At 35.9% G+C, this 115,343-nt stretch carries 116 protein-coding genes, 1 other RNA gene, 1 pseudogene and 4 other annotated features (2 of these 122 cut by a window edge); of the genes and pseudogenes, 11 read left to right on the top strand and 107 right to left on the bottom strand.

The features are described from left to right. Positions 1–632: the 5' portion of a helix-turn-helix transcriptional regulator gene (locus AN959_RS14415; protein ID WP_053588851.1), read on the bottom strand. It extends 7 nt beyond the left edge of the window; only the first 632 of its 639 coding nucleotides appear in the window; its start codon is at positions 630–632; its stop codon lies off the left edge, out of view. A 324-nt stretch (positions 633–956) separates the two neighbouring features. On the opposite strand from AN959_RS14415, the gene AN959_RS14410 reads away from it, so the two are divergent. Further along, positions 957–2,339, top strand: coding sequence for a glycine--tRNA ligase (locus AN959_RS14410; protein ID WP_056831658.1), 1,383 nt, complete (start codon positions 957–959; stop codon positions 2,337–2,339). A gap of 154 nt (positions 2,340–2,493) precedes the next feature. Here AN959_RS14410 and recO read toward each other — a convergent pair whose 3' ends face one another. The 27 genes and pseudogenes from recO to gpr all read right to left on the bottom strand — a co-directional run bounded on the left by recO (position 2,494) and on the right by gpr (position 28,516). Continuing rightward, positions 2,494–3,276: a DNA repair protein RecO gene (recO, locus tag AN959_RS14405; RefSeq protein ID WP_056831655.1), complete on the bottom strand. Its 783-nt coding sequence runs from the start codon at positions 3,274–3,276 to the stop codon at positions 2,494–2,496. Between the two features lie 44 nt (positions 3,277–3,320). After that, entirely contained in the window at positions 3,321–4,241 is a 921-nt protein-coding gene (era, locus tag AN959_RS14400) for a GTPase Era (protein ID WP_056831653.1), read from the bottom strand. Continuing rightward, positions 4,225–4,635, bottom strand: a complete 411-nt coding sequence (locus AN959_RS14395) for a cytidine deaminase (RefSeq protein WP_053588847.1) — start codon at positions 4,633–4,635, stop codon at positions 4,225–4,227. Before AN959_RS14395 ends, era begins: the two co-directional genes overlap by 17 nt. Positions 4,636–4,645: 10 nt before the next feature. Next, positions 4,646–5,011, bottom strand: a complete 366-nt coding sequence (locus AN959_RS14390) for a diacylglycerol kinase family protein (RefSeq protein ID WP_056831651.1) — start codon at positions 5,009–5,011, stop codon at positions 4,646–4,648. Then, positions 4,998–5,483 (bottom strand): rRNA maturation RNase YbeY, encoded by a 486-nt coding sequence (gene ybeY, locus AN959_RS14385; RefSeq protein ID WP_056831649.1) that lies wholly within the window; start codon positions 5,481–5,483, stop codon positions 4,998–5,000. Before ybeY ends, AN959_RS14390 begins: the two co-directional genes overlap by 14 nt. Positions 5,484–5,502: 19 nt before the next feature. After that, the gene (locus AN959_RS14380; protein ID WP_056831647.1) at positions 5,503–7,614 is read right to left on the bottom strand and encodes an HD family phosphohydrolase; all 2,112 of its coding nucleotides are present in this window, start codon (positions 7,612–7,614) and stop codon (positions 5,503–5,505) included. 111 nt (positions 7,615–7,725) lie between these two features. Continuing rightward, a complete protein-coding gene (locus AN959_RS21895; protein WP_256363928.1) occupies positions 7,726–7,851 on the bottom strand; it encodes a hypothetical protein in 126 nt (41 codons plus the stop codon). Positions 7,852–8,404: 553 nt separating this feature from the next. Continuing rightward, positions 8,405–9,364, bottom strand: a complete 960-nt coding sequence (locus AN959_RS14375) for a PhoH family protein (RefSeq protein ID WP_053588843.1) — start codon at positions 9,362–9,364, stop codon at positions 8,405–8,407. Beyond that, a complete protein-coding gene (locus tag AN959_RS14370) occupies positions 9,361–10,467 on the bottom strand; it encodes a sporulation protein YqfD (protein WP_056831645.1) in 1,107 nt (368 codons plus the stop codon). Before AN959_RS14370 ends, AN959_RS14375 begins: the two co-directional genes overlap by 4 nt. After that, positions 10,467–10,706 carry a hypothetical protein gene (locus AN959_RS14365; protein WP_053588841.1) on the bottom strand — a complete coding sequence of 80 codons (240 nt, stop codon included), beginning with the start codon at positions 10,704–10,706 and terminating at the stop codon, positions 10,467–10,469. Before AN959_RS14365 ends, AN959_RS14370 begins: the two co-directional genes overlap by 1 nt. 49 nt (positions 10,707–10,755) lie before the next feature. After that, positions 10,756–11,172 (bottom strand): hypothetical protein, encoded by a 417-nt coding sequence (locus AN959_RS14360; RefSeq protein ID WP_056831643.1) that lies wholly within the window; start codon positions 11,170–11,172, stop codon positions 10,756–10,758. Positions 11,173–11,198: 26 nt separating this feature from the next. Next, positions 11,199–12,185, bottom strand: a complete 987-nt coding sequence (gene floA, locus AN959_RS14355) for a flotillin-like protein FloA (protein ID WP_156316844.1) — start codon at positions 12,183–12,185, stop codon at positions 11,199–11,201. A gap of 11 nt (positions 12,186–12,196) precedes the next feature. Further along, on the bottom strand, positions 12,197–13,525 hold the full coding sequence (locus AN959_RS14350; RefSeq protein WP_053588838.1) for a nodulation protein NfeD: 1,329 nt from the start codon (positions 13,523–13,525) through the stop codon (positions 12,197–12,199). Between the two features lie 162 nt (positions 13,526–13,687). Continuing rightward, entirely contained in the window at positions 13,688–13,861 is a 174-nt protein-coding gene (rpsU, locus tag AN959_RS14345; protein ID WP_004227078.1) for a 30S ribosomal protein S21, read from the bottom strand. 103 nt (positions 13,862–13,964) lie between these two features. Further along, positions 13,965–14,636: a deoxyribose-phosphate aldolase gene (deoC, locus tag AN959_RS14340; protein ID WP_056831641.1), complete on the bottom strand. Its 672-nt coding sequence runs from the start codon at positions 14,634–14,636 to the stop codon at positions 13,965–13,967. Between the two features lie 93 nt (positions 14,637–14,729). Next, the gene (gene mtaB, locus AN959_RS14335) at positions 14,730–16,070 is read right to left on the bottom strand and encodes a tRNA (N(6)-L-threonylcarbamoyladenosine(37)-C(2))-methylthiotransferase MtaB (RefSeq protein ID WP_053588836.1); all 1,341 of its coding nucleotides are present in this window, start codon (positions 16,068–16,070) and stop codon (positions 14,730–14,732) included. A gap of 15 nt (positions 16,071–16,085) precedes the next feature. Beyond that, positions 16,086–16,826: a 16S rRNA (uracil(1498)-N(3))-methyltransferase gene (locus tag AN959_RS14330; protein ID WP_056831639.1), complete on the bottom strand. Its 741-nt coding sequence runs from the start codon at positions 16,824–16,826 to the stop codon at positions 16,086–16,088. 10 nt (positions 16,827–16,836) lie between these two features. After that, a complete protein-coding gene (gene prmA, locus AN959_RS14325) occupies positions 16,837–17,781 on the bottom strand; it encodes a 50S ribosomal protein L11 methyltransferase (RefSeq protein WP_053588834.1) in 945 nt (314 codons plus the stop codon). A 16-nt stretch (positions 17,782–17,797) separates the two neighbouring features. Then, positions 17,798–18,919 (bottom strand): molecular chaperone DnaJ, encoded by a 1,122-nt coding sequence (gene dnaJ / locus AN959_RS14320; RefSeq protein WP_056831637.1) that lies wholly within the window; start codon positions 18,917–18,919, stop codon positions 17,798–17,800. A gap of 168 nt (positions 18,920–19,087) precedes the next feature. Next, on the bottom strand, positions 19,088–20,917 hold the full coding sequence (dnaK, locus tag AN959_RS14315; protein ID WP_053588832.1) for a molecular chaperone DnaK: 1,830 nt from the start codon (positions 20,915–20,917) through the stop codon (positions 19,088–19,090). Between the two features lie 46 nt (positions 20,918–20,963). Beyond that, positions 20,964–21,518 (bottom strand): nucleotide exchange factor GrpE, encoded by a 555-nt coding sequence (grpE, locus tag AN959_RS14310; RefSeq protein ID WP_056831635.1) that lies wholly within the window; start codon positions 21,516–21,518, stop codon positions 20,964–20,966. 14 nt (positions 21,519–21,532) lie between these two features. Next, positions 21,533–22,570 (bottom strand): heat-inducible transcriptional repressor HrcA, encoded by a 1,038-nt coding sequence (hrcA, locus tag AN959_RS14305; protein WP_056831633.1) that lies wholly within the window; start codon positions 22,568–22,570, stop codon positions 21,533–21,535. A gap of 96 nt (positions 22,571–22,666) precedes the next feature. Next, the gene (gene hemW, locus AN959_RS14300; RefSeq protein WP_056832094.1) at positions 22,667–23,800 is read right to left on the bottom strand and encodes a radical SAM family heme chaperone HemW; all 1,134 of its coding nucleotides are present in this window, start codon (positions 23,798–23,800) and stop codon (positions 22,667–22,669) included. A 180-nt stretch (positions 23,801–23,980) separates the two neighbouring features. After that, positions 23,981–24,058: pseudogene (locus AN959_RS21385) on the bottom strand (transposase); the annotation flags it as partial. Positions 24,059–24,532: 474 nt separating this feature from the next. Beyond that, positions 24,533–26,362, bottom strand: coding sequence for a translation elongation factor 4 (lepA, locus tag AN959_RS14295; RefSeq protein ID WP_056831631.1), 1,830 nt, complete (start codon positions 26,360–26,362; stop codon positions 24,533–24,535). Positions 26,363–26,602: 240 nt separating this feature from the next. Then, positions 26,603–27,397 (bottom strand): stage II sporulation protein P, encoded by a 795-nt coding sequence (gene spoIIP / locus AN959_RS14290; protein WP_053588828.1) that lies wholly within the window; start codon positions 27,395–27,397, stop codon positions 26,603–26,605. A gap of 102 nt (positions 27,398–27,499) precedes the next feature. Continuing rightward, positions 27,500–28,516 (bottom strand): GPR endopeptidase, encoded by a 1,017-nt coding sequence (gpr, locus tag AN959_RS14285; protein WP_053588827.1) that lies wholly within the window; start codon positions 28,514–28,516, stop codon positions 27,500–27,502. A gap of 161 nt (positions 28,517–28,677) precedes the next feature. On the opposite strand from gpr, the gene rpsT reads away from it, so the two are divergent. Further along, the gene (gene rpsT, locus AN959_RS14280; protein WP_053588826.1) at positions 28,678–28,926 is read left to right on the top strand and encodes a 30S ribosomal protein S20; all 249 of its coding nucleotides are present in this window, start codon (positions 28,678–28,680) and stop codon (positions 28,924–28,926) included. 41 nt (positions 28,927–28,967) lie between these two features. Here the strand turns inward: rpsT and holA are convergent, their stop codons facing one another. Next, positions 28,968–29,972, bottom strand: coding sequence for a DNA polymerase III subunit delta (gene holA / locus AN959_RS14275; protein ID WP_056831629.1), 1,005 nt, complete (start codon positions 29,970–29,972; stop codon positions 28,968–28,970). A 155-nt stretch (positions 29,973–30,127) separates the two neighbouring features. On the opposite strand from holA, the gene AN959_RS20765 reads away from it, so the two are divergent. Next, positions 30,128–30,262, top strand: a complete 135-nt coding sequence (locus AN959_RS20765; RefSeq protein ID WP_082355158.1) for a YqzM family protein — start codon at positions 30,128–30,130, stop codon at positions 30,260–30,262. 695 nt (positions 30,263–30,957) lie between these two features. Here the strand turns inward: AN959_RS20765 and AN959_RS14270 are convergent. The 12 genes from AN959_RS14270 to AN959_RS14215 form a co-directional block, all read right to left on the bottom strand. Continuing rightward, the gene (locus AN959_RS14270) at positions 30,958–33,099 is read right to left on the bottom strand and encodes a DNA internalization-related competence protein ComEC/Rec2 (RefSeq protein WP_056832093.1); all 2,142 of its coding nucleotides are present in this window, start codon (positions 33,097–33,099) and stop codon (positions 30,958–30,960) included. Positions 33,100–33,239: 140 nt separating this feature from the next. Next, the gene (locus AN959_RS14265; protein ID WP_053588824.1) at positions 33,240–33,803 is read right to left on the bottom strand and encodes a ComE operon protein 2; all 564 of its coding nucleotides are present in this window, start codon (positions 33,801–33,803) and stop codon (positions 33,240–33,242) included. Positions 33,804–33,877: 74 nt separating this feature from the next. Beyond that, on the bottom strand, positions 33,878–34,498 hold the full coding sequence (locus AN959_RS14260) for a helix-hairpin-helix domain-containing protein (RefSeq protein ID WP_056831628.1): 621 nt from the start codon (positions 34,496–34,498) through the stop codon (positions 33,878–33,880). Positions 34,499–34,569: 71 nt separating this feature from the next. Beyond that, complete coding sequence (locus tag AN959_RS14255; RefSeq protein WP_056831626.1) at positions 34,570–35,307, bottom strand: class I SAM-dependent methyltransferase; 738 nt, start codon at positions 35,305–35,307, stop codon at positions 34,570–34,572. Further along, positions 35,307–35,657 carry a ribosome silencing factor gene (gene rsfS, locus AN959_RS14250; protein WP_053588821.1) on the bottom strand — a complete coding sequence of 117 codons (351 nt, stop codon included), beginning with the start codon at positions 35,655–35,657 and terminating at the stop codon, positions 35,307–35,309. The genes AN959_RS14255 and rsfS overlap by 1 nt, the downstream gene beginning before the upstream one ends. A 4-nt stretch (positions 35,658–35,661) precedes the next feature. After that, complete coding sequence (yqeK, locus tag AN959_RS14245; RefSeq protein WP_056831624.1) at positions 35,662–36,228, bottom strand: bis(5'-nucleosyl)-tetraphosphatase (symmetrical) YqeK; 567 nt, start codon at positions 36,226–36,228, stop codon at positions 35,662–35,664. Then, positions 36,215–36,790 (bottom strand): nicotinate-nucleotide adenylyltransferase, encoded by a 576-nt coding sequence (locus tag AN959_RS14240; protein WP_056831622.1) that lies wholly within the window; start codon positions 36,788–36,790, stop codon positions 36,215–36,217. The genes yqeK and AN959_RS14240 overlap by 14 nt, the downstream gene beginning before the upstream one ends. Further along, positions 36,787–37,092, bottom strand: a complete 306-nt coding sequence (gene yhbY, locus AN959_RS14235; RefSeq protein ID WP_053588818.1) for a ribosome assembly RNA-binding protein YhbY — start codon at positions 37,090–37,092, stop codon at positions 36,787–36,789. The genes AN959_RS14240 and yhbY overlap by 4 nt, the downstream gene beginning before the upstream one ends. After that, positions 37,079–37,909 carry a shikimate dehydrogenase gene (gene aroE, locus AN959_RS14230; RefSeq protein ID WP_056831620.1) on the bottom strand — a complete coding sequence of 277 codons (831 nt, stop codon included), beginning with the start codon at positions 37,907–37,909 and terminating at the stop codon, positions 37,079–37,081. Before aroE ends, yhbY begins: the two co-directional genes overlap by 14 nt. 13 nt (positions 37,910–37,922) lie before the next feature. Next, complete coding sequence (gene yqeH, locus AN959_RS14225; RefSeq protein WP_056831618.1) at positions 37,923–39,026, bottom strand: ribosome biogenesis GTPase YqeH; 1,104 nt, start codon at positions 39,024–39,026, stop codon at positions 37,923–37,925. Further along, positions 39,023–39,544 (bottom strand): YqeG family HAD IIIA-type phosphatase, encoded by a 522-nt coding sequence (locus tag AN959_RS14220; RefSeq protein ID WP_056831616.1) that lies wholly within the window; start codon positions 39,542–39,544, stop codon positions 39,023–39,025. The genes yqeH and AN959_RS14220 overlap by 4 nt, the downstream gene beginning before the upstream one ends. Positions 39,545–39,581: 37 nt before the next feature. After that, entirely contained in the window at positions 39,582–40,364 is a 783-nt protein-coding gene (locus AN959_RS14215; RefSeq protein WP_056831614.1) for a phosphatidylserine decarboxylase, read from the bottom strand. 87 nt (positions 40,365–40,451) lie between these two features. Between AN959_RS14215 and pssA the strand changes: the two genes are divergently transcribed. Together pssA and sigK are read left to right on the top strand one after the other, a co-directional pair. Continuing rightward, complete coding sequence (pssA, locus tag AN959_RS14210) at positions 40,452–40,991, top strand: CDP-diacylglycerol--serine O-phosphatidyltransferase (RefSeq protein ID WP_053588813.1); 540 nt, start codon at positions 40,452–40,454, stop codon at positions 40,989–40,991. Between the two features lie 148 nt (positions 40,992–41,139). Beyond that, positions 41,140–41,868 (top strand): RNA polymerase sporulation sigma factor SigK, encoded by a 729-nt coding sequence (gene sigK / locus AN959_RS14205; RefSeq protein WP_053592077.1) that lies wholly within the window; start codon positions 41,140–41,142, stop codon positions 41,866–41,868. A 196-nt stretch (positions 41,869–42,064) separates the two neighbouring features. Here sigK and mtnN read toward each other — a convergent pair whose 3' ends face one another. From mtnN to cymR, 17 genes are all read right to left on the bottom strand, one after another. Further along, positions 42,065–42,757 (bottom strand): 5'-methylthioadenosine/S-adenosylhomocysteine nucleosidase, encoded by a 693-nt coding sequence (mtnN, locus tag AN959_RS14200; protein WP_056831612.1) that lies wholly within the window; start codon positions 42,755–42,757, stop codon positions 42,065–42,067. 389 nt (positions 42,758–43,146) lie between these two features. Further along, positions 43,147–43,821, bottom strand: coding sequence for a YrrS family protein (locus tag AN959_RS14195; protein WP_056831610.1), 675 nt, complete (start codon positions 43,819–43,821; stop codon positions 43,147–43,149). Positions 43,822–43,983: 162 nt separating this feature from the next. Continuing rightward, a complete protein-coding gene (gene greA, locus AN959_RS14190; RefSeq protein WP_053588810.1) occupies positions 43,984–44,457 on the bottom strand; it encodes a transcription elongation factor GreA in 474 nt (157 codons plus the stop codon). 112 nt (positions 44,458–44,569) lie between these two features. Beyond that, positions 44,570–45,208: a uridine kinase gene (gene udk, locus AN959_RS14185; protein ID WP_053588809.1), complete on the bottom strand. Its 639-nt coding sequence runs from the start codon at positions 45,206–45,208 to the stop codon at positions 44,570–44,572. Beyond that, entirely contained in the window at positions 45,208–46,482 is a 1,275-nt protein-coding gene (locus tag AN959_RS14180; protein WP_056831608.1) for a U32 family peptidase, read from the bottom strand. The genes udk and AN959_RS14180 overlap by 1 nt, the downstream gene beginning before the upstream one ends. A 17-nt stretch (positions 46,483–46,499) precedes the next feature. Next, positions 46,500–47,429, bottom strand: coding sequence for a peptidase U32 family protein (locus AN959_RS14175; protein WP_056831606.1), 930 nt, complete (start codon positions 47,427–47,429; stop codon positions 46,500–46,502). Positions 47,430–47,433: 4 nt separating this feature from the next. Further along, positions 47,434–48,069: an O-methyltransferase gene (locus tag AN959_RS14170; protein ID WP_053588806.1), complete on the bottom strand. Its 636-nt coding sequence runs from the start codon at positions 48,067–48,069 to the stop codon at positions 47,434–47,436. Between the two features lie 115 nt (positions 48,070–48,184). Further along, the gene (mltG, locus tag AN959_RS14165; RefSeq protein WP_056831604.1) at positions 48,185–49,303 is read right to left on the bottom strand and encodes an endolytic transglycosylase MltG; all 1,119 of its coding nucleotides are present in this window, start codon (positions 49,301–49,303) and stop codon (positions 48,185–48,187) included. A gap of 235 nt (positions 49,304–49,538) precedes the next feature. Further along, positions 49,539–49,838 carry a DUF1292 domain-containing protein gene (locus AN959_RS14160; protein WP_056831602.1) on the bottom strand — a complete coding sequence of 100 codons (300 nt, stop codon included), beginning with the start codon at positions 49,836–49,838 and terminating at the stop codon, positions 49,539–49,541. Between the two features lie 11 nt (positions 49,839–49,849). After that, the gene (gene ruvX / locus AN959_RS14155; protein WP_053588803.1) at positions 49,850–50,269 is read right to left on the bottom strand and encodes a Holliday junction resolvase RuvX; all 420 of its coding nucleotides are present in this window, start codon (positions 50,267–50,269) and stop codon (positions 49,850–49,852) included. 2 nt (positions 50,270–50,271) lie between these two features. Next, positions 50,272–50,538 (bottom strand): IreB family regulatory phosphoprotein, encoded by a 267-nt coding sequence (locus AN959_RS14150; protein ID WP_053588802.1) that lies wholly within the window; start codon positions 50,536–50,538, stop codon positions 50,272–50,274. 172 nt (positions 50,539–50,710) lie between these two features. Continuing rightward, entirely contained in the window at positions 50,711–53,344 is a 2,634-nt protein-coding gene (gene alaS / locus AN959_RS14145; protein WP_056831599.1) for an alanine--tRNA ligase, read from the bottom strand. Between the two features lie 197 nt (positions 53,345–53,541). Next, positions 53,542–53,751: a binding site (T-box leader), on the bottom strand. A 35-nt stretch (positions 53,752–53,786) separates the two neighbouring features. After that, complete coding sequence (locus AN959_RS14140; protein ID WP_056831597.1) at positions 53,787–56,204, bottom strand: ATP-dependent RecD-like DNA helicase; 2,418 nt, start codon at positions 56,202–56,204, stop codon at positions 53,787–53,789. A 20-nt stretch (positions 56,205–56,224) separates the two neighbouring features. Further along, positions 56,225–56,881 (bottom strand): lipopolysaccharide assembly protein LapB, encoded by a 657-nt coding sequence (locus AN959_RS14135; RefSeq protein WP_056831595.1) that lies wholly within the window; start codon positions 56,879–56,881, stop codon positions 56,225–56,227. A gap of 16 nt (positions 56,882–56,897) precedes the next feature. Then, positions 56,898–57,974, bottom strand: coding sequence for a tRNA 2-thiouridine(34) synthase MnmA (gene mnmA / locus AN959_RS14130; RefSeq protein WP_056832091.1), 1,077 nt, complete (start codon positions 57,972–57,974; stop codon positions 56,898–56,900). A 63-nt stretch (positions 57,975–58,037) separates the two neighbouring features. After that, positions 58,038–59,174, bottom strand: a complete 1,137-nt coding sequence (locus AN959_RS14125) for a cysteine desulfurase family protein (protein WP_056831593.1) — start codon at positions 59,172–59,174, stop codon at positions 58,038–58,040. Positions 59,175–59,187: 13 nt separating this feature from the next. After that, positions 59,188–59,613: a cysteine metabolism transcriptional regulator CymR gene (gene cymR / locus AN959_RS14120; protein ID WP_053588797.1), complete on the bottom strand. Its 426-nt coding sequence runs from the start codon at positions 59,611–59,613 to the stop codon at positions 59,188–59,190. A 171-nt stretch (positions 59,614–59,784) separates the two neighbouring features. On the opposite strand from cymR, the gene AN959_RS14115 reads away from it, so the two are divergent. Then, positions 59,785–61,071, top strand: a complete 1,287-nt coding sequence (locus AN959_RS14115) for a replication-associated recombination protein A (protein WP_056831592.1) — start codon at positions 59,785–59,787, stop codon at positions 61,069–61,071. 108 nt (positions 61,072–61,179) lie between these two features. Here the strand turns inward: AN959_RS14115 and AN959_RS14110 are convergent, their stop codons facing one another. From AN959_RS14110 to hisS, 5 genes are all read right to left on the bottom strand, one after another. Next, complete coding sequence (locus AN959_RS14110) at positions 61,180–61,374, bottom strand: hypothetical protein (RefSeq protein WP_056831590.1); 195 nt, start codon at positions 61,372–61,374, stop codon at positions 61,180–61,182. 78 nt (positions 61,375–61,452) lie between these two features. Continuing rightward, complete coding sequence (locus AN959_RS14105) at positions 61,453–62,214, bottom strand: ThiF family adenylyltransferase (RefSeq protein ID WP_056831588.1); 762 nt, start codon at positions 62,212–62,214, stop codon at positions 61,453–61,455. A 198-nt stretch (positions 62,215–62,412) separates the two neighbouring features. After that, positions 62,413–62,597, bottom strand: a non-coding RNA gene (ssrS, locus tag AN959_RS20760) — 6S RNA. A gap of 44 nt (positions 62,598–62,641) precedes the next feature. Then, complete coding sequence (gene aspS, locus AN959_RS14100) at positions 62,642–64,426, bottom strand: aspartate--tRNA ligase (protein WP_056831586.1); 1,785 nt, start codon at positions 64,424–64,426, stop codon at positions 62,642–62,644. Positions 64,427–64,440: 14 nt separating this feature from the next. Beyond that, positions 64,441–65,715, bottom strand: a complete 1,275-nt coding sequence (hisS, locus tag AN959_RS14095; protein ID WP_056831584.1) for a histidine--tRNA ligase — start codon at positions 65,713–65,715, stop codon at positions 64,441–64,443. A gap of 54 nt (positions 65,716–65,769) precedes the next feature. Further along, positions 65,770–66,004 (bottom strand) — a binding site (T-box leader). A 114-nt stretch (positions 66,005–66,118) separates the two neighbouring features. Between hisS and AN959_RS14090 the strand changes: the two genes are divergently transcribed. Continuing rightward, positions 66,119–67,651, top strand: coding sequence for an SH3 domain-containing protein (locus AN959_RS14090; protein ID WP_056831582.1), 1,533 nt, complete (start codon positions 66,119–66,121; stop codon positions 67,649–67,651). A 216-nt stretch (positions 67,652–67,867) separates the two neighbouring features. On the opposite strand, the gene dtd is transcribed toward AN959_RS14090, so the two are convergent. The 7 genes from dtd to AN959_RS14055 all read right to left on the bottom strand — a co-directional run bounded on the left by dtd (position 67,868) and on the right by AN959_RS14055 (position 77,106). Then, the gene (gene dtd / locus AN959_RS14085; protein ID WP_056831580.1) at positions 67,868–68,305 is read right to left on the bottom strand and encodes a D-aminoacyl-tRNA deacylase; all 438 of its coding nucleotides are present in this window, start codon (positions 68,303–68,305) and stop codon (positions 67,868–67,870) included. 15 nt (positions 68,306–68,320) lie between these two features. Next, positions 68,321–70,513, bottom strand: a complete 2,193-nt coding sequence (locus AN959_RS14080) for a bifunctional (p)ppGpp synthetase/guanosine-3',5'-bis(diphosphate) 3'-pyrophosphohydrolase (protein ID WP_053588790.1) — start codon at positions 70,511–70,513, stop codon at positions 68,321–68,323. Positions 70,514–70,677: 164 nt separating this feature from the next. Then, positions 70,678–71,190, bottom strand: a complete 513-nt coding sequence (locus AN959_RS14075) for an adenine phosphoribosyltransferase (protein ID WP_056831577.1) — start codon at positions 71,188–71,190, stop codon at positions 70,678–70,680. Further along, entirely contained in the window at positions 71,181–73,535 is a 2,355-nt protein-coding gene (recJ, locus tag AN959_RS14070; RefSeq protein ID WP_056831575.1) for a single-stranded-DNA-specific exonuclease RecJ, read from the bottom strand. Before recJ ends, AN959_RS14075 begins: the two co-directional genes overlap by 10 nt. A gap of 437 nt (positions 73,536–73,972) precedes the next feature. Then, on the bottom strand, positions 73,973–74,290 hold the full coding sequence (locus AN959_RS14065; protein WP_056831573.1) for a lipopolysaccharide assembly LapA domain-containing protein: 318 nt from the start codon (positions 74,288–74,290) through the stop codon (positions 73,973–73,975). A gap of 73 nt (positions 74,291–74,363) precedes the next feature. Then, on the bottom strand, positions 74,364–76,634 hold the full coding sequence (gene secDF, locus AN959_RS14060) for a protein translocase subunit SecDF (RefSeq protein WP_056831572.1): 2,271 nt from the start codon (positions 76,632–76,634) through the stop codon (positions 74,364–74,366). Positions 76,635–76,791: 157 nt separating this feature from the next. Beyond that, on the bottom strand, positions 76,792–77,106 hold the full coding sequence (locus AN959_RS14055; RefSeq protein ID WP_053588785.1) for a post-transcriptional regulator: 315 nt from the start codon (positions 77,104–77,106) through the stop codon (positions 76,792–76,794). A gap of 92 nt (positions 77,107–77,198) precedes the next feature. On the opposite strand from AN959_RS14055, the gene AN959_RS14050 reads away from it, so the two are divergent. Beyond that, positions 77,199–78,725 (top strand): oligosaccharide flippase family protein, encoded by a 1,527-nt coding sequence (locus tag AN959_RS14050; protein ID WP_056831569.1) that lies wholly within the window; start codon positions 77,199–77,201, stop codon positions 78,723–78,725. Here AN959_RS14050 and AN959_RS14045 read toward each other — a convergent pair. From AN959_RS14045 to safA, 8 genes are all read right to left on the bottom strand, one after another. Continuing rightward, entirely contained in the window at positions 78,709–79,347 is a 639-nt protein-coding gene (locus tag AN959_RS14045; protein ID WP_056831567.1) for a DUF421 domain-containing protein, read from the bottom strand. The genes AN959_RS14050 and AN959_RS14045 overlap by 17 nt on opposite strands. Positions 79,348–79,415: 68 nt before the next feature. Continuing rightward, positions 79,416–79,679 (bottom strand): preprotein translocase subunit YajC, encoded by a 264-nt coding sequence (gene yajC / locus AN959_RS14040; protein ID WP_056831564.1) that lies wholly within the window; start codon positions 79,677–79,679, stop codon positions 79,416–79,418. Between the two features lie 44 nt (positions 79,680–79,723). Further along, positions 79,724–80,863 (bottom strand): tRNA guanosine(34) transglycosylase Tgt, encoded by a 1,140-nt coding sequence (gene tgt / locus AN959_RS14035; RefSeq protein WP_056831563.1) that lies wholly within the window; start codon positions 80,861–80,863, stop codon positions 79,724–79,726. After that, the gene (gene queA / locus AN959_RS14030; RefSeq protein WP_056831561.1) at positions 80,864–81,904 is read right to left on the bottom strand and encodes a tRNA preQ1(34) S-adenosylmethionine ribosyltransferase-isomerase QueA; all 1,041 of its coding nucleotides are present in this window, start codon (positions 81,902–81,904) and stop codon (positions 80,864–80,866) included. A 17-nt stretch (positions 81,905–81,921) separates the two neighbouring features. Then, positions 81,922–82,932, bottom strand: coding sequence for a Holliday junction branch migration DNA helicase RuvB (gene ruvB, locus AN959_RS14025; RefSeq protein WP_053588779.1), 1,011 nt, complete (start codon positions 82,930–82,932; stop codon positions 81,922–81,924). An 18-nt stretch (positions 82,933–82,950) separates the two neighbouring features. Continuing rightward, positions 82,951–83,571: a Holliday junction branch migration protein RuvA gene (gene ruvA / locus AN959_RS14020; protein WP_056831559.1), complete on the bottom strand. Its 621-nt coding sequence runs from the start codon at positions 83,569–83,571 to the stop codon at positions 82,951–82,953. Between the two features lie 130 nt (positions 83,572–83,701). Then, positions 83,702–84,550, bottom strand: coding sequence for an aminoglycoside phosphotransferase family protein (locus AN959_RS14015; RefSeq protein ID WP_056831557.1), 849 nt, complete (start codon positions 84,548–84,550; stop codon positions 83,702–83,704). Positions 84,551–84,553: 3 nt separating this feature from the next. Further along, positions 84,554–85,480, bottom strand: a complete 927-nt coding sequence (safA, locus tag AN959_RS21965) for a SafA/ExsA family spore coat assembly protein (protein ID WP_056831555.1) — start codon at positions 85,478–85,480, stop codon at positions 84,554–84,556. Between the two features lie 137 nt (positions 85,481–85,617). On the opposite strand from safA, the gene AN959_RS14005 reads away from it, so the two are divergent. Then, the gene (locus AN959_RS14005) at positions 85,618–86,148 is read left to right on the top strand and encodes a transcription repressor NadR (protein ID WP_056831553.1); all 531 of its coding nucleotides are present in this window, start codon (positions 85,618–85,620) and stop codon (positions 86,146–86,148) included. A 27-nt stretch (positions 86,149–86,175) separates the two neighbouring features. On the opposite strand, the gene pheA is transcribed toward AN959_RS14005, so the two are convergent. The 21 genes from pheA to AN959_RS22040 all read right to left on the bottom strand — a co-directional run bounded on the left by pheA (position 86,176) and on the right by AN959_RS22040 (position 102,225). After that, complete coding sequence (gene pheA / locus AN959_RS14000; RefSeq protein ID WP_056831552.1) at positions 86,176–87,054, bottom strand: prephenate dehydratase; 879 nt, start codon at positions 87,052–87,054, stop codon at positions 86,176–86,178. 12 nt (positions 87,055–87,066) lie between these two features. Further along, on the bottom strand, positions 87,067–87,522 hold the full coding sequence (locus AN959_RS13995) for an ACT domain-containing protein (RefSeq protein ID WP_053588773.1): 456 nt from the start codon (positions 87,520–87,522) through the stop codon (positions 87,067–87,069). 17 nt (positions 87,523–87,539) lie between these two features. After that, positions 87,540–88,829, bottom strand: coding sequence for a GTPase ObgE (obgE, locus tag AN959_RS13990; RefSeq protein WP_056831550.1), 1,290 nt, complete (start codon positions 88,827–88,829; stop codon positions 87,540–87,542). Positions 88,830–88,834: 5 nt separating this feature from the next. After that, the gene (locus AN959_RS13985) at positions 88,835–89,368 is read right to left on the bottom strand and encodes a Spo0B domain-containing protein (RefSeq protein WP_056831548.1); all 534 of its coding nucleotides are present in this window, start codon (positions 89,366–89,368) and stop codon (positions 88,835–88,837) included. 111 nt (positions 89,369–89,479) lie between these two features. Beyond that, positions 89,480–89,770, bottom strand: coding sequence for a 50S ribosomal protein L27 (rpmA, locus tag AN959_RS13980; RefSeq protein ID WP_053588770.1), 291 nt, complete (start codon positions 89,768–89,770; stop codon positions 89,480–89,482). Positions 89,771–89,782: 12 nt separating this feature from the next. After that, positions 89,783–90,118: a ribosomal-processing cysteine protease Prp gene (locus AN959_RS13975; RefSeq protein ID WP_053588769.1), complete on the bottom strand. Its 336-nt coding sequence runs from the start codon at positions 90,116–90,118 to the stop codon at positions 89,783–89,785. Position 90,119: 1 nt separating this feature from the next. Further along, positions 90,120–90,428, bottom strand: coding sequence for a 50S ribosomal protein L21 (gene rplU, locus AN959_RS13970; protein WP_053588768.1), 309 nt, complete (start codon positions 90,426–90,428; stop codon positions 90,120–90,122). Between the two features lie 12 nt (positions 90,429–90,440). Next, positions 90,441–90,520: a sequence feature (ribosomal protein L21 leader region), on the bottom strand. Positions 90,521–90,571: 51 nt separating this feature from the next. After that, entirely contained in the window at positions 90,572–91,090 is a 519-nt protein-coding gene (locus AN959_RS13965) for a site-2 protease family protein (protein ID WP_156350802.1), read from the bottom strand. Positions 91,091–91,160: 70 nt separating this feature from the next. Next, complete coding sequence (locus AN959_RS13960; protein WP_056831544.1) at positions 91,161–91,706, bottom strand: hypothetical protein; 546 nt, start codon at positions 91,704–91,706, stop codon at positions 91,161–91,163. Between the two features lie 92 nt (positions 91,707–91,798). Then, positions 91,799–92,599: a septum site-determining protein MinD gene (gene minD / locus AN959_RS13955; protein WP_053588765.1), complete on the bottom strand. Its 801-nt coding sequence runs from the start codon at positions 92,597–92,599 to the stop codon at positions 91,799–91,801. A gap of 1 nt (position 92,600) precedes the next feature. After that, on the bottom strand, positions 92,601–93,272 hold the full coding sequence (gene minC, locus AN959_RS13950) for a septum site-determining protein MinC (protein WP_053588764.1): 672 nt from the start codon (positions 93,270–93,272) through the stop codon (positions 92,601–92,603). A gap of 36 nt (positions 93,273–93,308) precedes the next feature. Further along, on the bottom strand, positions 93,309–93,836 hold the full coding sequence (mreD, locus tag AN959_RS13945; RefSeq protein ID WP_056831542.1) for a rod shape-determining protein MreD: 528 nt from the start codon (positions 93,834–93,836) through the stop codon (positions 93,309–93,311). After that, a complete protein-coding gene (mreC, locus tag AN959_RS13940) occupies positions 93,833–94,735 on the bottom strand; it encodes a rod shape-determining protein MreC (protein ID WP_056831540.1) in 903 nt (300 codons plus the stop codon). The genes mreD and mreC overlap by 4 nt, the downstream gene beginning before the upstream one ends. A 16-nt stretch (positions 94,736–94,751) precedes the next feature. Beyond that, entirely contained in the window at positions 94,752–95,768 is a 1,017-nt protein-coding gene (locus tag AN959_RS13935) for a rod shape-determining protein (RefSeq protein WP_053588761.1), read from the bottom strand. A 95-nt stretch (positions 95,769–95,863) separates the two neighbouring features. Further along, positions 95,864–96,562, bottom strand: coding sequence for a DNA repair protein RadC (gene radC, locus AN959_RS13930; protein ID WP_056831538.1), 699 nt, complete (start codon positions 96,560–96,562; stop codon positions 95,864–95,866). Next, positions 96,559–97,161 carry a nucleoside triphosphate pyrophosphatase gene (locus AN959_RS13925; RefSeq protein WP_056831536.1) on the bottom strand — a complete coding sequence of 201 codons (603 nt, stop codon included), beginning with the start codon at positions 97,159–97,161 and terminating at the stop codon, positions 96,559–96,561. Before AN959_RS13925 ends, radC begins: the two co-directional genes overlap by 4 nt. Before the next feature lie 94 nt (positions 97,162–97,255). After that, positions 97,256–97,897: a hypothetical protein gene (locus AN959_RS13920; protein ID WP_056831534.1), complete on the bottom strand. Its 642-nt coding sequence runs from the start codon at positions 97,895–97,897 to the stop codon at positions 97,256–97,258. 87 nt (positions 97,898–97,984) lie between these two features. After that, positions 97,985–98,740: an A24 family peptidase gene (locus AN959_RS13915; protein WP_056831532.1), complete on the bottom strand. Its 756-nt coding sequence runs from the start codon at positions 98,738–98,740 to the stop codon at positions 97,985–97,987. Between the two features lie 15 nt (positions 98,741–98,755). Then, on the bottom strand, positions 98,756–98,908 hold the full coding sequence (locus AN959_RS21080; protein WP_156350801.1) for a hypothetical protein: 153 nt from the start codon (positions 98,906–98,908) through the stop codon (positions 98,756–98,758). A 372-nt stretch (positions 98,909–99,280) separates the two neighbouring features. Next, positions 99,281–100,984, bottom strand: a complete 1,704-nt coding sequence (locus tag AN959_RS13910) for a sensor domain-containing diguanylate cyclase (RefSeq protein WP_056831530.1) — start codon at positions 100,982–100,984, stop codon at positions 99,281–99,283. A 98-nt stretch (positions 100,985–101,082) separates the two neighbouring features. Next, positions 101,083–102,225: a folylpolyglutamate synthase/dihydrofolate synthase family protein gene (locus AN959_RS22040; RefSeq protein ID WP_371256568.1), complete on the bottom strand. Its 1,143-nt coding sequence runs from the start codon at positions 102,223–102,225 to the stop codon at positions 101,083–101,085. 164 nt (positions 102,226–102,389) lie between these two features. On the opposite strand from AN959_RS22040, the gene AN959_RS13900 reads away from it, so the two are divergent. Beyond that, the gene (locus AN959_RS13900) at positions 102,390–103,271 is read left to right on the top strand and encodes a RimK family alpha-L-glutamate ligase (protein WP_056831526.1); all 882 of its coding nucleotides are present in this window, start codon (positions 102,390–102,392) and stop codon (positions 103,269–103,271) included. Beyond that, positions 103,268–104,071: a RimK family alpha-L-glutamate ligase gene (locus tag AN959_RS13895; protein ID WP_056831524.1), complete on the top strand. Its 804-nt coding sequence runs from the start codon at positions 103,268–103,270 to the stop codon at positions 104,069–104,071. Before AN959_RS13900 ends, AN959_RS13895 begins: the two co-directional genes overlap by 4 nt. A gap of 156 nt (positions 104,072–104,227) precedes the next feature. Here AN959_RS13895 and AN959_RS13890 read toward each other — a convergent pair whose 3' ends face one another. From AN959_RS13890 to hemA, 8 genes are all read right to left on the bottom strand, one after another. Next, positions 104,228–106,870, bottom strand: a complete 2,643-nt coding sequence (locus tag AN959_RS13890) for a valine--tRNA ligase (protein ID WP_056832089.1) — start codon at positions 106,868–106,870, stop codon at positions 104,228–104,230. 44 nt (positions 106,871–106,914) lie between these two features. Next, positions 106,915–107,141 (bottom strand) — a binding site (T-box leader). A 311-nt stretch (positions 107,142–107,452) separates the two neighbouring features. Then, on the bottom strand, positions 107,453–108,031 hold the full coding sequence (locus AN959_RS13885; protein WP_056831522.1) for a hypothetical protein: 579 nt from the start codon (positions 108,029–108,031) through the stop codon (positions 107,453–107,455). 1,145 nt (positions 108,032–109,176) lie between these two features. Further along, positions 109,177–110,472 (bottom strand): glutamate-1-semialdehyde 2,1-aminomutase, encoded by a 1,296-nt coding sequence (gene hemL / locus AN959_RS13880; RefSeq protein WP_056831520.1) that lies wholly within the window; start codon positions 110,470–110,472, stop codon positions 109,177–109,179. Continuing rightward, positions 110,472–111,449 (bottom strand): porphobilinogen synthase, encoded by a 978-nt coding sequence (gene hemB / locus AN959_RS13875; RefSeq protein ID WP_053588740.1) that lies wholly within the window; start codon positions 111,447–111,449, stop codon positions 110,472–110,474. Before hemB ends, hemL begins: the two co-directional genes overlap by 1 nt. Then, a complete protein-coding gene (locus AN959_RS13870) occupies positions 111,446–112,210 on the bottom strand; it encodes a uroporphyrinogen-III synthase (RefSeq protein ID WP_056831518.1) in 765 nt (254 codons plus the stop codon). Before AN959_RS13870 ends, hemB begins: the two co-directional genes overlap by 4 nt. Further along, positions 112,203–113,132 (bottom strand): hydroxymethylbilane synthase, encoded by a 930-nt coding sequence (hemC, locus tag AN959_RS13865; RefSeq protein WP_056831517.1) that lies wholly within the window; start codon positions 113,130–113,132, stop codon positions 112,203–112,205. Before hemC ends, AN959_RS13870 begins: the two co-directional genes overlap by 8 nt. 17 nt (positions 113,133–113,149) lie before the next feature. Continuing rightward, positions 113,150–113,980 (bottom strand): cytochrome c biogenesis protein CcsA, encoded by an 831-nt coding sequence (ccsA, locus tag AN959_RS13860; RefSeq protein WP_056831515.1) that lies wholly within the window; start codon positions 113,978–113,980, stop codon positions 113,150–113,152. A gap of 129 nt (positions 113,981–114,109) precedes the next feature. Continuing rightward, positions 114,110–115,343: the 3' portion of a glutamyl-tRNA reductase gene (gene hemA / locus AN959_RS13855; RefSeq protein WP_056831512.1), read on the bottom strand. Its footprint extends 131 nt past the window's final position; the window shows 1,234 of its 1,365 coding nt (coding positions 132–1,365); its start codon lies off the right edge, out of view; it ends in the stop codon at positions 114,110–114,112.

The raw sequence follows: 115,343 nt of genomic DNA, 5'->3' as shown, positions 1-115,343 counted from the left end.
TCATGGTCATCGGCTAATGATAGGAAAGCACGCGTGATATTCGTCTTCGTAATTCTTCCAACTACCTCTAAACCATCTTTTCTTTCTCTTATTACAGGTAAAGAATCAATTTGTCTGCTCATCAATTTTTTTGCTACATCTATAATCGTATCTTCTTTTAAGCAGTACGTAATATTTGGCATTCTTGTCATAATCATATGTACCGGAATTTTATTTAAATCCTGATTTCCTATACTCGTCCGTAGAAAATCTTTTCTAGAGAGTACCCCAGATAAAAGTGAATTTTTATCTACTACGAATAGGGAACCTACATCTTCTAAAAACATATGACATATCGCATCATATACCGTCATGCTCTCTTCTACTACGACTGGTATGGATTGAAAATCCTTTACAAGCATTTGTGCAATATTATCGGATATAGCTTGACTTGTTTTCTTACCTGAGTAAAAATAACCAACTCGCGGACGAGCATCTAGAAAGCCTGCCATCGTTAAAATTGCAAGGTCCGGTCTTAATGTAGACCGAGTTAAATGAAGTCTTTCTGCAATTTGTTCACCTGTAATGGGGCCGTTTCCTTTTACAATGTCCAAAATCTCGTTTTGCCGTTTGTTGAGTTCGATTGGACTCACCGCCTCAAAGTGTTATACTTAATACTTATTAATTATATACGATAATGTCTTTTATTGCGAAGAAAACTGGCTCATGTTACAATATCAACAAATAATAAAGCGTTGAAGAGCATTATAAGTACTGTAATGATAGCGAGTGGTGATGGTGAAAGTCCACAATACAGGAAAAGGCAGCTTGGAGCTTATGCTTTTAAAGTGGATTGTAATTACAATCAATCGGGGTGGAACCGCGGGTATAAAACTCGTCCCCGGGCTATAATGGCCCGGAGACGAGTTTTTTTGCATTTACACCAAAAAAGCATTTAGAAAAATGGAGGTAATGAAATGGCATTTTCAATGGAAGAAGTAGTAAGCTTAGCTAAGCAAAGAGGGTTTGTATTTCCCGGATCAGAAATTTACGGTGGCCTTGCAAACACTTGGGATTACGGTCCACTCGGTGTCGAACTTAAAAACAACATCAAAAAAGCTTGGTGGAAGAAATTTGTCCAAGAATCACCTTACAATGTAGGATTAGATGCAGCTATATTAATGAATCCAAAAACTTGGGTAGCTTCAGGTCATATTGGAAACTTTAATGACCCGATGATTGACTGTAAAAAATGTAAATCACGTCATCGCGTAGATAAAATTATTGAAGATACACTTGATAAAAAAGGAATCGAAATGGTTGTAGACGGCCTATCTTTTGAAAAAATGGGAGAAATTATGAAGGAACACGAGATTGTTTGTCCAACATGTGGCGCTTACGATTATACTGAAATCCGTCAATTCAACTTAATGTTCAAAACATTCCAAGGTGTAACGGAATCATCTACAAATGAAATCTATTTACGTCCAGAAACAGCACAAGGTATTTTTGTAAATTACAAAAACGTGCAGCGTTCTATGCGTAAAAAAATGCCTTTCGGTATAGCACAAGTAGGTAAAAGTTTCCGTAACGAAATTACACCTGGTAACTTCACTTTCCGTACGAGAGAATTTGAACAAATGGAATTAGAATTCTTCTGTAAACCTGGTGAAGATATGGAATGGTTTGAGTTTTGGCGTAACTACTGCCGAGATTGGTTATTAAATTTAGGTGTGGCTGAAGACAGCATTCGTTTAAGAGACCACTCTGAAGACGAACTTTCTCACTACTCTAATGCTACTACTGATATCGAATATAAATTCCCATTTGGTTGGGGTGAGCTATGGGGAATCGCTGATAGAACAGACTTCGATTTAAAACAGCATATGGAGCATTCTGGAGAAGATTTTAACTATATTGATCCAATCACGAATGAACGATATGTTCCATATTGTATCGAACCATCTTTAGGAGCAGACCGTGTAACACTTGCGTTCTTATGCGAAGCATTTGATGAGGAGCAATTAGAAGGTGATGATACTCGTACTGTTTTACGATTCCATCCTGCATTAGCTCCAATTAAAGCAGCGGTTTTACCATTATCTAAAAAATTGTCTGAGGGAGCTACTTCCTTATTCTCAGAATTAAGTAAACACTTCATGGTAGATTATGATGAATCTCAATCAATCGGTAAACGTTACCGCCGCCAAGATGAAATCGGAACACCATTCTGTATCACATATGATTTCGATTCTGAAACAGATGGCCAAGTTACTGTTCGTCACCGCGACTCAATGGAACAAACAAGAATGCCTATTGCAGAAGTTCAATCATATATAGAAAAACAACTACAATTCTAAGTATAGAGGACATTTTTGAAAAATATAAAATTTTCACATGCAAAGAATATAGATACTAAAAGCCCTACTCTTTAGTAGGGCTTTTGACAAGTTGATTTTTGAAATTCATTCATCATAAAAATACGGATCAATAAAAAATCCAAGTGAAGAAGATTTATTCTTCCTCACTTGGATCTTTTTTTGGTGTATAAAATTCAGGTGTCTTTTCCATTTGGTCCAAGAAGGCCTGTGACTTTAATCGGATGCCTACCTGCTCACTATATATAGTGCGTACAATTTTTTTTATAAATCCCTTGGTCTCTTTTTTAAGCGAAAGCTTCCCGACTTGATCAATTGGTACTGTATAAAAAGTACGGATTAGTTTCACTTGTGAGGGCGTCAGTCTGATAATATAAGGATCGATGGAAAAACAACGATGACATAAAAAACCTATTTGTTGAAATGAAAAGGAAAATTCCCCATCCGTTGCGCCACAATTTGCACATTGATGTAAAACGGGATATATACCAGCTATCGGCAACATCTTCCATTCCACAAATAAACTAATTGCTTCTGGATCATACTCGTCAGAAATGGCTTGTAGTGCCTGCTGTAACATGTCAAAAAGTCTTGGCTTTGGTGACTCATCATCGATTAATTTATCCACTAATTCCATTATAAAGCTAGCATAAGCAGTAGTAAAAATGTCTTCTCTTATGGCTCTCATCGAATCGATAATTTCTCCCTGTTGAAGAGTTCCCATTCCCCTACCCTGCTGTACTAGAAAATAAGCATATGTAAAGGGCTGAGAAATGGACGCTAAACGACTAGTAGGCTTTTTAGCTCCACGAGCAAGTGCTGCTCTTTTTCCAAGCTCTCGAGAAAAAATTGTGACGATTTTGTCAGACTCTCCATAAGAAGAAGATCTTAAGACAATCCCTTCAACTTTTTGGAGCAATTGTCTTCCCTTCCTTCTGTGCTTATAAGATTAATTTGATTAGATCAATACTCATCTTCTCTAAAGCCATAATCTCTTAAATGAGTAGATTTATTACGCCAATCTTTTTGTACCTTTACCCATAGTTCTAAGAATACTTTTGTACCTAGTAGCATTTCAATATCGTGACGTGCTCTAGTTCCAACTTCCTTGAGTAAGGCACCTTTTTTCCCAATGACAATCCCTTTTTGCGAATCTCTTTCCACGATTATCGTTGCCATTACACGAATCATGTCTTTCTCGGTATCTTCTTCTTTTTTTATTTTATCGATAACTACTGCAATAGAATGTGGAATCTCTTCCCTAGTTAAATGCAGGACCTTTTCTCGAATTAATTCTGAAATAATAAACCGTTCTGGATGATCTGTCACTTGGTCCGCCGGATAATATTGAGGACCTTCAGGTAAATATTTTTGAACAGTTTCAAGTAGTCTTTCTACATTATTTCCTTGTAAGGCAGAGATTGGAATAATCTCAGCAAAGTTGTATTTATCTTTATACGATTCAATAATTGAAATTAAATCGTCTGGATGAACTTGGTCAATCTTATTGATAACTAGAAAAACCGGCGTTTCATTATTTTCAAGCATTTCAATAATAAATTCATCGCCTTTTCCAATTGGTTCCGTTGCATTTACCATAAACATGATCACATCTACTTCACGTAGTGTATTTTTGGCGACTTTCAACATAAAATCTCCAAGTTTGTGTTTTGGCTTATGAATTCCTGGCGTATCAATAAAAATCATCTGACTTTCATCTAACGTCAATACACCCTGTACCTTGTTTCGAGTAGTTTGAGGCTTATCACTCATAATAGCGATCTTTTGGCCGATTACTCTATTTAAAAATGTTGATTTACCTACATTTGGTCTTCCAATAATTGAGATAAACCCTGATTTGTAGCCTTTATTGTTTTGCTCCATATTCCATGTCCTCCGTTGTAAATGCACCCGGCAATAGTTCTGCAACCGTTGTTTCAAGCACATGTCCATTTAAATTTGTTAAATATACAGGCATATCTCTTTCACAGAATTCCACCAGTACTTGTCTGCATGCACCACATGGTGATACAGGGCCTTCGGTATCCGCTACCACTGCAATAGCGGCAAATTTTTTCTTTCCTTCAGAAACAGCTTTGAATACAGCTGTTCTTTCTGCGCAGTTTGTTAGACCGAACGATGCATTTTCAATATTACAGCCATGAATTACTTCCCCATCTACTGTTAAAAGCGCTGCTCCAACCGGAAACTTCGAATATGGTACATACGCTTTTTCTCTTGCAGCTTTAGAAGCTTCCATTAACATTTCTTTATTCATTCTTTCACCTCTAGAATAGTATTCCCCACCACTTAGGGATAAATATCATCAACCCGACAACTGCACTACAAATAGCGTAAACTAGGCATGCACCTGCAGCTAAGTCTTTCGCTTGTTTTGCAAGTTCATGATAGGCTGGTGATGCTAAATCGACAACTCGTTCGATTGAAGCGTTTAATAATTCTACCATGAACATGCCACAAATTAACATAATTATGATTATCCATTCATTTTTAGATAATCCAGTTGTTATACTTACTATAAATACTACGATTGCAGCAAATAAATGAAATCGAAAATTTTGTTCACTTTTTAAAACATGTAAAATTCCATTGGAAGCATATATAAATGATTTTAAAAATTTACGACTGTCCATGGCCTTCACGTTTCAATCCAAAAGCCTGTAGTATCGTTTCCTGTAAGCCAAACATTTCTTGTTCTTCCTCTCTTGTACCATGATCGTATCCAAGTACATGTAAAAAACCATGGACCGCTAGAAAACATAGTTCTCTCTCAAATGTATGTCCGTAGGAAGCAGCCTGTTCACTTGCACGTTCTACTGAAATAATTATATCACCTAAAAGAGTAGGAATATCGGCATTTTTTATCTCTATCTCTCCTTCACCCATTTCCTCCATCGCAAATGATATAACGTCAGTAGGAACATCTTTATCTCTGTACGTACGATTAATTTCTTGAATAGCATCGTTCGTTACAAACGTTACACTTACTTCGCTTCCATTCTTTACAGCCTGCTGATCAGCCGCAAATTGCAATACCTTTTCAACCAATTCGATTGTTTGTTCTGATAATGTATTTGTCTCATCCATTAAATCGAGTTCTAGCATAGTCGTTCCACCTTAGTTTTTATTTTGGATATTCTATTCGTGAATGGAATATCCCATTCAAAGTTGTACAAAAACTTTCTTCCATTTTCTTAATCTCACGCAAAGATAAATCACATTCATTAAATTGTCCATCTTGTAACTTATCTTTAACAATAGATTGTATTAATGCCTGTATTTTATCTGAGTTGGGCTCTTTCATAGACCTGACTGCCGCTTCTACACTATCTGCAACGGAAATAATAGCATTTTCCTTTGTTTGTGGTTTTGGGCCTGAATACCTGAAATCTTCTTCGCTTACCTTATCATTTTGTTCTTTTGCTTTATAATAAAAGAATTTTAGAAGACTTGTCCCATGGTGTTGCTCTGCAACATCAATAATTTCTTTCGGCATCTTATGCTTTCGTAAAATATTTGCCCCATCTATAGCGTGTGCAATAATAATATCACGACTTGCCTCAGGGGGTAAATTATCATGCGGATTATAGCCGTTGATTTGATTTTCTATAAAAAAACCTGGTCTTTTTGTCTTGCCAATATCATGATAATAACAACTTACTCTTGCTAGTAAACCATTTGCCCCTATAGCTTCACATGCCGCATCTGCTAAATTGGCAACCATTACACTATGATGATAGGTTCCTGGTGTTTCGGTTAAAATTTTCTTTAGTAGTGGATGGTTCGGATTAGATAGTTCAATTAATTTCATAGTTGATAGAATACCAAATAAGGATTCAAAAAAAGGTAATATTCCTATTGTTAATGCCCCAGATAGTATTCCTGATAATATTGCAGCTCCGAAATAAAAGAGTAAATCTCCTATCCCATACGTCGTTTTAGTCATGAGCAAGTAAAAGAGAATAAAAACTAAGTTAACCGAGGCAACGATTAGACTTGAACGTAAGATTTGTGAATTGTTGCTCATTTTTTGTAACGCAAAAATGCCTGCTATTCCACCAAATAAAATATACAAGGATACTTCCATTTGAAATACATTTGTATACCCCTCTTGAAATATGAATCCAGCATATGCAGCAATTATGATAGTAGATATAAAAGCCATTCGTTCATTTACAAGTAGGTAAACTAACATAGATACAATTGCTGTCGGAAAAATAAATGCAATGACAACATCAAAATTATAGGCAACAAACTGCAATACTTTCATCATTAATATGGAAATAAGTAAACTAAACAAAACAACTAATAACGATTTTGAATTTTCTTTCGTTTTTTCTTTTTTATTTACAGTTTGAACATACAAAACCCACATAGTCAAAATGACAAATAATGCCACACCAATAATTGGTTTGTATGAGGATTTGTTTGTTAACATTCCTAGTAATTTTATTTGCCTATAAACTTCTCTATCTATTATTTCTCCTTTTTGTACAAGAATTTGACCTTGTAAAATTCTAATCGGTTCGACACTAGCTTTTGCCTGCTCTATGCGAATTTCTGTTTGTTCTTCATTTTTAATTTCAGTTTCTACAATACTTGACCGAGCCATCGATGACAAAACATTCATATAGTTATTTGAATATTTTAATGAGGCCCTTACTTGATCTTCTATTTCTTTTTTCTTATCAGAAACGTTTTCTAATCGAACTGGTTGATCCAACATATCCTTCACAAGGGTGCTAATGGTTTCACTTGATTTTTCAAGAACTGCTGGACTTTGCCCCAATAAAGTTGTTAATGCCTCATCATTTAACTGCACCATACTTGCATTATCAACAATTTTATCTATTTCCTTTTTCAATTTTTCTAGCTGGCTTGTTCTATTTTCTACTTCTCCCTCAGGAATCACTTCTTTTTTAATTTCAATGACACTATCAAATATGGAACTGATGATGGCAGCTTGGTTGTCTGCAGTTTCTTCTTGAAATTGATAATATGGTTGAATCTCTGCTGCTACCCTATCACGTTCCTCTTCTGTTTTAACAGTATCTTCTATCGTTTTAACTGCACGAATAGTTTCTGGAGATAACTGAAACTCTTTAATATCATATGTATTTTCCTTCACATTGCCGATCAATAAAAAAAACATAATTATAGCCGTAATAAAAATAATAACTAATGGGAGATGCTTATAATTACTCCATTCCTTCATTTTTAATAAAATTGAATTCATAACATATTCATCACCCTTCTAAATGGTACATTCATTATACCTTATTTATTGTATGTTTTAAAAATAATTCCAAATTTAAGCATTTAGGAAAGTGAAATGTCCTTTTTGTTTTTATAAAAAAATCGGATTCAACAACTTATAGAGTACAGACGGATGTGCGCTTGCCTCACGCTTCGCATGAGCCTCCGAAGGATGAGTCGCTCCTTCGTCGCTCGTCCATCCTTTACGGGGTCTCATTCTTCACGCTCCTGCGGCGTGTAAGGCGCACATCCTAGAAATAAGCCGATGAAATAGATACAATTCAATGAAAAAGAAAGTTTACATCCTTTTTTAAGAATTGTTGTTCAGTAATCTAATATTAGAATAAAGAGACTACACTGGCATTCGCGCCTTGCAAGCCTCATGACGTGGAGGGCACTGAAAAAAAGCATATTATCTCTATGGCACAACGATATTGTAAATCCCCTTGTATGGACTACTTAAATTGAAGGTTTCTTGGGTTGAAATCATGTGGAACACCTGCCTATATTTCCTTTAATTTATTTGTAAGCATACAATAGTTGATCGAAGTGGAAGGCGGCGACTCCAGCCGGAATAGCATGAGCTGAAGACCCTGGACTGAGCGTAGCGAGGGAAGCGGCTGAAGCCATGCCGGCGGAAAGCGTCCGCCTAGAACGGAAATCAACGGGGCCTATATAAAAAACTAGAATCCGTAAAGTATATATATAACCCAATAAAAAGGGGATACCTTCGTACCTTGCCATCCGCATTAATAAAAAAAAGCAGCCCATTATGGCTGCTGTTCTTCGTATGCTTGTATTATTTTTGCAACTAATGGATGACGGACGACATCCCCTTGTTCCAAATACTGAAAATGAATACCAGAAACATTACTCAAGATTTTCTCTGCAATGATCAATCCTGATTCTGCCCCTCTAGGTAAATCAATTTGGGTTTTGTCTCCAGTGATAACCATTTTAGAACCAAATCCAAGGCGAGTTAAAAACATTTTCATTTGTGCTTTAGTTGTATTTTGAGCTTCATCTAGAATCACAAATGCATCATCAAGGGTTCTTCCTCTCATATATGCAAGAGGCGCTATTTCAATCGTTCCACGCTCGATTAAACGCTCAGTTTGTTCCATTCCAAGCACATCATGTAACGCATCGTATAACGGTCTTAAATAAGGGTCTACCTTCTCTTTTAAATCTCCGGGTAGAAATCCTAAACTTTCGCCGGCTTCCACTGCAGGACGTGTTAAAATGATTTTTTTGACGTGTGCATTTTTTAAAGCTTGTGTAGCCATTACAACAGCTAAATAAGTTTTACCAGTACCTGCTGGTCCAATTCCAAATGCCAAATCAAATTTTCGAATACCTTGTATATATTCTCGCTGACCAATAGTTTTTGCCCGAATTGCTTTTCCTTTTGTATTTCTAGCGATTTCTTCATCATACAAGCCAGAAAAATATTCAATAGTTCCATTCATACTCATTTCAATCGCAGAAGAAACGTCACGCAAGTTAATATTAATACCTTTATGAATGACCGATAAAAGTTGCTCCATTAACTTTTTTGCTTCATCTACATTTTTTTCTTCACCAACAATACGAATTGTTTCCCCTCGAGTAATCAATTGTACTTTCAGTTCTTCTTCAATAAGCTTTACATTTTTATCTGATATACCTAGAAGCATTACAGCTTCAGTTGGGTCTTTTAAAATAAGATCTAATTGTGTAATTTCGCTCATGCTTCGTCTCCTTGGGGTATTACTTGTGGAATCGCAATATTTTCATTTATCAAAAATAATACTTTCCCTTTTACTTTATCATTTTGAATGGTCACCTGTAAAATTTTATCCTCCAGTATTTGAGTATCGGCAGGTAGCTCGTTAATTATCTTTTGATAAAGTAATGGGCGTATTAATTTTTCCATCGATTGTTCATTCAATAAAAACTTATTTTCTTCCGAAAGTTGCACATAACCTACTTCCAAATATTTTTGTAAAGGTTTAGGTAGAACAACCTCTTTCCAAAACGTCGTTTTTTTCTCACTCTTTTTTTGTATTACTAGCTTTCGCTCACTGGGTTTAACGATACTTACTTGTTTTGGTAATTCAAATTCAAGCTCAATCCAATAACTTGCAAATACCTTACCTTCTGCACTAGTAATAATTCTTTTATCTCCCTGCGTTACAAAACCATTAACTAAAATGTCTCCTTTTTTTACACTAACATTTTTTTCTATTGCCCTTACCCCTTTTATTAGCTCAAAATCAGTTACGACACCACTTCTTTTTGCTATTAAATGGATAGAGGGAGCATCTTTAATAACACGCTCTGTCTGAGTTGGTGCTAACATCGGCGTTACAGTTAATTTTGATCCTGATTTTGTAAAATGCACCCAAGAGTATTCTTTATGTTTTAGTAATAGTTTTTGCCTAATCTCTTGCTCCGATGGTATTTTAGAAGCAAGCATTCTTTCTTTAATGCTTATTTCCTTTAATTCTTCATAAATCAGTACATTGTTTTCTGGAGATTCAGATTCAATTTGTATCGTCCAAATGAATTGCGCAAGTATAACAGGAATCAATAAAAATATGATCACGCCTACTATTGAGATAGCATATGGTTGAATGATTCCTTTTTTTCTTTCATCTACTAAATAAACAGGAAGCTTTAATGACCTCCTTACTTTACGAAAAACTGGTAAGTCCTTTCTTCGAATAGAAAAATAAAAGTACTTTTCTGTACTGTAGACCTGATACACGACAATATTAACTGAAAATAACCGTTGAAATAATAGATGCTGATCTACTTTAATCGGCATCCTTACTTGAATTAGCTGCTGCATTACATTTTTTCCTTCCTCGTAATTTTGAAATGACTAAGATCTTCTACTTGCAAACATAGTCGCTCCATTGATATTGACTTTATCTTTAAAGTAGTGGCTTGAATTTCTAAAAGGAAATCATCGTATGCACAGACTAAATTATTTTCTTTTAAACGGAGGATGGTAAATTCATTATCTAACGTAATCTCACTGAAATCTTCCATCATAATACTCGCATGGAGTGGAAATAATTTTTTCAAAAAAACACCCCTTTACATGATTTTATGCATGTAAAGGGGTGTTCATGAGTTATCTTCTCGATTTTGGTGGTGCTAGTATTTCAGAGAACACAATTGCTTTAACTAAATCATCTTTGGAATTAGGAATTATATTAATATCCGGTCGTGATACTTTTTGTTCCTTATTTTCCTGATGAACGGAAAGTCTACCCGTAGATCGAGGTTTGCCCTGATTTCTCATAACTTCTCGTTCTACTTTTTCAACAAGGACAGGTGCCTTCTTTACTTCTGGGGACTTTCTATCCAATTGTTTTTTTTGCTCATCCATAAAATCCTTTGCAAAATCGCCAAGATCCTTAAATGGATTATCTTTTACTGGTTTCATTGGTTGTTGAGTTTGTTTGACAGGCTTTTGCTCTGGTTTCTTTTTCTTTCCAACCAAACTACTAATGATCGCCATTATAATGATGACAATAATACTTTCCAAGGAGAAAACCTCCTATCCATTGTTTCTTAGTCTTTCAATTCATCCGTAGAAGTTTTTTCTCCTCCGACTTTACTTATGGAATCTCTCATCGTAGTATCTGCTTGAATATTTTTATAGTTCATATAGTCCATCACACCAATATTACCTTCGCGCAAAGCTTCAGCCATTGCAAGTGGTACTTCTGCTTCTGCTTCAACTACTTTCGAGCGCATTTCAACTACTTTCGCTTTCATCTCTTGTTCAGAAGCTACAGCCATTGCACGACGTTCTTCTGCTTTAGCTTGTGCAATTTTCTTATCTGCTTCCGCTTGCTCTGTTTGAAGTTCAGCACCGATGTTTTTGCCAATATCAACGTCCGCGATATCGATCGATAGAATTTCAAATGCAGTTCCTGAATCTAATCCTTTAGCTAACACCGTTTGCGAAATTAAATCTGGGTTTTCTAGAACACGTTCATGACTAGTGCTGGAACCGATGGTACTAATTATACCTTCCCCTACACGTGCTACGATTGTTTCTTCCCCAGCTCCCCCGACTAAACGGTCAATGTTTGCTCGCACAGTAATTCGAGCCTTTGCTTTTACCTCGATACCATTCATAGCAACCCCTGCAATAAATGGAGTTTCAATAACTTTTGGATTTACCGACATTTGTACTGCTTCTAAAACATCACGGCCAGCTAAGTCAATTGCAGCCGCTCGTTCAAATGTTAAAGCAATGTTCGCTCGGTGAGCAGCGATTAATGCGTTAACTACACGGTCAACATTACCACCAGCTAAATAGTGACTTTCTAACTGGTTTATCGCAACATTCAAACCTGCTTTATGTGCTTTAATAAGCGGATTTACGATACGAGAAGGTATAACTCGACGTAACCTCATACCTACTAATGTAAATATGCTAATTTTAACTCCAGCAGCAAGTGCTGAAATCCATAATGCGATTGGAAAAAATGTAAAAAATACAGACAGCACTATGAATGCCAGAACGATTACAATTATTAAAGAAATCATACTTCCACTAATCATTCTATTTCCTCCCCTTCAGATATTTCTCGTACAACTATACGAGAACCCTCTACTTTAATAATAACAACTTGTTTGTTTTTTTCTACAAAACTTCCATCAGAAACTGCATCTATTCGCTCATCACCTATACGTATCGTTCCGGCAGGTCTAAGGGGAGTCATTGTTACTGCTACTTTACCAATTAACTCAAGTCTATTTACATTGGAAACATACCCTTGTTCAGTAGTTGTAGCATCCGAGAGAATTACTTTATTTAATACTTTTAATTGTTTACCAAAAAACTTCATTATAATCACCATTCCCACTATAGCTACTGTTAAAGCAATTAAAACAGATATACTCATTTGTACAATATTGCCTCCTGCTAGTATTATACTAGTAATAATAGCAGCTGCCCCTAATATACCACTAATTCCTCCGGGCAAAAAGAATTCAGCAATTAATAAGATTACTCCAATAACAAAAATGATAATCGTTTCGTACCCAGCAAGTCCTGCAACTAAATGTCCAAAAAAGAAAAGTGTTAACGATACAAGTCCCATCGTTCCAGCAACACCGAAACCAGGAGAATACAACTCTACTATTAGTCCTAAGCTTGCAATAGATAAAAGAATAGGTACTATAATCGGGTGAGTAATGAACCTAGCAATTGTTTCAGTAATCGTTTGCTCCGTTTCAATAATCTGTGCATCCGCTAGTTTCGTCACTTCTAGTAATTCTTCCATTGAACTAACTGTTCCATTCGAGTACTTTACTTTTAATGCATCTGCAGAGGTAAGCGTTAACAATTCACCTTTTGGAGCATTAAACTCTGGTAAGTCAACACTTTCATCTGCCATCGCTTGTGCATATATTGGATTTTTTCCTGTTCGGTTAGCTGCGTTGATCATTTTAGCCTTCCATGCACTTCTCGCTTTTACATCTGCAGCATTTCCACTGCCGTCAATTACAGCTGCCGCACCCATCGTCCCATTTGGAGACATGTATATTTCATCTGTATGTAGTGCTAAATATGCTCCTGCTGAAAGTGCTTGTGAATTAATATAAGCTATTTTTCGAATAGAGGTTGAGTCAAGTAAATTCACAATATCTTCAGCAGAATCTACAAATCCTCCAGGAGTATTAATCTCAAAAATAATAGCATCTGCTCCTGCTTCTTCCGCATCATTGATGGATCTTTTTAAAAAAGCATATAAACCTTTTTCAACTTCTTTATATACAGGAATTTTATAAACTTTCGGAGCGTCTGCAGTAATAGAAGGAACAATCATGAAAAATGATAAAAGCAATAAGCAAATTGAAGTAATATATCGGAACAATTTCATCCTTAAACCTCCCTTCTTCTATATGTATATAATACTTTACGGAGTAGAATGAAAAAAGTTTCAAAAAAAAATAAACCGAGAAAATAAATTTTCTCGGTTTACATACTTGTAAATTTTAATCATAATGTACGTGTTTTGAACGTAGGGATGGTTGGGATTAATTTACCACTTACGTTTACGTGCAGCTTCTGATTTCTTTTTACGTTTCACGCTTGGTTTTTCATAAAACTCGCGCTTTCTTACCTCTTGAATTGTACCACTTTTAGATACAGTACGTTTGAAGCGGCGAAGAGCATCTTCAAGCGATTCGTTTTTGCGAACGACAGTTTTTGACATCTCTCTTTCCCTCCCTCCGAACACACGTCAAGTACATAACCAGTTGTTATGTACTAAAAAATTATATCGTATTGTTTACAAATGGTCAATACATACAACTAAATTAATAATCAGAATTACTTGTTAGACCTTGCATAATTTCTACTCCTGAACTTGCACCAATTCTAGAAGCACCTGCATCCACCATAGCTTGTAAATCTTCTAGGCTACGAACACCGCCAGAAGCCTTGACACCAAGGTCTTGACCAACAGTATCTCTCATAAGTTTAACAGCTTCAACTGTTGCTCCACCAGTTGAAAATCCAGTAGAAGTTTTTACAAAGTCTGCTCCAGCTGCTTTAGATATTTCACTTGCTTTTACAATTTCTTCGTTTGTTAATAAGCAAGTTTCTAAAATAACTTTCACAATTGCTTTTCCTTTAGCTGCTTCTACGACTGCAGCGATATCTTTTTGGATAAAGTCATAGTTTGAGTCTTTCAATGCACCTACATTTATAACCATATCTATTTCTTCTGCGCCATTCTCAATTGCATTTTTTGTTTCAAATGCTTTCACTTCAGTAGTGCTTGCACCTAGTGGAAACCCAATCACTGTACAAACTTTAACTGGACTATCCTGTAAAAGTTTTGCGCTTAGTTCAACCCAAGTAGGATTTACACATACTGATGCAAATGTATATGTTTTAGCTTCCTCACATAATTTTTCAATCTGTTCTTTTGTAGCATTTTGTTTTAATAATGTATGATCAATTAATGCTGCAATATTTTGTGTCATTTGTATTCCCCTCTCGGCAGTTGTCCGTACCTCTTAATCATAATAGAGATTATTAAAAAAAGCCAGTGAGATAAAATTCACTGACTTTTTTTATTATACTAACTCTTCTATTTGGTCTAGCACACGTACAAATTGTCCTTCGTTATAAGGATAGCCAGCCTTTGTAATTTTTACACGAACTAATTTTCCAATCAAATCTTCAGACCCAGGAATGACAACTTTTAAATAATTATCTGTATAGCCTTCATATAAATTTGAATCTGAATCCAATTTATATTTTTCTTCTGGGATAATCTCTAATACTTCACCTTCAAATCGGGAAGCATATTCTACTGCAAGTTGATCATTTAATGTAATTAAACGATGCACACGCTCATTCTTCACTTCTTCTTCTACTTGATCTTCCATTCTTGCAGCAGGTGTACCTGTCCGCTTAGAATACGGGAAAACATGAAGTTCAGAGAATTTTTGGTCACGAATAAAATCATATGTTTCCATAAATTCTTCTTCTGTTTCACCTGGAAAACCTACAATTACATCAGAAGTAATAGCTAAATCAGGTAAAGCCTCTCTTAATCGGTCTAAACGATTTGCGAAAAACTCCATTGTATATTTTCTACGCATTCTTTTTAAAACAGTATCTGAACCGGATTGTATAGGGATATGCAAATGTCTCACAACAATTTTTGAATCTCTCAACACATCAATTACTTCATCCGATAGTTGGCTTGCTTCGATTGAACTAATACGAAGACGTTTTAATCCTTTTACATTATTTTCAATGTCTCTTAAAAGCTGTGCCAAATTATAATCTTTTAAATCTTCTCCATATCCACCTGTATGAATGCCTGTTAATACAATTTCTAAATAACCTGCATCCACTAGCTGTTGAGCTTGGTGAACTACTTCTTCTGGGTTACGTGATCTCATGAGGCCACGAGCCCATGGGATAATGCAAAAAGTACAAAAATTATTACAGCCTTCCTGTATTTTAAGGGAAGCACGTGTGCGATCTGTGAATGAAGGGACGTCCAACTCTTCATATACTCGATTCTTCATTATGTTTCCTACTGCATTAATAGGAGTTCGTTCAGACTTATATTGTTCAATATAATCTAGCATTTTTGTTCGTTCTTGTGTTCCCACTACAATATCTACACCAGGAATTGCCATTATCTCTGCTGGTGAAGTTTGTGCATAACAACCAGTAACACAGATTACAGCATCAGGATTTTGACGAATTGCTCGACGTATTACTTGACGACTTTTTTTATCGCCTGTATTAGTTACTGTACAAGTATTGATAACATATACATCTGATTGTTTTTCAAAATCAGTGCGTTCATAACCATTTTCTTTAAATAATTGCCATATAGCCTCTGTTTCGTAATGATTAACTTTACAGCCTAATGTATGGAATGCTACGGATGACATATCCTTACACCTCTTTCATTCATATTCATAGGAAATTGCAGCAAGCGCATATAACGGGGCAGTTTCAGTTCTTAAAATTCTTGGTCCAAGTGAAATTGGATGAAAATCATTTTCTAGTAAGACTTTTACTTCAGAGCGATCTAATCCACCTTCGGGACCAAATACAATAAGTATCGATTTTTTATCATACACCTTTTTTAATTGCTCAGCAAACTTTTGACGTTGCTCGTGTTTTGCATCTTCTTCATCTGCAACAAACTTCACATCGTATTTTTGGGCAATTTCTAAAAGTTCATTTAAGTTAATAGGGCTATGTATAGTTGGTATTCTAGAACGATGCGATTGTTCAGCTGCTTCTTTCGCAATCTTTTGCAAACGAACGAGCTTCTTTACGTTTTTTTGTTTGTCCCATTTCACAATTGACCTTTTCGCTTCATATGGATAGAGTGTATGCATTCCAAGTTCTGTTGCTTTTTGAGTAATCAATTCTAACTTATCACCTTTAGGTAAGCCACATACTATGGAAACTTTAATAGGCATTTCGTTTGAACTAGTTTGCTTATCGACTATTTGCAAAACGACTGCCTTTGAAGTCCCCTCCATGATTTTCATCGTATAAGTAAAGTTTTCCGCGACTACATATACTTGATCTCCGGGTGACATGCGCATCACTTGTATCATATGATGCGCATCCTCGCCGGTTATTGTAATCAAATTATTATCATTTATTGGTTCATCCGTAAAATAACGTTGCATAACAATCTCCTTATAGAAGCGGTTTTTTTGAAATGATTGTTACCCAATCTTCCATCATCATCACTTCTTCAATTTCAAAGCCAGATTTTTGCAAAGCATTTTTCACATCTTCTTTTTTAGCAGAGATTATACCTGAGGTAATATACAAGCCTCCATCTTTGACAATAGAAAAGGCGTCATCTGTAAACGTCATAATAATTTCAGCTAAAATATTTGCAACTACAATATCTGCCTGCTCATTTACACTATCAAGTAAATTACCATGCGTTACCTTTACCACATGGTCTACATTATTAATTGTGATATTTTCTTTTGCAGAAGCTACAGCCACTTCGTCCAAATCAAGTGCATGTATAGATGTTGCACCAAGTTTAGCTGCTCCAATTGAGAGTACCCCAGACCCAGTTCCTACATCTATCACTTTTGAATTCGGTTGGACAGTTTTTTCTAAAGCTTGAAGGCACATAACTGTTGTAGGGTGAGTACCTGTTCCAAAAGCCATTCCTGGATCTAATTCAATTATTAACTCATCTGTACTAACTCGTTCATAATCTTCCCAAGTCGGTACGATTGTAAATCGATTGGATATTTTTACAGGATGATAGTATTTTTTCCAAGCAGTTGCCCAATCTTCCTCATCCACTTCTTGCACAGTCACAATATTGTGTCCAATATCGATATTGAAATTTTGTAAGTTATTAATCGCAAGCTTGATCTCTTCTACCGTTTCTAATAGAAAGCTAGTCTCTGCTAAATAAGCTTTTACACGAACCCCGTCAACAGGGAAATCTTCTGGATTTAAATTATAGATTTCACCGAATCGATCTTCTCTTTCTCTAACTAATTCCTCTGAGTCTTCAATGACTACCCCACTCGCACCAGCTTCATGCAAAATATTACTCACAGCGTCTACTGCTTCAATTGTCGTATGAATAGATAGTTCAGACCATTTCACCCTGCGCACAACTCCTTTATTCACCTTTTATCGTTCTTTTTATTTTATCAAATAACGAACTACCTTGCTCTTCTGGAATGTCCCCACTAATCTCAGCAAATTCACGAAGTAGTTGTTTTTGTTTTTCTGTCAATTTTTTAGGAGTGATTACTTTAACGATAACGTGTTGATCTCCGACTCCGTAACCATGAACATTTTTCACGCCTTTTCCTTTTAAACGGAATTTCGTTTGTGATTGAGTTCCTGCCGGAATCTTTAATTTCACTTTCCCTTGTACAGTAGGCACTTCAATTTCATCACCTAAAGCTGCTTGGGCATAAGTTAATGGTAATTCATAATAAATATCATCGCCATCTCGTTCGAAACGAGGATCAGCTTTAACACGGAATACAATATATAAGTCTCCAGCAGGACCACCATTTACACCTGGTTCCCCTTGACCACTTACGCGAAGTTGTTGACCATCATCAACTCCGGCTGGAATTGTGACTTTAATTTTTTTGCGTTTATTGACAGTACCTTTTCCATGACATGTTGAACATTTATCTTTAATCATCTTACCAGTTCCATGACAGTGATTACATGTGCGTTTAGTTTGTATACGGCCAAATGGTGTATCTTGGGTCACATTCACTTGACCTGCACCATTACAATGCGTACATGTTTCTGGATGTGTTCCTGGTTTTGCCCCAGTACCTGAGCAAGTATCACAATTTTCTTCTTTTGAAATTTCTATTTCTGTTTCTTTACCAAAAACTGCTTCTTCAAACTCGATGGTCATAGAATATTGAAGGTCATTTCCTTTTCTTGGAGCGTTTGGATCACGTCGGCGAGAGCCACCCCCTCCAAAAAATGAACTGAAAATATCTTCAAAGCCAAAACCGTCTGCTCCGCCACCAAAACCACCAAAGCCTTGGTTTGGACCAGCATGACCAAATTGATCATATTGCGCACGTTTTTGATCATCACTTAACACTTCATAAGCTTCCGAAATCTCTTTAAACTTTTCCTCTGCGTTTGCTTCTTTATTAATATCAGGGTGATATTGTTTGGAAAGCTTACGATATGCTTTTTTAATCTCATCTTGTGAAGCACTTTTTGATAAACCAAGCACTTCATAATAATCACGTTTATTCATAGTTCACTCTCCTGCTCTGTTAACCTACACATAAAGATTATTGTAACACGGACAAAATCCGAATAGCAAAAAACTTATTTGTCGTTTCTAAGCTAAACAGTAAGAAAAGCCAAAGCCGAATTCGGTCTTTGACTTTTCCCACCACTCACATTACTTGTCTATCTAGTCTTACTTATCTTTATCGTCTTTTACTTCTTCAAATTCAGCATCTACTACACCATCGTCAGCTTGACCGCTATCTGCTTGACCTGCATTAGCAGCTTCTGCTTGTGCTTGTTCGTAAAGTTTCATTGTAAGTTGTTGAACGATTTCGTTTAATTTATCTTTTTTAGTTTTAATGTCTTCTAAGTTACCAGCTTCTAACGCTGCTTTTAACTCTTCTTTTGCATCTTCGGCAGATTTTTTCTCTTCTTCAGATACTTTATCTTCTAGATCTTTTAATGTTTTTTCTGTCATGAATACTAGTTGATCTGCTTCATTTTTAACTTCTGCTTCTTCTTTACGAGCTTTATCTGCTTCTGCATTTGCTTCTGCTTCTTTTACCATACGTTCAATTTCTTCATCGGAAAGTGAAGAATTCGATTGAATTGTAATGTTTTGTTCTTTTTGCGTTCCTAAATCTTTTGCTTTAACGTTTACGATACCGTTTTTATCGATATCAAATGTTACTTCAATTTGTGGAACTCCACGTGGTGCTGGTGGAATATCCGCAAGTTGGAAGCGACCAAGTGTTTTGTTATCTGTTGCCATTGGACGTTCACCTTGTAAAACATGAATATCAACAGCAGGTTGGTTATCAGCAGCTGTAGAGAAAACTTGAGATTTTGATGTTGGGATTGTTGTATTACGTTCAATTAGTTTTGTGAAAACTCCACCCATTGTTTCAATACCTAATGAAAGAGGTGTAACGTCAAGAAGAACAACGTCTTTCACATCTCCAGTTAATACTCCACCTTGAACAGCAGCACCCATTGCTACTACTTCATCTGGGTTAACACCTTTATGTGGTTCTTTACCAGTTTCTTTTTTAATTGCATCTTGTACAGCAGGAATACGAGTAGAACCACCTACAAGAATAACTTTATCAATTTGAGATGAATTTAGACCAGCATCTTTTAGCGCTTGGCGAGTAGGTACCATTGTACGCTCTACTAAATGAGCTGTTAAATCATCAAATTTTGCACGAGTCATTGTTACTTCTAAGTGAAGTGGTCCAGCTTCCCCTGCAGTAATGAAAGGAAGAGAGATTTGTGTAGATGTTACACCTGACAAGTCTTTTTTCGCTTTTTCTGCAGCGTCTTTTAGACGTTGAACAGCCATTTTATCTTGAGATAAGTCAACACCATTATCTTTTTTGAATTCTTGAACTAAATAATCCATTATTACTTGGTCAAAGTCATCCCCACCAAGACGATTATCACCAGCTGTAGCTAATACTTCAAATACTCCATCACCAAGTTCTAGGATAGATACGTCAAATGTACCTCCACCTAAATCGTACACAAGTATTTTTTCATCATGATCCATTTTATCTAGCCCATAAGCTAGCGCTGCAGCAGTTGGTTCGTTAATAATACGTTCAACTTCAAGACCTGCGATACGACCAGCATCTTTTGTAGCTTGACGTTCAGCATCATTAAAATATGCAGGAACTGTAATAACAGCTTTCGTTACTTTTTCACCTAAGTAATCTTCAGCAAAACCTTTTAAGTATTGAAGAATCATTGCAGATACTTCTTGTGGAGTATATTCTTTATCTTCGGCAGTTACTTTTTCATTTGTACCCATTAAACGTTTAACAGATGAAATTGTATTTGGATTTGTAATAGATTGACGTTTAGCTACTTCCCCAACTTGTTTTTCACCATTTTTAAATGCTACAACAGATGGAGTTGTACGATTACCTTCTGGATTCGGAATTACTTTTGGTTCTCCGCCTTCTAGTACAGATACACATGAGTTTGTTGTTCCTAAGTCAATACCAATAATTTTAGACATATATTTTTCCTCCTAATTTATAACTGATATAAGTAAGTATCGATTATTATTCGTTTACCTTAACCATAGTAGGTCGCAGTATTCTATCTTTTAACTTATACCCTTTTTGTAATTCTTGAAGCACGATTCCTGACTCTTTTGAATCGTCCTTTTCTTGCATTACCGCCTGATGGAAGTTTGGATCGAATGGAACACCTTCTGCCTCAATTACTTCAAGGCCTTCTTTCCCAACTGCATCAAGTAAAGTGCGATATACCATTTCTACACCTTTTACTAAAGACACAGCCTCTTCCGATGTTACGTTAACTGCAAGTGCACGTTCAAAATTATCAAGTACCGGTAAAATATCTGTTAGAACAGATTGAGCGCGGTATTTATAATCTGATTCTTTGTCTAATTGAACTCTTCGTTTATAATTTTCGAAGTCTGCTCTTAAACGGATCGCTTTATCTTGTTCTTCCTCTAATTGTTGTTTAACAAGTGTGAGTTCGTCTACTTCAACTACTTCTTCCACACTTTCTTCGTTAGCTACTTCTTCGTTATTTTCATTTGATTCTACTTCTAGACTTTCTTCTACGATTTCATCTTTTTGTTTTGACATGTCCACAACTCTCCTTATCCATGATGACCACGTAATATTCTAGATAGTTCTCTTGATAAATCAGTACTCATTACATCCAGTAAAGAAACTACACGCTTATAATCCATACGCGTAGGACCAATAATTGCGATTGATCCCATCTGTTCATCTCCTATTCCATAGGAAGCTGTTATAACGCTACAGTCCTCCATTGCGAGGTGATTATTTTCAGATCCTATTCTTATCTGAATTCCTTTTTTATCAACAGGAAAAATACTAGGTATTTGGTTTACATGATCCATCAAGTACATTATACTACGAGCTTTTTCTAAATCATTAAATTCTGGTTGATTTAACAGTTGCATTTTTCCACCGTAGTATACTTTATCCTTCTGCTCTATCGTCATCGCTTTGTTCAATGAACTAAGGAGATTGTTAAAATGCCCGACTCTTTGTTTTAATAACGTGCTTGTAACAGCCTCTAATTTCATAGGAACTTCATGTACATGTACTCCTATTAAGCTGTCATTTAACAAATTAACCATTCGTTCAATGTCCGATGTATTATAGCTTTCAGGAATAGAAAATACTCGATTTTCAACGTGTCCGCTATCTGTGACGATAATGGCTACAGCCGAATCTTCTGAAAGTGGCACAATTGAAAAGCGTTTTACTCGATGCTTTCGAACATCCAACCCTAATAATATGGAGGTGTAATTCGTCAGTTCAGACAAGATATTTGCTGACTTCCGAATGATTTGCTCCGTCTCCACCATTCTTTCTTCAAAGACCGAACGAATTTGCTTAATCTCATCTTTCGAAATTCGTTGTGGAGTTAACATATTGTCTACATAGTAACGGTACCCTTTTTCTGACGGTACACGACCAGACGAAGTATGTGTTTTTTCTAAATATCCCATATCTTCAAGATCTGCCATATCATTTCGAATAGTAGCAGGACTATATGGAACTTCCTCCTTTTTCGAAATCTGACGAGATCCAACTGGTTGAGCGGTTTCAATAAAATCATCTACCGTTACTTGCAATATTAATAATTGCCGATTAGTTAGCATGATTATCACCTCTGTTAGCACTCGTTCTATGAGAGTGCTAATACTCATATAAAAGGTATCAAATCTAAAGAAAACTGTCAATGAATATGATTTGGTTTATTGAAGAAAATACTGAAATACTTCATTTCCAACAAATCGTCCACGTCGTGTTAATTTCACATGACCATTTTCAATAATGATGAATCCTTTTTGTTTTAGTTCCTCTATTTCTTTTCCATATACCTTTTGAATTGATTGACTATATCGATGATTAAATCTATCTATCGAAACTCCAGCATTTTTTCGTAAACCTAAAAACATTTCCTCTTCCATCTTTTCGATAGAAGTTACTTCTTTTTGCATCATGATAGGTTTTTCATTTTGTTCGATCATATTCATATATTTTTTTAGTGGACCGTGGTTAGAGTACCGAATGCTATTTGCATAACCATGTGCTCCTGCTCCAAGCCCAATGTATTCATCATTATCCCAGTAAATCAAATTATGCTTAGATTCTTTTCCTTCCTTCGCAAAATTACTAATCTCATATTGGTTATACCCTTGTTTCGTCATTTCATCCAACAAATACCCATACATTTTTGCTTCCAGGTCTTCTCCTGGTAATGAAAGTTTGCCTTTTGACATCAAGTTATAAAAAATCGTTTTAGGCTCTACCAATAAAGAATAGGCCGAAATATGTGGAATGTTAAGGCTGTTTGCCAGTTGCAGTGAATTCTGCCATTGCTCCATTGTTTGATTTGGCAATCCATACATCAAATCAATACTAATAGACGGAAAATCAATTTTCTTTGCATTTTCTATTACTTCATAGACATGTTCGTTAGAATGAGTTCTTCCAAGGACCTTCAATAATTCTTGATCAAACGTTTGGACACCCATACTTAATCTATTTACTCCAAACTGTCGCATAAGTTGCATTTTCTCAAAAGTTAATTCATCAGGATTAGCTTCTGAAGTAAATTCAATTACTCCATCCATTGGAATGTATTGATGGATGAAAGTAAATAATCGCTCTAATTGAGATTCAGATAAAGAGGTCGGAGTTCCTCCCCCAATAAAAATAGTTTCAATTTGGGATCCATTTAATTGTTCTTCCCATAAGTGCATTTCTTTACCTATGGATTCGATGTATTCATCTACTGGTTGGTTATGAAAGAAAAATTTATTAAAATCGCAATAATTGCATATCTGATGACAGAAAGGAATGTGGAGATAAACGCCACGTACCATAGGATACACCACTTTCTATAAAAGGAAAAAGGAGGCAAAAGCCTCCTTACCTTTGGTATTTATTTGGCTAGTCCATTTAAAAAAGCCATAAATGCTTCATAGACGAGCACTTTCATATTGTATTGTATCGTATTTTATTAAATCTAACAAACCGTAAGAACTAGCGACACGTCATGTTCGTTTACGCATGGAATGGATGCCGAACACATATTGAATGAATGTCATCTTAAATAAGATTACTTGATCGACACTAGGACGATCGTATTTGGAACTAGTTGGTTAATCATCAGCATCTCCAACTATTAACATCATAATCAACCACTACTCAAGTATTGTGTGTTTTTATTTAGATCCTTAGCGGAGGCGGCGACTCCAGCGGGAAAAGCGGGACAGTCGAGACCCTGGACTGAGCTTTGTGAAATTAATTTTGCGACGAGCTTGCGCAGGAGCAAAGGAAGCGGCTCGGCCCCGCCCGCGGAAAGCGTCCGCCCGGAGCGGAAATCCTATTACTATTTATGACATTTTTTATTTTAAAAGAAAAAAGACTATAGATAAACTCAAAAACCTTAGAGTTTGTCTACAGTCCGAATGAACCTTATTAAGTCCTTTTTTCAATGCATATGTTTATTTATTCTAAAATGAAAAAAACTTGCCACCGAAAAATACAAACGGTGGCAAGTTCATTGAAAAATATTAATTTCAAAAGAATTTTATTCTTATCCCTTTAATCAATTACTTATTAGGCTCATCCATCTTCAGAACAGCCATAAATGCTTCCTGTGGTACTTCTACTGAACCTACTTGTTTCATACGTTTTTTACCTTCTTTTTGTTTCTCAAGAAGTTTTCGTTTACGTGAGATATCTCCACCATAACATTTTGCTAAAACGTTTTTGCCGATTGATTTGATCGTTGAACGTGCAACAATCTTTTGACCAATCGCTGCCTGAACTGGAACCTCAAACTGTTGTCTAGGAATAAGCGCTTTTAACTTTTCAACAATTACTTTTCCACGTTCATAAGCAAAATCTTTATGAACGATAAAACTTAATGCGTCGACTTTCTCGCTATTTAAAAGAATGTCCATTTTAACTAGTTTAGATTCTTTGTATCCAATCAGTTCATAATCAAAAGATGCATAACCCTTTGTACTTGATTTTAAAGCATCAAAGAAATCGTATACAATCTCAGATAAAGGAATTTCATAAATAATATTAACCCGAGCTTTAGATAAGAAATCCATCGTGATAAAATTCCCACGTTTTCGTTGACATAACTCCATTACAGATCCCACATAATCTTCAGGTACCATAATAGAAGCTTTAACGTATGGTTCTTCAATTGTATCTACTTTTTGGACATCTGGCATCATAGATGGGTTGTCTACTTTAATCGTTTCTCCATTGGTCAACTTAACATCGTAAATAACACTAGGTGCCGTCGTGATTAAATCTATTTTAAATTCACGCTCAATACGTTCTTGAATAATTTCCATATGAAGCAGTCCTAAGAATCCACAACGATATCCAAATCCAAGTGCTTGTGAAGTTTCTGGTTCAAACTCTAAAGCTGAGTCATTAAGTTGTAATTTTTCTAGGGCATCCCGTAAATCAACATATTTTGCGTTATCAATTGGGTATAAACCACAGAAAACCATCGGATTCATTTTTCGATATCCAGCAAGTGGTTCAGAAGCAGGGTTCGAAGCTAAAGTGATTGTATCCCCTACACTTGAATCGCCAACATGTTTCATGGACGCTGTTAAGAAACCTACGTCCCCAACAGTCAACTCTGAACGCATAGTAGATTTTGGTGTAAAAACCCCTGTTTCAACTACTTCGAATTCTTTACCAGAAGACATCATTTTTATCGTATCTCCTGGTTTTACAGTACCTTCCATAATACGAATATAAACAATTACACCGCGATAAGGGTCGAATAACGAGTCAAAAATAAGCGCTTTTAATGGGGCTGCAGGATCTCCAGATGGTGCTGGCACTTTTTCTACTATTTGCTCCAGAATATCTTCTATACCTATCCCTGCTTTAGCAGAAGCTAGAACAGCTTCGGATGCATCTAATCCTATAACTTCTTCAACTTCATTTCTAACACGCTCAGGATCAGCAGCAGGTAAATCGATTTTATTGATAACCGGTAGAATCTCTAAATCATTGTCTAATGCTAGATACACATTTGCAAGAGTTTGTGCTTCGATACCTTGAGCTGCGTCCACAACTAAGATGGCTCCTTCACAAGCAGCTAAGCTTCTAGAAACCTCGTATGTGAAATCGACATGTCCTGGTGTATCAATTAGATGAAATATATATTCTTCTCCATCTTTTGCATTGTATGTCAGTTGCACCGCATTCAATTTAATCGTTATACCTCTTTCACGCTCCAAATCCATGGAATCGAGTAACTGGTCTTTCATCTCGCGTGAAGTTAAAGTTTGCGTCTTTTCTAAAATACGATCTGCCAAAGTTGATTTTCCGTGGTCAATATGGGCTATAATCGAAAAGTTACGAATCTTTTTTTGTCGTTCCATTCTCTGTTCATGATTCATCTTGTTCACTCCTAATTAAACTACTAAGAATTATAACAGACAAAACCTTTTTCGTAACGAATTACAAATATGTCTGTTAAATAATTATGTATTTCTTGTATGTAAACTTTCCAAAGTAAAAATTCGATGGATATGTTACCTTTAAAATTATTTTTGCCAGAATATAATCTTATCAAAAAGCTGTTAGTAAAACAATCAAGTAAAAAAGAGATTAAGCTATAAGCTCAATCTCTTGGTACTTTAAGATGCTATCGGTTCGTAAAACATATTAGAAATAGCTTTCGCTAATATAGCGATAGAACGATTAATTTCTTGTTCATTATTATCGACGCCTCCAAGTTCAACCACAAGAAGATTTTTGGCAAGGTCTTGGTTGTAAACGCCATCTACACCCTTCCCTGATTTAACCAAAACCCCTCGTGATATTCCAGGAACTAATTTATTTAATTGATCAGAGAGATTATTAGCTAACTGCTCATTCCATCGGTAGTTGTCATGCTCCGCTCCAATTACAAAAATAAATTTAGCATAGCTTTCTTCGCCGACCTTAAGAGTCGTTACATTCGCTTTCATTGAGTCTCTGTGAATATCAAGAATAATATCATACTTATTATGAGCTAAAGCATTTTGAACAAATGGGCGAATCGTATGATAGTCTTTTATTTCTTGCTTATTATAGTCATCCAAAAACTCTGATTCTACTTGGTGGAATGCAAATTGAGCTGTGAGTTGTTCTTGAAAGGTAGTTATATTACTTTCAGGATGATAAACTGAAACCTTCTCTCCTTTTGCCGCAAGTATAGGCTGGTATGCTTCTTGGTAATGAGTAAAATACACAAATGCTTTTTTAGGATCAGTAATTTCTGAAACAATTGGTGGTGATTCCAGCTGTGCCGCATAGACAATTGGTGTTTCCTCTTTTTTCTTTTCTTCGGGTTGTTGCGTAACAAGAGGTGTTTGGATTGTAGCGATCACAATGGGAGCTAAAAATAATAGTATTAAAATGCTTGTTAAATTCTTAAGGGAATTAGCCATAATTTCCACTCTCCTCAAACAATCGTATGTTGAGGAGAGTATTTTTAGAACTACTATGCAACTGTAATTAAGAAGATTCCTTAAGAATAAAAGTCGCGCTAATTATCTGCTTGAAATCCAATTTTCAATTCCATTAGATAATAAATAAGCGTACTGCTCAACCCATGCGTCCGTCTCTTTCGGAGTCACAAATAAAGAAGAATTTTTTCCTACGAACACTTCTTCAAACAATTTTCTTTTTTCATCCGTTGACCATGTCACCCATTCTCCAAATATCGGTTGTAAAACCGTTTTATCAAGAGTCGATTTTTTGCTAGACACCATAGGGGTAACAGCAAGTGCTGAGGAAGGTCTACTTTTTTCCTCTACTTTAGATGCAATATAATGTATAACATTTTCCATCGCATCTGCATATAAGACTGGACCATCGACCACCATTGGTATCCCAATTGCAGTTACAGGAACACCATAAACTTCTTCTGATACTTCTTTTCGTTGATTACCGACTCCCGATCCAGGATGAATACCTGTATTCGTCAGCTGAATCGTTTTGCAAAGTCGTTCACTATTTCTTGCTGCAAGTGCATCTATCACAATTATCAAATCCGGCTGAAATGCTTTGCTAATAGCTTCTATAAAGTCACTTGTCTCAAAACCTGTCTGACCAGTAACTCCTGGAGCATACATTACTACCTTTACGTTTTCTGATTTTTGGGATAGAGAGGAACCTTGTAAGTATTCAATTGCCTTTGGTCCAATAGCATCTGGAGTTATTGTAGAATTTCCTAGTCCAATTATTAACACTTTAGAAGAATTTGATAAATTTAATCCTTGATGCATCTCGTCAAGCTTCTCTAAGAACATTTTTTCCAAGGCTTCGAAACTTTCCTCAACTTCTGGATTCACCGTCAGATCTGTAAGCGTAATATATTTACCTTTTTTCTTACCTATTTTTTTCTCACCTTGTTCATTTACTTCTATTGAAGTTATTAAGACTGCGCCGCTTCGACTTTCGTCAAACTTTATTCCTTCTGAATTACTTAATGTCTCTTTTTGAGTTTTCGTTTTGTGTTGTACCATTTCTTCCGTTTCATCTAAAAGATCTGTTCTTCCCCACATATAAATCACCTCCTAAATAGTTTGTACGATGTGTCAAGTAAATATTCTTTGCATTTATATATTGCAATTTGTTTTTTCGTTTGTTAAAATAATGCTTGTTGTATTAGACAGTTTTCAACACATAAAAGTATCATCTCAGACCTTATTAGGAGGTGAAAGGTATGCCAAATATTAAATCTGCTATTAAACGTGTTAAGAAAAACGAGACGTTAAACGCTCAAAATGCAAAAGCAAAATCAGCTATGCGTACTGCTGTAAAAAAAGCTGACACTGCTGCACTTAATAACGACGAAAACGCAAAAGAACTTATTAAAACTGCAATTCAACAAGTTGAAAAAGCAGCTTCTAAAGGTTTAATTCATAAAAACGCAGCTACTCGCAAGAAAGCTCAATTAATGAAAAAAGCGTAAGTAAAAAGACTGGATCCGATTCATCGGCCAGTCTTTCTTTTTTATTTCATCAAAAACATTTCTAAAATTCTATCTCGATTAATATTTAATGTTTTTAGTTGCAAGTCCACTGTTGCAAGATCATTTAAAGTTGAAAGCAATTTTTTTTCATTTTGTAGATTAGGATTATCAAATAATAACTTCACTCGATAAGGGTGTACTTTTAGTTGATTTGCAATTTGTTGTGCATGATATCCTCTTTTCTTTAAGTGTCCTACCTGTATCATTAAACGTACCTGAGTCGCTATTAAAGCATTTAGCTTAAGTGGGTCTTCTTTTCGTTTTAATAAGTCATGATATATTTCGATTGCTTCCCCTTTGTTTCCCGTTAAATAGGCATTTCCTAAAGAAAAAACATCTTGTTCTAATGTTCTAACGAGAAGCAACTTCACCGTATTAATATCAATTTCTTCCTGTTCCCCTAAGTAAGTCGTAATTTTCATTAATTCTGTTTGTAAATGAACTAAATTTGTTCCTCCGATTTCTATTAAACCTTCTACTGCCTCATCGGAGATTGTTTTCCCAAGATTAGAAACCTCATGCAAAATCCAACCTTTTAAGTCATGAGCTTGTAAACTAGAAGCTTCAATTACTTCAGCATGTTGTTTCATCGCTTTTGTTATTTTTTTTCTTTCATCAAGTTTTTCATAAGGCGCAATAAAAACCGTAACTGAAGTTGGAGATGGACTTTGAACCCATTTTTCTAATACTACTGTATCATGGACAATTTTCTCTTTCCCTTTTTCAGCAGCTTTCAAAAAGAAGGCATTTTTTGCAATTACTAATTTACGATCAGAGAAAAAAGGAATTGTATCTGCTTCATAAATAACTTCTTCTATATTGTTTTCTTCCAGATCAAAATTTATAACTTCTACTTCTCCACTTTCACTTAATTGTCTCTTAAGTTTTTTTAATGTTTCTTCGATAAAATAGGCTTCCGTTCCATATAATAAATAAACATCTGCTATTTTATTATTTGCTATTTGCATCCATTTTTCTGAAATCATTTATAAATCCCCTTGTTTAACTTTAATAATCTTATTATACAGTAGAATAAATGAATAATTTGTGACATTATAGTAGTGAATAGAAAATTGACCGTTTCCATGTAGATTTTTTATATATAATACTTTATAATTAGGTGGAAATAGGAGGGGTATCAATGAATCAGTTTGAACAAAATGTACAGTCGAAACGTAACGACGCTATCGACTCAGGCGTAGGTTTCGTAGTCTCCTTTGGATTTTTTACAATAATGTTCGCTATCGCAGTAATTATTGAGTTTATCGCTCGATAAAACAGAGAAGGGGCTGTCCTGCAAGTCATAAAAAATGACTTCTAAGGGCAGCCTCTTTCTTCTTACTTCTATTAAAAAGTGCGATAGATTTTCTTTCCAGGCGGACGCTTTCCGCCGGCATGGCTTCAGCCGCTTCCCTCGCTCCTGCGCAAAGCTCGTCGCAAAAATTAATTTCGCTACGCTCAGTCCAGGGTCTTCAGTTCATGCACCTGCCGCTTCGCTTTCGGTGCAGAAAACATTTGCTATTCCGGCTGGAGTCGCCGCCTTCCACTCTAATCAACTATTATCCGCTTTTCAATTAGAAAAACGTCATACCATTAATAGAGCATGTTTTCATATCTTAAATTTATAAATTAGTATTTATAGAAAATTGTTGAAAAAGGCGACACTCCTGCGGGAATAGCGTTTGCCGAAGACCCCGCATTGAGGAGAAGGCAATCTAAGTTCGCCGCATCCTGCGGCAACGATTGCATGACCAACATCGTGTTGGCCTAGGAGGCTAAGGCAACGCCCGCGGAAAGGGAGCCGTTTCAACAATTTTCTTATTTATTGGACGTCATTATTTAGTAAAGTCAAATTCTATAGACTTTTTCAGTGCCTTGCTAAGCTACGTGCGGGGCTGTGACTGTCTCGTTTTCCTTCAAGAGAGTCGCCGTCTTTCATTTAGGGACTTATTTAACAAAACTCTTTTTCTTTTATGGTGTAGAAATCATTATATCTCCATTCTTTTTTATTTCTACTTGAATCGTCCCATCCTTTCCAGTTTGTAAATAAGGTAGATTTAACCTGTTTAATCTCTCCACAACTTCTGGATGGGGATGTCCATAACGATTATTATATCCAGCTGAGATTATGGAGATGTCAGGTTCAGTCAGCTCTAAGAAAGATTCAATACTAGATGTTTTGCTTCCATGATGTCCTAATTTTAATAAAGTAAGCTGTTTAATTGCGCTTGCATAGCTTGTAATCAGCTCCTCTTCCCCCTCCTTCTCTAAATCACCCATAAACAATCCATGAAAATAGGCATTTTTCATAGACAATACGAGTGAGTCATTATTTCCCTCATACATATTATCAAACGGATAAATATATTGAAGTTGAAAATATTTAGACTCTATGTGATCACCTGCAATCTTTTCAAGCACAAGTATATTTTGTTTCCTTATTTCCTTTATTAAATCCTTCATCACTTCTTTTTGAGTGGAATCAGGGGTAATATGAACTTGCTCTATTTTTATTTCTTCTAAGACTTCCTCAGCACCTTCCATGTGATCTGCATCTGCATGTGTTATAACGAGAGTGTCAATCTTTGTTATTCCTCTCCCTTTTAAAAAAGGTACAACAATTTGTCTCCCAACCTCATATTTTTCATTAGTCTCTTTCCAGGAATCCTGTTCGAACCTTAACAGTCCACCTGTGTCAATCATGATCACTTCTTTTCTGTAGGGCATTTCAATAATAATACAATCCCCTTGTCCAACATTAAGAAAGCTAATCCATGTGGACGAATTCAAATATGGTTTGATATGCATAAAAACTATCGGAATAAGTAGTGTAATTGTTCCAATAATAATTCTCTTTCTCTTTTCCAAGCAAACAAAAAAGAAAAACACAGTTAAATAAGCAAAAAACACGATTGGTAGTAAAGGCTTCATTGGATTCCATAATTGAAATGGCAGATGACCAATATATAAGATGAATGTTTCCAACTTAACACGAATAGGCTCGTACATTGAAAACATAAACCCACTAATAGAAGTTGAGAGATAGGTTAAAAATAAGAGGAAGATATTTATTGGTAGAATGAGAAAAGAAAATAAAGGTACAAAAAGGAGATTTGCTAAAAAGGAAGATATCGATACTTCGTAAAAATGATAAAGTAGAATAGGATAAACGATTAATTGACATACAGATGTAATCATGAATGATTGCTTTAAATAAGAGGAGCTACTATTTAAAAGTACAGAAGAATAGATTAGTGAAAAAGCAGCTAAGTATGATAATTGGAAACCAATTTGATATACAATCCAAGGGCTAATGAATACAAATCCGATAATACTTAGCGAAAAAGCATCCTCCATAGCAATTTTATTCCTATATGCCATACTTAGTAATACTATTTCAGTAACGGAAACAGATCTCCATACAGATGGTGCTCCTCCAGCTAACAATGCATAAATAGGAAGCACTAAAATTAACAGCCAACTTGCTGATTCTTTTCTAACTCCAATGCGAATAAGTAGTTCGTACAAAATGAGGGTTATTAGTGCAACATGAAGTCCTGAGATTGCAAAAAGATGTGTTATACCCAAGGTTTGATAGGCCACTTGTAAATCTGTTGGCATTTGTTCACGACTTCCGATTAGCAATGCTTCCGCTTCAGATTGTAATGAGGATGGAAATGTCGACTGAATATGTTGTTTCATATCAAATCTTTTTTCCGCCATAAAACTGACAAAGCTTTTCTCATTTCCTACAAGCTGATATTTCTGTACCTCTATTTGTCCGACAGCTCCATTACTTTTTATATATGCTTCCATATCAAAAGCATACATATGAGATAAAGGGGCTTTTAAAATTTCTTGCGACTCAATTAGAAAACTTTTACCAGCAATCGACTCGTTTAAGAATACGTTTTTTTGTTGTTCTGATTTAATTTTTAATTGAACATACCACTTTTGTTGATCATCTCCAATGGCAAATCCTCGTAAATAGCTACCGTTGATCCTGTAACTATCTGTCCAGGTAATTTTATTCACAGTAACATTTTCAGATGGTTCTGGAATGCTGAAAATAAAGTACATGTAGGAAGAACTACCAAAAACGACAACCAGCACAATAAACAATATATGTTTTCCTTTATATAGTAGCCAAAATACGATCAGTACTAATAAAAACAAAAGCCTTATCGATTCATACGCTGCTATGGAAGCAACAACTACTGATAAGGCTATATAAATAATATTTCCTTTAATATTTAAAGACCGAATAACTCTGCCACCTTCGTTTCATAAGGTACCAATTCTTCTTTACTCGCTCCTTTCTCACGAAGTTTTGTAAGAAGTTCCATGTATAATTCAACTTTTTCATCACTTAAGAAATCGATTTTTCGATCATCAAATGGCACATGGATGATTTGTACACCGGATTGCTCCAGAAGCTCTACTGCATATTGGTTATTTTTATAATCCTGTGCATAGTAAAGACGAGAAACTCCAGCCTGAATGATAGATTTCGTACAAGGTAGGCAAGGAAAATGAGTAACATATAAATCTGCCCCATTCACCGAAATACCATACTTAGAACATTGCAAAAGAGCATTCATCTCTGCATGAATAGTCCGAACACAATGATTGTCGACTACATAACAACCGTGATCGATACAATGGTCTCCTCCGGAGATTGACCCATTATAGCCTCCAGCCATAATTCGACGATCTCGAACAATTGTTGCTCCTACTCCTAACCGTGTACATGTACTTCTTAACGCAAGTAAATGGCTTTGTGCCATGAAAAATTGGTCCCATGTAATACGCTCCATATAACTACCTCCTAAATATTAATACTTCCTCTAGTTTAGTAGTTTGTCCAATCACACGTCAACAACACAAATATTTACTTTATAGTTATTAAAGACTCTAATTTTTCAAACGTTTTAGTACCGATACCGGTTACCTTCATTAAATCTGCGGTTTCTTTAAAGATTCCTTGTTCATTTCGATAAGCTATTATCGCTTCTGCTTTTGCTGGTCCTATACCTGGTAACGTAGTGAGTAAAGCTATCTCTGCTGTATTTATGTTTACAAGGTTAGAGGATTCACCAGAAGAACTCAAGAGAGATTCTACTTCTTCGCCTTCTATCGGAACATAGATAACCATCTCGTCTTCTACTTTTTGCGCATGATTAATACCTTTACTATCACTTGTTGGCAAATAACCTCCTGCAAGCTCAATTGCATTTAATACGCGATCCTCAGGGGCTAGTTCATATACACCAGGCATATTGACTGCTCCTTTTACTTCGACAAATATTCGATTGTCCTCTAAGAACTCAATGGGTGATTCTTGTGGTTGAATTGCTTCATTTATAGGGATAGGTTGAATTGAATCCGCTGTGGAATTAGCGGAGTTAAAGTGGGATTGAATGATAAAAAAAAGGAATGCTAATGCAACTGAAGTTGGGAGCAACAGTTTTTTCTTGTTTTTCTGAAAAATAGAAAGTACCAGAAATATCATCCTCTCATAGGAAGAGGTAAATTATATGGAGTTACCCAAACTATACTAAATTTACCTCTTAAATGAAAGACTTATTTTACAGCGTGGATAAAGAATCTTTCAATCTCATCTTGAGATTGTTCTCCAAATATAGAAGTGGAGTTAGAAATGGAAGAAAAACCAATTTCTTTTAATAGGTTTATATATGTTTCAACTGGAAAGGTTCGTTGGTAATGTGACTCTTCAAATCGTTCGTAATAACCAGCCTCGTCACGAACAAAAAATGTAATATCATGATAAATAGAATGACTCTCTTCGCCAATTTCAGTATTCCAAATATATGCCACTTGCTCATCCTCATATGTAAATGGGCCATTCGGATATATTTCATCCATTTTGAATAGTGAATGGACATCGAAAAATAGTTGTCCACCTTCTACCAAGGAGTGGTAAATATATTGAAAAGTTTGTTTCACTTCATCCAGTTTCTCTAAATAATTTATAGAATCAATAGCGATCACTGCAACATCTATACCTTCGAAACCATCCATTTCAGACATAGACTGACAAATAAACGAGACTTGGACATTATTATCCAAACTACGATTTTGAGCAACTGTCAGCATCGATTCTGACAAATCTACACCAATTACATCATATCCTGCTTTTGCAAATTGGACGCTTAATACTCCTGTACCACATCCAATATCAACCAGTTTTTTCCCTGCAGAATGGGGTGCTTTTGTTTGCACCCATTCCGCATACTTTGCATAAGGTATATCTGACATCAATCGATCATATATAAATGCAAACTGATCGTACATAGCCATTATGCATCAAGCCCTACTTCAATCAATGGTGCATCTCCCCAAAGACGCTCTAAATTGTAATAAGTACGCTCATCTTTATGGAACACATGGGCAACAACGTCTCCCATATCAACTAAAATCCAACGTGCTTCATCAAAACCTTCTAAACGTTTTACATTAAACCCAGCTACAGCTGCTTGTTCTGAAAGTTCTTTTGCAATTGCTTGGACTTGACGATCAGAACTTGCGTGGCAAATCAAAAAATAATCTGCAAGTAAAGATATCCCTTGCATATTCAGTACGACAATATCATCTGCACGTTTGTCGTCTGCTGCTTTATAAGCAATTTCTAGTAATTTTGAAGAATTCATTCCTTCACTTTTCCTTTCTATTTAACAAATCATTGTAACAATGAAATGAATCCGGATAAACCGGTTGTTTTTTTTCAATTAAAAATTTTATACTATGTGTCACACAACTGATCATGGCATCTTCTAAATCAATTTCTGCCTTATCACGTAAGACTTCAATGCCTGGGAAACTTCGACTTGGTTCAATCATATCTGCTATATAAATAATTTTTTCCAAATTGGACATACCTGCTCTACCCGTAGTATGAAAGCGTATAGCATGAAGTATGTCTTCGTCTTCAATAAAAAATTCTTTTTTCGCTACGATACTTCCAACAGGACCATGCCATAGTTCATGATGAAACGTTAATAGCATCGGGTCCAGATGTTCAGTTAAGATATTCTGTTTCAACCAATCTTTATCCGCAAATTTTACTACGTCGTGTAAGATCCCAGCTATTTCTGCTTTTTCTTTATCTTCCCCGTATTTTTCTGCTAAATGTATTGCCGTTTTAGCTACACCTTTTGTATGTTCAAAACGTTTAGGAGGCATACGATCTTTAATCTTTTCTAGTAGATCAACGTTCTTCATATAACTTCTCCCTTTGAACGAAATCTTTAACAGATTCTGGAAGGAGAAACTTTGTTGTTTTTCCATTCTGTAGACGATTCCTTACAATCGTGGAAGATAATTCGATTTGTGGGATATCCAATTTAATAATAGGATATGCAGTTTCAAATGTAGTATTTGGTCTAGGTACTCCTACAATTTGCACTTTTTTTACTAACTCTTCTACACGGTGCCATTTCGGTAAATATTCAACTTGATCTCCACCAATAATGAAAAAGAATGTAGTCGATGGCTCCCTTTCTTGCAAAAGCTCCATTGTATCAAACGTATAGGAAGTACCACCACGTTCTAATTCAATTGTTTCTACATTCATTTTTGGCATATCCTTTATTGCTAGTTTTACCATCTTCAGTCGATTAGCTTCTGAAACGTGTTCATCTTTCTTTTTATGTGGTGGGGTAGCATTTGGCATGAAACGTATTTCATCTAAGTTCAACGCATGTAACACTTCGTTCGCAATGATTAAATGACCCATATGTGGAGGATTAAAGGTACCACCTAAAATACCTACTTTTTTACTCATGCACGACTCGCTTTTGGAAGCTCGATTCGCTTATTGTTCTTAGAAGGTTTGTATAATACAACTGTTAAGCCGATTAATTGCACTAATTCTGCATTTGCACCTTTTGCTAGTGCTTCTGCTACTTCATGCTTTTCGTCTTCACAGTTTTGTAAAATACTAATTTTAATCAATTCGCGAACTTCTAGTGCTTCCCCGATTTGTTTTATCATTGCCTCATTTACTCCGCCTTTTCCTACTTGGAAAATAGGTGATAAATGGTGTGCTTCACTTCGTAAAAATCTTTTTTGTTTACCTGTTAACATAATTTCCTCCTAAATTTTCTGTTAAACGATCTATCATATCTTCTGACTTTGGATATACACCATTCCAATAAGAGAACGCGATTGCACCCTGATGTACGAGCATTCCTAACCCATTAATAGTTCTAGCGTTATATTTTGTTGCTTCCTCTAAAAAAGGAGTAACTAAAGGATTATATACAATATCCGCAACAATTGCATGCTCTTTTAATTTATTTAGTTGTATTGGTAATGTATTTGCTTGATTTTTCATCCCTTGCGGAGTTGTTTGTACAACTATATCAAATGAATTCAATTGTGCTTCCGCTTCGTTTAAGGTGATGAAATGACCAATTTGTAAGTCATGGATCATTTTTTCTGCATTCTTAGCTGTTCTGTTCGCTATTGTAATATTAGTAAATCCACCTTGTTTAAATGCATTTACAATACCTCTAGCAGCCCCTCCAGCACCAATAATTAAAATGTTGTCCTCCAAATTAATGGGACCAAGTGATTTAATAAATCCAAAACCATCTGTATTATAACCAATAAATCGATTATCTTTTGTTTTCACTACAGTGTTAACCGCTCCTATACCCTTTGCAGATTCATCAATATCATCTAGAAATGGAATAATCGCTTCCTTATAAGGAACTGTCACATTCCATCCACTACAACCAAGAAGCTTTAGCCCCATTATTGCTTCTTCTAAGTTGTCTTCTTCGACATGAATAGGTATATAAGAAGCGTCTATCTCCAGCTCGCTAAGCCATTTTTCATGCATAAATGGGGATAGAGAGTGAGAAATAGGATTCCCTATAACTGCAAACCATTTTTTCATTGTGTTTACACTCCTAAATAAGCGATGGACGGATTGAAACTTCTACACCAGCTGGAGCATGGGCCGCTACAATAGCGTCGCCATGTTGTACCGTTATCCATCCTAAACCAGAAAAAACAATATCTGTTTTCGCATCCTTGATTTTAAATTCATGTCTTACCAATGGAGGTAGCTTGTCCGCAAATTGCTCGGATGGAGGAGACAATAACTTTCCTTTATGCTCTTTATATAAATTATCCGCATTTTCCAATTTTGTACGATGTATCGGAATATCATTAGCAATATGACATGTAAAAGCAGATCTATCACCCTTAATAAAATCAAAACGAGATAAGCCACCTAAAAATAATGTTTGTTCACTATTCAATTGGAATACTTTCGGTTTTATTTCTTTCTTAGGAGTAATAAATTTAAGCTCAGTCGGATCTAAATAATGCGCCATCTGGTGGTGATTAATAATCCCGGGCGTATCAAATAAAGCTTTTGAATCGTCTAAAGGAATCTCTATCATATCCAGTGTAGTCCCAGGAAAATGAGAAGTTGTAATAACTGCATCTTCACCCGTTGCATGTTTAATGATTCTGTTTATAAAGGTTGACTTCCCAACATTTGTACAACCGACAACATATACATTTTCCCCTTTACGGTAATGTTCAATTGCTTCGATTGCTTCGGTCATTCCAGTCCCTTTATGCGCACTAACAAAAAGTACATCGATTGGAGAAAGTCCCAACTTCTTCGATTCTTGCTTCATCCAATTTATCACTTTATTTTTCTTTACTGATTTAGGTAGCAAATCAGCTTTGTTTGCTATTAATAGAATTGGATTATTTCCTACAAAGCGATGTAATCCTGGAAGCCAGCTACCATTAAAATCAAATATGTCTACTATTTTAACGATTAATCCTTTTTGTTTACCCAGACCGTTTAATATTTTTAAAAAATCATCATCCGTCAAAGAAACTGGCTGTAATTCATTGTAGTTTTTTAGACGAAAACAACGCTGACAAATGATAAAATCTTTTTCTAACGAAGATGCAGGTGCATAACCAGGATCCCCAATGTTTTCTGTTTGAATAGTTGTACCACAACCGATACATTTTGGTGTTTCTGTCACTCTTCTTCCTCCCATGTAACTTGTCCTTTTTTATCCAAATAACGAAAAATTCTTCGCTCCACTAAACGGTTAAATTTCGTAAAGAAACCATCCGATTTTGCTACAGGAATAACTAATATAGTATGTAGCTTTTGTCTGTTTCCACCAAATACGTCCGTTAATAGTTGATCGCCTATAACTACTACTTCTTCTTTTTTTACAGACATTATTTTCAATGCTAGCTGAAAAGCTTTCCCAAATGGTTTTCTTGCTTTATATATAAAGGGAATTCCAAGCGGATCCGCGAAAGATTGAACTCGCAGCTCATTATTATTAGATACAATTGTCACTTGAATACCAGCAGCCTTCATGCTTGCAAACCATTCAATTAGTTTAGGTGTAGCATCTGGACGATCCCATTCTACTAATGTGTTATCTAAATCTGTAATTATGCCTCTAATACCCTTTTCCTTTAGCAACTCAGGCTTAATATGGAAGACGCTTCTTACAAATTCACTCGGTATAAAATTTTGATACAACTACGAACACTCCAATTCGATGCATTTTCTTTATCGATTATAGCATATTTGCTACTAACTCACCCATTCGTATAAAATGACCTTCACGAATCGTCGTTGCAAATTCAATACTTTCTTCTGAAAAGAACATTACAACCGTAGAACCAAAAGAAAAATATCCCACTTCTTCTCCCTTTGACCATTCTTTAGTTTTATTTGTCAATTCAATTGAATTCACAAACATAGCCCCTACTTTAATAAAAAAACATTTTTTATTATTTGGCATTTCTAACTCAGTTAGTAAACGATAGTTTCCGCTAATTGTATTTTTGCCATACATAAGTCCCCACTTGTTTACTGGGTATGATTTTTTTCCAAGAACATACTGGCGAAGTACTTTCCCATTTACAGGCGCATGGATACGATGATATTCTGCCGGACTCAAATATAATACAATATATTTTCCATTCACATACTCTTCTGCTATTTTCTCTGTTCCTAACATATTGTGAAGAGAATAAGTTTTTCCTTTAACATGGAATACTCCATCAGCTGTTATATCTCCTATTTTTTCTACTGTAGCGTCAACAGGGCTTATAATCGCATTTTCAGTGCTCATGATAGGTCTAGATTCATCCTTCACATGACGAATAAAAAAATCATGTAATGAAGAAAAATCATCCATCTTACTAGTTATTTCTTGAATTGATATATTAAAATATTTAATATAAGATGGTATGAGCCTTTTACTAAGTTTGGATTGGGCAAACCCTTTAAGGATGACCGAAGACCATTTTCCATTTGTTAACTCAATCATCGATTGGTATATTTTCTCTTTCATTTTTGTCTCCCTTTGAAAAACTCTTACAATTTTTTCTTATCCGAAGTATAATGAACAAATATATTATTTGTAAAGGAGTGATTTGCAATGTATTTACAAGACGTTATGACAAATACAGTAAAAAAATTGAAATCACATGCAGCAAACATGATTACCATTGGTAATCTTGCTTTTGGTGGAGCAGCAATTATGGCAACAATGAATGAACTATACACATATAGTGTTTTATTTATATTTGTAGCCGGTTTATTGGATCGGTTTGATGGTATGGTAGCAAGAAAACTTCAACTTGAATCTGAATTAGGCAGGCAGTTGGATTCAATGAGTGATATTATATCTTTTGGAGTCGCTCCAGCACTACTCATTTATTCATTGGTTTTACAGGAATTTAGTGTTGTTGGAATGGTTATTACAGTTATTTATATAGCATGTGGTGCTTTTAGATTAGCACGCTTTAATATTTCAGAGTCCAACGGATATTTTACAGGGCTTCCAATAACAGTAGCAGGAGTAATTCTAACTTTGTCCTATTTTGCTATTAATTATATCCCTTCCGTCTCTTATATGTTTTTATTTATCATTCTAGCATTATTAATGATTAGCACGTTTACTTTAAGAAAAGTATGAAATTAAGCGCCTGCATTTGCAGTCGTTTTTTTTTTATGTTAAAACAATGAGCACCTATTGTGTGATAGAGACATGCTATGGCGTATCTTTTCATATTTTGGCTTAATTCGACATATACTAAACTTATCAACAGATGGAGGTGAACACTATCTCTGGTCTTTTCACTGCTTTTATAAGCATGGTCGTTGAACTTCCTCTAGTTCTCGGTTATCTAAAAGGTCAGGCATTCCATCAACCTTTCACACCTGAAGAAGAAAAAGTGATGATAGAACGATTTTTAGCAGGAGATCTATCTGCTAGAGATGAACTAATAGAACGAAACATGCGATTAGTCGCACATGTCGTAAAAAAATTCCACCCAAAACATGAGCTTTTAGATGATTATATTTCAATTGGAACTATTGGGTTGATGAAGGCAGTAAATAGCTATACACCAACAAAAAAAACAAAGCTAGCCACTTATGCGGCTAGATGCATTGAAAATGAAATTCTTATGTATTTACGTTCTTTAAAAAAAGTTCAGAAAGATGTGTCCTTACATGAACCGATTGGTATGGATAAAGACGGACATTCTCTTGAAATTACCGATTTACTACAAGGAATAGAAAAAAGCACAGATGAACAACTTGTTGATCAGGAAGACATGAGTCGACTTTACAAGCACCTAGGCAATTTGGAGAAAAGAGAGTTAGAAATAATTGTTCGACGTTACGGATTATTAGGTCATCTTCCAATGACACAAAAAGAAATTTCAAAACAATTAAAAATTTCTAGGAGTTACGTTTCTCGAATAGAAAAACGTGCACTAGTCAAACTATATCAGTCCTATATCCATGAAAAAAACTCTCTTGATGCTACTAACACCAAAAGAGCTTAGAGGATTAATCTTCGCTAGTCTCCGAAATCATAATAAAACTTAAAACTGCAGTAATCAAAATAGACATGGCCATCAGAAAAATCATATTATCTCCTCCTAATGCATAATGAAATCGTTTATTATGCTTTCATCATACCATAAGAATAAGTAAATATAACTAATTTTTTCATTTATAAGTTGTCAATTTCATGAAGTTTTAAAGTTTTTCAATAACATTCAAAACTATTTCTGTCGAATGTTTTGCTGCTACCGGTAAAAATTCGTCAAAACTAATAGAAGACTCTTTTCCTGCAATATCAGATAAAGCACGGATAACCACAAATGGAACATTGAATTGGTGACATACTTGAGCAACAGCCGCTGCTTCCATTTCACAGGCCTTCATTTGAGGGAAATTCTGACGAACAATCTCTACCTTTTCAGGGTTGTGCATAAAAATATCACCAGTTGCTATTAATCCAGTCGCTGCTTGATGTTCACCAATCTCTTTTACAGCTTCTTCTGCTAGTTGCATTAGGTGAGTATCAGCCTTAAATGCCGGTGGAAGCTGAGGAACCTGACCAATTTCATAACCAAAAGCAGTAACATCTACATCATGATGACGTACTTCATTAGAAATCACAATAGCTCCAACTTCTAAATCGGGATCATACCCTCCTGCAGAACCAGTATTAATCACATAATCCGGTTTAAATTGGTTTAACAAAATCGTAGTGGTCATTGCTGCATTCACTTTTCCAATTCCACTTTTCAATAAAATTACTTCTTGATCTTTATACGTACCAACCGTAAACTCACTATTTGCAATAATCTCCGTTTGAGCATTTTCTATTTCATTTCTTAACAATTCTACTTCCTGTTCCATTGCACCTATTATAGCTATTTTCATTTTATTTTCCACCTCTCTAAAAAAGCACTTATTTAAAAATAAGTTAAGACGCCTCTTACGTCAAGAGGCGTCTTAACTTGATTTTTATTTTGGACCCGCTAATTTCCGTTTCGGGCGGACGCGTTCAACAGGAATGGCTTCAGCCGCTTCCCTTGCTCCTGCGCAAAGCTCGTCGCAAAAAAACAATGCTCCTGTGGGAAAAGCTTGAACAGAAGATCCCGTAGGAAAGACACTGGCCGAACTTTATTTGGCCAGTGTCTTTGCAGTGACGAGGAGGCTGAGGCCAAGCCCACGGAAAGCGAAGTGGGGGCCCTTGCCGAATTTAACATACAACTCTATGCACCAAAATTGAGCTTGTCTACAGTCTGCAACCCTTCTTAAAAGGGGTTTTATAGTGACTTAAGAATTTCTTTTTTAGTTGGTTTCCAACCTTCCCCATCGATCCATTCCAATGAAATTCGATAGATTTCGTTACCATCCTTTGAAGTTACAGTACCGATAGATTTTTGAGGACTACCGCCATTACCTAAAAACTTCACATACATATTAGAAGGGTCCAAACCTGCTCCATACGATAAAGCTTGAACTTTCTCTGCCCAATCTACTGACTTGGTATCATAGCTTGACGTGTGTTCACCTGTTTGTGAAGTACCAATAGGTTTCCAGCTCGGATCAATTATTACACTTTCGACATTCGGATCGTTAGAAGTCTCTGTTATGACTTCTGTATTTTCTTCTGTATTGGTTTCTTCATTCTCTTCTGATTGTGTCTCTTCATTTGATTCGGATTTATCTTCCGTTTCTACGGTTTCTGTTGTATTATTTTGGTCAGTTTCTGTTTCGTTCTCGTCTGCTTCCGTTGATCCGCTTTCTTCATCATTCATCGTTTCTTCAGATACTTCCGTATTTTTTTCTTCCTTCGTTGTATCCGTGTCATCACTTACTATATTTACAACGACTACGATGATTAAAAGCAAGACAATACCAATTAATATATTTAAAATTCTATTAGCTTTTTTCTTTCTATTAAATCTAGAGTTCGCTCTTCTATTGTTCTCTGACATCTTATCTCACCTCTATAGATTATTATAGTTGTATTAGACGCTAAAAAACTCGATTAGTTTCGATTAAATTAAATAAGAGGTAAACAAGTTTGTTTACCTCCTCTAATCTCAACCAAATGTAAGCGTTTTATAACCTCTTTAGATTGAATAAACTATTTCATATTAAGAAATTGAGATAATTTCTACGTCCATTTCTCCACCTGGAGTTACAATTTTAACTTTATCTCCAGTTGATTTACCAAGTAGTCCTTTTGCAATTGGAGAATCATTTGAAATAAGTCCTTCTAGAGGATCTGCTTCAGCTGAACCTACGATTGTATAAGTTTCCTCATCGCCATCAGGAATTTCAATAAATGTTACTGTTTTCCCTAGCGTTACAACGTCATTATTTTGTTCTTCTTCAATAATTACTGCATTTCTGATCATTGATTCGATTGTTGAAATTCTTCCTTCCACAAACGCTTGATCTTCTTTTGCAGAATCATACTCAGAGTTCTCCGATAAATCACCAAAACTTCTGGCAATTTTAATACGTTCTACTACTTCTTTACGTTTAACCGTTTTTAATAGTTCTAGTTCTTCTTCTAATTTCTTTTTACCAGCAACGGTCATTGGATATTGTTTCTCTGTTGACACTCCCATACACTCCTTTAAATACACACTTAAAACATATTCATGTACCATTCATATGTTGAGATTGATAATGATATGAATTTCATGAAATAATTGTCAATCCACAATCATCATATTATACAATAACATCTGTTTCAAGAATAGTTTTTATTTTTGTAACCATTAAATCAATTGCAACTTCATTTTGTCCGCCTTCAGGAATAATTACATCCGCATATCTTTTTGTCGGTTCGATAAACTGATTATGCATAGGACGGACAACGTTAATATATTGCTCTACTACAGAATCAACCGTACGACCTCTTTCGTTTATATCCCGAAGTATTCGACGGATTATTCGTAAATCCGAGTCAGTATCAACGAACAATTTAATATCCATTAGATCTCGAAGACGCTCATCTTCTAATACTAATATTCCTTCTAGAATTATTACATCTTTAGGCTCGATTGTAATTGTTTTTGTAGATCGAGTATGTTGTGCATAATCATACACTGGCTTTTCTATTGCTTTATTATTCAATAAATTACTCACATGTTCAATAAGTAAATCATTATCGAATGCTAAAGGATGATCATAATTGGTGTTCAATCGCTCTTCAAACTTTAAATGACTTTGATCTTTATAATAATAATCTTGCTCGATTACTACTACTGAATGATCTTTAAATACTTCACTAATCGCGTTAGTAACACTTGTTTTACCAGAACCTGATCCACCAGCAATCCCAATAATAAGAGGGGTTCTATTAGACATTATTTCATCCCTTTTCTCATCATATTATTTGGATATAATTTTATAGGACATGTAAATTGAACAACTTCTAAAGGATGTCGTGCAGCATCCAATACTTGTCCTTTACTATTTTTTATCTCACTTATAACAATACGAACATTTTCAATTTCTGGTCCGAAAAACTCTACTTCCTCGCCAGACTTGAAATAATTACGCTGTTGTAATGTTACCATTTGCGTTTCATCGTTATAATCTAAAACTAGTCCTACAAAATCAAACCCTAATTTTTTATCGTGTACCCCATACATCTGTTGTTTAAAACCAGGCTCTCCTTCAAAGAATGCTGTATCCGTTTCTCGATTAGCACACTTTTCTAGTTCTTCTAACCATTCTTGCTTCATTTGGAAGTTTTCAGGGTCAGCACAATAAGCATCAATCACTTTTCTATACACACTAACGACTGTTGCTATATAGTGTATGGATTTCATGCGTCCTTCAATTTTTAATGAATCAATCCCCATCTCAATCATTCTAGGAATAGATTCAACAAGCTTTAAATCCTTCGGACTCATAGCAAAAGGAACGTCATTATCGTTAAACAAAGCCTGTTCTTCACCATTTTCCTGTGCATATAAATCATAATCCCAACGGCAGGATTGACAACAACCCCCTCGGTTAGAATCTCGAGCAGTCATATGATTAGAAAGGGTACATCTTCCGCTATAGGCAATACACATGGCTCCGTGGATAAATGTTTCAATTTCAATATCCACCTTTTCTTTCATCAACTGAATTTCATCACCACTTGTCTCACGGGCAAGCACAACGCGATTTAATCCTTCTTCCTTCCAATATTGGACTGCTTTCCAGTTAGATAAAGATTGTTGAGTACTTAAATGTAGTTCTAATTTGGGAGCATTCTTTCTACAGGTTTCAATTATGAGCGGATCCGCCACAATGATACCAGTTACACCTGCCGCTTCCACAGCTTGTAAATATTCTACTAAGCCATCCATGTTTTCATTATGAGCAAAAATATTGGTTGTCACATAGATTTTAGCCCCATATCGATTAGCAAACTCCACGCCTTCACGCATTTCCTCAATGGAAAAGTTCCCAGCATTGGAACGAAGACCAAACTCTTGACCACCTATGAATACAGCGTCTGCTCCATAATGAACAGCGATTTTCAGTTTTTCTAAGCTACCAGCAGGAGCTAATAATTCAGGTTTTTTTGTAATTACCCGTTTACCATCTATTCGTTCACTAATTTTATCTATATTCGTAATAGTCATTTGAAACCTTCCCTTTCTTAATAAACTGTTTCCTTAAAGAAAAATCCAGTATCTAATGGTCTTAGTGCAGGTTGTATTTCCTTGATATTGTTAAATAGATCTTTTTTAATATCCTTATAGCTCGATTTTGAATTATAGTAGGCATCAATTGCTTGACGGTAGAAACTCGTAACAAGGGTTACATACGAGGGATCATGTAATACCCCATCAATTTTTAAGCTATCAATTTCAGCATCCAAAAGTTCGTCTAATTCATCAATCATACACATATCGTTTGGACTGAAAATATGAGTTCCATTTTGATCTTCAAAAATTGGATATTTGTTTGAACGTTCCTTGTCATGTAAAAACATGTTTTTGTTCTTCGAGCGATTTTCTATTTCCATTGCTTTGTCTTGAAACAAGAAATAATTACCAAGTAGCGGTCTTTTGGACTGGAAAATGCAGGTCATACCATGTACTTGCACTTCAACTTGGACGTCAGCATTTTCTTTAATCTCAATGACTTCATCCAAACTAAGTTCTCTAGCAAGTACTGCTCTTGAAGCGCCTCGTTTTCCCCAGTAATTTGCTGTGAAGTAATTAGTTGCTGTTTGCTCTGTATTCCAATGGAGAGGTATAGTTACACCCGCTTCTCTTCTAGCAATAATAACAGCTGGATCACCAAAAACAATTGCATCTACCCCGATTTGTTGGAGTTTTTGCATGTATGGTGCAAGTAGTTCTACTTTATCATTATGAAAAAGTCCATTCATCGCTACATATATTTTTTTATTATGCGCTTTTGCAAGTTTAGTTGCAACTTCAAGATTCTTCAAATTAAATTCTCCTGCTAAACGCAAACCAAATAATTGCTCACCTACTAAAAATGCATCTGCCCCGGCCTCGATAAGATGTTTCATATGTTCGATACTTTCTGGAGTTACTAATAGCTCTGTCTTAGTCATAATCTCACCTCTTAATACTTACTAGCATTCCATCTCCAACTGGAAGAAAAGCCGTGTCATAGTCTGGATGATTCATTAACCATTGTGTGAAATGGTGTTGATTGCGTACCATCGTTCTTTTTCTTCGTGGTACTTCACTCATCGGTAATTCGGACAGACCATTTAACAATAAATTATCACAATAAATAACCCCACGATCATTTAACAATGGAGCGTACTTTTCAAAAAATTTCTTATATTGACCTTTAGCTGCATCAATAAAAATAGCATCAAATTTCTGTTCTTTGAAAATTTCATTTGAAATCTCTAATGCATCCCCGATAATTACTTCGATACGATCCTGAAGCTTTCCTCGTTCAATATAATTTTTAGCTAAGTTTGCTTTGTCAACGTCTCTTTCGATCGTAACAATATTTGCGGAAGTTAATTTTGTTGCAATACGCATCGAGGAATAGCCTATAGCAGTACCGAGTTCTAATAGAGTTTTTGGTTTTTGTAAAGAAAGCAAATGAATTAATGATTCCATACCTGCTAATTGCATAATAGGAACGTGATTTTCTTTTGCATATTTCTCCATCTCTAAAAAAATTTCTGCACGAGGTTTTATTAGCTCTTTCAAAAATTCTTCACTTACGTCCATAAAGTGCTACCCCTTTAGATTAAAAATTAGTTAATGATTAATTATGTAAAAAACAAAACTAATAATAACATAGCAGGAGAAGGAATGCGATATCGTTCCTTCTCCTGCCTATTATTTATTTTAAATATTTGTCTACATTTTGAAGATGTTCTTCATATGACTTCGAAAAATGATTTTGGCCCGTTTTATCAGCTAAGAAGTATAAGTAATCCGTTTTAGCAGGATCTAATACAGCATCAATCGAGGATTTCCCTGCATTTGCAATAGGTCCCGGTGGCAAGCCTTGATTTTGATATGTATTGTAAGGATTATCCACTTCTAAATCTTCAAATAGGACACGCTCTTTATGACTGCCAAGTGCATATAGAACAGTTGGGTCTGTTTGCAAAGGCATCTCTGCCTCCAAACGATTGTAGAATACACTTGCAATTGTTTCACGATCTGTTTTAGCAGTTGCTTCTTCTTCTAACAAAGAAGCGAATGTTAATAACCAGTGTACTGATTTCCCTTCAGCTTCTAGAAGTTCATAGTAGTTTGCTATCGTACTATCCGTTGCAGTAATCATTGTTTCTACAATTTCTTCTAGAGTAGGTTTTTCAACATAAAAAGGGTATGTAGCAGGGAATAAATAACCTTCAAGAGCATATCGAACATTTTCACCCTTAATTTCTTCAGTTAAAAGATTTGGATACTTAACAATCATTCTATCAACAAATTCTTCACTTGTTACTAATTTAACAAAGTCATCTGCAGGTTGTCCTGTTTTCTTTTCTACAACAGCACCTATTTGGTCTAATGTTAATCCTTCAGGAACTGTCAGAGTAAATACTGGTTCACGATAAACTTTACCAGTTTTTAAACTTTGTATTATCTCATCTAATGTCATAGCCTTTGTTAAACTATAATCACCTGCTTGAAAATTAGATTCATTATTAAACTTCGCATAGTATTTAAATATTTTAGCATCCTTAATTATACCGCTCTTCTCTAATATAGAAGAAATTGAATCTAGTCCCGAGCCAATTGGTATTTGAACACTAATGGTCTCTTCTGAATTTGGATCTAAAGGTTCCAACGCATTTTTTACATATTTATACGTTATAAACCCCCCAATCCCACCAATTAATAGAATGATTAGTGCGATTATGAATACAATTTTTCTAACAACTTTTACTTCTTTTTTCTTGTTTTTCATTCTTTCTAACATTACCTCTTTTTTTGATTCATTATCCACGGGTTCCCCCCCTTTATTTCCATTTTATTATACAAGATAACAAGAAAAGCGCAAGGAATACTAAAGGGATTCCTTCTTTCTTTAGGGAATTCTGCTTGTGGTTAGCCCACAGACCGAAAGACATTACTTCTCTTTTTATCTAATATATTGGAAGGGTGACAGATGGAAAACGAGATTTTAAACGACAAAAAGAAAAAGGTAGAATGAGTAATCTCCTTCCACCTTTTTCTATTAATTATTCCTCTTCTTCTTCTTCTTCTTCGTTATCAAGGAAAGTATTTAACATTTCCTCAATCATATCCCATTCAGCTTCTGATTCAATTGGAAGTAGATCTCCATCTTCTCCATTTTCATTTGGAGTAAAAGATGATGCATGAATTTCAATTTCTTCATTTTCATCTTCTTCTGCACCTATTGGATAATATAGAACATAAGATTTGCCAAACTCTTCTGATTCAAAAGTAAATAATACGTTACAAAGCTGCTCATTTCCATTTTCATCTACAATTGTGATATTTTCTTGACCGTGGTCCATTTGCAGTCACCTCATCTATTTTTTCTATCAAGATAACCTTGTAAAATCATTACAGCAGCCATCTTGTCAATCACTTGTTTACGTTTTTTACGGCTAACATCTGCATCTATTAACATACGTTCCGCAGCCATTGTTGTCAATCTTTCATCCCACATGGTGACAGGGAGATTGTATTTATCAGTCAATAACTTCGCATAATGTTCCGATGCTTCTGCACGTGGACCGATAGTGTTGTTCATGTTTTTTGGGAAACCTACAACAAATTCTGTTACAGTATGCTCCTTGACTAATTCATCTATCCGTTCTAAACCGAACTCTAGATTTTCTTCGTTAATTTTTATTGTTTCAATACCTTGGGCAGTCCAACCAAGTGCATCACTTATTGCTACTCCTACTGTTCTTGAACCAACGTCTAAACCCATTATCCGCATACTTAAGCCTCATTATTTTTTTTAATATAGAACTTTACTAATTCCTCTAGAATTTCGTCACGTTCCAATTTACGTATCATATTTCGCGCATCTTGATGGCGAGGAATATAAGCTGGATCACCAGATAGAAGATAACCTACAATTTGATTGATTGAATTATACCCTTTTTCTTCTAATGCTGAGTGTACTTGTAGCATCACATGTTTTACTTCCTGTTCCATGGATTCTTCAGGAAAGTTAAATTTCATCGTTTTGTCAAATGAACTCATGATCAGCACCTCGCTTTCAATTTTAATAGGCAATCTTACATATCTATCCATAGTATAACCGAATTTGGAAATAGTATCAAATACACATGTTGCATGAATACTGTTTTTGTTTCTTTCATGTGATAAATTTTACCCAAAAATGTGCATGTTGGGATGTCCAACGAAATGAGAATTAAACCGATTTGATATACTCATATACCGAATTTAAAGCAGTTTCAAGCTTGCTACCATCTTTTGCACCAGCCATTGCAAAGTCAGGTCTTCCTCCTCCTTTACCTCCACACTGTTCCGCTACTAATTTGACAATATTTCCTGCGTGGTAGTTTCCGCCAACCAAATCCTTTGTAACGCCAGCAGTGATCATTACTTTATCACCGTCAATTGCACCTAGTACAATAACTGCCTTTTCAAGTTTTTGTTTTAAATCGTCCATCATTTGACGCAATTGATTATTATCTTTTGCATCTACTTTAACCGAAAGAACCGTTATGTCATTTATAGTCTGTGCAGCCGATAATACGGAAGAAGCTTGGCTATTTGCAATTTTTGCAGATAGTGATTCATTTTCTTTTTGTACGTTTTTCAAGTCATTTAATGTTTGGGTTACTTTTGTTACTAAGTCTTTTGGTTGAGCTTTTAACAGATTCGCTGCTTCAACTAATGTTTTTTCCTCTTCTTTTACAACTTCAAAAGCACCTTTTCCTGTCACTGCCTCAATACGTCTAGTACCTGCTCCAATACCGCTTTCGGAAAGGATTTTGAAGAACCCTATTTCGGAAGTTGCATGCACATGAATCCCACCACATAATTCTAATGAGAATTCTCCCATTTGAACTACGCGTACAATCTCACCATATTTTTCTCCGAATAATGCCATAGCTCCCATATTCTTCGCTTCATCAATATTATGGTAACCTGTAACAACTTGAATATTTTCCCAAATTTTTTCATTTACAATATGTTCTACTTGTTCAAGCTCTTCTTTTGTTACTTGTCCAAAGTGAGAAAAGTCAAATCGAAGTCGATCAGGCCCAACATATGAACCAGCTTGGTTTACATGCGTTCCTAACACATCTTTTAATGCTTGATGAAGTAAATGTGTAGCAGAATGGTTTTTCACCGTATGACCACGTAATGAGCGGTCTACTTTAGCTATAACCTTAGCACCGGTTGTTACCTCTCCTGATTCTACAATGACAGTGTGTAGATTTTGACCATTTGGTGCTTTTTGAACGTCTTTTACAAAGCCTCTAAAAGTATCATTTTCAATAATCCCGTGGTCTGCTATTTGTCCGCCACTCTCTGCATAGAAAGGAGTTTGAGATAGTACTACTTGAATTTCATCCCCCTCACTTGCTGATTTAGCAATTGCTTCTCCGAGGACGATTGTTGATATATTTGTTGTAACGGATAACGTATCATAACCAACAAATTCACTATCATCGTAAATATTTCCATAAACTTCAGATTGTACTTGCATAGAATCTACATTTTGTCGTGCTGCACGTGCGCGATTACGCTGTGCTTCCATTTCTTCTTTGAATCCTTCATGGTCAACTGTCATATTAGCTTCTTCTGCATATTCTTCCGTTAACTCGATTGGGAATCCATAAGTATCATATAGTGTGAACGTTGTAGTTCCAGGAATGAAAGATTCTCCTTTTTCTCGTTGCTCCACAATTACCTTCTCTAAAATAGCAAGACCATCATGAAGGGTCTCATGGAAACGTACTTCTTCGTTTTTAATTACGCGCATAATAAAATCCTGTTTATTTGTTACCTCTGGGTAGAAGTCTTTCATTATTTCACCAACTACTGGCACTAACTCAAATAAAAATGGCTTGTCTATACCTAATTGTTTCGCAAATCGAACAGCTCGACGAAGTAATCTACGTAACACGTATCCTCTGCCCTCATTAGAAGGAAGAGCCCCGTCTCCGATTGCGAATGCTACGGTACGGATATGGTCTGCAATTACCTTGAAAGCTGTATCATATTCGTTATTCGTACGATAAGATTTTCCTGAAATTTCTTCCGTTTGACGGATGATTGGGATGAATAAATCTGTATCAAAGTTTGTTGGTACATTTTGTACAACACTTGCCATACGTTCTAGTCCCATTCCCGTATCAATATTTTGTTTTGGAAGTGGTGTATACGTATGATCTGGATTATGATTAAATTGTGAAAATACCAAGTTCCAGATTTCTAAGTATCGTTCATTTTCTCCACCTGGATATAATTCAGGATCGTTTATATCATTACCGTAAGATTCACCGCGATCATAGAAAATTTCAGAGTTTGGACCACTCGGACCTTCTCCTATATCCCAGAAATTCCCTTCCAATCGTATAATACGTTCTTCAGGAATACCTATTTCGTCCTTCCAAATAGTATATGCTTCTTCATCTTCAGGATGAATTGTTATAGATAATTTCTCTGGGTCAAATCCTATCCATTTTTCACTCGTTAAAAACTCCCAAGCAAAATGAATTGCTTCCTTTTTAAAGTAATCGCCGATAGAGAAGTTTCCAAGCATTTCAAAAAATGTATGGTGCCTTGCTGTCTTCCCTACGTTTTCAATATCATTTGTACGTATAGATTTTTGTGCATTCGTAATTCGAGGATTTTCAGGTACTACGCGTCCATCAAAATATTTTTTCAATGTTGCAACACCACTGTTGATCCATAGTAGAGAAGGATCATTGTTCGGTACTAAGGGAGCTGAAGGCTCTTGTGCATGCCCTTTTTCCATAAAAAAATCTAAATACATTTGTCTAATCTGTGCACCAGTTAATTGTTTCATACGTATTTTCCTCCTAAAATAGAAAATTAAAATCGCATTGCCGTATTACAAGCTTTCTCGACAATATAAATCTGGTCAATCGCCGAAGGCTTTCATTTTATTCAACATAATTGATTATCACTATATTTTCCATTTCCCACAAATAAAGAAAATGTGAATAATCTACTGAATAAAATAAAAAAAGCCTTCATCCCTAAAAAAGGGACGAAAGCTATAATTTCGCGGTACCACCCTAGTTACACAATACAAAATTATTGTGTCTCTCAGTAACCTTAACGCGGCTATACGGCAGGTTTTGACTGCACTCAAGAGTAGCTTTCCTACTTGTTAGGATCTGAAGATTCTTTCAGCCAAGGAATCTTTCTCTTTACAGTAAACAAGAGTACTTTCTCTATCATCGATTTGCTTATGCATTTGATTATAAAAAACTATCCTACCAATGTCAATTATCGCCTTCCATAAATTGATAAGGAGTAATACCATTCATTCCGATTAATGGATCGATTTGGTGATAATTGTCCGCTGACAAGTAAGAAGAGTCCGTTTGAATTACCGCGATTGTCTCTTCTATATTTTCTTCATTTATATTATTTTTTTCCTCACTTAAAGTTAAACGGTTCTTTAAAGTTGTCAATCGTTGAAGGTCATCTTTTCGCTGTACACCAAATTTAAAAACTTCTGGGTCTCCACATAATATTAAGAAGTTTTTTGCTCTTGTTATACCTGTGTATAATAGATTTCTTCTTAGCATTTTCATATAACTTCTCGTTATTGGCATAATAACTGTTTGGAATTCACTACCTTGTGATTTATGAACGGAGCAACAGTAAGCTAATGTAATTTGACTTAAATCATTTTTTTCATATGTTACTTCGTTTCCATCAAATGAAATAACAAGCATTTCTTTCTTTTCAACCGTCTCTGCAGCTTTAAAAATACTTACTACCTCACCCATATCACCATTAAATACATTACTTTCCGGTTGGTTAACTAGTTGAAGTACCTTGTCCCCTATACGGTATAGCGTTTCCCCAAATACCATTTCTTTTCGTTTGCCATCCGTATTAGGATTCACCATTTCTTGAATCATTTTATTTAAGGCATCTATTCCAGCTGGGCCTCTATACATAGGGGCCAATACTTGAATATCACGTATAGAAAATCCCTTTGTGAGTGCACTTTTTAATACTTGTTCAACTACTTTTGGGATTTGTTCCGTAGATGCTTTAATAAAAGAACGGTCCTTCGTCTTTTCCAATAAAGTTTGAGGGACTTGCCCATTTTTCATTTCATGTGCCAACTCTATAATAGAGGATCCTTCCGATTGGCGATAAATATCTTTTAACTCCACGGTTGGAATTCGTTCAGAAGCCAACAAATCTTTTAAGACTTGCCCTGGGCCAACAGGTGGTAATTGGTCTTGGTCACCTACAAAGATAACCTGGGCATCCTTTGGGATAGCTTTTAATAACTGGTGACCAAGCCAAGTGTCAAGCATCGAAGTTTCATCAATAATAATTAATTTCCCTTCGATTTCTTTCCCTTCTGCTTCCGAATCTTCTTGTCCATTAAAGCCTAATAATCGATGAATAGTCATAGCAGGTAATTCTGTAGATTCACTTAAACGCTTTGCAGCTCTACCGGTAGGGGCAGCTAGAACGACAGGAAAAGGCTTTTTGTCTTTTGCCCACTCTTTTGGATCTAGGGAAAGTCCATGAAGCTCACCGTACAACTCAACAATTCCTCTTACTACTGTCGTTTTCCCAGTTCCAGGACCACCAGTGAGAAGTGTCATACTTGAATTGAGCGCAGTTTCAATCGCTTGTACTTGCGTCTTAGCATATTGAACCCCAAGTCTTTCTTCTATACCACCGAGATGCTTTTTCATTTCAGATAGAGGAAACTTATGATGTGAATCATTTTCGTTAAGTAATGTTTCAATTTTAGAGCTAATTCCTACTTCTGAAAAATAAAGGGAAGGGATGTAGAATCGATTGATTTCTCCTACAATTCGTTTTTCCTCGGAGAGCTCAATACAACACTTTGTGATTGCTTCATAAGAGATTTCCTCTCTTTGTGCACTTTCCAATAAACTTTTGACAGATTCCAATAATTGTTCCGCATATAAAAAAACGTGACCCTCACTCAGAGAAGCAGTCTGTAATAAGTGGAAAATGGCCGCTTTTATACGATCCGGATGATTACCTTGAATACCAAGTTTATATCCTAGTTCATCCGCTCGAACAAATCCTACTCCCTCAACTTCTTCAATTAGACGATATGGATTTTTGGTTAATACATCTATTGTTTCTTCTCGGTATGCCTGATATATTTTCATCGCAACCTGAGGACCAAAACCCCATTCATTGAGCTGGATCATTACTTTTTCTAGACCTAAGTTTTGTTCCAAAACAGCTCTTAATGTTTGCTTTTTATCTTCAGCCAGTTTCGGAATTACATCTAGTGCAGTTGGATCATCTAATATTCTATTAATAGCATTTTGACCAAGCATCTTCACTATTTGTTCTGCCGTTTTCCTTCCAATCCCAGGAAACATATCACTAGATAAATAATGAACAATCCCTTGTTCTGTTGCAGGAACTTCCTTCTGAAAAGTTTCTGTTTGAAATTGAACGCCATATTTGGGGTGATTTTTTATAACCCCAGTAAATTTATAGGCTTCTTCCAAAACTAAAGGTGGAAAGTAGCCAGTCACAATTATTTCTTTTTCTTTGTATGTAGTGTTAGTAGATTTAATCTTTAATTTAATGATAGAAAATAGGTTTTGGGGATTATGAAAAATAGAAACGATAGGACGACCAGTAATAAATTGTTTTTCATTATTTATTTCCATGGTCATACTACCGCCTCCGATTGTAGTTAATTGCGTAGAGAAATCATATCGTACACATAACGTGCTTGATCATAACTTGGTTGAATGGTATAAGCTTCTTTTAAATGGTGCAGTGCCGCCTCAGTATTTGTAGTGGACACTGCATAAAGCACACCTAGATTATAGTGGGCATCCGCATTTTCTGTATCTGCTAGTAAAATTTCTTTTAAAATTGGTTCCGCCTCTACAAACATTTCAAAACTTGCTAGAGCAATAGCATAAGATAGCTTTATTTGTAAATCGTGTGAGTCTATCTCATATGCCCTTTGAAAGTATGGAAGCGACAACTTTGTTTGACCTAGTTTTTCAAAGCTTTTTCCTAACATAAAATAAGCATCCGGACCTTCAATTCCATTAGCTATTGCTTTTTCGTATAACTTCGCCGCTTCCTCAAATCGGTCAACTTCAAAATATAAATTAGCTAAACTATAATAAGCTGTCGCAGCATGTTCATCTATTACGATAGCTTTTTGAAAGAATCTTTCTGCCCGTTCATTTTCATTCATAGATGCTAGCAAATTTCCAAAATTGATATATCCAATTACTTCATTTGGATTTTCTTCAATCGCCTTCGTGAATAACTCTGCTGCTTTTTCATAGTTTTCTTCTTGAATGGCTTGTATACCCAATTCATTAAAATTCATTGTATATTCCTCCCAATTAGCCGACGTAATCCAATTGCATACCATCTTTGAACACTTTATCAATCGTTGCTCCACCTAAACACTCGTCTCCTTGATAGAAAACAACTGCTTGTCCTGGTGTAATGGCACGTACCGGCATATCAAAAGTAACTAAAACCTCATCATTCGGAAGTAATTCCACGTGAACTCCGACATCCTCTTGACGATATCTAAATTTAGCTGTGCAATCAAAACTTTTTGGTTTTTCTATAGTAGTAGTGAAAGAAAGACCTGTAGCTTTTAGGCTTGTAGAAAATAGTGCATCATTATTAATATTTTGACCAACTAACAATACATTTCTTTCTAAATCCTTACCAATAACAAACCATGGATCACCTGATCCACCGATACCTAAACCATGACGTTGACCAATTGTATAGTACATTAACCCATCATGTTTACCCATTGGTTTACCATCCATCGTTTCCATCACGCCTTGTTGAGCAGGCAAATACTGACCTAAAAACTCTTTAAAGTTTCGTTCTCCAATAAAACAAATTCCAGTAGAATCTTTTTTAGTTGCAGTTGCAAGACCTTGTTCAAGAGCAATTTCACGCACTTTTTTCTTTTCTAAGTGACCAATGGGAAACATTACTTTTTCTAATTGGTCTTGGTTTAATTGATTTAGGAAATACGTTTGATCTTTGTTAGCATCTTTTCCGCGGAGCATACGAGTTTGTCCATCTCTTACTTCCGCTTGGGCATAATGACCAGTTGCTAAATAATCCGCTCCAAGTGCAAGAGCATGCTCCAAAAATGCTTTGAATTTAATTTCTTTGTTACACATAACATCTGGATTTGGTGTTCTACCTGCTTTATATTCCTCTAGGAAATACGTAAAAACTTTATCCCAATATTGCTTCTCAAAATTTACAGCATAATACGGAATACCGATTTGGTTACATACTTTAATAACATCATCATAGTCCTCCGTAGCTGTACATACTCCAAATTCATCGGTGTCATCCCAATTTTTCATAAATATACCGATTACATCATATCCCTGTTCTTTTAACAAATATGCTGCAACGGATGAATCGACTCCACCGGACATTCCAACTACTACTCGTGTATCCTCTATTTTTTTCACTTTTAAACACTCATTTCTAATTATTCGTTAAAATCCTAGAATAATTTTACTAATTCTATTTGCTGCTTCAATTACTTGAGATTCCGAATTATTGATTCCAAAGCTAAAGCGTACAGAATTCCTTAGCTCTGGGGATTTCTCACCAAACATTGCGACTAAAACATGTGATGGATCTATAGAACCTGCAGTACAAGCTGAACCGCTAGAGGCATCAATACCTGCTAAATCAAGTTGAACTAAAAACGTTTCTACATCTGTTTTTGGAAAACTAATATTTAATACATGTGGAAGAACATTTACTTTAGATCCATTAATAGAAAAATCAACACCATTGTTTATTAATTGTTGGACAAAAGCATTTTTTAGACTGTTTAATGCCCTACTATTTTCCTCTAAGTGTTGTTGCTTTAACTCCACAGCTTTTGCAAAACTAACTACTGCAGGAACATTTTCTGTTCCTGCACGTTTCTTTCTTTCTTGTTGACCACCATAAAATAATGGTTTTAAGTATATTCCATTTCGTTGATATAAAAAACCAATACCTTTTGGACCATTAATTTTATGACTAGAAACGCTAAGTAAATCAATATGAAGTTCTTGCACATTAATCAAGATACTACCGTATGCTTGAACTGCATCTGTATGAAAGTAAGCAGGATGATCTTTTAAAAGCTGTCCAATTTCACGAATTGGCTGAACAGAACCCACCTCATTGTTTCCAAACATGATAGAAACTAATATAGTATCGTCTCGAAGTGAATTTTTCAAGTCATCGACCTTAATGATTCCTTCTTCATTTACAGGTAAATAAGTTACTTCAAAACCTTCACGTTCTAATTGTTCACATGCATGTAAAACAGCATGATGTTCGACTTGGGATGTAATAATATGTTTTCCTTCTTGCACTCGTGCAAAAGCAGTCCCAAAAATAGCATAATTATCTGCTTCCGTCCCACCACTAGTAATGGTTACTTCGTTTACATTTGCCCCTATACTTGAAGCTAGAATGGTTCTTGATTCATCTAGTTTCTTCCGTGCTCTTCGGCCTGTTTGATGAATACTTGAAGCATTGCCATATTCATCGTTCATTTCAGCTGTAAAGGTTCTGATCACTTCTTCTGCCATCGGTGTTGTTGCGGCGTGATCTAAATAAATTCTAGTCATTTCAAACTACTCCTTAAATGTAAAACATATATCCATCATTATTCTTTGGATCATCTTCTGTATGTTTTGCTAAATCTTCGATTGTAGTCGTCTCTAACACATTTTTCACTGCGTCACGAATACGCATCCAAAGCTCTCGTTGTGGTGGCTCTTCCTCTTCAATACCTTCAACTATTTGAATAGGTCCTTCTAGTACACGAATAACATCACCTGCAGTAATTTCGTTAGGGACTTTCGATAGCATATATCCACCGTAAGCGCCTCTGACACTTTTAACTAGTCCTGCATTTCGAAGAGGAGATACAATTTGTTCAAGATAAGCCTCCGATAAATTATGATCCGATGCAATTTGACGAAGTGCCAATGGACCCTCTCCGTACTGTTTACCTAGCGCTATCATAATGGTTAATCCATAACGTCCTTTTGTTGAAAACTTCAATATATTCCACCCCATTAAATATCTAATTAGCCTGTGCATACTCGTAGCCCAGGAATTGAAAAATTCTTTCCCTAGTATAGCATAAATACATCATATAACGACTTCAAAATGACTTTTCAGCTCTACTTCGTTATAATTAAAGAACAGATGTTTGAATAAGGAGAGATCATTTTGAATAATGAACCTTTAGCATATAGAATGAGACCCCAAACAATAGATGAAATAGCTGGACAACAACATGTTATCGGAAAAGATACAGCATTATATAAAATGATAAAAAATGGACATGTCCCTTCTATGCTTTTATATGGGGACCCAGGAGTTGGCAAGACTTCGCTTGCATTTGCAATTGCAGGTACAACTAAACTACCTTTTGTAGCATTAAATGCAACAAAGGCTGGCAAAAAAGATGTAGAAGATGTCGTAGCTGATGCGAGATTAACGGGGAAGGTCATTTTATTTTTAGATGAGATCCATCGTTTTAATAAACTTCAACAGGATACATTATTACCTCACGTAGAAAATGGCTCTATTATATTGATAGGTGCAACAACCGAAAATCCATTTCACGATGTAAACCCTGCAATACGATCCCGTTGTGGAGAAATTAAACAACTAAAAAGGCTTACATCAGAGGACGTAGATCTTCTGCTAAAAAGAGCACTTGAAGACTCTGAGAAAGGGCTCGGAAACGTAGCTATTGAAATAAGCAATGAACAAAGAAAAAAAATAGCGGATGCGGCAAACGGAGATGCAAGAAAAGCATTAACCTTATTAGAATCAACCATATTTGCTAGCTTTGAAGAAAACGGCGTTACGAAAGTGGAAGATTCTATATTGAACAGTCTTGTGGATAGAGTGGGTGTTTTTGGAGATAAAAAGGGCTCTCACTTTTATAACCTCTTATCAGCTTTACAAAAGTCCGTACGTGGAAGTGACACAGATGCCGCACTTTACTATTTGGCACATTTACTTGAAAACGGAGACTTAGTTGCTGTTTCAAGAAGATTGCTTGTTATGAGTTATGAGGATATCGGCCTTGCAAATCCTTCTATTGGTCCACAAGTGCTTGCAGCGATTCAGTCTGCAGAAAGACTAGGACTCCCAGAAGCCCGAATCCCTTTAGCGAACGCTGTAGTTTTAATGTGTCTTTCTGAGAAATCCAATTCAGCATATTCAGCTTTAGATGCTGCAATTGCAAGTATACATCAAGGCAAAATAGGAGACATTCCTAGCCATTTAAAAGATACACATTACGCGGGAGCTAAGGACCTAGGTCATGGAGGGTATATTTATCCTCATGATCATAAAATCGGTACATTCGGAGGATGGGTCAATCAAACCTACTTACCTGATAATCTTATCGGAAGCAAATTCTATACCCCAATCGAAGCAGGAGAAGAAAAACGACTTTCCGCCATATATAATAGGTTAGAAAAGTTTAAAATAGAAAAATAAAAAGCAAAAATCCAGTCATTCCAAACATGACTGGATTTTTACTTTTTAGTGCTTCTGCGCAAAGCTCGTCGCAGACCATTTAGTTAACGATTCTATATTGTAATACCTTTAAACACCCATCTTGCGTCTAGTATTACTCACTTTCTTCGTCTGTTGGCTCTTCATTTTTTGGTTGGTTGCTGTACCGTTTCCTACTGATTTTCCGCCAGAAGCTTGGTTTTTCTTTTCTTCAAGCTTTTGTTTCACTGCTTCTTGTAATGTCATTTTCTTTTTTGGAGCATCTTGATTATTTAGCTCTGTCATATATGACTACCTCCTCTTTTGTACACTTTTCTTTTTCTTTAATACTAGTATAGGCTAAAAGGAAAAATTTTCAACAAATTATTGTACTCGATTTATATGAATATCCTTCGTGATATTATTAATGACCCAACTAGCACAAATTAAACCAACAGAAGATGGAACAAAAGCATTGGAAGATGGCGGCATTTTCGCTTTACGAATTGCTGCGTCTGGTTTTCCAACAGTTCCAACTACATCTTCACGAACAATTATTGGGCTTTCATCTGAAAACACGACAGGAATTCCTTTTGAAATATGGTCCTCTTTACGTAATTTAGTTCGAATTATTTTAGCAATAGGATCCGTATGAGTTTTAGAGATATCCGCAATTTTAAAACGAGTTGGATCTGTTTTGTTTGCGGCACCCATACTTGAAATTATTTTAATACCACGTTTTAAGCATTCTTTCATTAGATGGATTTTATAAATAATCGTATCTGATGCATCGATTACATAATCTATTCCCAATTCGAAAAACTGTTCATATGTTTCTTCTGTATAAAACATATGCATGTCAATTACTTCACATTCTGGATTAATATCCGCAATTCTTTCTTTCATCACTTCGGATTTAGAGCGTCCAATCGTAGACATATAAGCTACTAATTGTCGATTGATATTAGTAATATCTACATTGTCTTTATCTACTAATATGATTCGGCCGATACCGCTTCTAGCACATGCTTCAGCTGCAAATGACCCTACTCCACCAACACCTAATATGGCAACAGTTGTATTTTTTAATAATTCGATACCTTCTTGCCCTATTGCTAGTTCATTTCTAGAAAATTGATGTAACATACTAAAACACTCCATTTATAACATATTAGTTGAATATTAAATTCGTCTTATCTCACTTGAGTTCAGCTTATGTACCTCACTTGTAGGTGAAAACTCTAAATGGAATTCCCAAATTCAAGTTGGGTGAACCATCATTCTAGTTATAGCCATGAAAAACCCCCCAGCAATTCTTGCTAGAGGGGATATAAGTAATTTAGGACGAATCCCAATAGTGCCGACAAATAAAGCGTATCGTTTTGAACCCGCATTTAGCAGGTGGGTGTCCTCTTTATTAATCCTGGCGTCCCTATTAAGGGCATGTCATTTATAATAAAAGTTAGACTCCCGACGATATAGTTGTTCGGTCAAAACTGATTAGCACGTTGCGAACACATCAGGATTCGTATTACTTGTATAATAGCACAACATTTTTTAAACTTCAATTATTTTATCGTGATATTTTCTCACTATTCTGAACAATCACATTTAGGCTTAATTCCTCAAGTTGGGCTGAAGCTACAGAACTAGGAGCCTGAGTTAACAAGCAACTAGCGCTTGCTGTTTTCGGAAATGCGATAGTGTCACGAAGATTTGTTCTCCCTGAAAGCAACATAACTAAACGATCTAAACCGAAAGCTACCCCGCCATGTGGAGGCGTTCCGTATTCAAATGCTTCCATTAAGAAACCAAATTGCTCTTTCGCTTCTTCTTCTGAGAAACCAAGAATTTCAAACATTTTCTCTTGAACGTCTCTAGAATAAATACGTAATGACCCTCCACCAAGCTCATATCCGTTTAACACTAAGTCATAAGCTTGTGCTCGCACTTTACTCGGTTCTGAATCCATTAAAGCAAGATCCTCGTCGAAAGGTCTTGTGAAAGGATGATGCGCAGCATAATAACGCCCTTCTTTTTCATCGTATTCAAATAACGGCCAATCAACTACCCATAAGAATTCAAATCTACTTTCATCGATTAGTTGAAGGTCTTTCCCTAACTTCATACGAAGTGCTCCAAGTGCATCAGCTACAACTGATTTTTTATCCGCAACAAATAATAGTAAGTCTCCTGCAGTAGCTTCTAATGTTTCAATTAAGCTTGTTGCAGCATCTCCTTCAAAGAACTTAGCGATAGGTCCTTTCAAACCTTCTTGGTCCACTTTTAACCAAGCAAGACCTTTTGCACCATAAACAGCCGCAAACTCACCAAGAGCGTCAATATCTTTTCTTGAATAGTTATCTGCTGCTCCCTTAACGTTAATTGCTTTAACTTGCCCACCATTCTCAACTGCGGAAGCAAATACTTTAAATGCACTATCTTTCACAATTTCGGATAGGTCTACTAATTCCAAACCAAAACGTACATCTGGTTTATCAGATCCAAAACGATCCATCGCTTCATCATAGTTCATACGATTAAAAGGAATGGTTACGTCGATGCCCTTTACATCTTTCATAATTTTTTTCATCATTCGTTCATTCATTTCCAAAATTTCATCCATCGATAAGAAGCTCATTTCCATGTCGATTTGTGTGAATTCTGGTTGACGGTCCGCACGTAAATCTTCATCACGGAAACATCTAGCTATTTGGTAGTACTTTTCGAAACCGGATACCATTAACATTTGTTTAAATAATTGTGGTGATTGTGGTAATGCATAAAATTCTCCTGGGTGTACACGACTAGGAACTAAATAGTCACGAGCACCTTCAGGTGTTGATTTTGTAAGAATCGGTGTTTCTACTTCTAAAAATCCTTCTTCATCTAAGAAACGTCTTACTGTTTTTGTAATATCAGAACGCATTTTAAATGTGTCATACATTACTGGTCTTCTTAAATCTAAATAGCGGTATTTCAAACGAATATCTTCCCCAGCATCCGTTTGATTTTCTATAGGAAATGGTGGAGTTTTTGCTTCGTTTATTATTGTTACTTCCGTTGCATGAACCTCTATTGAGCCAGAAGGAATATTAGGGTTAATTTGATTTTCAGCACGAGCAATCACTGTACCATGAACTTCAATAATGTATTCATTACGAAGTTTATCCGCTACATCGATTGCAGATTGTGAAAGTTCAGGATTGAATACTACTTGAACTAACCCGGAACGATCTCTAACATCAACAAAAATCAATCCACCCAAGTCTCTTCTTTTTTGTACCCATCCGATTAGCTGGACAGATTCGCCAATATGTTGTTCATTTAATTCACCACTAGTATGTGTTCTTTTCATTTTTCTTCCTCCACTCAAGCTAAAATACTATTTTTCAATTGCTCTACTAACTGAACCCAAGGAACAAGTTGTTGCTCTCCGTTTGATAAATTTTTAAGCATAACACTTTCTTTTTCCATTTCATCGTCACCGATTACAAGCACAAATTTTGCTTTGAGACGATCTGCTGATTTCATTTGTGTTTTGATTTTTCGATCTAAGTAATCCATTTCAGAAGTGATATTATTTTGACGGAGTTCATACGTAAGTTCTACCGCTTTTTTCTTAGCAGTCTCTCCCATACCAATAACATATACATCTAATGAGGATGGATCAGCCCATTCCTTATTCTCTGCTTCAATAGCAAGTAATAATCTTTCTATACTCATTGCGAATCCAATTCCTGGAGATGCTGGCCCACCTAATTCTTCTACTAATCCGTTATATCTTCCACCACCAGCAAGTGTCGTAATTGCCCCGAATCCTTCCGCAGCACTCATAATTTCAAATGCAGTATGATTGTAATAATCTAGACCACGTACTAAATTTGGATCTACTTCAAATTCGATATTAAGTGCCGTTAAATAATCTTTAACTTTTTCAAAATAAGCTGCTGATTCTTCATTTAAAAAATCTGCTAAAGATGGAGCAGTAGCCATTAATGGGTTGTTACGGTCAACTTTACAATCTAAAATACGAAGGGGATTTTTTTGAAGTCTATTTTGGCAATCTGAACAAAACGCTTCGATATGTGGTTCAAAGTGATTTACTAACGCTTCTTTATGAGCTACTCGACTTTCCGTATCCCCTAGAGAATTGATAACAAGCTTTAATTTTTTTAATCCCGCTTTTTGATAGACTGACATCGCTAATGAAATTACCTCTGCGTCAATTGCAGGATCCGCACTTCCAATTGCTTCAATTCCAAATTGAACAAACTGACGATACCTTCCTGCTTGTTGTCTTTCATATCGGAACATCGGACCCATATAATATAACTTCACAGGTTGATCAGGGTATCCAAACATTTTATGCTCAACAAATGCTCTTACTGCCGAAGCAGTTCCCTCAGGTCTTAATGTCAATGAACGGTTCCCTCTATCTTGAAATGTATACATTTCTTTTTGGACAATATCCGTTGTATCACCCACACTTCTAGTGAACAATTCAGTATGTTCAAATACAGGAGTTCTAATTTCTTTATATTGATATAGTCGACATGTCTCTCTGATTAAATCCTCTACTATTTGCCATTTGCCTGTTTCACTTGGCAAAATGTCCTGTGTTCCTCTTGGCACCTTAATATCCATGGCTATTGCCCCTTTCTATGACAAATAAAAAAAGCCCCCATCCCTTGCTTAATAGCAAGGGACGAGAGCTAATATTAGCTTCCGCGGTTCCACCCTAGTTGGTCAAACAATTGACCCTCTCATTTCTGGATAACGACCAGCCCCGTTTTTGCCTACTAAAGAATTCTTTTTCGACAAAAAACCTCTCGAATGTTGTTCACTGTTTTCGTCTGTAGGAAAGATTTCAGCCGCGTCTCTCCCTCTCTAGTCATCCGTTTATCACAGCTACTTTTTCGGTCACAGGTTTGTTAATTGAATATAATTATACTTTATCTTAATAACAGGAATGAAATAAGTCAACCTTTTTAAACAAAAGGTAGAAATTTCATGACAGAATATTTACAATAAGGATAGGGGGGATACAATGATCGACAAACTAATGCAGAAAATGACATTTATCATTATTTCTATTATTTTAGTTATACCTGTTTTTCATGTTTATGCACAAGAAAATGATGTGACAGTAAATGTGGAATCACTTAAAGTTCGTTCTGGTCCTGGTCTTACATATAACGTAATAGGTACAGTGGAGCAAGATGATAAGCTCACAGTTATTGGTAAAGAAAATGATTGGCTACAAATCAATTATGGAGAAACAAATGGTTGGGTCGCTAGTTGGTATACAAAAAGCGAAGCAATTGAAATAACAAATAAACAAATTGTTTCAAAAGTAAATAAACTAAATGTCCGTAAAGAACCTTCATTATCGTCTGCAGTAATTGGCCAACTACAAGAAGGAAATCAATTTATTGCCTTAAAATCAGAAGGTGAATGGATTGAGATAGCTTTCAACGATCAAAAGGGTTGGGTACATAGTGAATACGTTTCAATAGTAGACCAAACAAAAGAAGAACAGCCGAAAACTGAAGTCACCTCCAGCGGAGATATGTTTGTGGTTTCAGTAGATATTCTTAATGTTCGTGCGAAGCCAGATCTATCTTCAAGGAAAATCGGACAAGTCGAAAAAAACCAGGCCTTTGAAATTCTCGAAAAAGATCATAATTGGGTTCAAATAAAATTAAAGAACGGTAAAAAGGGATGGGTTTATAGCTTTTATGGTAATTTCGCAGAGCAACCAAAATCATCCGTTCAATCAGCCACGTCTAATGAAACAATTAAAATTCTATACAATGGAACAAATTTACGTTCCGATAGTGCAACTAGTAGTGAAGTGGTTGCCCGGGTGGATGCTGGTGAAACTTTTACTGTAATTGAAAAAATAAATGATTGGTATAAAATTGAGCTAGCAGATAAAACGACTGCTTTCGTAGCAAGTTGGGTCGTTTCAACAAATGATTCTGCACCAATAACTTCTGAAAAACCAACAGAAAGTCGTAAAAAAGGAACTTTAAATGGTCTAACTCTAGTAATTGATGCTGGACATGGCGGAAATGACCGTGGAACTACCGGAGCATTAGGAACGGATGAAAAAGATATTACGCTATTAACTGCAGAGTTATTATCTACTAAATTGAAATCTGCAGGGGCAAACGTCATCATGACAAGAGAATCTGATGTTTACGTTGATTTACGTAAACGAGTATCTATAAGTCATCAAAACGCTGCAGATGCTTTTATCAGTCTACATTACGATGCAATTGAAAATAACTCCGTCCGAGGATTGACTACATACTATATGTATGATTACCAAAAAGAATTAGCTTCCTATGTTCATAAAGAACTGAGCGATATGGTTTCTCTGAAAGACAGAGGAACACAACCTGGAAATTATTTAATTCTTCGAGAAAATAAACAGAAAGCTATTTTAATAGAGTTAGGTTATTTGAGTAACGCAAACGAAGAACGTCAAGTAACAACAGAAAAATATAGAGAACAAGCAACACACGGAATATATAATGGAATCATTAACTATTTTGATGATCAGTTAGAGAAATAGTGAAACCAATCATACAATTATTTTTAAGGTGAAATTTTGAAGAGCGGTAAGTGACTATGAAACTTATCGCTCCCTTTTTTTATTTTCTTATTACATAGTCTTGTGGAAACAACAAAAATACTTAAAAACTCAAAAAATAAAAAGACAGTATACACCTCATATTTTTGAGTTTTGTTTACTGTCTGAATTATATTGACTTTTTTCCACTACCACTTTTTATGCTTCTAACATTATCGTCACAGGTCCATCATTTGTAAAAGTAACGTCCATCATAGCACCAAAAATCCCGGTTTCTACAACAAACCCTTTCTCTCGAAGCTTATCATTAAATAACTCCCATAAAGGCTTTGCAATTTCTGGACGTGCTGCATCAATAAAACTCGGTCTTCTTCCCTTTCGAGTATCTGCGTATAACGTAAATTGGGAAACAGAAAGGATAGATCCACCTGCTTCTACAATAGAGTGATTCATCTTTCCTTCTGCATCTTCAAATAAACGTAGTCCAGCAATTTTGTCGGTTAAATAGTTTATTTCTTTTTCACTATCTGTTGAAGTAATGCCGACTAATAATAGATATCCATGACCAATGGAGCCAGTAATTTCCCCATCAACTGTTACAGATGCATTTTTGCAACGCTGTAATAATACTTTCATGAGAAAAAAACCCCTTTAATTTATAATTCGTTGAACCGAATATACATCCGGCAATTGCTTAATACGATCAGCCACTTTATGTAAATGGGCAATATCTGTGATTTTTATTGTCATATTAATCGTTGCAATATCATTTTCTATTTTTCCACTTACAGCAGCGATGTTCGTTTTTGACTCATTTACTACTTGCAGTACTTCGTTTAATAGACCAGCTCGATCAAAAGCAGATACTTCTATATCTACTTGATAGTCTTTTTTCATTGGAGTATCCGATTGCTCCCATTCCACCTCGATTATTCTAGAGTGGGATTCATCACTTTGAACGTTAGGGCAATCTGCTCGGTGAACTGAGACTCCTCTTCCTTTAGTTATAAAACCTACTATTTCATCTCCAGGTACAGGGCTACAACATCTAGAAAGTCGTATTAACAAATTTTCTATGCCTTTTACAACAACACCAGATTCAGTTGACTTTTTAGGTGCCGGAGCTTTCATTTCAGTTGTAATTTTTTCGAGTGCTTCTTCTTGGTCGCGAATTTTCCGCATTTTCTCAGCTAAACGATTTACAACTTGCTGTGCTGTAATTCCATTGAAGCCAACAGCAGCATACAAATCCTCTTCCCCGGCAAATGCATACTTCTCGCATACTCGTTTAATGTTATCAGGAGTTAATACTTCTTTTACATCAAATTCCTGTGCTTTAATTTCTTTTTCAATTTGTTCTTTACCTTTAATAACGTTCTCATCACGAAGCTGCTTTTTAAAAAATTGCTTAATCTTATTTTTTGCTTGTGAGGATTGGGCAATTTTTACCCAATCGCGACTTGGCCCAAAGGATTGCTTAGATGTTAATACCTCGATGATATCCCCTGTTTTTAACTTCGTATCTAACGGAACCATTTTGCCGTTCACTTTCGCGCCAATGGTTTTATTACCAACTTCAGAATGGACTCGATATGCAAAATCTATTGGAACTGAACCTGCAGGTAGTTCAATTACATCACCTTTAGGTGTAAATACGTAAACCATATCAGAGAACAAATCGAATTTTAAAGATTCCATAAACTCTTCCGCATTTGAAGATTCTTGTTGAAACTCTAAAATTTCTCTAAACCATGTTAATTTCGAGTCAATATTTTGTTTATTATTTTCAACCTTTTTACCTTCTTTGTATGCCCAGTGAGCTGCAACCCCATATTCCGCAATATTATGCATTTCTTCTGTGCGGATTTGCACCTCTAACGGATCACCATTAGGACCAATTACAGTCGTATGGAGTGATTGATATAAGTTTTGTTTCGGCATCGCTATATAGTCTTTAAATCGACCAGGCATTGGTTTCCACAGTGTATGGATAACCCCTAAAACGGCATAACAATCTTTTATGCTGTTGACGATAATTCGCATAGCTAGCAAATCATAAATCTCATTAAATTGTTTGTTCTGAACAACCATTTTACGATAAATACTGTATATATGTTTTGGTCTACCCGAAATATCCGCATCTACTTCCATATCATCTAACTGTTTACGAATATCATTCATTACATTTTTTAAATACGCTTCTCGTTCCGTACGCTTCTTTTTCATAAAATTAACAATGCGATAATATTGTTGGGGATTTAAATAGCGAAGTGCTGTATCCTCAAGTTCCCATTTCACTGCTGATATTCCAAGACGATGGGCAAGTGGAGCAAATATTTCTAATGTTTCGTTCGAAATACGTCGCTGTTTTTCTTCCGGTAAATGTTTTAACGTACGCATATTATGTAAACGGTCTGCAAGCTTTATTAAAATAATACGTATATCTTGTGCCATAGCAATGAACATTTTTCGGTGATTTTCCGCTTGCTGCTCTTCTTTTGACATATATTTTATTTTACCTAGTTTTGTAACACCTTCGACTAGTAGTGCAACTTCTTCATTGAATTCGCGAACGATATCTTCTCTCGTATATTCAGTATCCTCTACAACATCATGTAAAAAGCCAGCAGCAACGGTTTCGGGATCCATTTGAAGATCAGCAAGAATTCCGGCTACTTGAATAGGATGTAATATGTATGGTTCACCAGAATTTCGGAATTGTTCTCGATGCGCATGCTCTGCTAAATTATATGCTTTTTTGACAAAGGAAACATGCTCTTCATTCATATAAGTAGAGAGTGTTTGGAAAACATCTTCTGCTGTCTTCACTTGATCTTTTGCCATGCTAAGTCACCTGATTTCGTTATATTTCTAGAATAGTATATAAGTTATATTGTATAAAAAAAAAGATGGACTTGTAAAGTCCACCCCTTTGACTGTTGAGAAAAGCTAAGCTTAAGAAAATAAAAGCTCTCAACGCTTTCAAAGAAAGTTTGTTAATGAAGTAATTAGTATTGCATCAATGTGCAAATATCATAGTTATCCAGCTTATTTCTTCCTTCTAAATACGTTAGCTCTATTAAGAAAGCACAACCAACTACAACTCCACCTAGCTCTTCTACTAATTTAATAGTCGCATCGATTGTACCACCAGTAGCAAGTAAATCATCTACGATAAGAACCTTTTGACCAGGTTTCACGGCATCTTTATGCATTGTTAAAATATCTTTTCCATATTCCAAACCATATTCTGCACGTATTACTTCACGAGGAAGCTTGCCCTCTTTACGAACAGGAGCAAATCCAACACCAAGTGCATAGGCAACAGGACAACCTATTATAAATCCACGTGCTTCAGGTCCTACAATAATATCTGCTTGTACTTTTTTAGCATATTCGACAATTTGGTCAGTTGCATATTTATATGCTTCTCCATTATCCATAATTGTTGTAATATCTTTAAAACTAATACCTGGTTTTGGCCAGTCTTCTACTGTCGTCACATATTGCTTTAAATCCATAAATGCTCCTCCTCAGGAACGGTTTGTACTGCTTTCCGCTCTTCAAACCATTGTTTCAGCTCCATATACGGGGCGTATAATAGCTTTTGTTCAAGTTTTATTTGTTTCTCTCGTTGTTTATACGCTGGTGCTTCCGATAAATCTGACTTAGTCAGTTGTTCATTTAACACTAACATCCCATTGTCTATTCTAACAAAATTAAGTTCAAAAAACACCTGTGACATAAAATTAATTGTATTTTGACTCCAGCCTGTATGTTTGGATAGTTCATGAATATTCTTTTTCAATGCAAATGTTTTTCTTTTAGACAAAAATGAAAAATACCATTTGAACTGTTCCCGAGAAGGAAGTCCTTCAAAATAAATAGAATCATTGCCATAAAAGTGTGCATAGACTCTTGACCAATTGTGGTATTCTAACAATTTATAAATAGAAGATTCATCATTTGGCAAATCCAATATAGTGACATAATCTGCTTTGATCTGATGATTTATTAGATCAGTAAAAATCCAAATTTTTTCTTTTATAAGAGAGTTAAAATGGGAAACAGTATCTTCGTTAAAAGCAATAAATACATTTTTTTCTACAGGTATCGTCGGCAGCCAACGATTTACTTGACGAATACCACGTATATCAAACAGCTGCCAATCGTTTGACTTGGCATCTTCAATCATTAGCTGAGGTTTTTTCCGACCATTCCATTCATTAATTTGTAAATCTCCAATGAATGAGAGTTTAGCTGTTGGTGAAATCTCATCCGCTAATTCTCCTTTACCAAAGCCAATGGCATCCAAAGCTATACCACCATATTTGAGCTCCATTTTCACATGGTTTTGTGCAGAACCAATTTTTCGTACTGTTGCAACCTCCACATTTTCTATACAGTACACGGGCTTAGCAAAATCCATCCCAAAGGGAGAAAGTTTTTGTAAGGATTCTATTGCTTCCGTTGTAATTTCATTCATTTCCAGTGGTACATCGATTGAAACAACTGGTATTAAATGCTCATCCGTCAAACAAGCTTTCGCTTGGTCTATTAATCTATCTCTTAATTCTCCAACATTATCAAGCGGCAAAGTCATACCTGCTGCCATAGGATGTCCACCAAAGTGAGGTATAATATCACTATTTTTAGCGAGCTCCTTGAACATATGGAAGCCTTCAATACTTCTAGCAGAACCTTTAGCAATTTGTTTTTCTTCATCAAACCCCAATACGATTGCGGGGCGGTAATACTTTTCTACGAGTTTGGAAGCGACAATTCCTAAGACGCCAGGATTCCAATCTTTTTTACCAACAACAATTACACTAGGTCCTTCTATGTTGCCAGCCTGTTCAATTAACTGAATAGCTTCGTCGGATATCTGTTTCACAATGGCTTGTCTTTCTTTGTTTTTCTCATGTAACATGTTTGCGATTGCGTGTGCATCAGCTATGTCTTCTGTTAAAAATAATTCAACACCTGGAGCTGCTTCACCTAATCTACCTACTGCGTTTATTCGGGGTCCAAACATAAACCCTACTGTTTCCTCGTTAATGGTAGGCACTTCAATTCCGCTAACTTTTGCCAATGCTTCGATAGCTATCAGATTTGACCCATTCATTTGCTTTATTCCTTGCTGCACAAAGTAGCGGTTCTCTCCTGTTAAGGAAACTAAATCCGCAATTGTTCCAATTGCAACTAAGTAATATAACTCCTTAGGAACCTCACCTAATAAGGCATGTGCTACTTTAAATGCGACACCGACTCCAGCTAAATGTGGAAACGGATAAGATGTATTCTTTAAACCGGGATGTATAATGATATCTGCTACAGGAAGTTCCTCACCTGGTTCATGGTGATCCGTTACAATTACATCCATACCAAGATCTTTTGCAAATTGAATTGGTTTAAGTCCAGAAATTCCATTATCTACGGTAATTATTAATCTTACACCTTCATCGTAAGCTTCTTGGAATAAACGCTCGCTAGGGCCATAGCCATCAATAAATCGATTCGGAATTTTAAAAATCACATCTGCACCCATAGAAAGTAAGGTTTTCATCATTACTGTAGTACTAGTAATTCCATCAGCATCATAATCTCCATATACCATAATCCTTTCTTGTTGATCAATTGCTTTGAAAACACGTGCAACTAGCTCGTCCATCCCATTCAGTAAAAAAGGATTATGTATATGGTCTTTCGTCAAATGTAAAAAGTTATAAGCTTCTTCTACCGTTTGAAAACCTCTTGATACCATTACTTTTGCACAAACACTAGGTATAGAAAGTTCCTTCTCAAAAGTAGATACTAATTGTTCATCTGGTCTTGAAATTTTCCATCTTTTTTGCGATTGAATCATATTTTCACTTCCTTGACCTCTATTATACTACAATTACAGACGGAGCTTATAGGAAATGCATAAATATAGCGGGCTCTCTTCACGTTCAAGAACTGCTTCCAAATTTGACTTATCTAAATAATGACTTCCGATAAAAAAGAAAATCGTTGAAATAGCTCCCTTTCCGCGGGCGTTGCCTTAGCCTCCTCGCTGCGCTGTGGGTCTGAGCGTAGCGAAATTAATTTTTGCGACGAGCTTGCGCAGGAGCGAGGGAAGCGGCTGAAGCCATGCCGTCGGAAAGCGTCCGCCTGGAACGGAAATCTATCGCACTAATAGAAGATACGAAGAAAGAGGCTACCCTTAAAAGTCATTTTCTATGACTTTCAGTACAGCCCCTATGCTCATATTTAATTATTAGTCTTTATTAAAAACCGATTATATTTCGCTAACTGGTTTTATCAGTGTTTTGAAGAATTATCTAGTCGTCCCTCTTGTGCAACTAAATCATTTTGAAGTACACCTATAGAATGATCTTTCTTTTCAAGCTCTCTTTCTAGATTTTTGACCTTACGAGAAAGAACAAATGATCGATATATTGCAATAGAACCACTCAGGAGAGCACCAAGAAGTGCTGAGCCTAAAATAACTAAAATGAGCGGCCACTGCGCTGTACCAATAACGTAGTTTACAGGTACTTTTTCTACATTATTAACAGCAAAAAGAGCAATAATAACGGCAAATATTAATCCAAATAAAAGTGACCATTGTAATTTCATCTATATTCCTCTTTTCAATAAAAAAATAGAACAGAATATATAAAATATACCCTGTTCTATCTTTTATTAACCATTATACGACAGGCTCATCTGAACCCCATTTTTTCTCTTCTTTTTGTACATCAATCCCACCAGTTTTCCGCAGCTCTTTCACTTTTAAATCAAACCAAACTTGAACTGCGATAAAAATGGATGAATATGTTCCTGCTAGTAATCCAATTAGCAATGCGATAGAGAAGTTTCGAATTCCTTCTGCACCAAAGATTAATAGTGCAACAACTACTAATACAACAGTCAGTACTGTATTAACAGAACGACCAAGTGTTTGTCTTAATGACTTATTAACAATTGTCGCAAGTTCCTCTTCAGTCGTAATCTTTTTACTTCGATGCAAGTTCTCTCGAATACGGTCAAATGTAACGATTGTGTCATTAATTGAATAACCAACAATCGTTAACACTGCGGCTATAAACGTTATATCGACTTCTAAACGTAATATACTAAAAACAGTTACCATTAAGAATGCATCATGTACTAGGGATACGATGGAACCTACACCCATTCTCCATTCAAAACGGAATGCAACGTAAATTAAAATACCAAGTGCTGCAATAGAAAGGGCTTTTATTGCATTTTTTGCAAGCTCTTTCCCTACTGTCGGAGATACACTACTTACAGTTGGGTCTATACCAAACTCTTGAGTCATTTCCGTCTTAAGTGTTTTAACTTCCTCTTGCGTAAAGTCTTCTTTGTAGCGGACGACTGCGAGGTCATTATTATCACCTGAAATTACTATATCTTCTGAAGAAAGACCAATGTGGTCCAGTTTTTCAGCGACAGCTTCCTGCGTTAACGGTTGAGTTGATTGTATATCTACTCGTGTACCGCTTGAAAAGTCTATCCCCAGATTTAGTTTTAATGTACTTAACACAATAATACCTGCAACGGTCAATACAATAGAAATAGTATAGAATATTTTACGACTGTGAACAAAATCGAAACGATCAAATTTGGTCGTCAAATCAAGTGTGTCCACATTTTCTTCAGGTGCGTGAATTCGTTTCTTAGGAATACCAAACCAACCTGGTTTATTATCCCAATACCCACTATTTACAAGTAAGCCTAATAATACTCTTGAAGCCCAAACTGCAGTTATGAATACTACTAAAATACTGATGATCAACAATGTAGCGAACCCTTTTACAGAACTTGTACCAAAGTAGAATAACACGATAGCTGCCAAAAGCGTCGTAAGGTTGGCATCTAATATTGCTGTAAATGCCTCTTTTGCTCCAGTATTAAACGCTTTTTTAACAGACTTACCAACACGTAATTCTTCCCTTATACGTTCATATGTCAAGATGTTCGCGTCTACTGCCATACCTACACCAAGCACAATTGCAGCGATACCAGGAAGCGTTAATACACCATTAATCCAATCAAATATTACAAGGATCAAGAAAATGTAAACAACTAAAGAAATAACTGCTATGAAACCTGGAAGACGATAGTAGAAAATCATAAAAATAAATATTAAGGCTACTCCAATAATACTAGCTAATATTGTACTATTTAATGCTGATTCTCCAAATTGAGCACCAACAGAAGTGGAGAAAATTTCCTCTAAGTGAACAGGTAATGCTCCAGCATTTAAAATACCTGACAAGCTTTTAGTTTCCTCAACAGTAAAGGTACCGGAAATTTCAACACTATCTGAACTAATTCTTTGTGACACTCGTGGAGCTGATGTGAATTTAGGATCAGGTTTTAAAACCTCTTCTTTGTAGGAATCTACACCCTCTTCAAAATCTAACCAAATAACTAATACATTATCTGGTGCTGGTTTAGCAGCGATTTCTTCCGTCACTTGCGCAAACTTATTTGCATCTTTTAACTCAAGCGTAACGATTGGTTGTCCATTTTGGTCAAAGGCTGCTTTTGCTCCGCCTTGTTTTAAATCAGTTCCATCCAGCTTGATATTATCATCTGAATCTCGGAAAGTTAAATTTGCTTGTGTAGAAAGCAGCTCTCTTGCAGAGTTTTGGTCTTCTACTCCTGCAAGTTGCACACGGATGCGGTTGCCACCTTCGATTTGAATACTAGGCTCACTAACTCCTAATACGTCAATACGGCTAGTTAAAGCGGAAGCGGTATCCGCTACTACATCCTCTGTAATTTTCTGTCCCTCTTTTAATTCTTCTACTTGATAAAGAACTTCAAATCCACCTTGTAAATCTAAGCCTAGTTTAATATTGTTTAGTACTCCACTAACTGTAGGACTTATTGTCCCTGCAAAGATTACAAGAAGTAATAAAAACGCAACTATGCGTCCTCTAGTTTTCATATGTATATTTCCTCCTAAAAAGCTACCAACGTCGTCAGCTACGACAAGCAACAGGCGTCTGATGCTAAACAATTACTATTAGATATATGTTCTACTTCAAAAAACGCAACATATTTATTATGAAACACGATAGGCTCTCTGTCAAATAACGGAATGATTATTCATCATCCTTTTTATGATTTAACAGCAGTTGAAGTTCTTCTTGATTGACTTCAGAAAACCAATTGGATGTTTTAAAATTCTCGATCTGTTCAAAGGTCATAAATTCTGCTGGGGATATCGAAAGAATATCATTAATAATTTGATAAAGCGGAATTTCGGGTACTACTTTTTTACGCCATTTCTTCGTGATACAAAAATTCCAAATATCAATTTCTGTTACAGTCTTATATTGATAAACTTCGAACTCTGTTTTCTTACTTTCTAACGCAGGTAGTACATGTGAATATATTTCTTCGTATGTGATTTTCAAAATACCGCACCCCGTTTAAAGAATAATGTACCTACTAGTTTGCATATTGTAATTGTAAACGATGTTCCTGTATTTGAGAAGGAAGTGTTTATGTGTCTACATTTTTAAGAGGATCTCTTTTGTTAATGCTCGCCATCTTTTTATCAAAGTTTTTAGGTTTTATTTACCGCATGCAATTTGTTCGTTTAACCGGAGAAGAAGCATACGGCATATATATGACCGCTTATCCAGCTTTCATTTTTTTTCTATCTCTTATTCAGCTTGGGATCCCTATTGCAATGTCAAAGATTATTGCAGAATTAAGAACGAGAAATGCAGTTTCTAGTTATTTCTCCGTCATGCGTACATCCGTTTTTGTTACTGTTATATCTATTCTAGCATTTACTCCTATTTTCCTTTATGTCACACCATTTATTTCTGAAAATTTATTAAAAAATGATGCTATAACAATGACACTTTATGTTTCTATTGCTATTGTACCTATAGCGGCAGCAGGCGGAATATTAAAAGGATTCTTTCAAGGAATAGCAAGAATAGAAGAGACAGCCGTTTCCCAGTTGATGGAACAAATAATACGAATTTTACTTATTAGTTTTTTACTCCCTCTTCTGCTTACATCAGCTTCTCCTAAAGAAGCAGCTGCTTATGCTATGGGAATGTCCTTATTAGGAGAAGTTGCGGCCTTACTTTACCTAAGATGGAAATATGTAAAATGGAAAGCGAAGCAAACAATTAAAAAAGCTTCCAATGCCTATCCACTTTCACCACTCTTTTCAATTGCTTTGCCATCTTCAGGTAGTAAACTATTTGGTTCTTTCACATGGTTTTTAGAACCAATAATCTTTATCAAAGCTCTAGCAATAACAGGTATTACTAGTGTTGCAGCTACGACACTATACGGTGTTATCTCCGGAGTTTTAGTACCATTGTTACTCTTTCCATCTTTCATTCCTTACGCATTGTCTGTCGTGCTCATTCCTGCCGTAAGTGATGCATTTGCAAGACGGAACAATTCGCTTTTAAAAGAAAGAATTCATTTATCTTTAAAATTCTCTACCTTAACAGGATGTTACGCTGCTACACTATTTTATTTACACGGTGGAGAACTCGTTTCTGTACTATTTCATGTAGAAAATGCAACTGTTTATATGAAAATTTTGTCACCTATCTTTTTCTTTTATTATATTCAAAGTCCATTGTTTTCTATTTTACAAGCATTAAACAACTCTAAGGCAGCTTTTTTAAACTCGTTATATGGCGGAGTTGGTAAATTACTTTTACTATTTTTTCTCGCTTCTCAAGCAGCCATCCAAGAAAAAGGAGCAGTCGTTGCGATTGGTTTTGGTGTTTTGATCACTTCCTTTTTACATATTGCTTCTATAAGAGAAAAAAAAGAAGCACAGATCGGCTTCTCGTTTTTCGCACTTCCATATGTCATTTTCTTACTCACAATTGTTTCACGTCCGTTACTTTTTACTATTGGCGAAAGGTCGTTATTAATTGATTGTTTTGTAACTCTTCTATATCTAACGATTGGATTAGTTCTTTTTAGACAAATAAAAAGAAAAGAAGTCAGTGTTATTCTACAAATACTTCGAACTTCTAAAAAGAAGTTTTGAGTTGAATATACAAAGAATCATCTTCATAACTACAATAAAAAATCTTATTTACGTCCAATATTGATTTTTTTTCAAGTTCTTCTCTAAGCCATTTCTCGTCTTTTCCAAGTCTTTGTAAGTGATCTATTTGAATCTCGCCATCTATTATGAGGGGAAAGACATATTGTTGACTTTCTTTCTTAAAGACAGATAAATTTCCAGATGGTTCTAAAAAAGCGTAGGAAACGGATTGAATAGAACCTATTTGTTGTTCTCTTAATTGTTGTAATAAATCATCTAGGTTGTAACGTTGTTTTCTCATTTCTTTCTCATTGATGATACCATCTTTCATTATAATGGATGGCTTTCCTTCCATTGCGTCTCGGAAATCCTTACTTTTTAATGAAAAATAAGAAACACCAACTTGAATAATCAATAATATTACCATTGGTATTACTGCATGAATAAACTTACTTTTTGGATCATCTAAGGCTAAAGCTCCTATTTCTGCAATTAGTAAAAAAACTACTAAATCGAAAATGCTTAGCTCACCGACTTCTCGTTTTCCCATTAATCGAAGAATACCTAGAATAATCCAATATAATAAAAAAGTACGTAAAATAATGATGAGAATATCGTTCATCCTATCACCTCATTACTACTCTGCCCCAAAAAAAAGAACTTACTCATAAATAGAGTAAGTTCTTTTTTTTATTGATCTGAAACAACTCGTCCTACTGCAACACGTTCAAATTGCAAACGTGTTCCATCTGCTACGACTACAAAAATAGTTGTATCATCTACTGCATCTATCTTCCCGTGTAAACCACCAACTGTAATAATTTGATCTCCACGTTTTAGATTATTTTGCATTTGTGCTGTATTTTTTTGACGTTTTTGTGCTGGTCGAATGATAAAAAACCACATCACTGCGAACATAGCGATTATCGGCAATAAGCCTGCTAACGATTCCATAATAAATATCCCCTCCTTTTTTCTCTCTTTCTAGTATACAAGAATCAGAAATTTTTTGCATTTGGTTTGTTATACCCATATTCTTCAAAAAACTCTTCTTTGAAATCTAACAAGCGATCTTCACGAATTGCTTGTCGTACATCTTTCATTAGATTCATTAAGAAATGAAGATTATGATATGACGCTAACCTTAACCCAAATGTTTCATCTGCTTTGAAGAGATGGCGAATGTATGCACGTGAGTAGTTCTGACAAGTGTAGCAATCACATTTCTCATCAATTGGTCCAAAATCACGTGCAAATGCAGCTCCTTTGATAACTAATCGACCTTTTGATGTGAAAAATGTCCCGTTACGGGCTATACGAGTTGGAAGTACACAATCAAACATGTCAACACCACGAATAGAGCCATCGATTAATGAGTCTGGAGAGCCCACTCCCATTAAATAACGTGGTTTGTTTTCTGGCATCATTGGTGTAGTGAAGTCTAGTACTCGATTCATAACATCCTTTGGTTCCCCAACGGATAATCCACCAATTGCGTACCCCGGAAAATCGAGCGATACTAGATCTTTTGCTGATTGACGACGTAATTCTTCATATTCTCCACCTTGTATAATACCAAATAATCCTTGCTTATTTGTATTTGTATGTGCAGTCAAGCAACGTTCAGCCCAACGAGATGTACGTTCCACTGACGCTTTCATATACTCAAATGTTGCTGGATATGGCGGACACTCATCAAATGCCATCATAATATCGGAGCCTAATGCATTTTGAATTTCCATTGATTTTTCGGGACTTAAAAATAATTTGTCTCCATTCAAATGATTGCGGAAATGAACTCCTTCTTCTTCGATTTTACGCATATCGCTTAAACTAAATACTTGGAAACCACCAGAATCCGTCAAAATTGCACGGTCCCAGTTCATAAATTTATGTAGACCTCCTGCTTCACGAATAATATCATGTCCAGGTCGTAGCCATAAGTGGTACGTATTACTCAAAATAATGCCAGCTTCCATCTCTTTAAGCTCTTCTGGTGCCATCGTTTTAACAGTAGCTTGTGTACCTACAGGCATAAATGTTGGTGTTTCAAACGATCCATGGGGTGTGTGAACAATTCCTAGACGAGCGCCAGTTTGTTTATCTTTTTTTATTAACTCATATGTTATTGCAGACATTTAATAATTCCTTCCTTTTATAAACATTGCATCACCAAAGCTGAAAAAGCGGTATTGCCGTTCGATCGCTTCTTTATAGCCGCTTAATATAAATTCTCTAGATGTTAGAGCACTAACTAACATTACAAGTGTTGATTTCGGTAAGTGAAAATTGGTAATCATTCCATCAATACATTTAAATGAATACCCAGGGTAAATGAAAATTGATGTCCAACCACTATCTTCTTGTATTGTGCCATCAAACTTTGTAGCAACAGTTTCCAACGTTCTTGTGGAAGTAGTTCCTACAGCAATAATTTTACCTCCAGCTTTTTTTACCTCATTAATGGTTTTCGCAGTATCCTTTGAAACACGGTAAAATTCTGAATGCATTTCATGATCATCTATCGAATCCACACTTACTGGACGGAAAGTTCCAAGTCCAACATGTAGTGTTACAAATGCTATTTTAACACCTTTTGAGCGTATTTCATCTAATAACGTTTCGGTAAAATGGAGACCTGCTGTTGGTGCGGCTGCTGACCCTTGTTCTTTAGCGTACACAGTTTGATAACGATCTTTATCATCTAATTTTTCATGAATATACGGAGGTAGTGGCATTTCCCCAAGCTGATCGAGTACTTCAAAAAACACACCTTCATATTCAAAGTTGAACACTCTGCCACCGTGTTCTTTTAATTCAGTACATACTGCTGTTAACAAGCCATCGCCAAATGATATTTTCGTTCCTATTTTTACTCGCTTGGCAGGTTTTACAAGCGTTTCCCAATGATTACCTTGTATTTGTGTTAATAACAACACTTCAACATGTGCACCTGTTTCTTCTTTTATTCCCATTAAACGAGCAGGCATAACCTTTGTGTCGTTCAGTACGAGACAATCTCCTTCGTTTAATTCTTCCAAGATAGAAGAAAAGGTTTCATGTTTAAATGAATTATTAGGATAATCTGCTATCAGAAGCTTGCTACTTGTTCGTTCTAAAAGTGGCGTTTGTGCAATTAATTCCTCTGGTAATTCAAAATCAAAATCTTCTACTCTCATATTCCTTACTTCCTTTATTAGTTATCTCTTTCAATTGGTAATGGTATACCTAAATGTTCATATGCTAGTGGAGTAACAATTCTACCTCTTGGTGAACGTTGTATAAATCCTATTTGCAATAAGTAGGGCTCATATACATCTTCAATAGTAGTCGATTCTTCCCCAATACTTGCAGCTATAGTGTCCAGACCAACAGGACCTCCTCTAAATCGCTCAATCATCGCTGTAATCAGTTTATGATCAATATGATCCAAACCTCTAGGGTCGATTTGTAGTAGTTCTAATGCTTCGCGGGCAAGTTCAATGGAAATGTGACCATTTCCCCTTACTTGAGCATAATCTCGTACTCGTTTTAACAAGCGATTTGCAATACGTGGGGTTCCTCTCGAACGTCTAGCGATTTCTCCAGCAGACTCATGATCAATTGACGCATTAAATAACTCCGCACTTCTGACAACAATAGACGTTAAAGCCTCTTCGTCATAAAATTCGAGTCTTAGCAACACACCAAAGCGGTCTCGTAGTGGGGCAGATAATGCCCCTGCCCGTGTAGTAGCACCAATTAAAGTAAATGGCGGTAAATCCAAACGAACACTCCTAGCGGAAGGTCCTTTACCAACCACGATGTCTAAACTGAAGTCTTCCATTGCAGGATATAATACTTCTTCAATCGATCGATTTAAACGGTGGATTTCATCAATAAATAAGACATCTCCCGGTTCTAACGAGCTAACAATAGCAGCTAAATCACCTGGTCGTTCGATTGCTGGACCGCTTGTCATGCGTATTTGTACATCCATTTCATTTGCTATAACTGCCGCAAGAGTAGTCTTCCCAAGACCTGGAGGTCCATACAGAAGACAATGATCTAAACTTTCACTTCTCATCCTAGCTGCTTCAATAAAGATTTCTAAATTATGCTTTATTTTATCTTGTCCAATATATTGTGATAATAATTGTGGGCGAAGGGATTGCTCAAACGGCTCATCATAATTAGAAATCTCACTCGAAATAACACGCTCCGTCATAGCTTGAACCTCCTTTCCCTATTTGCCTGAAAATAATAATTGTAAAGCTTTTTTCATAAAATCATCTGTTTTTTGTAAAGATTCATTTCCTTTTAGAATTGGACGAATTTTTGATAGTTCCCGCTCAGAATAACCTAACGCAGCTAATGCTAGCATCGCTTCTTCTAATTCATGAGTCGCTTGTCCATCCTCAAACAGAGTTGGTTCCTCTTGTGTAAAATCAAAATGCTCTATGTCAATTAAGTCATTTAATTTACCCTTTAAGTCAAGAATCATTTGACGAGCAGTTTTCTTCCCTACTCCAGGAAATTTCACTAAATAGGATTCATCTTCACGTTCTATCGCTTGAATAACATGAGTTGGTTCTCCGCTTGCTAATATAGCAAGTGCTCCTTTTGGACCGATACCAGAAACGAGTATTAGTTTTCTAAATAACTCTCTTTGGGATAAATCTAAAAACCCCATCAAATGCTGAGCATCTTCCCTTACGTGTAAATACGTGTACACTTGAATAATTTCTTCACTTTTACGAAAAGAAAAAGGATTCGGGGTTAATAATTGATACCCAATCCCTTGTTGTTCTATTACGACGTACTCAGGTGTAACTCGTGTTACTTGACCTTTTATATAATCATACATATTTTATCCCTCACTATCGACAAACCTATTATAACATAACTAGAAATGTGCACGTATAAGACAGTACACTTTTAGATGTAGAATACAAGAAAAGGTCGCTCTCTATAAAGAGCAACCTTCTCCAAGTCTATTATAATCTGCCTAAATTATAGCATAGCTTTGGCCATTCTGTTAGTGCTTTGTTGGTATACGGTATCAATTGGTCTATAAATTTTTGTTTTCTCTCTAAAGGCAAAGCATATGCATAGAGCCATTCTCTATATAATTCGTTCGGATACATCAAAGCTTCCTTATGCTTTGTTGCGACCTTTTCCAATAGTGGAAACTCACTTAACAATATAAAAATGTCATAGTTAATCGCAGGCAGAACGCGGTGCATCCATAATATTTCTTCCATTTCTTTTGGACCAATGACAGCAAGATCAAAATCGATAATTTTATAAGCTTTTTCATTGGATAAAAAATTATGATGTACTACATCGCCATGCAGTATAGTAGTATCTTTATTATTAAATAATTGCATATTTTTTAGAGCTATATCACCTAAGTGCAGGAGCATCTTTGTTTTTTTTTCACCTAAATAAAATTCCACAAAATAAGAGATTTCTTTCATTTTTAAGGAACGATTCTGCCATTTTGCAAACAAATCAAACGGCTGAAGCAGTTTCTGATTATCCCATTTGATAAATTTGTTCGTATCATGTAACTGTTCTAACAGTGAATAAACTTCCAAGCGATCCGTTTTGCTTCCATAATCAACTGGATGTGTACCTTTGAACCAAGGCTGGATGATAAAGTCTTCCTGAGCTGATTCTAATACTGGCAGTATAAAAGATTTATCGAGCTGATGTAATTTATGGTGAATAATTCGAATCTTTTCTGCATGTTCAACAGTTGGATATTTTTTTACAGAAAATAGCCCATTTTCATTTTCCCATTTCCATACATTCTTTTTTATTTGCCGAATGTAATTACTCACTTTTTAAAAGTGATGATACGGATAAGGTGGACAAGCAAAAACGGGTACATAGCAAATATGAACGTATGGATGACCACCCCATGGTTGCATCTGTTGATGATGCATTTCTGGTTGCATTTGTGGTTGCATTTGTGGATACATTTGCTGGTCCATACAACCGCAAGGATTCATTGGCTGATAGTGTTCAAATTGTTGCATTTGTGGGTACTCTTCAAATGGTTCCATCTCCTCAAATTCTGAAGATACTTCTTCCATGACTGGGCTCACATATTGTGGTTCCATTTTTTGGGGTTGTTCAACATGATATACAGGACTTTCTTCTTTTTCATGGTCATCGTTATGAATATTTATATGAATCGATGTAGATTCAATTAGTCTCCACCCTTGAGGTGACGGAGTCATATCTAAATCAGGAACTGGCATTATATGAAACGGCATTGTGTATGGCTGTGGTTGTTGAACTTGTTGAATTTGTTGGATATTTTGAATAGGCTGCATAGGTTGAGGTGGTGGAGCTGCTGGAACTTGTTGAATAGGTTGCACTGGTGGTGCCATAGGTACCATTGGAATAGGTTGAAACGGCATAGGCATTGGAACAGGTTGCATCTGTTGTGCCTTACTAATTGGTTGGACTTGCTGTGCCTTACTAACAGGTTGGACTTGTTGCATTTTCATGTTGTTACCGGTTTGCGGCTGGATAATGACTTCCTCCTTATTTACCATTTCTTTTTTTACAGGACGATCATCGCTATATGGATGTCTCATAGACTCCATTTTGCTCTTTTCAGGAATAAAAATCTTCATTCCTGGCACAATGTATTCTGGATTTGCAAGATGTGCATTTAATTTCTTTAATTCATCAAATGATACACCGTAGTTTCTTGATATTTTCCAAAGAGTATCCCCTTTTTGGACAATATGAGTTTGCAAAGACTTCCTCCTTCCTTCCCTTTAAAATATGTACATCAATTTCAAATGGTCACATCTTTTTAAAACATTCTAGCTACCCTTCATGTTAAACTTATGAAAAGGCAGTAGGTAGTTATGCAAGTTTGGAGGGTTTATAAATGAAAAAGTTAAAAGGATCAGAGAGAAGAAATTGGATTTTTTCTTATTTAAAAGAACAAAATCATCCTGTGACAGGAGGGGACTTGGCAAAGCTAGCAAATGTGAGTCGGCAAGTAATAGTAAATGATGTCACTTTATTAAAAGCTACCAATATTCCGATTGTTTCAACTAGTCAAGGATATCTATTGCTACCAGATAAAGAATTGAATTCGTGTGTTTCTAAACGAGTTGCATGTAATCACCAATCTAAAGATTCTGAAGATGAATTACTAACATTAGTAGATGCAGGTGTTACAGTTGAAAATGTGACTGTAGAACATCCCGTTTATGGCGAAATCACTTCTTCCATTATGGTTTCCAATCGTCATGATGTCGAAATGTTTTTAAAGAAGGTAAGAGAAACAGATGCCCCTTTCTTGTTGGAACTAACATCGGGAGTTCATTTACATCTTATATCTGCCCCAACGGAAGAAATATTGAATAGAGGAATTGATGGTATTCGAAAAAAAGGCTACCTAATAGAGGAATAAGCCTTCTCACATAAAAAAAGAAGCCCTTCATTCGGAAGGAGCTTCTTTTTCTGTTTCATATGTATTGTAGGACCCAAGTGATTTTACATCACAACCTAAAGCTTTTAATTCTTCTATAGCGCCAATCATCATTGGCATTTTTTCATCTTCTAAAACATCTATTACGAAAAAATATTGTCCCAAGCCGGTTTTAAGAGGTCGGGATTCAATTTTACTTAAATTGAGCTGTCTCCATGCAAAAACGGATAATACTTGATGCAATGCCCCTGAACGATCATCCTTAGGCAAAGTAATCATGACAGTCGTTTTCATTTGTCCAATATGTCCTGGCTCTTGAATACAAAGATTTTTTTTGGAAAGTACGAAGAAGCGTGTATGGTTAAAATGGAAATCGTGAATGTTTTGCTCTACAATTGCTAGATTGTACTCACTTGCTGCAGATGAATTCCCAATTGCTGCAATACATAGCTCTTCATTTTCCGAAACATACTTCGCAGCTGCTGCTGTAGAAGTCGATTGTTCAAGTGGAACTTTCCCAAATCGATAATATAAATATTTATGACACTGTGCTAATGCGTGTGGGTGCGAATAGATAGTCGTTATTTCTTCCCAATTCTTTTTATTAGTTGGATGAACCATTAAATGTTGCTCAATTGGAGCTTGTATTTCTGCAATCACATATAGGTTTGCCTCATGAAATAAATAATCAATTGTTAAAGGAACGGTACCTTCTAATGCATTTTCAAGTGGAACGACAGCGATATCTACACTCCCATTTGCAACTGCTTCTATGCATTCTGGAATTGTTCGAGTTGGAACAAGTAATTCATCTTGAAACAAAGCTTTCGAAGCAAGATGTGTAAAAGATGCTTCTGGCCCAAGAAAAGCCACTTTTTTTGTATCCATCGTAAAACCTCCTTACAAAGCACCAGAACTAATAACTTCAGCAGATTCCACAAAGTCTAGTCGCTTCATTTCATTTATAAATTCATCTAATTGCTTTGTCATTTCCGTTACATCAAGAGACAAAGTAACGCTTGCTCTCCCTTGAATAGGGATCGTTTGATGGATCGTTAAAATGTTGATAGACGATTCCGCAACGAGCTGCAAAAGTCTTGCAAGCGTCCCTTCCCTGTCCTCTAGTTGTAAAAATACAGTTAATATTCTTTCCTGGACAATCGAATGGAAAGGAAACACCGCATCACGATATTTATAAAAAGCACTTCTAGATAAATCTACTTCTTTTACCGCATCCCAAATGGAGGATACTTTACCAGATTGGAGAAGATGCTTTGCTTCCAAAGTTTTTTGCATCGCTTCGGTAAGCACATCCTCCCTTACTAAATAGAATCGCTGATGTGTAACATCTTTCATACGGTTTCCTCATTTCCCTATTCGATAAATTCAAACTCAAATTCTAATAGACGTACTGTATCTCCATCTTTTGCACCGCGCTCACGTAAAGCATCATCAATACCCATTCCACGTAATTGTCTAGAAAATCTTCTTATGGAATCTTCACGGCTAAAGTCAGTCATTTTGAATAAACGCTCCACTGTTCCACCAGATAACACAAATGCACCATCATCGTCTCTTGAAATAGTGAAATCGTCTTTTTTCGCTTCGTGTTTGTACATAACAGATGTTTCTGTTTCTTCCTCGTTCAAATCGTGCAGCGGGAATTCAGGAGCTACTTCTAACATATCTGCAATAGCAAATAGTAAATCCTGTAATCCTTGACGTGAAATCGCAGATATAGGGAAAATTTTCACTTCTGGTCCTACTTTTTCTTGAAATGCTATCAAGTTTTCTTCTGATTCTGGCATGTCCATTTTATTTGCAACGATAATTTGAGGTCGTTCCGTTAAACGAAGATTATATTGTTTTAATTCTTCATTGATTGTTAAGTAATCTTCATAAGGATCACGGCCTTCAAGACCAGACATATCAATTACGTGCACAATTACTCTTGTACGCTCTATATGACGTAGGAATTGATGTCCTAGACCTACACCCTGGTGTGCCCCTTCAATCAGTCCTGGTAAATCAGCCATCGCAAAACTACGATGATCTTCTGTTTCCACCATTCCTAAATTAGGTACGATCGTTGTAAAATGATAGGAAGCAATCTTAGGCTTCGCGGATGAAACCACTGATAATAAAGTAGACTTTCCAACGCTTGGGAATCCTACTAAACCAACATCAGCTAAAACTTTAAGCTCTAAAGTAACAGATAATTCTACTCCTGGCTCTCCTTTTTCAGAAAGCTCTGGTGCAGGGTTTGCTGGCGTAGCAAAACGAGAATTACCTCTTCCTCCACGTCCACCTTTAGCTATAACAGCCTTTTGTCCATGTTCTACTAAGTCAGCGATAACTTGTCCTGTTTCTTCATTCATCACTACTGTTCCCGGAGGAACTTTAACCAATAAATCTTCTGCATTAGCACCGTGCATGTTCTTACTATGACCATGTTCTCCACGAGTTGCTTTAAAATGGCGTTTATAACGGAAATCCATTAATGTACGTAATCCTTCGTCAACTACGAAAATTACATCGCCACCATTTCCTCCATCACCGCCTGCTGGACCTCCCATAGGCACATACTTTTCACGACGGAATCCTACCATCCCATCTCCGCCGTCTCCACCTTTGACGTACACTTTTACGTGATCTACAAACATTTAATTCACTCCAATCTTTCTCTTGCGATTAATTTAAATTTAATATGGGAATCTGAATTTATTTCTTTCTCCACATCCATTAAACCATTCAAACATTCATCAACCCATGTATAGGTAGACCATTCACCCTTCAGTTCTACTTGTACCTCTAATACATCAGCTGTAAGTATGTAGACATTTAGCGTCTGTTCCTGATAGCCCTTAAGCAATGGATATATCGTCTGTACAAATCGCTCTAAATAATTCTTTACAGGTTCATCGTAATGTCCTGCCCCTACTTTTTGAATGGAGGTTCCAAATTCCAATGTTATTTTATTGTAAGCTAAACTAAACGTTTGTAACCAATCATTTGTAAGAAGTAATCCTGTATTATTCACGTCGAAAAATTGAGTGCACTTTAATGAATACGTTCGTATAAGATTTTTTGCTTCATCATATCTTCCCATATCTAAGTTCATCTGAATTAAATGCAAATTATTTAAATAATCATGCATTGTATGACGCAATACTTCATTAATAGTTTTTTGTTTAGACTCCATTGTATACACGCTCCGTAAGTAAGCTTTCCTTATTTAGTATAACAGGTAATACTTAATTTTTCTCAAGAGAAAAGAAAAAGGACTGCAAAATGCAGTCCTTTTATTTTTTGATTAAGCTTCTTGAGCTACAGGATATACACTTACTTTTTTCTTGTCGCGACCGAAACGCTCAAAGCGTACTACACCGTCAACTTTAGCAAAAAGTGTGTCGTCTCCTCCACGTCCAACGTTTTCACCAGGGTGAATTTTAGTACCGCGTTGGCGATATAAAATAGATCCTCCTGATACGAATTGTCCGTCAGCACGTTTAGCACCTAGACGTTTCGCTTGAGAGTCACGACCATTACGAGTCGAACCTACCCCTTTTTTGGATGCGAAAAACTGAAGATTTAATTTCAACATATGTTCCACCTCCTACTTTTTGAAGGTTATTTTTATATACTTACCATAGTCTTGTTCAATCGTTTGTAAAGATACAATCATCGCTTCAAGAATTAGCTGTATATTTGCAGCTTTTTCAGGATTCGATATACTTGGCACTTCGACATATAAGTAGCCTCCGTCACCCTTTTGCTTAATAATAGGTGTGATTTCAGTAAGAGAGATGACAGCATTCACTGCACCAAATGATACAGCAGAAGCACCTGCACAAACTAAATCTTTCCCATGTTCGGCAAAATCAGCATGTCCTTTCATTTCAAATGAATGAATAAGACCTGATTGATCTTTTGTAACAGTCACTTTAATCATCTTATAAACTAATAGATTCTACTACTAATTTTGTGTATGGTTGACGGTGACCTTGTTTTTTACGATAATTCTTTTTCGCTTTGTATTTGAAAACGATGATTTTTTTAGCTTTGCCGTTTTTTACAACTTTCGCTGTAACTTTAGCACCTTCCACGAATGGAGCACCAACTTTAACATCATTTCCACCTACGAATAAAACTTTGTCAAAAGTTACAACATCATCAGCAGTTACATCTAATTTTTCAATGTAGATTTCTTGCCCTTGTTCAACTTTGATTTGTTTTCCACCTGTTTCAATAATTGCGTACATACCTGCACCTCCTCTTAGACTAAGACTCGCCTTATAAAAGGTGATTCGATTGCTCGAACACTTAAACCTTTTCAGAGCGGTTGTAACAACGGGTGCTGCTACAAACAATAACATTTAAATATTACTACATCTCCTAAGCTTCGTCAAGCACTTCTTGTTATATTATCAAATGCTAGCTTGTACTTTCTAAATCTCCAAAAGGAAATGTTTAGAATAAACAAGTACAAGAAGATAATACTGACGGATAGTAACCTAGGAAACCAATACAAGCTTGCACAGAAGATCAAAAAGCTTAATCCCAAAGAGAATCCAACAATATCATTATATTTGTTTGGGTTAAATATATATAAGACTCGTCCACCATCCAGTGGAAAAATAGGAAGTAAATTAAGAAATAATATTAAAATTTGTGTTAGAACGATAATATTTTTTTGTGGAATATCAATAAGAGTAGAAAATGCTAGCAACAATAATGTAAATAATGGACCAGAAATCACAATTAAAAATTGCTGCGTTTTTTTTAATCTGGAAAACTGCTCAATTCTGATTTCCCCACCGTACGGTAATATTGTGCACGAAATAACTCTTGCCCCAATGAGCTTTGCCGCCAATAAATGACCAAGCTCATGAAATAGTAATGAACCAAATACGACGGAATACACAGCAACTTCTCCAGATAAATAAAAAAATATAAAAAAAGGTATCATAACGGGATGTACTCTATACATTTTTTTATTCATCTTCAGATGATAGCCATTCCACTAGTTCCGTTGTATCTAGTATCTCCCCATCTTGTTCTACTTTAACATATAGCAAGTTGCTAGCAACAGTTGCAAAAATATCTCCAGTATTGATCGTAGTATAAGGTAATTGATTGAACTCTTCTAAAAAACCAAATGTCGCAGTTTCTCCAGTATCATACAAAATAGATAGGGTCTTTCCTGTCTTTTTTGTATAACCTGTAAATATGATTAAGCCATTTTCCGCAGCAAAGAGCTCTTGAGAATCATTAATAGATAAAATAGCTCCCTCTTCAAAAGGTTGAATTGATTTATATTCAATTAATGGAGGAGTTGTAACAGGTGAACTAACACTTATTACTTCATCCGGTTGATTTACCCAAGTCATTATTTTTTTATAAACTTCACTTGGCTTTTGTGGTTCCAGTAGTGTAGTAGAGTAATTGGTTGATAGTACATCACTCTTTTCAAATTTAGATAACGCAAAAAATAGTATGACAAATACAAATGCGAGCATCCATTTTTTTCTCGATAGCATAACATTCCCCCTAGTAGGAATGTATGATGGCTAGGACAAATTCATGAACAAAATAAAACCGACTTCCAAATTATTTGGAAGCCGGCCGAATATTATTTAGAAAATATAGATTTAAGTTTAGACATAACACCTTTTTTAGGCATGTCCATAGACATCAAAGGTACAGACTCCCCAAGGATTCGGCGGGCAATATTACGGTAACCTAGTGCCGCTCTATTTGATGGATCCATTACAACCGGTTCCCCTTTATTGGAAGAGGTGATAACACTTTCATCGTCTGCTACAATTCCTAATAAATCAATAGATAAATGCGTAGTTATTTCATTAATATCGAGTGCTTCACCTTTCGTCATTAAATGTTGACGGATACGGTTAATAATTAGCTTAGGTGGATCAATCGATTCCTCCTGTTCTAATAAACCGATGATTCGATCTGCGTCACGGACTGCAGAAATTTCAGGTGTAGTAACAACTATTGCTTTGTCAGCACCAGCTATTGCATTTTTATATCCTTGCTCAATACCAGCAGGGCAATCAATTAATACATATTCGTAATCTCGTTTCAATTCTGTTACGAGTTCTTTCATCTGCTCAGGTGTTACCGCATTTTTATCAGTTGTTTGGGCAGCTGGCAATAAATATAATTTATCCTCAAAACGTTTATCTTTCACTAACGCTTGATGAATTTTGCAACGACCTTCCACAACATCTACTAAATCATAAATAATTCTATTTTCAAGTCCAAGCACAACGTCTAAATTTCTCAAACCGATATCTGTATCCATTAAACAAACTTTTTTCCCTTGAAGAGCCAATGCAGTTCCAAGGTTTGCAGTTGTAGTTGTTTTACCTACCCCACCTTTACCAGAAGTTATTACGATTGCTTCTCCCACATTAGCTTCCTCCTTTAAATGTCGATAGATTCGGTCTTATTAATCTAAGTTCTTGTAAGCGATCTATTGCTATTGATCCATTTGTATGTAAATAAGCACATTCCATTTCTGGTTGCTCCGATAAAACACTTAACTCGTCTGTCATCGTTTCTACTACATTATCAATTATTAAATGCGTTGCCTCTAACCAAGATGCTGCAATGACAGCATCTCTTTTACCATTAGAGCCAGCATGTGCAATCCCTTTTAGTCTACCTAATACAAAGACATTCCCACCAGCAACTACTCTTCCGTTGGGATTAACGTCACCAATTACCACTAAGTCACCTAAAGCAGTAATTACCTGACCAGACCTTACTATACCTACATAAGTTTCTGACTGATTTTCTAGCAATTTTTTGTTGCATTCTTCTACAGTCATTACTTCACTTTGAATCTTCGTAACTCGAAGATGTTCTGTTTGTTCTACACAGTTAATAATTTCTTTGGCCTGTTCGTCGTTGCAATAACGATTTCCAAGTTGTAAAAGCACTTCAGCTTGACCTTCAAAACCTTCATCCGAAACCTTTTTGGCTAACTCTTCTAAAAGCTCTGCATATGAACACTGATCGTCTAGCCGTAATACAAGGCCCTCTTTCGTTCCTTTAATCGATATTAACTGCTTTTTTGTCAATCAAGTCACCTCAGATCCACTGTCTACCGTAAAGCTTTATTTTTGCATTAATAACGCCTTTTGATTAAACCGATTTAGAAGAATGTATTTAAATCCCCACCCGAACATTGCTAGGAAAACAAAATTAGCAATCATTGTTGGGAGAAGATTAAATTTATAAAAATCTACAAATGTCATACTTTTTATACCGATAAAAGTATAAAAGAAAAACAATAATAACTCTACAACCGCTACTAAAATTAGTGTTAAAACTGTAGCCACCAATAAATGCTGATGAACATATTTTACAACTAAACTAGCAACTAAACACATTAATGGATAAATAAAAGAATATAATCCAATAATATCAATGAAAAAGACATCGTACAAGAGTCCAAAAAACAATCCAAATAACATGGCACGTTTTCGGTCATAATATATGGATACAAAAATTAAGTACATGATTAAGAAGCGAGGAACCAAAACAAAGAAATCCCCATTTATTTCTATTGGTGAGAAAAGTCCAAAAATCGGTTCCATATAAAATAATAGAACCGAAATGATAATAACTAAAAAACGAATCATGAGCCGTCCCCTGCGCCTTCTGTTAAATCCCTCTCGGTATTTTCTCCATCCGTTCCATCAAATGTAGACATTGAACGCTTAGAAATAATCACGTGGTCTAAAATAGAAAAGTTGGCTGCTGGTTTAATATACGCTAGTTTTGTCAATCCATAATCGTCTGTCGTCACTTCAGTCACTTCTCCGATTAATATACCCTTTGGAAAGATTCCACCTAGTCCAGAAGTTGTAACTTTTTGACCTTTTTTCACATCAAAATCAGAATCTATTCGCTTCAAAATAAGCTCTTTTCGCTTTTCATCATAGCCTTCTATTAATCCAAAAACCTCTTCTTTATCTGATATAACCGCGGACACTCGGTAGTTTGGATTTTGTGTAGATAAAAGTTCAACAGTAGAGGTGTAGGGTGTAGTTAAAATGACTTTCCCAATTAGTCCTTGAGAAGTCATAACAGCCATGTTCACTTCTATTCCATGTAATTCTCCTCTATCAATAATAATCTTTTCTTCCCATTGGTCCGGATTTCTTGCGATAACAGTTGCTTGAATTGGATTATAAGCTCGAAGATCCTCTTCTTTATCAACAATATCTCGTAACTTCTGATTTTCATTTTCTAAATCATTGACTTCTGCTTGTAAGGAGGCATAATCCTCTAATCTTGCTTTCAATCGTTTGTTTTCATCATATGTATTAAGTAGTGATTCTACATTATTAAAAACACCAGTAACATACTGAGTCGGCTTGGAAAAAAAGGATTGTCCAAGGCCGACCACATCTTTAATAAGTTGTTCTGGCATAGATGCATGATTCCGATCGCGCAAAGAAAAGCTGATGAGTGCCACAAGAAATATCATCCCTACAAGCAGCAATATTAATCGCTTATTTGAAAAAAATTGTGGCATGGCTCACTTCCCCTTATTATTTCGTTTGTTGACGTTTTAATAATCCCATATGATCAAGTGCTTTACCAGTACCAATAGCAACACAATCTAAAGGATTTTCCGCAATAAATACAGGCATATTGGTCTGTTCACTAATTACTTTATCTAAATTTTTAAGTAGTGCTCCACCACCTGTAAGCATAATACCACGCTCCATTACGTCAGCAGATAATTCAGGAGGTGTTTGTTCAAGTGTTTTCTTCACTCCATCGATAATAGCCGCAATCGATTCACGAAGTGCGTTGGAAATTTCTTTTGAAGAGATATCAATCGTTTTAGGTAAGCCTGTTACGAGGTCTCGTCCACGAATATCCATCGTATCTTCCTCTGTTGTGACTCTAGCAGATCCTATTTCGATTTTTATCGCTTCCGCAGTACGTTCACCAATCGTTAGGTTATACGTTTTACGGACATAACTAGTAATCGCCTGGTCCATTGCATCGCCACCAACTCGAACAGACTCACTCGTCACAATACCACCAAGTGAAATTACAGCTACTTCCGTCGTACCTCCACCTATATCAACGACCATACTTCCAGTAGGTTCCCATACAGGTAAGTTGGATCCTATTGCAGCTGCAAAAGGTTCTTCTATCGTTAATGCATCACGAGCTCCTGCTTGTTTAGCAGCATCTATTACAGCACGTTGTTCCACAGAAGTAATACCATAAGGCACACATATCATCACATTCGGTTTGCTCCAAGACATACCAGATGCTTTCATAGCATTTTTCAAATAATATTCTATCATCGCAGAAGTTGTATCAAAATCTGCGATTACCCCATCTTTCATTGGACGAATAGCTACGATTGAGCCCGGTGTACGGCCGATCATATTTTTCGCATCATTACCAACTGCAACAATTGCACCATTTTGTACATTTTTAGCAACTACAGAAGGCTCTCTTAACACAATACCCTTCCCTTTAATAAAAACAAGCGTATTCGCTGTTCCTAAATCAATCCCTACATCTCTAGATCCAAATCCAAACACTATTTTTTACTCCCTTTCCATCTAACGCAAGTTTCATTTAAATGATTCAAAGTCATAACTCCCATTATAACGGAAAGAAAGGAAAATGCACAGTGTCACATGTACCCCTTTTCTTTTAAACTAATAAATTGATGATCACCTATAATAACATGATCCAGTAAATCGATACCGATAATCTGTCCAGCCTCTAGCAATCTCTTTGTAACGTCAATATCTTCTGAGGATGGAGATGGATTACCAGAAGGGTGATTATGTGCACATATAATGGAAGCAGCTGATCTTTTTACAGCTTCGCGGAAAATCTCTCGTGGATGAACAATCGAAGCATTAAGCGAACCGATGAAGATTGTCTGTTTATGGAGAATTTGATTTTTAACATTCAAAAACAAAACGACAAAATGCTCTTGCGTTAATGAAGTCATATCATGCATTAAGTATGTTGCGGCATCTTTTGGAGAACGAATGGTAAACTTTTCATCTGTTTTTTGCTGAGATAATCTTCGACCTAACTCAACCGCTGCAAGTAACTGGACAGCTTTCGCTTGACCTATGCCTTTTACTGACATAATTTCTTCTAGCGTAGCATTTTTTAATTCTTGAATTTGTTCGATAAAATGGAGGACACGATTTGCTAAGTGCAGCACAGACTCTTGCTTCGTACCGGTACGAAGCAAGATAGCTATTAATTCTTGGTTGGACAAGCTTTGTGCCCCTTGTCTTATTAATCTTTCTCGAGGGCGATCTGCAATATGGACATCACGAATCATTAACGTTGGAGTTAAATCTACAGTCATTTAGACGTCTCCCTCGCGAATTCTATTACCCCAAGCTTCAAGAGCGTTTGATATAACCGGCTTATAGGAAGACCTACAACATTATTATAATCACCTTGAATCTTTTCAACAAAAAGTCCTCCCATCGTTTGGATTCCATATCCACCTGCTTTATCCAATGGATCACCAGATTCAACATATGCATTAATTTCTTCATCAGATAACTCATAAAATTTAACTAAAGTAGTTTCTGCAAATGCAAGATTAAGATCTGGCCCCACAATAGAAACACCAGTAATTACATGATGAACCTTTCCTGACAGAAGCTTGAGAAACTTTACCGCCTGCGCATTGTTTGTTGGCTTCGTTAATAATGCCTTTCCTATTCGAACAGTTGTATCAGCAGCAATTATGATTGCTCCTGGATTTTTCTGTGCAATATCATTCGCTTTTAGATCTGCAATGGCTATAGCAAATTCCTCTGGTTCATATAAACCCTCGAGCTCTTCATTAACCCCAGCTGGCTGGATTTCAAATGGTACACCTAATTTACTAAAAAGTTCTTTTCTTCTAGGTGACTCACTTGCTAAAATTAGTTTATCTTTTGTAATAAGATTCATTCTTATTCCCCCTTTATATTAGGATACAAAAGATTAGAACAAAGGGAAATTGTGTATAAATCCATTACAATTCAATTTTGATTACTTTTAACTATCAAAAATTCAATTTTAAGCAATCGTTTTGCTCTAAATAATGCGTAAATACATGTAGTCTAATTACCGAGGAAACATCCGAAAACGTTGATACAGCAGTCACTATTTTCATCATGTCATCTGGATAATTTTCTTTTTTGGCTATAGAGTCAAAATAATTTTTTGATAGTTTTTCTTCCTGTAATATATTGATGATATTTTTTACTTTTGGATCTGCACAAGCATTTGTGGAAATATTAATCGTTTTTAGAAACGTGGGTAGAACATCACCCTCGCTTGTACTTACCTCATTTACAAAAAGTTCACTCCACACATAAAATTCGTTTCCTACTCTTACGATACTTGCTTTTTCAAGACTAGGTTGAGTGCTTATAAAGGACATTGCACTTTCCTTAGAAGTAAACATACCGTACTGCTTCGCTTTAAATGGTAGAGCAGCTTCCCCAGTAACTTCTACTTTCTCATCTGTTTCTTTCTCGTTCGTAGGTGTAGAAACTTGTTCTTGGGCTTGTTCTTCCACTTTTTTATCATTCGACATGTTTAAAATAAAACCAAATAACAACACTCCTACAACTCCGATAACTAATCCCTGTATACCCGCCAGTATTACTTTTTTTCTCGGGTTCCTCCTTCTAATCGGCATGTGCTCACCCCTTTTACCCACAACCTTATCATTAAGTAATTAAAAAAAGACGAGACCTATGTCGGCTCGTCCAAAAAACTTATCGAGTTAAAAAAACATATTCACATACCAATCGACAAGGGTATCGCCAAAAAAATAGGTAATAATAGCAGCAATCGCAATGGAAGGTCCAAAAGGTATGGGTGTTTTCCTACCTTTTTTAGCTATTCTTAAAGAGATCACACCCACAACTGCACCTATAAGAGAAGCCAAAAAAAGTGTTAAGAGCGTATGCATCGTCCCTAAAACTACTCCGATGACAAAAAATAATTTAATATCCCCTCCGCCCATACCACCTTTCGACAATACAGCAATTAAAAATAATATACCAAATCCAATTACAGCTCCCACAATACTATCCCACCAAGGTGTTAGAGGGGAGAAGATTCTTGCAACAATCAAAGGAACTAAAAAAAACAAAAGAATCTTATCAGGTATAAGCATATAGGCAATATCCGATACAGTAATAATGACTAGTAAAGAAATAAATAAGATGGCCAAAATCAACTCTAAATTGAAGCCAAGTTGAGTAAAAGCAAAAGCAAATAAGAGGCCAGTGACAAGTTCCATCACAGGATACATCCAATGAATCTTCGTCCCACAACTTCCACATTTCCCTTGTAAAAACAAATAGGAAAGGACAGGCATCAAATCACGAGCAGTGAGTTTCCGATTACAAACAGTACAATGAGATGGCGGTCGAACAATGGATTCCCCTTTTGGAATACGTAATCCAACTACATTGAAAAACGAGCCAAAAATTAGACCATATTTGAAAAATAATATTGTTAGGACGATTTCCATTTAGTTAGCTCCTTATTACTCATCACTTTCTACTTCAGAAGAGGCTAATTCTGTTTGTAAAACAGCTACCTCTGTTCGAACACTACTGACAGTTACTTCTTTTAATTGTTTTTCTTCCTTGAGAGGATATATCAGAAAATAATAGATTGCACCAATAATGACAAACACTAGAGCAACTATAATGAGGAAACCCGACTTCTTATCACTAAATAATTCAGGCTTATGGTAGCAGAGTAACGAGATTGAATATCAAAATCTATAGTTGAACTTTCTTCCGTACTGCATGGTGGGTCAAAATTAGTAATCTCCTGTACTTGCACATCCATGATTCCTCAAATTTATAATTTCGCAAATATGTATTTAAAAGCAAAAGTGTAAGAATATAACTATACTATATTATTTTCAGCATAAGCACAGCTAGTTATATTAATACTATTTTACCATCGGAGATTTTTATTTGATACTCTAAATCTAAAGACACTTGCATAAACACATAAAAAAGAGAATCTTCTTAAACTAAGATTCTCTTTTCTCATTCTTCTATTTCACATATTCCGCAACTTTATTTCTACCCGCTTGCTTCGCACCAATATATAATGCACGGTCTGCATTTCGAAGCAGTGACATTCCTTCATCGCTATCTTCAGGAGCAGTGGAAACTCCGATGCTGGCTGTTAAAAAGATAATTTCTTCCCGCGAAACTACATCTAAATCTAACTGTACGACAAATGGGTTTTGTTCAATTTTTCGTCTTAATCGTTCAGCAATATTGGTTGCTTCTACTTTCGTATAGTTAGGAAGTAAGATGACAAATTCTTCTCCTCCATACCTTGCAACTGTTCCATTTGAACCAATTTCAGTACTGATTACATTAGCAAACTCTTTTAAAATCATGTTTCCGCTGTGGTGTCCGTATGTATCATTGACGGATTTAAAATGATCAATGTCCATCATAATTAATGACACCGTTTTATATTCACCAAGAGTTAATTTCTCCATAAAGTATTCCAATCGTTTGTCTAAATACCTGTAATTATATAAACCCGTTAACTCGCACCGTTCACTTCTTGCCAATGCCTCTCTTACATACTTTGCTTTTTCCACAGAAACCGCAAAATATGAACATAATAAATGAACCATTTTTAGTTGGTATGCCTCAAAAGCGTATTTTTTACGTGAAGCAAGCACTAGAACACCTTCTATTTTTTGATTTCGATAGATGGGTACGCACATTACACTTTGCATATCAGTTGCAAGAAATGGTGGTTTCATTTCAATCCATTCGCTTTGTTTGTCATATAAGGTTGGAATCCCTTTTTTATAGATGATACCTGCAAGAGTACTATCTAGATCTTCTGGCGCAAAAAATAGTTCCACATTTTCTCCATCTTCTCTTGCACGTAATATTTGAAATTTACCATATAAATCATCGACTATATAGGCTGAATCGATGGGGAACATCTTTGTAATACGCTCCATGAACAAATCAATTATCTCTTTACCAGTCATTCGTTCTGCAAGCTCATGTCCAAATTGACTCGCTTTATTAAGATCCGCATTTACTTTCTCGGAGGTGCTATATAAACGAACTAAAAGCGTAATCATTAAAAAAGGCAAGCCTAAAAGAACAAATGCTATAGTACCTACATAGCTCTCTAAAAAATATAAGCTTATCCCAAAAGGTAATGTAATCGTTAATCCTACAATATCCCATACGGTAGACTCGTCCAATAATTTTGGATTGGTTCCAAACGAAGAATTTCTTAAATAAATGATTGCATGATTTAAAATGACATCACAAAGAGCGTAAATTGTACCAAAGAGAAGAACATCTTGTACTACTAGGGACCCTAAATTGTAACCAAGAAAATGTACAACAGTACCGCAGACCACCGAAATAATGAAGAACATGAAAGAGCTAAACGCGATGCGATAAAAATTATCTTTGTTAACTTTCATATGAAAAGCAATCGGTATTAAACACAATTGCATAAGAACCAGTTCGGCAAATATCCCATAATTCAAAAATGCGGCTAGAGAAACCCATTGACTAAGAAACATTGTATTACCTGAGATATAAAATGGAAAACTAGTTGTTAATAAAACTAATAACAAGAGGATTAAATAAGCATCCCATTCAACATGCCTACTTGGAGCATATCGATAAACTAAAAAAGACCCTAAAGGTACGACTAATAACCACAATATGAAAATATTTCTTTTGGCTTTTACTGATATATTCATAGGACTATTATTCTCCCCCTAAAAAATTTATCTGTTACTATTAGCTTATTAACCGATTGACTAAATTATATCACTTAAATCTCTGAAAATTTCAACTACTATTTACCTGTTTTTAATCTTAACTCTGAAATAAAATACAACGAACCTGTGACAATAGTAACATCATTATTTTGAATATTTTTAAACAAAAATTCTTCCATATCTTTAGTAATACGTTTATCATCGTGTAAACAGTGTTTATATAATTCACTAGGCGGTAATGCCCGTTCATGATGGAATTGTACAAATTCAAAAGATGAACCTATTTTTTCTAATTTTCTCAACATATATATATAATCTTTGTCTTTTAGAATACCTACAATAAAATGAATATTTTTATGTGGGAAATTAGATTTAATCGTTTCTACCAATGAATCAATACTCGCTTTGTTATGAGCACCATCAAAATATAGATTTTCCTCTATTCTCTCCATTCTTCCTTGCATTCGAGCATGTTTAACAGCCAATTGAACTTTACTTTCATCTAATGGGAAACTACTTTCCAAAAGTGCAGTTATTGCTATAGCCATATTTGATTTCTGATGGTTCCCTAGCATACTCGGATGTAATCCATTAAAAACAGTCTTGTCATATGAATACGAATTATTATGTACAATAAAATCATTACCATATTCAATAATTACACCCTTCTTTTCAAGTGCTTCTTGAAGAAAAACAGTTTTTGCTTGTGGCTCTAATTGCCCTATAATTAATTTGCTATCTTCCTTCAATATTCCTGCCTTATGCCAACTAATTTTTTCAATTGTATCTCCTAAAAAGTTTGTATGATCGATTGAAATACTAGGTATTACAGCTAACGATTTTTGAAATACGTTTGTACTATCAAATCTTCCACCCATACCAGCCTCTATAAATACAATATCCAATGTTTCAGTTTCAAAAACTAAGAATGCTGCAACTGTTAGTAATTCAAAATCAGTAAGCATTCCGCTTAAATTAGCTCGTTGCATCTTTTCGAATGCCATATCCATTTGTTCTGGCTTAACATTTATACCGTTTAATTGGATTTGGTCATGCACATCAATAATACTTGGTGAAGTAAAGGATCCGTAGCATAAACCGTGTTCCTTTGCGATAGCTCTCATAAATGCAATGGTAGATCCTTTCCCATTCGTACCTGCAACATGAATGGTTTTATGTTTATTTTGAGGATTATCAAGCTTCTCTAGTGCTTTCTTTATGGAATCTAACCCAGGTTTTATAATAGATTCACTTTTAATATTCCATTTATTTTTATANAAAATTATTTATTTCCACGTCGTTCACCCTATTCCTTCTCATATAATTTCGTGCTAAACTTCTTTATAAACACTATTATATCACGCACTAGCGGAGGTCAATCATTATGCAAACATGTTGGATTGTATACAACGGAAGTCTTACAGATGAAAAATTTATCGACCAGGCCCTTCTTCTTCAAGAAGCAGCAATTAAACAAGGCATACAAGCAACATTAGTAAAGAATTACGAATTATTAATGGACGTCCAGCTAGGATTAAGGGATACTAGACCAGATTTTGTCATCTTTTTAGATAAAGACATTTTGCTTGCAAAGTTTCTCAAAAATGAAGGCATTCCTGTTTTTAATGATCCCGATATAATTGAAATATGTGATAACAAAGCACGCCAGTATATGTTACTTGCCAAAGCACAAGTCCCAATGCCTCGTACAATCATTGCACCAAAAGTGTACACGGACTTTACAATTCAACATACTGGTTTTTATGAACAAGTTTTAGAAACTATTAAATTACCTATGATAATAAAAGAAGCACATGGCTCTTTTGGTTTTAAAGTCTATCTAATAGAAACAAAGGAACAGTTTTTTGAAAAAGTTGAAGAACTTAATGGAAAAGAATATGTTTTTCAAGAGTTTATTGAAAATAGTAGAGGACGTGACATTCGAGTTAATGTCGTAGGCGGACAGGTAATCGCTTGTATGCATCGTCATTCCGAAACAGATTTTCGTGCAAATATTACAAATGGTGGAACTGCCTCTCAAATAGAACTTACAGAAAGACAAAAAGAAGTGGCTATACATGCTGCTCAGGCGCTAAATGCAGAGTTCGCAGGAGTAGATTTATTATTTGGTGAAGATGAAGAACCACTTGTATGTGAAGTAAATGGAGTAGCCCATATTCGTAACATTTATAATGTGACCGGTATTAATGTTGGAGATGCTATGATTAGCTATGCATTATCAAAAGTAGGAACAGTTCTAATATGAAAGGCTTACTAGTTTATGAGTTACATGAAATTGAAAGAAATAGAAGCTTTATAGAACGGTTAATAAATGCTGGAGAAAAACATGGTCTTTCCATGACTATAATAGATGATCGAAGTTCCTCTATTCCAGATGCAGATTTCGTCTTTTTCAGAGCAAGGAACCCTCAACTTTCTAAGCAGTTAGAACAAAGGGATATTCCAATGTTTAATCGCGCGGAAGTGAATGTAATTGCGAACGATAAATGGAAAGCCATTCAGCTTGTTCAGCTACTAGGAATTCAAACTGTGCCTACTAGAAAAATAAAGACAATAACAGATATCTCTCATTACCCTGTTGTCATAAAAACAATCGATGGTCATGGTGGGTCACAGGTAGAATTATGCCATACGAAAGATCATGCAAATGTCTTTATTCGTGCGCATGATTCTAAAACGATTATTGCACAAAAGTATATTGAAACAAATGCAACGGATGTCCGAGTATTTATGCTTGGATCAGAAGTAGTCGGAGCAGTAAAACGAACTGGTGCAGAAGACAGTTTTAAATCAAATTATACTCTCGGTGGTACCGTAGAAAAATACGATTTAAGTAGTGCACAAATTAAAGATGTGGAAAAAATAGCTAAAGCATTAAAAAGCGATTACATTGGCATAGACTTTCTCTTACTGCCTGATGGTAGTTGGTTGTTTAATGAAATAGAAGATCCGGTTGGTGCAAGATCTTATTTTGCTACTACTAATAAAGATATTGCCATACCAATCATGGAATATATTAATAAGAAATTAAAAGAAAAAGAGTGAGCCGAGTTTTTAGCTCACTCTTTTTTCTGTTATTTAACTAGACTATTCAATATTCCAACGGAAGCATTCATAATTCCCACTAAATGCAGTCCTCCAATTTCAGTCATAATAAAAGAGAGTGTCGATTAATAATCAATCGACACTCTCTTCTTTAAATTACATGTTTTTAAGTTCTTCTAATCGTTTTAAAACCGTAGCTTGTTTTTCTATATAATCTTGTTCTTTTGCACGCTCTTCTGCAACAACAGCTTCTGGTGCTTTGGAAACGAAGCGTTCATTCGATAGCTTTCCTTGAACTAACTTCACTTCTTTTGTCCATTTTTCAAGTTCTTTTTCTAAACGAGCCTTTTCTGCTTCGATATCGATTAATCCTTGTAATGGCAAGAATAATTCTGCTCCTGTTACAACTGCAGACATCGATTGACCTGGCGCTTCAATACCTTGACCGATTACTAACGGCTCTGGATTACAAAAACGCTCCAAATATTTCGCATTTGCTTCTAATACTGCCAATGTGTCTGTATCTTTTGCTGAAATGTACAATGGCACCTTTTTACTCATCGGTGTTTGTACTTCTGCACGAATATTACGAACAGAACGGATAATTTCAGCTAGTAATTTCATACTTGCAGCTTCTTCTTTATTGGATAAAGATTCGTTCACAGTTGGCCATGCAGCTAGTGTAATCGACTCCCCTTCATGCGGAAGGTTTTGCCAGATCTCTTCCGTTATGAATGGCATAAATGGATGTAATAATCGCATAGTATTATCTAATACATATGCTAGTACCGAACGTGTCGTTTTCTTCGCTTCTTCATCTTCTCCGTTTAGTGGAAGTTTGGACATTTCAATATACCAGTCACAGAAATCATCCCAAATGAAGTTATACAGTGCACGACCTACTTCACCAAATTCATATTTGTCGGAAAGTCTCGTTACTTGTTCAATTGTTTCATTCAAACGAGTTAAAATCCATGCATCTGCAACTGATTTTTTACCGTCAAGATTGATTTCTTCAAATGTTAATCCTTCCATATTCATCAATGCAAATCGAGATGCATTCCAAATCTTATTAGCAAAATTCCAAACCGCTTCTACTTTTTCCGTAGAGAAACGCAAATCTTGCCCTGGAGATGAACCAGTACTTAAGAAATAACGGAGTGAATCTGCACCATACTGCGCAATTATGTCCATCGGATCTACACCATTACCAAGAGATTTGGACATTTTTCGTCCATCTTCAGCTCGAACCAATCCATGTATTAAAACATCATCAAATGGACGAGTTTCTGTAAATTCAATTCCTTGGAAAATCATACGTGAAACCCAAAAGAATATAATATCATATCCTGTAACAAGTGTATTTGTTGGATAATATTTTTTAAATTCTTCGTTTTGTTCATCTGGCCAACCTAATGTAGAAAATGGCCAAAGAGCAGATGAGAACCATGTATCTAATACATCTTCATCTTGGCTCCAGTTTTCAGCATCTATTGGAGCTTCGTGTCCAACATACACTTCCCCTGTTTCGTTGTGGTACCAAGCAGGAATTCGATGACCCCACCATAATTGACGAGAAATACACCAATCATGAATGTTTTCCATCCATTGCAAATACGTTTTTTCGAAACGGTCCGGTACAAAATTTACTTTTTCTTCTGCTTGTTGTAATTTAATTGCCTCATCAGCCAATGGTTGCATTTTTACAAACCATTGAGTTGAAAGATAAGGTTCAACAACTGCTCCACTTCGCTCCGAGTGGCCTACTGAATGCATGTGCTCTTCAATTTTGAATAAAACACCAGCGTCTTGTAAATCTTTCACGATTTGTTTACGGCATGCAAAGCGGTCCATTCCGTCGTACTGAGCAGCATTTTTATTCATCGTACCATCTTCATTCATTACTAAAATACGTTGTAAATTATGACGGTTACCAATTTCAAAGTCATTTGGATCATGTGCAGGTGTAATTTTAACCGCCCCACTACCGAACTCCATATCTACGTAATCATCCCCTACGATTGGGATTTCACGATTTGTAATTGGTAGAATCACTGTTTTACCTATTAAATGTTTATAACGCTCATCTTCTGGGTGCACTGCAACTGCACTATCCCCTAGCATTGTTTCAGGTCGAGTAGTTGCAACATCAATTGTGCCAGTACCATCTGCGAGTGGGTAATGCATATGATAGAATGCACCCTGTACATCTTTATGGATTACTTCGATGTCAGAAAGAGCAGTCTTTGTAGCAGGATCCCAGTTAATAATATACTCGCCGCGATAGATCAAACCTTTATTGTAAAGCTTTACGAACACTTCTTTAACTGCATTCGATAGACCTTCATCCAATGTGAAACGTTCTCTTGAATAGTCTAAACCTAAACCTAGTTTTGCCCATTGCTCGCGAATATGACCAGCATACTCTTCTTTCCATTTCCAAGTTTCTTCGACAAATTTTTCGCGTCCTAAATCATATCTAGTTATATTTTGTGAACGCAGTTTTTCTTCTACTTTTGCTTGTGTTGCAATACCAGCATGATCCATACCAGGTAACCAAAGAGCATCATATCCTTGCATACGTTTCATACGTATTAGAATATCCTGTAATGTAGTATCCCAAGCATGCCCTAGGTGTAACTTACCTGTTACGTTCGGTGGTGGAATCACAATCGTATAAGGATCTTTTGCGCTTTCTGGATGCGCCTCGAAAAATTTCCCTTTGAGCCACCATTCATAGCGACCTTTTTCAATCGATTGCGGATCGTACTTCGTTGACATAGTTGTTTCATTTGTCATATGTGTTCCTCCTAAAAAAGAATATAAAAAAACTCCTGTCGTCATTAAAGGACGAAGGAGTTTGTTCGCGGTACCACCTTTATTCGCAGATGCAAAAAATAACATCACGCTCTCAATTAGATAACGGCTTCAAACCGGCAATTGCTACTGTTAGTTCACAAAAGCTGCTCATGGGCTACCTTCAAATGGCCGTTAACAGAAACATTTCAGCAGTTTGTTTCCTTTCTTTCGATAACTAACTCATTTTACTCTTCCCATTCATAGCATCAATATTTTAATCTAAATCACCAATTCGGTTGAAAAGATTAATGCCTAGAGAATTCCACAGATGTTTAAAAATCTGTACTTCAAGGCGAATTTGATTGTTTGTTCATATTGTACCTAATCTTATGATATGACGTCAAGTCACGTCACGTGAAAGGAGAATATACAATGAGAAAAGGATATAACCCTTACTTGTTACCAGATTGGCTTAGAAAAACACGCTTTTATTGTAAAGGAATTATTATTCCTATTTGTGGTTTTCAGCTTATCCGTGTATTAATTGTTCCAACAACTTGGGATTTTATTTTACTTGTTTTTCTATTGTTCATCTGCTTCTTGCTTTACAAGGACATAATTTGATGGAAACGTAAGCTTTGACATTCCATCATCTAAATCAAAAATAAATTGAAGCTCCGATTCTACACTATTTGGACTCTCTAACATCTCTACTTCATCCGATTCTTCTCTTTCACTTTCTTTTTCAACTACCATTGGAGCTTCATATTCACAATAAACAGACCAGGCAATTTCAATAGCTGCTTGATCTGTCGTTTTAGAATGTACGCGGCGAACATCTAAAGAAGGGGAAAACCCTTGTTGTATTTTATCCTTTGAAATCTCTACACTCATCGGTACAGCATATTCGAAATAACCTACTTCTCCCTGCACATCTAAATCCTCGATTTGGGTAAATTCGCTTGTAGCGTGATGCTCATGTTCACCTTCTTCAAATTCAACATGACAGGTAATGTGATAGATCCCCATTATCTGAATCGAATCTTCTGTTTCACTTTGCTCATATTGTGGAGTTACTTCAACTGTTTTTATCTCTTTAGGAATACCAAAACTCGCTGGAAAAAGAAACTGTTCTTTTACGTCCCATACTTTCACTTCCATTTTTCATCCTCCTTCATATAGGACAAATTATGATAGAAACTCATGAAATATGAAAAACGCTCGCAAAATAATTATGAGGACAGAATATCTACAAAAAATATATCGAGGGATACACATACGGTGCCATTTGTCATTATTTTATTAAATATAAAGAAGATAAACTTAATTTTATTTTAAATAGCTAATTTCCGTTCCAGGCGGACGCGTTCCGCCGGCATGGCTTCAGCCGCTTCCTTCGCTATGCTCAGTCCAGGGTCTTCAGCTCATGCACCTGCCGCTTCGCTTTCGGTGCAGAAAACATTTGCTATTCCGGCTGGAGTCGCCGCCTTTCACTCCAAACAACTATTATCCGCATTACAATAAGAAAACCATTATGCCATTAATAGTGCAAGTTTTTATCACTTAAATCTTTCCAATTAGTATTTTTAGAAAATCGTTGAAAAAGGTGACACTCCTGCGAGAATAGCGTTAGACGAAGCCCCGCAGTTGAGGGGAAGACAATCTAAGTTCGCCGCATCCTGCGGCAACGTTTGCATGACCAACATCGTTTTGGCCTGTGGAGGCTCACGGACCGCCATCGAAAAGCGTCCTCACGGAGTGTAATTTAACGATATGATTTGTGTATTACTTTAAATTTAAATAAATTTCTCATTATTAAACGCCATCACCTATCATTGTGTATCCTTTAAAGTAAATTATCTTATTTTGATAGCCTTCAGTGGATAGAAACGGAGGGCGGCGACTCCAGCGGGAACAGCGTGTCCAGGTGAGACCCCGCAGGAGCTGGCGACGAGGAGGCTCACGGACCGCCCGCGGAAAGCGTCCGCACGGAGTGTAGTTCAAGGATATCATTGGTCGTGTATTACTTGTAATGAAAATTGATTTCTTATTATTAAGCCCTATCACTTATAATGGCGGCGACTTAGCGGGAATAGTGTGTCCTAGTGAGTACCCGACAGGAGCAAACAAAGGAACGAAGGCTAAGAACTCCACCTCGTGTGGTAACTACCACATCACCCTACATCGTGTTGGCCCGAGGAGACTCACGGACCGCCCGCGGAAAGCGTCCGCACGGAGGTGTAGATCAACGATATGATTAATCAATAACTAAAGCCCCGCAAATGATTGCGAGGCTTTTCTTTAAATTATTTAGTTGATAATTTTTCAAACACTGTATGGAATGCTGCAATTGTTTTTTCAATATGTTCTTCCGTATGAGCACTTGATAAGAACAATCCTTCATATTGAGAAGGTGGTAAATAAATTCCCTCTTCGGCCATTAATCGGAAGTATTTTGCAAACAACTCCAAGTCAGAAGTTTTAGCTGTATCAAAATTAATAACATCTTCATTCGTCAAGAAAAATCCAATCATTGATCCTGCACGATTTACTGTATGTGGGATGTTATATTTTGTTGCAGCTTCACGGAACCCTTTTTCAAGTAAATCACCAAGTTTCGTAAAGTATGCATAAGATTCTTCGTTCAATCGAGATAACGTCTCGAATCCAGCAGTCATAGCTAGTGGATTACCAGAAAGAGTTCCCGCTTGATAAACAGGGCCGCTAGGAGCAATCAGTTCCATAATTTTACGTTTTCCTCCGAAAGCTCCTACTGGAAGACCACCACCAATTACTTTACCTAAACACGTTAAATCAGGTGTAATACCATAGTAACCTTGCGCACAATGATATCCTACACGGAATCCAGTCATTACTTCGTCAAAGATCAAAACTGTACCATGTTGTTCTGTTAATTCACGAAGACCTTCTAAAAATCCTTCGACTGGTGGAACAACACCCATGTTACCTGCAACTGGTTCAACAATGACAGCTGCTAAGTCGTCTCCGAAGTTTTCGAACACGTGACGTACGCTCTCCAAATCATTATAAGGTACAGCAATCGTGTTTTTCGCGATGGACTCAGGAACACCAGGACTGTCCGGTAAACCAAGTGTAGCAACTCCAGAACCCGCTTTAATCAGTAAGCTATCACCATGCCCATGGTAGCTACCTTCAAACTTTAATATTTTATTTTTTCCGGTGTACCCTCTCGCTAAACGAAGAGCACTCATTGTTGCTTCCGTTCCTGATGACACCATACGAACCATTTCGATAGACGGTACACGTTCCATTACCAATTTAGCAAGTTTGTTTTCAATAAGTGTAGAAGCTCCAAAACTTGTGCCTGCTTCCGCAACTTGCTGAATTGCTTTTACAACATTTGGTTCAGCATGTCCTAAAATAAGAGGTCCCCATGATAAAACATAATCGATATATTCGTTTCCATCGATATCTTTTAGGATAGCTCCTTTACCACTTTCCATAAAGATAGGATCCATATCTACAGACTTGAATGCACGAACTGGACTGTTTACTCCACCAGGCATTAATTCTTTAGCTTCTGTGAAAGCTTGTTTAGATAAGTCATATGATTTTGTCATTACTTCTCCTCCAACCAACGTGCCACATCTTTTGCATGATACGTTAAAATAATATCTGCTCCAGCACGTTTCATCCCTGTTAAAGTTTCTAAAACAGTTTCTTTTTCATTAATCCATCCATTGATAGCAGCAGCCTTCACCATTGCATACTCACCGCTAACATTATAAGCAACAATTGGAACATCAAAGTTATTCTTTACATCTCGAATAATATCTAAATAGGAAAGTGCTGGTTTTACAATTAGGAAATCTGCTCCCTCTTCGATATCAGATGTTGCTTCACGAATTGCTTCCATACGATTAGAATAATCCATTTGATATGTTTTACGATCACCAAATTTAGGTGCGCCATCTGCAGCTTCTCGGAACGGACCATAGTATGCAGAAGCATATTTCACTGCATATGACATAATCGGCACATCAGCAAAGCCAGCTTCGTCTAAACCTTGTCGAATTGCTGTAACGAACCCATCCATCATATTAGAAGGTGCAATAATATCTGCGCCTGCTCTTGCTTGACTAATCGCTGTTTTTGCTAATAAATCAAGAGATGGATCATTCAGAATTTGTTCCGTTGCATCCACTACACCACAATGTCCATGATCGGTATACTCACACAAACATGTATCTGCAATGACAACAAGTTCTGGGTGTCTATTTTTGATAAAGCGAATACCTTCTTGTACAATTCCATGGTCATGAAACGCTTGTGAACCGATTTCATCCTTTTCAAGAGGAAGACCAAATAAAATAACAGAAGGAATACCTAGTTCTACTACTTCATCTACTTCTTCTGCTAAACGGTCAATTGAAAATTGGTATACACCAGGCATAGACTTTACTTCATTTTTTATATTTTCTCCCTCAGCAACAAATATCGGGTAAATCAAATCCTCTTTATGTAAATATGTTTCTCTAACCATTGCTCGTATTCCTGCTGTTTTTCTTAAACGACGATGACGTTGAAATTCTGTCATAATTCTCTCCCTTTCCATTCCACTAATGCATGGATTACTTCGGTTAATGTATAGGTTTTTGGAATCACATGAACTGTTGCACTTAGTGTTTCCAAATACTCTTTTGTAATATGGCCAATCGCGCAAACTGTAAGTGATTCGTATCCAGTTTGAACGCCGATAGTTTCATGAAATACTTTCACGGTAGATGGACTAGTAAATATGATGGAGCAATTCGGCTCATTTTCGATTAAATGTTGAATATGCTCTTTATTTTCTTCCACTTCTATTGTTTCATAAATAACCCACTCATCTACTTTATTTGTTAAACCTTTTGTTATCGTATCTTTTGCAAGACTGCCTTTAAAAAACAAACAGGTTTCAGTAGGTAAAGAAAATGCAGGAAATTCTTTTACAAAAACATCTGCACTAAAAACAGTTGGGGTAAAGTCTACCCTCAAGCCTATAGATTCAATTGCGCATGCAGTTTTTGAACCGACTACTGCAATTTTTGCTTTTATCACAGAAGGAGGTAACCCAAACTTTTTCATTTTCGAATGAAAGGCATGCACACTACTTTGACTCGTGAATATAAACCAATCATAGTCGATACATTCTTGTAGCCTATGTTCGTCAGCTTCAGAAACAAGCTCCTGGGTCGCAATGAGCGGAGCAATTACTGGGTATCCTCCATATTTCAGCGTAAGATCGACAGCCTCGGAAGACCTTAAAATCCCTGTAAATATGACATTCTCTCCTAGTAAAGGTATCTCCTTAGACATTTAAATCTGCCTTTACTTTTTGTATTAGTTCATATGCTCCTTGCTCTGTAACTAAACGCGCTACTTCTTTGCCTGCTTCTTCAGGATTTTTTCCCGTAACTACTTCTTTATAAATAACCGATGCATCTGGTGCAGCGACTAAACCTGTCATTGTAATCTCATTGCCATTGATGACAGCATGTCCGGCAATCGGCACTTGACAGCCACCGTCCATCGCAGCTAAAAATGCACGCTCTGCGTGTACAGCATTCCATGTATCCTGATCAGATAATTTTTTAAGCTCATCCAATAATTCTACATCATCTTCTCGACATTCAATTGCAAGTGCTCCTTGTCCTACTGCTGGAACACAGTCTTCTGTTGATATGTATTCCGTTACTACTTCGTCGCTCCAACCAAGACGCTTCAATCCTGCAGCTGCTAAAATAATTGCGTCATACTCACCGTCTTGGAGCTTTTGGAGTCTCGTATCAACATTTCCACGTATCCACTTAATCTCGATATCTGGGCGCAACAATAATAATTGAGCACTTCTTCTTAAACTGCTTGTCCCAACAATCGCACCTTTTGGAAGATCTGCTAACTTTACGTGCCCAGTAGAAATAAATGCATCTCGCTCGTCTACTCGCTTCGGTGTACATCCCATTACAAGACCTGGTGGTAAAACTGAAGGCATATCCTTCATGCTGTGCACTGCAAAATCAATTTCTTTATCATACAATGCCTGTTCAATTTCTTTTACAAATAATCCTTTTCCACCAACTTTTGATAAAGTTACATCTAATATTTGATCACCCTTTGTTACGATTTCTTTCACTTCGAACTCAAATGGTGCACCCATATCTTTCATTTGCTGAATAAACCAATTCGTTTGGGTTAAAGCTAATTTACTTCTTCTCGAACCTACAATAATTTTACGCATTGCTTCGCTACCTCTCTTTAATACCAAAAATGGAATTGTGATAATTGACTACCTAATAAAAAGTTTATCAAAACAAATAGAAATGCATATATATGAATCCAAGCATAGTTGGTTCCTATAAAACGTGATTTATTTCTTAAAAGAAGCACAACCACATAGATCAACAATAAAATGACAGAACTGATAATTTTAAAATCAAAAACGGTAAATATATCTAATGATACATATGCCCATTCTAACCCAAGAACTAAACTTACAAACAAAAGAGGAATACCTGTCAAGATAGATAATGTCATCCCATTTTCTGCTTGCTTCAATGACGGCAATCGAGAAAACTGCTTCGTCCATTTTTTCTTTTTGAGCACCCGATATAATATTAAATATAAGGATGAAAATACAAATGATAATGAAAATGCAGCGTAAGCTAACATTGCAAACATAATATGAATAAATAACAATTCAGATAGTAGGGCTTCTCCAACAGCGGATTGATCCATTTGATTTGGCGCAAAAGTATGGATGGTCATAAAAATAAACCCAATAATATTTAAAAAGAATGCAGGTAAATCCAATTTGAATACTATCTGCAATACAATTGCTAGAGTGATAATTAGCCATGCATAAAAGTAGATTCCTTCAAATAGCGAAAGAATTGGAAATCTTTTTGTATCAATGATATACATAACTAAAAACACCGTTTGCAGGAATGACACGATGGAAAGTAGCCATACTCCTATACGATGTGCCCGACGATCTTTATTCAAATAATCGATAAAATAAAAAACAAGGCTAACGGATTGTAGAATGACCATCATCTCGTGTAGCCTTGTCATTCCAAGATCAGTCATAATAAGCTCCTTTTTAACCTAAAAGAGTAATTGCCTAAGTCTTATTAGACAGGCAGATACGTCAAAAAAAGACGTTTTCCATATCTATTATGACACATACAGATACAAAAACGCCTCCTTTTTACTTCATCAAAATGATATTTCTTCTTTCAAGTTTTGTGATGCCACTCTAGTTTGTTTTAATTTGATTTTTGATTTTTCTACTTGAGCAGAGAATTCATTTTTTACTTCTTCTTCAATACCAAAAATCTGCTGGAATAATTGAAGTTGTTCTGCTGAATCGTTTGCAGTAGATAATTCTTTTACTTGTAAAATTGGATCTTTTAACAATTGATTAATGATTGATTTTGTATGTTTATTTAAAATTTTTCGTTCACGGTCCGATAGATTCGGCATTTTATTTTCAATAGAAACCATTGTTTCTTGTTGAATTCGATTAGCTTTTTGTCTAAGAGCAGAAATAATTGGCACAACTCCTAGTGTTGTAACCCACTCATTGAATTGCTCAATTTCTGTTTGGATCATTGACTTAATTTGATCCGCTGCACGCTCACGTTCCGCTAAATTTGCTTCTACGATACCTTGTAAATCATCGATATCATATAAGAAAACGTTCGCCAAATCACCAATTTTTGGATCTAAATCTCTTGGCACAGCAATGTCAACCATAAATAGAGGCTTTCCTTTACGAAGACGTTCTACAAACTGCATCAATTCATAGTCAATTACATATCCAGTGGAACCAGTCGAGCTAATTAAAATATCCGCTTCTAATAACGCACATTGTAACTCGTCCATCGGTTTGGCAGTGCCATCAAATTTAGTTGCCAATGCTTCCGCCTTTTCAAATGTACGATTAAACACTGTTACTTTGCCTGCTCCACTACCATATAGGTTTTGAATAGCAAGCTCGCCCATTTTTCCAGCACCGACAATAACAACATGCTTATGATTTAAAGAGCCAAAAATTTTCTTTCCTAGTTCGACTGCAGCATAAGAGACAGAAACTGCATTCTCGCCAATCGCTGTTTCTGCATGGGCACGCTTAGCAAAAGTTACAGCTTGCTTAAACAATTGATTGAAAACAGTACCCGTAGTACCGTTCTCTTGTCCATTTAGAAAGCTCTTCTTCACCTGACCTAATATTTGTGTCTCACCAAGTACCATGGAATCGACACCAGCTGTCACCTGGAACAAATGGCTGTTCGCTTGGTCATCTTCGTGAATAAATAAATAGCGGGAGAGATCCTCTAATGGAATATCGAACCAATTAGCTAAAAACTGTTTTACATAGTATTTCCCAGTATGTAATTGATCTACAGTTGCATAGATTTCTGTGCGGTTACAAGTAGATACAATAACA

Source organism: Psychrobacillus sp. FJAT-21963, assembly GCF_001420585.1.
Taxonomy (GTDB): domain Bacteria; phylum Bacillota; class Bacilli; order Bacillales_A; family Planococcaceae; genus Psychrobacillus.
The sequence above is the reverse complement of the archived record's forward strand: the minus strand, read 5'-3'. Positions and strand labels throughout refer to the sequence as shown.

Bases quoted from the DNA above. Each gene is read 5' to 3' on its own strand.
- AN959_RS14410 (WP_056831658.1), top strand. From the start codon at position 957: ATGGCATTTTCAATGGAAGAAGTAGTAAGCTTAGCTAAGCAAAGAGGG.
- era (WP_056831653.1), bottom strand. From the start codon at position 4,241: ATGGAGCAAAACAATAAAGGCTACAAATCAGGGTTTATCTCAATTATT.
- AN959_RS14395 (WP_053588847.1), bottom strand. From the start codon at position 4,635: ATGAATAAAGAAATGTTAATGGAAGCTTCTAAAGCTGCAAGAGAAAAA.
- AN959_RS14390 (WP_056831651.1), bottom strand. From the start codon at position 5,011: ATGGACAGTCGTAAATTTTTAAAATCATTTATATATGCTTCCAATGGA.
- ybeY (WP_056831649.1), bottom strand. From the start codon at position 5,483: ATGCTAGAACTCGATTTAATGGATGAGACAAATACATTATCAGAACAA.
- AN959_RS14380 (WP_056831647.1), bottom strand. From the start codon at position 7,614: ATGAATTCAATTTTATTAAAAATGAAGGAATGGAGTAATTATAAGCAT.
- AN959_RS21895 (WP_256363928.1), bottom strand. From the start codon at position 7,851: ATGAGACCCCGTAAAGGATGGACGAGCGACGAAGGAGCGACTCATCCT.
- AN959_RS14375 (WP_053588843.1), bottom strand. From the start codon at position 9,364: ATGAGCGAAATTACACAATTAGATCTTATTTTAAAAGACCCAACTGAA.
- AN959_RS14370 (WP_056831645.1), bottom strand. From the start codon at position 10,467: ATGCAGCAGCTAATTCAAGTAAGGATGCCGATTAAAGTAGATCAGCAT.
- floA (WP_156316844.1), bottom strand. From the start codon at position 12,185: ATGATTTCTTTAATAATTGTAATCGTTCTGGCATTCATAGTGCTGTCT.
- AN959_RS14350 (WP_053588838.1), bottom strand. From the start codon at position 13,525: ATGAAATTGTTCCGATATATTACTTCAATTTGCTTATTGCTTTTATCA.
- rpsU (WP_004227078.1), bottom strand. From the start codon at position 13,861: ATGTCAAAAACTGTCGTTCGCAAAAACGAATCGCTTGAAGATGCTCTT.
- deoC (WP_056831641.1), bottom strand. From the start codon at position 14,636: ATGACACAAAATATTGCAGCATTAATTGATCATACATTATTAAAACAA.
- mtaB (WP_053588836.1), bottom strand. From the start codon at position 16,070: ATGTCATCCGTAGCATTCCATACATTAGGCTGTAAAGTTAATCATTAC.
- AN959_RS14330 (WP_056831639.1), bottom strand. From the start codon at position 16,826: ATGCAACGTTATTTTACGGATGAACCAATAAATGATAATAATTTGATT.
- dnaJ (WP_056831637.1), bottom strand. From the start codon at position 18,919: ATGAATAAACGTGATTATTATGAAGTGCTTGGTTTATCAAAAAGTGCT.
- dnaK (WP_053588832.1), bottom strand. From the start codon at position 20,917: ATGTCTAAAATTATTGGTATTGACTTAGGAACAACAAACTCATGTGTA.
- grpE (WP_056831635.1), bottom strand. From the start codon at position 21,518: ATGTCAAAACAAAAAGATGAAATCGTAGAAGAAAGTCTAGAAGTAGAA.
- hrcA (WP_056831633.1), bottom strand. From the start codon at position 22,570: ATGCTAACTAATCGGCAATTATTAATATTGCAAGTAACGGTAGATGAT.
- hemW (WP_056832094.1), bottom strand. From the start codon at position 23,800: ATGGTACGTGGCGTTTATCTCCACATTCCTTTCTGTCATCAGATATGC.
- lepA (WP_056831631.1), bottom strand. From the start codon at position 26,362: ATGAATCATGAACAGAGAATGGAACGACAAAAAAAGATTCGTAACTTT.
- spoIIP (WP_053588828.1), bottom strand. From the start codon at position 27,397: ATGGCTAATTCCCTTAAGAATTTAACAAGCATTTTAATACTATTATTT.
- gpr (WP_053588827.1), bottom strand. From the start codon at position 28,516: ATGTGGGGAAGAACAGATCTTTTAGATGAAACGGAAGAAATGGTACAA.
- rpsT (WP_053588826.1), top strand. From the start codon at position 28,678: ATGCCAAATATTAAATCTGCTATTAAACGTGTTAAGAAAAACGAGACG.
- holA (WP_056831629.1), bottom strand. From the start codon at position 29,972: ATGATTTCAGAAAAATGGATGCAAATAGCAAATAATAAAATAGCAGAT.
- AN959_RS20765 (WP_082355158.1), top strand. From the start codon at position 30,128: ATGAATCAGTTTGAACAAAATGTACAGTCGAAACGTAACGACGCTATC.
- AN959_RS14265 (WP_053588824.1), bottom strand. From the start codon at position 33,803: ATGGAGCGTATTACATGGGACCAATTTTTCATGGCACAAAGCCATTTA.
- AN959_RS14260 (WP_056831628.1), bottom strand. From the start codon at position 34,498: ATGATATTTCTGGTACTTTCTATTTTTCAGAAAAACAAGAAAAAACTG.
- AN959_RS14255 (WP_056831626.1), bottom strand. From the start codon at position 35,307: ATGGCTATGTACGATCAGTTTGCATTTATATATGATCGATTGATGTCA.
- rsfS (WP_053588821.1), bottom strand. From the start codon at position 35,657: ATGAATTCTTCAAAATTACTAGAAATTGCTTATAAAGCAGCAGACGAC.
- yqeK (WP_056831624.1), bottom strand. From the start codon at position 36,228: ATGAAGAACGTTGATCTACTAGAAAAGATTAAAGATCGTATGCCTCCT.
- AN959_RS14240 (WP_056831622.1), bottom strand. From the start codon at position 36,790: ATGAGTAAAAAAGTAGGTATTTTAGGTGGTACCTTTAATCCTCCACAT.
- yhbY (WP_053588818.1), bottom strand. From the start codon at position 37,092: ATGTTAACAGGTAAACAAAAAAGATTTTTACGAAGTGAAGCACACCAT.
- aroE (WP_056831620.1), bottom strand. From the start codon at position 37,909: ATGAAAAAATGGTTTGCAGTTATAGGGAATCCTATTTCTCACTCTCTA.
- AN959_RS14215 (WP_056831614.1), bottom strand. From the start codon at position 40,364: ATGAAAGAGAAAATATACCAATCGATGATTGAGTTAACAAATGGAAAA.
- pssA (WP_053588813.1), top strand. From the start codon at position 40,452: ATGTATTTACAAGACGTTATGACAAATACAGTAAAAAAATTGAAATCA.
- mtnN (WP_056831612.1), bottom strand. From the start codon at position 42,757: ATGAAAATAGCTATAATAGGTGCAATGGAACAGGAAGTAGAATTGTTA.
- AN959_RS14195 (WP_056831610.1), bottom strand. From the start codon at position 43,821: ATGTCAGAGAACAATAGAAGAGCGAACTCTAGATTTAATAGAAAGAAA.
- udk (WP_053588809.1), bottom strand. From the start codon at position 45,208: ATGTCTAATAGAACCCCTCTTATTATTGGGATTGCTGGTGGATCAGGT.
- AN959_RS14180 (WP_056831608.1), bottom strand. From the start codon at position 46,482: ATGACTATTACGAATATAGATAAAATTAGTGAACGAATAGATGGTAAA.
- AN959_RS14175 (WP_056831606.1), bottom strand. From the start codon at position 47,429: ATGACTAAGACAGAGCTATTAGTAACTCCAGAAAGTATCGAACATATG.
- AN959_RS14170 (WP_053588806.1), bottom strand. From the start codon at position 48,069: ATGGACGTAAGTGAAGAATTTTTGAAAGAGCTAATAAAACCTCGTGCA.
- AN959_RS14160 (WP_056831602.1), bottom strand. From the start codon at position 49,838: ATGGACCACGGTCAAGAAAATATCACAATTGTAGATGAAAATGGAAAT.
- ruvX (WP_053588803.1), bottom strand. From the start codon at position 50,269: ATGCGGATAATGGGTTTAGACGTTGGTTCAAGAACAGTAGGAGTAGCA.
- AN959_RS14150 (WP_053588802.1), bottom strand. From the start codon at position 50,538: ATGAGTTCATTTGACAAAACGATGAAATTTAACTTTCCTGAAGAATCC.
- alaS (WP_056831599.1), bottom strand. From the start codon at position 53,344: ATGAAACAATTAACTGGTGCACAGATTAGACAAATGTATTTAGATTTT.
- AN959_RS14140 (WP_056831597.1), bottom strand. From the start codon at position 56,204: ATGACCATGGAAATAAATAATGAAAAACAATTTATTACTGGTCGTCCT.
- AN959_RS14135 (WP_056831595.1), bottom strand. From the start codon at position 56,881: ATGAATTTTAATGAATTGGGTATACAAGCCATTCAAGAAGAAAACTAT.
- mnmA (WP_056832091.1), bottom strand. From the start codon at position 57,974: ATGTCCGGTGGAGTCGATTCATCCGTTGCAGCATATTTGTTAAAAGAA.
- AN959_RS14125 (WP_056831593.1), bottom strand. From the start codon at position 59,174: ATGACTAGAATTTATTTAGATCACGCCGCAACAACACCGATGGCAGAA.
- AN959_RS14110 (WP_056831590.1), bottom strand. From the start codon at position 61,374: ATGACAGAGCTAAATAATCAAGATGCTCCAAAAAAGAAAATGACATTA.
- AN959_RS14105 (WP_056831588.1), bottom strand. From the start codon at position 62,214: ATGTTACATCAATTTTCTAGAAATGAACTAGCAATAGGGCAAGAAGGT.
- aspS (WP_056831586.1), bottom strand. From the start codon at position 64,426: ATGAAAAGAACACATACTAGTGGTGAATTAAATGAACAACATATTGGC.
- hisS (WP_056831584.1), bottom strand. From the start codon at position 65,715: ATGGATATTAAGGTGCCAAGAGGAACACAGGACATTTTGCCAAGTGAA.
- AN959_RS14090 (WP_056831582.1), top strand. From the start codon at position 66,119: ATGATCGACAAACTAATGCAGAAAATGACATTTATCATTATTTCTATT.
- dtd (WP_056831580.1), bottom strand. From the start codon at position 68,305: ATGAAAGTATTATTACAGCGTTGCAAAAATGCATCTGTAACAGTTGAT.
- AN959_RS14080 (WP_053588790.1), bottom strand. From the start codon at position 70,513: ATGGCAAAAGATCAAGTGAAGACAGCAGAAGATGTTTTCCAAACACTC.
- AN959_RS14075 (WP_056831577.1), bottom strand. From the start codon at position 71,190: ATGGATTTAAAGCAATATGTGACGACAGTAGAAGACTGGCCAAAACCA.
- recJ (WP_056831575.1), bottom strand. From the start codon at position 73,535: ATGATTCAATCGCAAAAAAGATGGAAAATTTCAAGACCAGATGAACAA.
- AN959_RS14065 (WP_056831573.1), bottom strand. From the start codon at position 74,290: ATGAAATTACAATGGTCACTTTTATTTGGATTAATATTTGCCGTTATT.
- secDF (WP_056831572.1), bottom strand. From the start codon at position 76,634: ATGAAAACTAGAGGACGCATAGTTGCGTTTTTATTACTTCTTGTAATC.
- AN959_RS14045 (WP_056831567.1), bottom strand. From the start codon at position 79,347: ATGAACGATATTCTCATCATTATTTTACGTACTTTTTTATTATATTGG.
- yajC (WP_056831564.1), bottom strand. From the start codon at position 79,679: ATGGAATCGTTAGCAGGCTTATTGCCGATAATCGCTATGTTCGCAGTG.
- tgt (WP_056831563.1), bottom strand. From the start codon at position 80,863: ATGTCTGCAATAACATATGAGTTAATAAAAAAAGATAAACAAACTGGC.
- queA (WP_056831561.1), bottom strand. From the start codon at position 81,904: ATGAGAGTAGAAGATTTTGATTTTGAATTACCAGAGGAATTAATTGCA.
- ruvB (WP_053588779.1), bottom strand. From the start codon at position 82,932: ATGACGGAGCGTGTTATTTCGAGTGAGATTTCTAATTATGATGAGCCG.
- ruvA (WP_056831559.1), bottom strand. From the start codon at position 83,571: ATGTATGATTATATAAAAGGTCAAGTAACACGAGTTACACCTGAGTAC.
- AN959_RS14005 (WP_056831553.1), top strand. From the start codon at position 85,618: ATGAAAAAGTTAAAAGGATCAGAGAGAAGAAATTGGATTTTTTCTTAT.
- pheA (WP_056831552.1), bottom strand. From the start codon at position 87,054: ATGGATACAAAAAAAGTGGCTTTTCTTGGGCCAGAAGCATCTTTTACA.
- AN959_RS13995 (WP_053588773.1), bottom strand. From the start codon at position 87,522: ATGAAAGATGTTACACATCAGCGATTCTATTTAGTAAGGGAGGATGTG.
- obgE (WP_056831550.1), bottom strand. From the start codon at position 88,829: ATGTTTGTAGATCACGTAAAAGTGTACGTCAAAGGTGGAGACGGCGGA.
- AN959_RS13985 (WP_056831548.1), bottom strand. From the start codon at position 89,368: ATGGAGTCTAAACAAAAAACTATTAATGAAGTATTGCGTCATACAATG.
- rpmA (WP_053588770.1), bottom strand. From the start codon at position 89,770: ATGTTGAAATTAAATCTTCAGTTTTTCGCATCCAAAAAAGGGGTAGGT.
- AN959_RS13975 (WP_053588769.1), bottom strand. From the start codon at position 90,118: ATGATTAAAGTGACTGTTACAAAAGATCAATCAGGTCTTATTCATTCA.
- rplU (WP_053588768.1), bottom strand. From the start codon at position 90,428: ATGTACGCAATTATTGAAACAGGTGGAAAACAAATCAAAGTTGAACAA.
- AN959_RS13960 (WP_056831544.1), bottom strand. From the start codon at position 91,706: ATGCTATCGAGAAAAAAATGGATGCTCGCATTTGTATTTGTCATACTA.
- mreD (WP_056831542.1), bottom strand. From the start codon at position 93,836: ATGATTCGTTTTTTAGTTATTATCATTTCGGTTCTATTATTTTATATG.
- mreC (WP_056831540.1), bottom strand. From the start codon at position 94,735: ATGCCACAATTTTTTTCAAATAAGCGATTAATATTGCTGCTTGTAGGG.
- radC (WP_056831538.1), bottom strand. From the start codon at position 96,562: ATGACTGTAGATTTAACTCCAACGTTAATGATTCGTGATGTCCATATT.
- AN959_RS13925 (WP_056831536.1), bottom strand. From the start codon at position 97,161: ATGAATCTTATTACAAAAGATAAACTAATTTTAGCAAGTGAGTCACCT.
- AN959_RS13920 (WP_056831534.1), bottom strand. From the start codon at position 97,897: ATGCCGATTAGAAGGAGGAACCCGAGAAAAAAAGTAATACTGGCGGGT.
- AN959_RS13915 (WP_056831532.1), bottom strand. From the start codon at position 98,740: ATGGAAATCGTCCTAACAATATTATTTTTCAAATATGGTCTAATTTTT.
- AN959_RS13910 (WP_056831530.1), bottom strand. From the start codon at position 100,984: ATGAATATATCAGTAAAAGCCAAAAGAAATATTTTCATATTGTGGTTA.
- AN959_RS13900 (WP_056831526.1), top strand. From the start codon at position 102,390: ATGCAAACATGTTGGATTGTATACAACGGAAGTCTTACAGATGAAAAA.
- AN959_RS13895 (WP_056831524.1), top strand. From the start codon at position 103,268: ATGAAAGGCTTACTAGTTTATGAGTTACATGAAATTGAAAGAAATAGA.
- AN959_RS13890 (WP_056832089.1), bottom strand. From the start codon at position 106,870: ATGACAAATGAAACAACTATGTCAACGAAGTACGATCCGCAATCGATT.
- AN959_RS13885 (WP_056831522.1), bottom strand. From the start codon at position 108,031: ATGGAAGTGAAAGTATGGGACGTAAAAGAACAGTTTCTTTTTCCAGCG.
- hemL (WP_056831520.1), bottom strand. From the start codon at position 110,472: ATGACAAAATCATATGACTTATCTAAACAAGCTTTCACAGAAGCTAAA.
- hemB (WP_053588740.1), bottom strand. From the start codon at position 111,449: ATGACAGAATTTCAACGTCATCGTCGTTTAAGAAAAACAGCAGGAATA.
- AN959_RS13870 (WP_056831518.1), bottom strand. From the start codon at position 112,210: ATGTCTAAGGAGATACCTTTACTAGGAGAGAATGTCATATTTACAGGG.
- hemC (WP_056831517.1), bottom strand. From the start codon at position 113,132: ATGCGTAAAATTATTGTAGGTTCGAGAAGAAGTAAATTAGCTTTAACC.
- ccsA (WP_056831515.1), bottom strand. From the start codon at position 113,980: ATGACTGATCTTGGAATGACAAGGCTACACGAGATGATGGTCATTCTA.